The following is a 115,343-nucleotide window of genomic DNA, read 5'->3' as shown; positions in this document are numbered from 1 at the left end:
TGAAACAGGATTGAGGCGGAAAGTATGAATGCCCCGATAGGCGTTATTGATTCAGGAGTAGGCGGTCTAACCGTAGCAAAGGAAATAATAAAACGATTGCCAAACGAAACGATTTATTATATCGGTGATACAGCAAGATGTCCGTATGGTCCACGAACTCGACAGGAAGTACGGAATTTTACTTGGCAAATGGCCAAAGCACTCGAAAAAATGAATATTAAGATGCTCGTCATAGCTTGTAATACAGCGACTGCAGTAGCACTCGAAAGTTTACAACGTAATATGCCTTTTCCGGTACTAGGCGTTATTAATGCTGGCGCACGTGCAGCTGTAAAGAAAACGAAGCGACATGAAGTCGTTGTGCTTGCAACAGAAGGTACAATTAAAAGTGGGGCGTATGAAGAAGCCTTATTGTCTTTGAATACGTCTACCCACATTATTCCATTGGCTTGTCCAACGTTCGTACCACTAGTGGAAAGTGGCGAATATAAAGGACAATTTGCAAATAATTTAATTGCAGAAGGCTTAAAACCGTTAAAAAACGAACAATTTGATACGGTCATTTTAGGGTGTACGCATTACCCGATTTTGCAAAAACAAATTGAAGCTGTCGTCGGAGAAGATGTTTTCGTGCTATCTTCTGCGGAAGAAACAGCAAAGGATGTCGAGGAAATGCTTGCGTATAATGGTACTTTAGCAGATACAAATGCTAAGCCCGCACATAAATTTTATGCAACGGGTTCTGTGCCGATTTTCCGTTCCATTGCAGAAAATTGGTTAGAACAAGGTACGCTTGACATACACCGTATTACATTAAAATAAAATCAGCTTAGCTTACGAGCTAGGCTGATTTTTTTAGTCGTCATTATATTGAAATAGACAATTTTACATAAACAAATAAATCGCAACGAACATCGTTGCACTTCCTGCCATCACAAAGACATGCCATATTGCGTGGTTGTACTTTATTTTTTTGTTTTTGTAAAAAAATGTGCCAGCAGTATAAAAAATACCGCCGAGTAAAAGTGTCATAAACCCGTTGAATGAGATATAAGCGACCAATGGTTTATAGGCAAAGACAATCAGCCAACCCATGCCAATGTACACAATCAACGAGATTTTTTTGAAACGATGGACGAAAAATTGTTTTAAGACGATGCCGATAAAGGCAAGAACCCATTCGATGATAAATATGCTCATTCCTAATTTTCCACCTACGGCAATAAGCGCTACAGGTGTATATGTTCCTGCAATTAATAAGAAGATGGAGCTATGATCTAATTTTTTCAAAAGCACTTTATGTGTGGGCAGTGCATGATATAAGGTCGATGCTATGTATAAACAAAACATCGAAATACCAAAAATAATGTAACTAATAAGCTCGGTGCTTGTACCGGTTGTTAGAGCTTTATGCACTAATAGAAGGGTAGCAGGAACTGTTAAAAATGCACCGATTCCATGTGTTAGCGCATTCCAAAATTCTTCCTTTATGGTATAACTACTATGCTCAATTGTTGATTGAGACATGACCATCACCTCTTTCTTTATTATATTACTATAACAGCTTAAGATTTTTCATTGTAGATGAAAATGTAATGCAATTGATATGATAAATATCATATATTGCATGTAGTAAATCGTCGCATCAGTGGAAAATATGATAAAATAAGGGCGCGAAAGATTTTAGGAGGCACGATGAATGATGACAAGATTTGATGGTAGAGATGCAGATGCATTGCGTCCTGTGAAAATGGATAGCGAGTATTTATTGCATCCAGAAGGCTCGGTATTAATCCAAGTTGGAAATACGAAAGTAATTTGTACAGCAACGGTTGAAGATAAAGTACCAGGTTTTTTACGCGGACAGGGCAAAGGTTGGATTACAGCTGAGTATTCAATGTTACCTCGTGCCACAGCACAACGAACACCACGTGAATCGTCACGCGGGAAAGTGAACGGACGTACAATGGAAATTCAACGTCTGATTGGTCGCGCATTACGTGCTATCGTCGATTTAGAAGCGTTGGGAGAACGTACAGTATGGATTGACTGTGATGTGATTCAAGCAGACGGCGGAACACGAACTGCTTCGATTACAGGGGCATTTGTCGCAATGACACAGGCAATTGCCAAGCTTGCTGAAGAAAAACAACTAGAAAAATTCCCTGTTACTGATTTTTTAGCGGCTACAAGTGTTGGCATTGTTGAAGAGCAAGGTGCCGTTTTAGACTTAAATTATGTAGAAGATGTAGATGCAGCGGTAGATATGAATATCGTCATGACAGGAGCAGGCCGTTTTGTAGAATTACAAGGGACTGGTGAAGAAGCGACCTTTTCACGTGAGGAATTAAATAACTTGCTTGCATTAGGTGAAAAGGGCATTCGTGAGCTTATTGAACTACAAAAACAAGCGCTTGGAGAAATAGCTCATAAAGTAGGAGGAAACTGCTAATATGAAACAAGTTGTAATTGCTACAAAAAACAAAGGCAAAGCAAAAGATTTCGAAGCATTGTTTGGGCCGCTCGGTTATGAAGTGGTGACGATGTTTGATGTCGCACCGGACATGGAAATTGAAGAAACAGGCACAACATTTGAAGAAAATGCCGTGTTAAAAGCAGAGGCTTTAGCAAAAGAGCTTGCAACGATTGTTATTGCGGATGATAGTGGTTTAGCTGTAGATGCGCTTAATGGGGAGCCAGGTGTTTATTCGGCACGCTATGCTGGTGATCATGATGATGAGGCAAATATGGTAAAACTATTGCAAAATTTACAAGGTATAGAAGATGACAAGCGCACAGCTCGCTTTTGCTGCTGTATTGCTATTGCGGGTCCTGATTTTGAAACAACAACAGTGTTCGGCACGTGCGAAGGTGTCATTGCACATGAAAAACGTGGAACTAATGGTTTTGGCTATGACCCTGTCTTTTTTGTACCAAGTTTAAATCGTATGATGGCTGAATTAACACCAGAAGAAAAAGGGGCTATTTCTCACCGAGGAAATGCCATTCGCAAGTTAAAGGAACAATTGCCAAACCTTATTAAGTAAGAGGTGATATCCATGCAAATAGTGGTCATGAGTGATACACATGGAGATAGCCATGTAATTGACCAAGTACGTGGCTTTTATCCGCATGTCGAAACGATGATTCATTGTGGTGATAGCGAACTGCCTTTTTCCCATGCTGCATTAGATGGCATGAAAAAAGTGCGGGGAAATTGTGATCTTGATAAAGCCTTTCCAGAGGAAATAATTGTGCAAGTGGGAGATGCTGCCCTTTTTGTCACACATGGTCATTTATTTAAAGTTAAATCATCCATGTTGGCATTATTGTATCGCGCAAAGGAAGTCGATGCACATATTGTGTGCTTTGGTCATTCTCATCTATTAGGTGTCGAAATGATTGATGATGTCTTATTTATCAATCCAGGAAGTTTATTAAAGCCAAGAGGTGGCAATGAAAAAAGCTTTGCAGTTATAGACATTCAAGCTAGCTATTATCAGGTGGATTTTTTCACAGAGAACAATGATCGTTTGTCAACGCATACGTTTGTTCGCGCATAACTAAACTTATTAAAAACGCTTAAGATTCTATTAAAAGAGAGTTTAAGCGTTTTTCTATTTATGGATTACAAAGGCTTTGGAAAATACGTCCACGAATGAATTGCATGTTAGTAGAAAGACTAAATGAAAAGAACAAGGGTGATCAAATGACTAAGGCAAATAATATTGGTTGGAATTTTGATAATAGCTATGCTCGTCTACCAAATTCATTCTATAGCCATCTTCAATTAAATCGCGTGCATGCACCTAAGTTGGCGATTTTAAATGAAGCAGTGGCAAAGTCCCTTGGATTAGATTATAGTGCGCTTCAACAAGAAGATGGGATTGAGGTGCTTGCGGGTAACGAGATACCAAAGGGGGCATTGCCGCTTGCACAGGCATATTCAGGACATCAATTTGGACATTTTAATATGTTAGGGGACGGTAGAGCACTTCTTCTAGGCGAACAAATAACACCTTCTGGGGAGCGCTATGACATCGGACTCAAAGGTTCAGGACGAACGCCTTACTCTAGAGGAGGTGACGGCCGTGCAGCACTTGGCCCGATGCTACGTGAATATATTATTAGCGAAGCAATGTTTGCGTTAGGTATCCCAACTTCCCGTAGTTTGGCAGTAGTGACAACAGGAGAACCAGTACATCGTGAAACAGAACTACCTGGTGCGATTTTGACGCGTGTTGCAAGTAGTCATTTACGTGTAGGGACATTTCAATATGCGGCACAATGGGGTAGCGATGAAGAGCTTCAGAAGTTAGCTGATTATGCAATCCAACGCCATTTCCCAATGATTGAACAGACGGAAAATCGCTATTTGAGCTTGCTTCAAGAAGTTATGGGAAGACAGGCAGCCCTTATTGCCAAATGGCAACTAGTCGGCTTTATTCATGGTGTAATGAACACAGATAATATGACGATTAGCGGTGAAACGATTGATTATGGTCCTTGTGCTTTTATGGATCGTTATAATCCAGCAACAGTTTTTAGCTCCATCGACCGACAAGGACGCTATGCTTATGCCAATCAGCCGCCTATTGGAGGATGGAATATTACGCGTTTTGCTGAAACGCTCCTTCCACTTATCCATGACGACCCAGAAGATGCTATAGCACTAGCTCAGCAAGTGATTGAGCAATATCCGCAGTTGTACTATACAAACTGGTTAGCGGGAATGCGCGCAAAGCTCGGTCTCTTTAATGAAGAACAGCAAGATGCCGCACTAATAGATGAACTTCTAACGTTAATGGAAAAGCATGAAGCAGATTATACAAATACATTCCGTTCACTAACGTTTCAAAGATGTGAAGGAACGGCGCTTTGTGATAGTATGGAATTTAAAAAGTGGTACGAACAGTGGCAAGCAAGAAGACAAAGGCAAGAGCCATCCAAAGCACAATCACAGCAGTTAATGCGAGACACCAACCCTGCTGTTATTCCGCGAAACCATCGGGTAGAGGAAGCGTTAGAAGCGGCTGTTACACGCGGTGATTATCGTGTTATGGATAAGCTATTACAGGTGCTATCTCAGCCGTACGCTCATTTAGCGGAACAAGAAGCGTATGCCACGCTACCAGCACCATCCAACTGTCCATACCAAACGTTTTGTGGCACATAATGGACTGTAAACAAAGGATTATTTCTTGTCCTTTGTTTTTATTTTGGTGTAACAAGGGGTAGCGGTAACAGCATAAAACCTTTGCGCATACGCTATGGATGACTAACAGAAAAGGAGACGGTGCAACTTGCATCAATATTCAAAAGGTTGGTTTGTCAAAGAGCTACGCGCAAAAGGGATTTTAGTGCATCCTCAATTAAAAACACATCTAGGCAAGTTTAAAGAATCTGAATTAAGGAATTTATATTACCGCTATGTGGAGCTACAACAAACCGATACGGAGCAATCATAGCTTTTTTCTCCAAGACGAAAAACCAGATTGATGGACAAATGCTGATTGTCGATGAATCTGGTTTTTTATTTATTATGAATAAAAGCGGTAGCAAAACTGCATGACAATGGCATTTGCTATCATGTCTGACATGGCAAGTGCCTCTGCCTCTATATCATCAAACACTTGCACGTCTGATTGATAGTCTTTTTGAATCATCGTCACGGCTTCTTTTTTCGTTAAAGCTAAATGGCGATAAAACATTTGCTGCACAGCTTCTTTAGTTAAATATGGATTAATGGAACTTAAAAATATGGCAATGTCATCGGCATTACGATACCATTCTTGTTCTTTAGCCGCTGCTGTTGCCGCATCTCCTTTATTCGCCGCTGTAACAAGCTGCGCTGCAATAAGTAAATGCTCTTTTATTAGCTCTGCATAGCGATCTGCTATTTGATCGCCGTAAAAGGGGCGCAGACAATTACCTAAATCCGTCGCATTGCGTAAAAGACGTGCTTGCACAAATGGTAAATCCGGCAAATTAAAGACAATACTTATAATGGTCATCCTCGTCCAATTAACATGCTCCATCCACAACAGTCGATTCATCGCCATAAAATCAGCCTCTGCTTTACTAATGCATCTGCGATGATCCTGTTGCGGCTGTAAAAAGTGCCGAATAGGCGCTGTATACTGGTTGGATGGAGCCGTATAGATGACGCTTAAAGAATTCCCGGAATAGCTGTTTGAATATGGAAACAATGCACACCACTCCCTTAAAAAATTCATTCTAGTGTAGAATACTCTACACGATCCTTGAATGTGCAAGAATCCAGATGCGTCCATTATTCCTCATAGATCATTTTCTTTGTCATGCCTCCATCGACCGTAATATTAATCCCTGTGACAAATCGATTCGCAGGATTTGTTAAGTACAGACAAGCTTGTGCAATATCTTCCGGCACACCAACACGCCCTACTAGATGTTGTTCATGATCGATAGCACGTAGCTGTTCATAATCACCGGTTTCAATCCAGCCAGGTGATATACAATTGACCGTAATGTTATCTGGACCGAAAGAGCGGGCTAATGCATGCGTTAACGCTACAATACCGCCCTTGGAAGCGGCATACGCTTCACTATAAGGCTCAGACATAAAAGCCCGTGTAGAGGCTAAAGAAACAATCGAACCTCCAAGCTCATTTGTTCGCATGATTTTAGCCGCTTCTCTAGAACAGAATAAAACACTCGTTAAATTCGTTTGTAAAAGATTATGCCACTGCGCAACCGTAATATCATAAGGTGACACATGCTCAAACTTACCCGCATTATTAATTAAAATCGTAATCGTCCCAAAATGTTGGACCGTTTGCTGCATTAACGCAACAATATCTTGTTCCTTAGACACATCCGCCTCCACAAACAATGCCGAATACCCTTGCTCATTGCAGTCTTGCGCTAATTGATGCCCCAGCTCTACATTCACATCTGCAATTACAACCTTGGCACCACGCTGTGCATATGCACGCACAATCCCTTCTCCAATTCCTTGCGCACCACCAGTCACCACAACCACCGACTTTTCAAACATACACATACCTCCATTTTTGCTTATTATTTTAACAAAAAATAAGACAATGTAATGCAGTGAAATAACATAAAGAAAGCTATAGCATCATACAATAAATAGGTATATAATATTTTCAAGGCAAACCTTGCCTCCATAGTAAAATTCATGTTGACATTATGTAATAAAGGACATATAATAAATATTGTCTTTCCTAAGAGGTTTTTAGGAACACACACACCATGTCTCAGTAGCTCAGCAGGATAGAGCAACGGCCTTCTAAGCCGTCGGTCGGGGGTTCGAATCCCTCCTGGGACGCTAACGTAAGCCTTACAGCCACAACGGTTGTAAGGCTTTTTATTGTGTTTTTTTGAAAACCCCTTGCTATGCGAGGGGTTCTAAAGAGCTTCTAGCTATGGACAAGAAAAAATCCCCAGCCGTACGATAAATTCAGGTCTGGTCAACCGACTTCGTACAAAAGGGGATCCAAATGGATAATAAAAGTTTAGCACACACAACATGGAATTGTAAGTATCACATCGTCTTTGCGCCAAAATATAGAAGGCAGATTATTTATGGACAAATTAAAGTAGATGTAGGTAGAATTCTTCGCCAGTTATGTGAAAGAAAAGGAGTAGAAATAATTGAAGCAACAGCTTGCCCTGATCCTATTCACATGTTGGGTAGCTAATTGTTTCATTTCAGGGCAAAAGGGTTGCGCATTCATTTGAAAATAATATGGTTATTCTATTCGTTTATCGGCATCATCTTCGAACTGACTATTTTTGATGTTCTTAGATAGAATGGTTACTACTTTTTTCGTTTACACTATTTCACTCTGACTAACACTAATTATTGCAGTTAATCAATCGTAATTTAACGTACTTCACAATAATTACTCCCTTCAGTGAGTCTATAACCATCAAAATAATGATTATTAAGATAGTGATATAATCTTTTCTTCGCAAAATCGTATTCTACATGAAAGAACGCTTGAATTGTAATAATTGCTTTTTCCTCATTTGAAGGTAGTTTTAGCTTATTAAGCATAAAAGTGGGTACACAGGCTTGGAGAGCAAAACTATTTGCTTTCCATTCTTGATATTCTCTAAAAAGCTGAATTGATTTAGCTTGATTACCAGAGTGTACCGTCGCATGACATAACTCATGCCCGAAATCCTGCCACTGCCTTTCTTCAGACAATCTAGAATCAATAAAAATTACATTTCCTGTATTGGTAGAATCGTAAGGTAAAAAGTATAGTGTAAAACCAAGGCGTGAGGCGATTAATCCTGGATTAAGATGTTTAGGTGTTGTCACATCAATACTTGTATATAATTCACGAATATAATCTTCTAGATGAGTATAAATAAAATTCATAATATCCCCCTTTTATCAAACATATGTTCTGTTTATGGTAACAAAAAAATTCACCAAAGAAAAGGCGAATTTTAAAATGATTGGAAACGTTGCAAATTATTGTGATTTTATTTTTTGTTTTCTTGTTGCCGTTTCAATACTTCATAGAAAACTTCAAATTGTTCTAACGCATCCAGTAAATTTTCTGGCTGGTTTTTAAAAAATAAATCTTCTCTAGTTAAAAAGAAATCAATTACCTCTTTTTGATATGCACTTAGATTGTTGTATTCATTATCAGAGATGCCAGCTTGGGTATGTAAAGCTCCTTTATTATCTGTTCTCCCTAAAAGATAATCTATAGACACATTATAGTAGTCCGCAATTTTTTCTAAAATTTCATAATCAGGATTTCTTTTACCTTGTTCATAAGCAGTATAAGCTGGTCTAGTAATGCCTAGAATGTCTGCTATATCTTGTTGCGTTTTGTTATTTGATTTTCGTAGATATTTCAAGCGTCCACCTAGCATAATTTCACCTCGCGTTTCTAAATATCATTATATGTAACAAATTGTTACTAATCCAATAAAAAATAAAAATGTAACGAAACGATACAAATATGATTGACTAAGTAACGAATTGATACTATATTATAAATAAGCTATATGAAAGTTGGTGAATAATTGGAAAATCGAACTTGGTTAAAGACAAAACGTTTAGCAAATAATCTGACTCATGATGATGTCGCTAAAGCATCTGGAATTAAACGAGCATATTATACCATGATTGAACAAGATAAACGCAGGCCTTCTGTACATGTTGCTAAATCTATTGCGGTAGTACTAGATTTTGATTGGGTTCTTTTTTTTGATGATAAAAGTAACGATTCGTTACAAAATGGCTGTGTAAATGTGTTTGTGTAGCGATATGATACAAAGTTTATTAATAAAGGAGGATATATTGACATGAAATTATTACAAATTATCTTATATGAAAATTGTAGAATCCTTACGACAGCACAAATTGCTGAAAGTTATGGAACAATTAGTGACCATATTTATAAAAACTTTTCAGAAAATAAAGATCGATATAAAGAATATAAGCACTTTATCAAATTAGAAGGTAAGGAATTATTGAATTTTCGAGAAACGCAACAACACTTACAAATTTCCAATCAGGGTAGAGCGTTATATCTTTGGACTGAAAAGGGAGCTTGGCTACATGCTAAATTTCTAAATACAGATGAAGCTTGGGACGCGTATGAAAATTTAGTAGACGAATACTACACGGTGAAAGAAAATGTAATTCCTTTATTTAAAAATCAAACACATGTGACCGATCTTCGTACAACTGCTGATTTAGTGAAAGATACTCAAGCAATTCAACAAGAACAGCATGGACAGGACCTGTCTATGATTATCGAAAAATTTAATGAACAAATAACATTAACTTCTGGTGAACAACGCGCTGTACGAAAAGAAGTTGCCATAAAAGTTTATGAGATTGAAGATGATACAAACATCCAACCTAAATTATTTCGTGAATTGCATCGTGAAATTAAGAATCGTTTTGCTGTAGCTAGTTATAAAGATATTCGTAGGAAAGATTTGCAAAATGTACTGAATTACATTCGATCTTGGATTCCTCGAAAGGTATCATAACTCTCGTTTTGTGTGTGGATATATTAATTGTTGAAGTTTGGTTTGTGAGTTGAACAAGGGTGTTGTCATCAAACAATTAGTTAGCACCAATCTATAGTCTTAGCAAGGGGCGAATAACAAAGTTAATTTCAAGTCTAAAAGATAAGGGCAATGTCATTGTGGACCTAATCTACAAACCTGGCACAAAAGTTATTGACCGACGTATTAACAAAACGACTAGAGTGAATGTTCAAACGTGTTGATACCCAGTCAGGAGAATAATACAGTTTTTAATAATACATTGCAATGTAATAACTACAGATGGGCAGGTGAAGATTAGTGCAAAAAACGGGCGACAGAATGGCAGAAGTCATGGAGGAGCTAATGGCGAGAAGCAAGCAATATTTGGAGACTACTGTAGCGATTGAGGAAACTCAATATAACTGTTCTAAGTGTAGGGATACTGGTAGTTACTTAGTCCGTAAAAAAAATGGTTACTATATCCGAGGTGTTGAAGTGGAGCAAGACTATTATGTCGTTTGTGAATGCAACATGATGCTCAAGATTAATAGACTTATTGAATCGAGTGCAATTACAAAAGAGTTTCAGAAAATGAGCCTTAAAAACTTCTCGACGGATAATGTTCATCCCAAAGTTGTAGAAATGAAAAGTAAAGTGAAACAGTATTATGCAGCCTTTGAAGAAATTAGAGGTTTCAGACAAAACAGCATCATGCTTGTGGGACAACCTGGGTGTGGCAAGACACACTTATTAACCGCTATATCTAACTATCTGATCCATTCAAATCAAGTGCCTGTTCTATACTTTCCATACAAAGATGGCTTGAACAAGATCGCTGCTAACAATTTTGAACGTAAAATGGAAATTATGACTCAGATGAAGGAGGTTGATGTCTTGTTCATTGACGATTTATTTAAGCCAATCGGTGGGAAAGTTAATGTGAAGTCGTGGCAGACTGAGGTCATCTTCGAAGTGGTAAACGCTCGTTATTTGAGCAACAAACCTTTATTAATATCTAGTGAATTGTCTCTTGATGACATGCTTTATATCGATGAGGCTTTAACTAGTCGACTGTTTGAAATGACGCAAGATTTCATAGTGACTATTCAGAAGGATAAGAAAGTGAACTATCGATTGCGCAAACTATTTGAAAAAAAATAGAGAGACCCCCATCCCTTTATCGGAGGGAGAATAGATGACGAAACAACAGGAAAAAACGTTTTAGTTTTAATAAATGGATATAAAGCATTTAAAAGTGGAGTATTAACAGTTCGTTATGAATCAGATATGGGAGGTAGCAGTTTGAATCCAATATTTTTAGGTTTTGGAGTAAAACCGTATGCAGTCATCATATGGCGTAAAGGGGATGAGAATAAATCGAAAACAATTTGCTTTGACGAGTGTGAATTACAAACAGCATTAGCAATGCATATTAATCCCAATGGCTTTTATCATCGATATGAGCCGAAAATTTACTACTCTGCATAGAGGAGAATATCATTACACTTAGGAGGGAAAATTTATGTTAAAAGAGAGAGCACTAGTTATTACACCGGATGTTTTGGATTCAATGATTACAGACTACCATTGGATGGTTAACGCTATCAAAGAAATGCGAGAAGAAATGGTCATAGGGGCAAAGACGGCACAATATGGTATTGAGGCGTCATTACCAAAGGCGGTAGGCGGGATAGGTGATCCAATTATGCAAGAGGCTATTAGACGATCGAAAAATAATAAACGTGTTGCAGATTACGAGAAAAAGATATTAGAGGTTCAGAAACTTCTTGAAAAAGTTACAGGCGATAGGGAGATACAAGTATTAAATTGGATGTTAGATGGAAAATCTAAGCGTTGGATAGCAAAAAAAATGGAATTGAGTCACACACAAATACAAAATATTAAAGAAAATATTTTAATCAAAATGTTAGCTTAAAAAGGATCCCTCATATAAATTGAGGGATCCTAAAACTTTTTATTGGCCTGAAACTTTGTCTACTTGTGTTGTTATAAATCTTTTTTTAAAGGATAAGTGCAAGCTGAATTACATTTTGTTCAACTTTTTTCCATCTGGCAATTTGGTAATTCTTCTTGCATTTTAACTAATAGTCTCTTAGGGATACACTGAATGAAAGCAATCAGTAGAAACATTCCATACTTTCCAGAGTTGCCATACTTTAAATATTATGTGAGTTAGAAATAATAATGTAAACTAGGCTATAGGCAGGTTAGGTAAGATTTCTTTTGTTTATATTATATTTTGAATTTAGGGAAAGCCAATAGTTCCAAAGTTAATGCGAACAACTTAATAGTATATAAATGGATTTTTCTATCGGTCGTAGGTAACTACGATTTCAAACTTTCCAAAGTTGCCATACTTTAAACATTATGTGAGTTAGAAATTATCATGTAAACTAGATTTAGGCAAGTTATCTAAGATTTTCTTCTGTTTGTATTATATTTTGAATATAGGGAGAAACAACAAAGTTAACAATAGTATATAAAAAGATTTTATCAATCGGTCGTAGGTAACTACGACTTTTTATTATGCCTAATCTCGTCTTTTTCGAACTTGTAGACGTTAAAGAATAAGTTTTTAAATGTTACCGTTACACTATTTTAGGAAAAGGAGGGCTAGAGCTATTAAAAGAAAGTTGTATAATTTTTTAGGATGAGGAGGTGTTATCAGCAAAAAATGATTTCTCTATGTATCGAACGAAGTTGTCCTTTAAAAGGAGGGTGTTTACTTAATGGCATTTGAATTTAAGGAAGTAAAGCAGTTAGCTGAAAACTTAAAAGAACTCACTATTACAACTGAGAAGATACACAAAAAAGTGGCTGAGAGAGTTGCTCAAATAGCTATTAAGAAAGTGAAAATGCTTACACCTGTAGATAATAATGGGTTTCGTGATAAATGGAAATTCCATATTGTTAAAGAGGGTAATAATTTTATCATTATTATTTATAATCAGTTAGAATATCCGATTTTTGTTGAGAAAAGGCATAATGTCATAACTGGACGAACAGCAGGTTTTGTAGATGGTCAATATATACTTAAACTCACGGAACAAGAAATGGAACATCTTATACCTCAAATGTGGGAACATGAAATCGAGAAGGAATGGGGGCGTAAAATGGGTGGTTAATGTAACAGATCGTATTAAAACGTTAGCAATCATGCAATTACGATCTTTGTATCCTGATAACAATCAATATCAAATTTACAATAAACTAGTTAAGCAAGACTTAAAATTACCTGCATTTTTAGTTCGAATCATAAACGTGCATCAAGAGCGAAGTATGAAGAATCAAGCAATTCGGACCTATTCATTTAGCATCGTCTATTTACCATCTACAGATGAAATAGATGATGAATGCTTAAATGTACTGGAAGTTATCCAAAACAACTTTAAATACCTTGCGGATAGTTTCCAAATACATGAAATAGAAGGGGAAATAGTTAATGAAACACTAATGATTAATTTTCAAGTGAAAGTGAGACTTTATGACAGTCAAGAAGAAACGAAAATGAAAACATTGGAGGGCATTGGATTTGACACAAATAATGACTTTTAAACAAAAAACAGTGAAGCAGCCAGGGAATAAAAAATTCTCTAAGGCTGCTTTTTTAGATAGCGCTCAATCTTCAAAAGAGCGTTTAGAGTATCAAGTTGTGCTTCAAGATGGCGTAACTTATACAAAAATAGAAGCTGATAAACAAGTATCCGAGTGGAAGCAAAAAGGAGGAATTGCATAATGGGTGGAATTTGGGAAACGCAAAATAAAGTACGTCCTGATGCTTATATTAATTTTGAAACAAACAGTTTAAATACAATGGGACTTGATTCTAATGGGGCTCTAGTTGTACCTGTGACACTTGATTGGGGTGATGTTGGTAAGTTTACTAAACTCTCTTCAAATACAAAGTTTAGGAGCTTATTCGGTAAAGCACTGGGTGATATTTTACCTCTTCGAGAAGCTTTTAAGGCTACTGGAAATGTTTATTTGTATAACCTTAATGGCGTTGGTGAGAAAGCGAAAGCGACAGTTGAAGGATTAACAGCTACTGCGAAGTTCGGTGGAACTGATGGAAATAGGATTCACATTATTACGACAACTGGATTAGACGGTTCTACAACAGTAAAAACCTATTTTGACGGTATTCAAGTGGACTTACAAAAGGTGATTACTTTCGAAGATTTAAAATCAAATGAATATGTATTGTTTAATGGTTCATTACCAACAGGTGATGCTACTTTGACTTTAGCTGGTGGAACAACAGTAGCTGCTACAAACGAGTCCCTATCTGGGTTCGCGTCTGCATTGGATACTTTGAATTTTAAGGTAGTGGCATATGGGACTGCTGACAATACAATAAAAGAGTTACTTGCCTTAAAAGTAAAAGAACTGCGAGAACAAGCAGGTAAACGCGTTACATTCGTTACGAATAATTATAATGCAGCAGACCATGAAAGCACAGTATCGATTAAAAATGGCGTCACACTTGATGGTGGGGAAATCTTAAGTGCAAATGAGGCGGTGTACTGGTTTGGTGCAGCATTTGCAGCATCCACTGTAGGTTCATTAACATATGCAAAATATCCGGGTGCAATAGAAGCGGAAGCGATGACCAATGATGAAATCATTAAAGCATTACAAGACGGTCATATTGTCTTCACTTTCAATAATGATGAAGTAGTAGTAGAGCAGGATATAAATACTTTCCATTCATTTACACCGTCTAAAAACCAAGATTTCCGTAAAGGAAAAATTGATCGAGGAATGACTATTGTTGAAAATAACACACGCCACATTTTCCGAAAATACTTCATCGGTAAAGTGAATAATAATGAAGATGGAAGAGATTTATTTAAGAAGCAATTAATGAAAACAGTGCTCGATCCATATGTTCGGTTAGGGGTGATCAATCCATATTTGCCTGAAGATATTACTGTTGAGCAAGGTGATGAAAAAGATGCCGTATTTGCAGTGATTGGTATCAAGTTTATCGATGCAATGGAAAAATTATATATGCGCGTTGAGTGTAAATAAAAGGGGGAAAATTAGATGGCAGCAAACGTAATGCAAACAAAAGACGCAATGTCCTCTCGTGAGGGCTTGGTATTTATTAATATTGAAGGGCAAACATATGAATTTGCAGAAATTCTTAAATTCAAGGCGGAAGTAGAATACAACAAAGTAGAAGTAAAACGGTTAAATGCTCGTATGGAAGGTTCAAAAATTGTCGGAGCAAAAGGTGTCGGTGAAATGACGATGTATTACCATCGCCCAGAGGTTCGAGCGATGGCCATGAACTATCTACGTTCAGGGAAATCGCCAATGTTTGATGCAACAATTGTCAATGCGGATATTACTAGTGCAGCTGGTAAACAAACCGTGGATGTCCGAAATATTGTTCCAGATAAAACATTACTAGCAATGCTTGATGCAGATAGTGCAGACACATTAAAAGACGAATTTTCATTCACATTTGACGATTTTGAAATCTTAAACCAATTTAGTGTTATCCAATAAGGAGGAAACTGTAAATGAGTAACTTTAAAGCATTCATGAAAGAAAATGTAATGGCGGTAGAACCTATCGAGTTATCCCTACAACGTTTTGCAGAACCTATTAAATTACGACCTGTTCCATCTGAAGAAGCCGATTTGATTAACGATAGATGTTTTAAAAATGTAGCTGGCAAAAGAGGACGCCAAGAACGAGTATTTGATCCAGTAGCATACAACCGTAGATTAAACGTAGCAGCTATCGTATACCCAGACCTAAATAATACAGAATTACAACAATCTTATAGCGTAAAAGGTGCAGAGGCCTTATATGGGAGAATGTTTCTAGCAGGTGAAACATCGCTGATTTCAGAAAAAGTATCCGAAATTAGCGGAAGTGATATTACGCTCGAAGATGAAGTGGAAGAAGTAAAAAACTAATACAAGGCAGTGACGATGAGCGCGACGGACTAGCATTTTATGCACATGTTGCGCTTCATCGGTTCAATATACTGCCTAACTCGTTTTTAAGTATGGATCGCAAAGAGCGCGCATTCATTATAGCAAGTTTGGATATAGAACTTGAAAAAGAGGCAGAGGCCTCGAAAAAGTAATAAGACAATTATAATTATATAGAAAAGGCATGCCTTGTTGGGTATGTCTTTTTTAGCCCTAAAATGAGGTGAGTGTTATGTCAGTGCGTACAACCATGACCTTGACCGATAGAATGACGGGTACTCTTCATAAGATGATGAAAGCTATGAATAGTACAATCCGAACGATGGAGCAAATGCATATATCATCCAACAGAGCAGGGGATATGCGTAGCCTGCAACGTGCAACGGTCGTTATCCAGAGTGCTAGTGTAGCTTTTAATAGATTAGGGACTAGTGCAAGACTTGCATATCAAAGTATTAGCAATATGGGTGATGGATTTATAGGGACTTCGGGAGGGATAGAAGCCGCCACAAGTGGAGTAGATAATTTTTTTAGTAAATTTGTTGGTTTTGCTTCTAATATTTTATCGGTAAAGAATTTAACTGAGAGTTTTAAGAAGTTAGCAAGCGCTTCTGATTCTTATAGTAATACTAATACGCGAATCGCTAATATTAATGACGGTTCGCAAACACAAGCGGAGTTGCAGGATAAGATTTATAGAGCTTCTCAGCGAAGTTTAAGCTCTTATAAGGATATGGCTACTAGTGTTGCTAAATTAAACGCTAGTGATACTTTTAGTAGCAATGATGAAGCGATCCGTTTCAGTGAGCTGATGAATAAATCTTTCGCTGCTTCAGGAGCTAGTAGTCAAGAAAAGGCTGAAAGTATAAAACAATTAACGCAAGCAATGGATTCTGGAGGATTGAAAGGAGATGAGTTTACATCGATTGCAGAAAAGGCTCCATTGCTTGCAGATGCAATTGCAGATTCTTTAGGAAAAAGTACAAGTGAACTAAAACAAATGTCATCAGATGGAGAAATTACAGCGGATATTATCAAAAATGCGTTATTTAATGCTGCTGACGAAATTGAAGATAAATTTAGTAAAACGCCGATAACATTTTCAGATGCAATGACTGTATTTAAAAACTATGCGCAAAATGCATTTGAACCTATATTTAAACGATTCAGCGAATTTGTTAATTCGGATGCATTTGGGGTTTTAGCAGGTCATGCAATGATGTTTATTAATCTATTTGTAGCTGGATTATCACTTGTTTTTGATGCTCTTGAGATGATTTACAACACAATCGGTGCGGTAGGAACATTTATGTATGATAACGCTAATTGGGTGGTGCCTATACTTGTAATAATGGGTGTTGTTCTAGGATCAATTGTAGCAATTTTGCTAACCAAATATGCTGTTTTAGGATTAATTAGGACAGCAACCCTTGCGTGGGCTGCAGCACAATGGATAGTAGATGCTGCTTATTTAACAAGCCCTATTACGTGGGTCATAATTGGAATTATTGCAGTAATTGCTTTAGTTGTAACCGCAATGGTGATGTGGGCTGAACAAACTGCAACTGTAATTGGTGCAATTGTTGGAGGCGTTTATTGGCTAGGTACTGCCTTCTATAACGTTATGATAGGTATTGCTAACCTTGCTATTACCGTTGCCGAATGGTTCGTTAATACATGGAATCAGGCTATATTTTTTGTACAACTAGCATGGATTGCCTTTAATCTTATGGTTAGAACTGTATTAGATGCCATAGGAAATAATATTATTAGCGTAGCTGAGTGGATTGCAAATACATTCAACGATTTAGTGTATGGTGTACAGATGGCATTTTATACGATGGGAACTATGGTGTTGAAAACGGTTGGTGGTATAGCAGATGGTATTTTTAATGTCATTAATAATGCATTAGGCGGAATATCTGATCTTATCAACGGTGCAATTGGTGGAGTGAATTCATTCATAGGTTTACTTAATGGTGTGCTAGATACCGATCTTTCTAAGATAGGTACAGTAGATTTAAAATTAAGTAGTGGTGCAACTAACTTTGGGGAAACGCTTCAAAATCTTATTAAAGCGCCTACAAAGGCTGACAAGATTACTCTGGGAAGAATGAACACCGCTGGGGATTATATGAATAATGTAACTATGCCGACTGCACCAATCAAAAAACAATTTGAGCGTTTAGATTACAAAGACTTAGGTAATGCATATGACAAAGGATATGAATTAGGAAATTCTCTTTCACTTGCTGGCAGTGAAAAATTAAGTAGTCTAGTAGACAAAGCAAAAGGGCTAGCGGGATTAGTGAAGAAAGATGAAGAGAATACTAATCCATTTCCATCCAGTTTGACAGATGATGTAGTAAAATCAGCACCTTCAGATTCGGGTCTTGGTCAAATAAATGCACCTTCAGAATCAGGTCTTGGAAAAAATGCTGATGATAATCAAAAACTTAATGGTGGAAATATAGATAAAGTTGGGAAGATTGAAGACAAAATCAATCTAGCAGACGAATATCTCGAATTATTTAAAGATATTGCGGAAGGTAAAGTGATCAATAACATTGTTTCGCTTACACCAAATTTACAGGTCCATAATAATTTTGAAGATACAACTGGTAGTGCAATGGAAAAAATGCTTAATAAATTCGGTGATTTATCTAATGCGAGTGGCAACGTTGCCAAAATAAATGACTATGTATCACAAGCATTGAATGTTCCAGTTAGGGATGAAGTTGAAGTATCAAACGAAGTACGAGAGAAAATTTCTGCTTCACCTATAACAAATACTAGTAAAGATGTTGTGCAGCATATTCAAAGTGAACCGAAGTTTTATTTCACTGGTGATATTCGTGAGAAAGTGGATGTTCATGAAGTTGTAAAGTTTATTACACAAGGTTTGAAAGATGAGCAGAATCGTTCGGTAGAGGGGGTATATGGATGATAGGAATCTATCTAAGTGCTAACAATGACAAAGAAGGATTTCGTATCCCTGTAAATCCGCCAGAATTATCATTTAAACAGGATGCAGATGGAGAAGAATTTTCAGTCGCTAAGATTGGAACTGTTAAAGTGCCTAAACCTATGAAATTACCCGAGTTCTCATTCTCTTCGTTTTTTCCGGCGCAGGATACACATTACGCTGAAACACAATTTATTGAACCTAAAAAGTATATTGACCAAATAAAAAAGTGGATGGCCGAAGAAACGGTTATCCGCTTTGTTTATGTAGGCGGTTCATTCTCTATTAACGGCCAGTTTACTATTGAAAGCTTTGAAGCAAAAGATCAATTTGGTACGTCCGATGTGGATTATACTATCTCTTTTAAAAAGTATGTGCCATTTGGATTTAAAAAAATGGAACTGGTTCATAAGAGTAACGTGCCAACTGTGTCTGCCAAGAAAAAGACAGTGAAGAAAGTCGTGAAAAAGGAAGCTCCAAGAGAAAACTCTAAGCAAATACCACAGACTTATAGTTTAGTAAAGGGTGATTCGCTTTGGAAAATCGCGCAAAAGTATACCGGAAACGGAGCAAATTATAAAGCACTGCAAACCTTGAACGGGATTAAAGATAGTGATTTAAGGAAGTTGCCAATTGGGTTGAAAGTGAAAATTCCGCCTGAATGGACGGCTAAGAAATGAGGTGGTAGGTATAGAAGTATTAATTGATAATCGTGATGGAAATATATACGAAGTGCCTGTCACTTCACTTAGCTGGAAGACTGAAAAAACAGGGAAAGCATCAGAGCTTAATGTTTCTTTGCTAAATCCTAAGCCACTTGAAAACAAAATTGTATCTGGTGCGATTGTAAGGGTAATCGATGGTGGACACAAAGTATTTTATGGCTACTCATTTAAAACTGGTTTTGGTAAGGATAGCGAATTTAATATCATTGCCTACGATCAACTAAAGTATTTAATGTATGAAGATACTTTTGTTATTCCATCGATGTTAACAGAAAAGGCTGTTGAGCGTATTTGCAGTATGGCAAATCTTAAGTTGAGTTCTGTAGCGAAAACAGGTTTTACAGCGCCAGGAATGGTTGAAGAAAATAAGAAGACATTAGATGTCATCATGAAATACATTGATTCAGCTATTGTGGCTACAAACCAGAGCTTTGTTTTTATGGATGATTTCGGCTCACTAGGATTGCATAATATTAGCGATCTTGTTATACCCCCTACAGATTTTTATATTGGTGAAGAAAGTCTTTTGTATGACTTTGATTACTCGGTATCAATTGAGGATTCTTATAATCGAGTAAAACTGGTATTAGATGATAAAGAGGCTTCCAAGCGAAGAGTATTTATTGCGCAGGATAGTAGCAATATCGCTAAATGGGGTCAGTTGCAGTATTACAAAAAGGTAGACGAAAATATGACACCCGCTCAGATTGAAAGTTTATTGAATGTATTACTCGCGGTTCACAATAAAGAAAAAAAGGAATTATCCTTAAAGTGCTTAGGTGATTGGCGAGTACGAGCTGGAAAGATGGTATTTATCTATATCGAAAAATTAGGGATTAAACAGTTGTTTTTAGTAGAGACATGTACACATGATTGGTCCGCTAAAGTCCATACAATGAGTTTAGAATTGAAGGTGATTTCTTGAGTTTACTAGAGTTAATTAAAACGACAGCAATGGCAGCGTTTCAAGCGTCCAATCCAGTAAATATTGTTTTGGGTAAAGTCATTGAAGCAAAGCCGTTAAAAATAGAAATACACTCGAAACTCATTTTGTCCGATGAGTTTTTACTTGTTGCGGAGCATCTTACTAGACACGAAAGAGTTGCCAGTATTCAATTCGAATATCCGAAAATTTACACCAAAAGCCAAATTGGTGATGAAGGTAAACAGACAAGTTCGAAACGACAAAATCAAGGCGAATCGACTGCGGTGCCTTATGAAGAATATGAAATGAAATATCTAAAGCTCGTCTTAGAAGATGGGTTAAAAGAAGGCGATAAAGTAGTAATGCATCGAGTACAAGGTGGCCAAAAGTATTTTGTATCCGACAGGTATAGAGAGGGGGATAGTGTATGGCACTACCAACAGAAGCAATAACGATTACCCCTGATATTGAAGTAATGGACGCTGTTGAATTACCCACTCGAACGTATCATTTAGATTTCAAACGAGGTAGCTGCAGCGGTTTAATAGATGGTCAAAAAGCAATGGAACAAGCAATTTTTAAAGTATTAAATACCATTCGCTTTAAACATCTGATTTATACAAATAATTATGGTTTTCAAAACATGGTTGGCTATGATGAGTTATATGTTCGCGGGGATTTAAGTAGGCGAATATACGATGCCTTGTTACAAGATGAACGTATTACATCATTAGAAAATTTTAGTCTTGAATTTATCTCAAAAGATGATGTATTAATAACATTTGTAGCTCGAACAATTTATGGCGATGTTAGTCTGTTAAAGGAGGCGATTAGGATTGCTTGAGTACTTAGAATCACAATCATACGACAAAATATTAGCTGAACTACTTGAACGTGTTCCGGATGACGTTGATAAACGTGAAGGTAGTGTAATATACGATGCACTTGCACCTACAGCATTAAAGTTAGCTGAAACATATTGGGATATGTCAATATTATATCGCCGTACTTTTGCTGCAACAGCGGACGGAACTGATCTTGAAAAACGAGTAAATGAGCATGGAGTCGAACGAAAGAAAGCAGGAAAGGCTATTCGCCGAGCTTTATTTACAGATGGTGATGGTCAACCTCTAGATGTGACTATAAATAGCCAGTATCGATTAGAGGCAATTGTCTATAATGTAATTGAGCGATTAGATGTCGGGGTATATAAAGTAGAGGCACAAACAGCAGGTGCAGTTGGTAACAAGGATTATGGAGAAATGCTGCCTCTAGAAGCAAATAACAAGCTAGGTAAAGCTATATTAGCAGATGTACTTGTACCAGGCGAAGATGATGAGACGGATGAGTCCTTATATTTAAGATTTGTCGAACATATCCGTGAAAAAGCTTTTGGTGGTAATCGCGCGGACTACAAGAAAAAGCTTAGAGCAATTCAAGGCGTTGGTGGTGTACGATTACGTAGAGCTCCATTTGGTGGCGGAACAGTAAAGGCAATCATTATTGATTCTGATTTTAATGCTCCGATACCTGAGTTTGTATCTTATGTTCAAGAGCTTATGGATCCATTAGAGTTTAAAGGTGAGGGTTATGGTACTGCGCCTATTGGTCATGAAGTAACAGTTGAAGGTGTAGGGAAAAATAATATTGAAGTTGAAATTGAACTGATCTTGAATGGGGCATCGATCGGACAAATTGAAGCACAAGTGAATGAAACGTTAGAAACGTATTTTGCTGAATTACGTGCAAGTTGGTTTAAAGATTTAGACATCAATGTTCGTATTACTCATATTGAATCTCGGCTATTAGAGATTGAAGGAATAGAGGATATTGCTTCAACATTGTTGAATGGCTTAGCAAATAATATTAACTTGGTCGAAGAAATTCCGGTACTTTCTAAAGTAATACTGAAGGAAGTGAGTACATGAACAATGCTTTTTTAGAGGAGTTACCATCCTACTATAAAAATATAAAAGAGTTTCGGGAGTTGTCCAATACAGTTACGCTTAACTGGGATAAACTTGACGAAGCTCTTTTTGGTGTGGATAATGATCAATTTATTTTAACTTCAAGCGAGGCTGCTATTGCTATAAGAGAAAAGGATTTTGGTATTCGCGCAGATCGAAAGAAAGAGACATTGAAATTTCGAAAACTTCGATTACTGGCACGAATGCAAGAAAGTGCACCTTATGTGTTGGAGTACTTATCAAAGGCCTTATCAGGGTTAATCGGAGAAAATAATCATCGGATTTTATTAGATATTAATGAATTTCAAATGGAAGTGGCAATCGAAGTTGAACAATCGACTTATTATAACGAAGTTGTGCAGTTAGTTGAAAGAATTGTTCCGTTAAATATTGATTTAATGACAACAATTTTAGCTTTAAAAGAATGCCTAATTATTATAGGTGGCACCTATGCATGGCCTATCAATTACAAAATATGTGGCCGTTTTAAAACAGCAGAAACGCATGGTGCTTTAGGGAATGAAATTTTAGTAGTATCTAATGAGATATACGGCTTCGTTATGAACAATCAGATTTGTGGTCGATTTAGAGTGGGAGGTGTGAGGGATTGAATGAAATACAACCATTAATGATAGATTTAACTCAACAATTTTTAAGTAATCTTACAGTTGGCGCAAAGGTTACTATTGATGGTGTTGTTTATGATAAAGAAATCTATCATACCAGCACAAAGTTCGGATTAAGAAAGTACGTAAAGTTATCGACAGAACAAGGCTTGGTAACAAGGGCTGTTTTAGTCGATAGTTACGGGCGGGAATTGTACGTAAAAACAATGAACTATCAAAAAGGTTCGAAGGGGTATGTAATAGCATTTCCTCTACAACTTGAATCAAAGGAAGTGAAAGTAAATGAGTAAATATATGAATGGTGAAATACCGCTGAATTTTAAGAAAAATCCTTACGAGCGTACTGATTGGTATGATGATGTAACGGATCCAGTGACAGGAGAAGTGATTGAGGACGGGACGCTGTTCATGTCAGAGTTTGCTAATAACTTCGAGTGGGGAATCTTTAACGCTTATCGTTTTATGATTGAAATGTACCGTCAATTAGAACGAATGCGTATTCAAATGGAACTAGATGGCCGTGTACCAGGAAACAGCGGAACGTTTGCAGACACGCTTGACGGCAGCACAAACAAAATCAAATTAGACACAGCGATGACCGACATTATTGAGGCTGTCATAATAGGAACAACTACATTAAAAGTGGCTAGTGTTGATGGTTTTACACCGTTTACACAAGTCACTATTTTTGATGATGTAGCAAGTGAGGACGTTGTAATTACAGCGATAGGTCAAGGTACGATTACCGTTTCTGCACTTACCAATGCATACAAAAAAGGCGCAAAAGTGGCTCGAAGTAATGTTCAAACTGATACGGTTAATGCTGAGATGAGTATTGGTGATTGGCAGACCTACAATGTTGAATTAGTGGAGGTGGTTTAAAGATGGTTAAGTATTATTATGACAAGTTTACTGCTATTAGTAGTACAGAATATGTCGACAATTCACCGTGGAAAGCAAATCCTAATATATTCAGCACTTTTAATAATTTGTATAAGTCTTATGCTTTCGATAAAATCTCCAATAGCTACCAGGGAATTGTAAAATGGAATCCTAGTGAGCTATATAATGTAGGAGATGTTGCTTACGAAATAACTTACGATGGGATTAAGAGATACACTGCATTGGTAAGTCTTTCAGTTACATCAGAAAGTGAATTTAAAAGAGATATAAAGTTATCTGTAGATAATCAAAAAAATATTTTGTATACAAAAGGATCACTTGTACAATCTAACATTACGGCAGAGGACGGCACGTACCCAGCAAACGGGCGACACAGCGATGATTACTGGTATATAAAAGGAGTGGCTGTAAATACTGCTCCAACACAACCAGGAGCTTTTACACAACCATCAGGTACGTTAGAAATCGGGGATTCAAAAGTATTTTCTGTAGGTGCTGCATCCGATGCAGAAAGTAATTTATCGAAATACATTTGGGAAGTTTCTATAAACGGAGCAGCTTATTCAAAAGCAGGAGAAACCACATCGCCAAGCTTTACGTACACAATACCAACAGCAACGAGTTTGAAAATGCGCGTCAAAGCAGTTGATACAGCAGGATTAGAAAGTGCATATCGTGAAAGTAGTTTATATACAGTATCAAAGCCAAAGTATTACTGGAATAAGTATAGTGTAGGGCGTAACTGGGGTGAACCAATAGAAACTGATTGTAGCTACGGCAATGGTAGTTTCGAAGGTTCTTATAAATCTGCGGTTTGGGACGCAGTTAACCAAAAATACATCCCTTCTGGAGGACAATGGACTAGTTGGGAACCTATATCAAGTGGGCAAGCTGGATGGAATTTTTACGGGTCTTATGCTCTTAAGGCCATTTCACAAGGTAGTTATCCGAACGCTGGTGTAGTAGATAGATTATATCAATGCAAGTATGATTATTCTCAGTTAAAATATACAGAAATTGCTGGTTCAATCATACAAACGGGTATTATTGCTGAAGAAAATAAATATCCGCTGAACGGAAAATACGATGATGGTTTTTGGTATATAAGGGGGGGACGTGTTAGCCAATCTATTGCACCGTCATCACCATTTACAGCTCCAGCACAGGGTAAGAAATTCAAACCTAACGAAGTTGCTAGTATCGTTTTTGGGGCGTCTACAGCTCCTAACTTATCACTTTATGAAGTGGACTACCGATACAATAGTACTGGTGCATGGACACCGTTAGCTTACAACAACACGCTTACTCGTAGTTTTTCAATAACTACAGATAAGACATTTAAAACCGTAGAATTACGTGTACGAGTTAAAAATACAAGTAATGTATATTCTGATTATGTGTATTCAGAGCCTTTTGAAATTGTACACAATGTTGCTCCAACAGTGTCATTAACTGGACCATCTGATAATGCAACATTGTACGAGACTGACACACTAAATATCGCAGGTACAGCTCATGATGCTGATGCAGACCAATCAGTTACCGTTTTCTATCAATTAAACAGCGAACAACGAAAGGTATTAGCAACAAACATAAGTCAGACGCAAATTGCTTTATCAAAGCAGCTAACCTTCAAAGGTGGTAAGCTATATGACGGTGATACGGCACTCACAGGCACACTAGCCGATGGTGTAGCACATACATTAAAAGTATGGGCGGAGGACAGTGAAAAAGCTTCTTCTGCGAATGTGGAGCGTACATTTTACGTGGTACCTAACCGAGCGCCTTTGTTATCTGTTGATGCTGTTGTACCTTCTGGCGTAGTTGATGCGGACAAATTTAAAATTAGTGGTACGGCCTCCGACCAAGATGCTAATTCAACGGTCAAGGTAACTCGTCGGATTAACGCAGGGAATGCTGTTGAAATATACAGTGGAGCAGGTGGAGCGTGGGAATTTGAACTAGCTCTATTGCAACTTGTAGTTGGTCAAAATACGATTGTGATTGAGGTCGTCGATAACTATGGAGCAAAAGCTAGTAAGACAGTAACACTAAATAAAAAAGAAGTGAAAACACCTATTTTGCAATCTGTTGCTCGGTATAAAATTGAGCCACCGAAGGGATCAGCGAAGGGTGTTTTATTATTTATACAACGTGATGAAGAACTGGATGTAAAAGTGGAGCTATCCATGACTTTAAGCGGTGAGCAAGAACAGTACGAAACATTAACGCCTGTGAATACTGCACCAGTACAACAAGGCGTAATAGAGGATACTTTCGAACACGAGGGGCTAGAAGCAAAGGAAAATATCATTCTCAAAATCACACCATCACAAACTGATTTATCATTTAATCACAAAATACATCTAATTTCAGGGGCGGTGGACTAATGCCATTTCAATATAAAGTACGCAACTCAGACAGTACATTTGGTGATATGAAGAAATTCGGAGTAGAAGAAACATCAGAAGAAAAGGCAACGCGGTTAGAGCAAGAAAATCAACTACTGTTAAACAGCATGATGGAGATGTCATCCTATATGGCTAACCAAGAACAACGTATAGCAGGTCAAGAAAACGCCATTATGGAACTTTCTACACTTATCGCTGCATTACCAGGAGGTGAAAGCAATGTTTAATGAAAACAGCGGGCTTGTATGTATCTGGTGTAATTATGTGAAAGTAAATCCAGATAAAAAAGAACAGGTGCCGAACCTTTCAAATCTGCGCCAAGTGGTGTACAGCAAATTAGAACAAGAAACGGATAGTAAAACGCAAGCATAGGCTTAGCGTTATTTTATTGTCTAAATAAAAGGTAATACCTTCCTTTTGTCGAATAGTGTAGAGGAGAGGAGGTTATTTATGATTTGGGAATATAAAGTTCAAAATTTTGTAGCTGAAATTAACGGTATGGAATTTGGTAATGTAAATGAACTATTAGGGAATTTATTAAATCAAATAGGGTCTGAGGGTTGGGAATTAATTTCTTCTACTCCTATTGAACCAAATAAGGTTACGAATATTCAATTAGTTTTCAAAAGACCAAAGGAATAAGTTTTAGCACTCTCAACCGAGGGTGCTTTTTATTATGCGCTGTGAGAGCAATCGAGATGGGCAAACAGTACATGTTACTGATTCTCGATGTTTCTCATGGCGCTTGTTTATTTATAAAAAGGGCAAAGGACGGTGTATAAATGGAAAGATTTTTTGTATCAGTATTCGGAGGAGCTTTATCGTTTTTAATTGGGGGTTGGGGGTTATTGCTAACGGTTCTATTAGTATTTAACATCCTTGATCTCTTAACTGGTACGGCTGCCAATTGGGGAGCTATTAATAGTAAACGAGGTTACCAAGGCATTATTAAAAAGGGCATGATGTGGGTTTGGATAGTAGTGGCTAACTTAATTTATTTAGTGCTGTTAGACCAAGGCTTTTCAATTGGTCAAATTATTCCTGATGCTGTAGCAATTTTATTTATCTTAAATGAAATTGTGAGCTTAGGAGAAAATAGTGCCAAATTAGGTTTGGACATGCCAGGACCAGTAAAACGTGCTTTAGAAATCTTTAATAATCACGAAAAAGAGGGTGAAAGCAAATGAGTTACATTTTTATACAAAACCTATTGCCTGCTAGTAAGTATCCTATAAAAGCGCCTTATTCTATGACACCACAGTATATTACGGTACACAATACTGCGAATGATGCTTCTGCAAGCAACGAAATTAAATACATGATTACTAACAACAATCAGGTATCCTATCATGTTGCAATTGATGATAAAGAAGTGATTCAAGCCATTGCATTTAACCGTAATGCTTGGCATTGTGGGGATGGACAAGAAAATGGTAACCGTAAATCAATCGGTATTGAAATTTGTTACAGCAAAAGTGGCGGTGCCCGTTATGCTGCCGCAGAGGAAAACGCTGTACAGTATATAGCGAAACTACTTAAAGAGTATGGTTGGGGCATTGAGCGAGTTAAAAAACACCAAGATTGGAACGGAAAACATTGTCCACATCGGATACTAAGCGAAAGTCGCTGGAATAGCTTCTTGAAACGAATTGAAGAAGCAATGAAGCCCAAAAATACTATTCAACAAAAGGAGGAACCAAAAGTGCCAAACACACTAACATCAACAGCTAAAGAGGATTTAAAAGGATTGTTAAAAGCGACTTATCAAAAAGGAATCTTGAAGGTGGACCATAGCGAAAGAGTTGGTTCAATGACAGATGGTGAAGCTTTAGGATTACTCATTTCTGTTGTAAAACGGACATTATAAGGTGTAAAAAGACTGGGTAACCAAAAAATGTTAATCTACCTTTTTTCGGAAAATACCTTTATTGGTAAATAAGAAATTAATAGGAGGGATAGAATTTGTCACATGAACAACACCAAAAATTAATCCAGGCTTTACACCAATTTGTGGTTGCCTGCAATTACTGCTTTGGCGCTTGTCTAAAGGAAGACGATGTAAAGATGATGGCTGAATGCATCAGATTAGACCGGGAATGTGCAGATATCTGTAACTTTTTAGAGCAGGCGTTAGCACGAAATACACCATTTGCTTCAGAGCTAGCATCAGTATGTGCGACAGTATGCGAGGCGTGCGGCAATGAATGTAAGAAACATGATCATGAACATTGCCAGCAGTGTGCGGAAGCTTGTTTCAAATGTGCAGAGGCTTGCAGAAAGCTAGCTGCTTAATTTCTTTTCTTACTTGAAAAATACTTTATCCAGCATTAAGTACTTTTTCACGAGTCGGGACGTCCAATTATTTGGCGTCTTTTTTATTGATACAAAGCAATTATTAAGCTTCTCCATCATATATGAACTAAATCTTTCTGAAAAGCAGTAAAAGGGATTGGGTCAATCGCTACCCCTTTATATTAAAGAAAAAAAGATATGCTTCTTTATCGATTAAAGAAACGATAAATGTACTAGACCAGGAAGAAAACTATAACGACTTTTTCCTTTATAGTGATATTGGGATAATAGGTGAGTTTTCTAATAATCCCTTTGAATGCAATTTCATTACATAACAATTACAATTATTAATAAGCTAGGTTACAAGATAAGGAAATAACCGATAAAATAAGATGGAGGGATAAAAATATGAAAAAACTAGGGACTCTATACTTTTTCTGCGGAAAAATGGGAGCTGGAAAAACGACTAAATCAAAACAAGTGGCTTTAGAGAAGCAAGCAGTATTGTTATCTGAGGATGAATGGCTTGCATCTCTTTACCCTAATCAGATAACAACATTTGAAGACTATCTTAAATTCTCAGCGCAACTCAAGCCGATGATGAAAAAGCATGTCCAAAACATATTAAGTGTTGGTACAGATGTAGTCATGGATTTTCCAGGTAATACTCAACAACAGCGAAAATGGTTTTTGGATATTGCATCAGAGGTAAATGCAAACCATCAACTAATTTTCCTTAATTTAAATAATGAGCAATGCTTACGTCAAATTGCACAAAGATGTATCGAACAACCCGAAAGAGCAACTTTTGACACAAAAGAGACGTTTATTCATGTTACTAATTTTTTTGAAGAACCAGAATTATCCGAGGGTTTAAATATTTTAGAGTTTAGTGGGGAAGAATAATAAGGTTTGCAACATATCCTTGAAGATTTAAAGTGTGTAAAAAAATACCAAAATAGACCAGCGATAGTTTCTATTAAAGGTAATGAGATTGTTCGGATTTAGGTGATTACATTAAAGGCGATTGGCATTCTAGTAATTCACCCTACTCTGTAAGGTATAGAGGGTGATTTACTTTTTTTTTGAAAAAGTAAATGACAACGCAAGAATCGTTACAATAAGTGTAGCGAAACTAAACATGAGCGTTATAGACTCATAAACTGTCATTGGAACCATCTCCTTTATTTTCGTTTGAAACGAATTTTTGGAATAAAAGATGACCAATCACCCTTAATATCTCGATCTACTACATGTAGAAATTATACCTTTATTGGCGTTTAATATTAAAAAAGCTAACACTAATTCTTTTGTACGATTATAAGGGAATTAGTGTTTTTTAATTTGTTACGATACATTCTGCAATCTCTGGAAAATCAATAAATGGATTCCGATTGCCTTGAAGTTCATGGATAGCTAGGTTGCGATGCTTTTCATAGATAGATACTGGAAAAGATAGATGCCATTTTAACAATAAGGAGATATTCTCTAGTTCTTTTTTTATTATGTTTGGATAGCGAATTAGGAAATAGAGTGTAGCTCTAGCAACGATTCCTTTGCCGTATTCTGGTTCGAATTTACTTTCTTCAGCTTTGCCGCAGCCATCTTTGATTCCTAAAATTAATCCTTCAGGGATATAATCATGGAAATCGTAATAAGGGTAGTTGCTGCGACTGCTATTGCAGGTAGGATTGCAGGCGAATAAATGATGCAAGTCTCCTCTCATCGGTTCTTTTTTATCGAACCATGATTGAGGCACTACATGTTCACAGTTAAATAGATTATCCGATAAGATGCTTATTAACCCTTTTGCCTGCATTTCGTGGAGCCGAACGTCCTCCTCTATGACAGAAAGGGGATCCATCCTTTTTCCAGAATAAAGACTTTTTAATGAACCGTTTTCCTGTAAATCAACCCAAGGGTACACATAACGGTGCGGGCTGTAGTTTAACTGATCTGTATGTGTTTTTATAAGCAATGTGTGAAGGCTGTCTAAAAGAGTAGTATTCGTGAATGAAATGCTATGATAGTATTGATTTCTGACTTCCTTATCTTTCTTTTCGTCATAATAGGGTCGATTTTCCTGATAGTTTAAAAAGTCTGACTTGGCCGTTTCCCATTCACAGTATAGCAAATCTAGTTTTTCCATTATATTTTCAACGCCTGTCCAGATAATTTTTGGTTGAATACATCCGATAAGTATTCCTCTGTTGTTAAGTACAGCATGCCGTTGCCTTCGAGTTTTGGCGAGTTTCCTAAAGGAATCGTTCTTTTTATTAATTGTGCATACAGCTCAGCCTCTGTCAGATTTCGCTCAAAGTTTCTGTTGGCATTCTCTTTTATGAGTGCAAGTGCACCAGATATATGCGGTGTTGCCATCGAAGTTCCGCTTAGTTTTGCATAAGTTCCGTTTAAATACGTTGAAAGGATTTCTTCACCAGGGGCTACTAAGTCGACTTCATTATTCGAATTTGAAAAATAAGAAGATCTGCGTTGCAGGTTAATGGAACCGACACTGATGACTTCATTGTAGCAGGCAGGGTAGGCCAATTCATTTGAAGAACTCTGTCCATCTCCCTCATTACCAGCAGCACAAACGACTAGTATTTGATTAGTGATTGCGTTTTGAATAGCTTGGTGTAACTCAGGTACATCGACAGAACCTCCGAGGCTCATGGAGATAATATCCACCCTTTGTTCAACTGCATAGTTAATACCATTTATGATCCAGTCGTATTGCCCTGATCCATTTTTATCAAGCACTTTTAAAATCAATAAATTTGCCTCAGGTGCAACACCAACTACTCCTGTGTAGTTATTGATTGCAGCAATTGTGCCAGCCACATGGGTTCCATGGCCATTATAATCGATGTATCGATCAGGTTGTCCATCATCATCATGAGTGAAATTCCACCCACCGATAATACGCCCACTCAAATCAGGATGGGTGACGTCGCAGCCTGTGTCCAATATCGCTACAGTAATCCCCTTCCCTTTAGAATTCTCCCAAACTTTTGGAGCTGCAATAAGTTCAATACCTACTGGCACCACTTCGACCACTTCGACCACTTCATTCACTTGAAACGGAATTAAATGTAACTTTTGCTTCATTTGTATCCCTCCTGAAAGAAATTAGGTTTTAAGTGTAATATTGGTAATTAATAATATTCTAACAATTTTGAATTTTTAATAACAGTTACAATAGATGTGTTTTTATCTAAAATATCAGAATTTTAATAGTGAAAATAGTATTGGTATCTATTAGTCAATATCGCATGATAACATCTTAAAGATTGTGGATGTTTGTACTTAAAATAAACTGCATTGGAGAAGTTGAAGTTCATGGAACAGAAGATGCTTATAAAGGTATCGAATTAATACGTGTACATAAACTTTCTAAAGGTACAACATTAGCTGAAGTAGAAAATCTATTCTCTACGCTATTTCACAAAGGTGAAAAGGGCTATAAAAATCTAACACAATGCGTGGGTAAAATTACAATTCGAGCAAAAAAGGAAAATGGTGAAATGGTATAAGAAGGACACGATTGAGGGGGAAAATGGAATTTAAAGTTTTCAACAAGCAAAAGACAATGTGAGGATTTTCATTTAAACCAAATGGACCAAAAATATTTAAATCAATTCATCAATATTAAATTTGAAATATTTGGAGAGAGTGAGAAATAGATAAAGAATATTTACTTTAATATTAAAGTGTTTTAAAATCCTTTCAATACTTAAATTTACAAGGAGGCATATTATGGAACAAAACATTCCTGAATCAATTGATGAATATATTTTACAATATCCTCAAGAGATTCAAGAAATATTAAAAACAATAAGAAAGGCTATAAAGGAATCAGCACCAAATGCCCAGGAAAAAATAAGTTACCGAATGCCTACTTTTGTATTAAACGGAAATCTGGTACATTTTGCTGCATACAAAAACCATATAGGCTTCTACCCAACTTCAAGCGGGATTAATAATTTTCAGCATGAATTGTCGGGATATAAAACCTCTAAAGGTGCAGTTCAATTCCCAATTGGAAAACCCATCCCTTATGGATTAATTAGTCAAATAGTAAAATTTAGGGTTGCTGAAAACCAAAGTAAAGTGGAAGAGAAAATAAAAAAGAAATAATTTGTAGATGCAAATTTCCCTTTGTTTATGAACTATAACAAAAATCATAATAACAGGATTTATCAACAATCGGCGCGATTCTATAATATGGATCAGCGCTCGTTTTCATTAGAGGGTTAGATTATTGAATGACATGCTTTTGTAAATGTAACTAGACGATTCTTTGGGTGCTTTTTTCATCTAACATTATTGTATAGTTAAATGTAAAAGGGGAGACAGAGTATGGATAACCAATATTTCGTAGGTTGGGGTACATTGGCATTGACTGATACCACCTTTGTGTAACAATCCTGTTTACAACGCTAATGGGCATATTCACGAAATAAATGTACTAAAATGGTTATTTTCTGTTTCACTATTTATACCAAAGCCGTACACAGGTGTTGCATTCTTATTCCACAATCGGGCCATATTGTTGAAATACATTCTTTTATGAAAAGTTACCAAACGGCGGTTTGATAACTTATTATTTGTTATTTAAAAGAAAATCTAAAAACAATTCAGAACTAGTATTTGGCTGCATGTTTAATCGTGTGCATACATGTACAGGGCGTATAATTTCTATGTTTTTCACATAAATCCTCTGCAGTTGATTAGTATCTAAATACCTTTCAACAGCAATAGATGGAGATAAAGTAATACCATAACCTGAAAGAACTGCTTGAATCGATTCCGTTAATCCATTAAAAACCAATCCTATTTTAGGAAATGGCACACCTTGAGTATGACAAATGGATTGAAAAAGTTTTCTTGTTGAACTCTCTTCTTCTCTCATAACAAATGAGTATTGAACAAGTTCATCTAAAGTGACCTCTTTATTTGCTAATTTATGCTTTGGGTGAGTAACGAAATAAAACTCAATATCTTTCCAATGTTTACTTACTATATTAGACTCATCTATATTTTCAGTAACAATAATTCCTATATCTGCCTTATAATTTAGCAAATTATGAATCATGTCTTTCGTGTTTCCTGATTGAAGTACAAATTGAATATGCTCATTTTCATCTTTATACTTCGAAATGAATGGTGGAAGTATAGCTGTAGCTGGTAAATAGGTCGACGCAATGACAATTGTTTCAGCTGCTTGTTTTTTTATATTCGCGATTTTTGTTTCTATCGAGTTTTCTAATGAAAAAAGGTTTTCCGCCTCTTTTGCAAGAATGCGTCCTACTTTCGTTAATTGAATTCCTCTACCTTTCGATTGGATCAATGTCACATCAAGCTCTTTTTCTAAATGGCGAATTTGTATCGTTACAGCTGGCTGACTCAAACATAGATACTCTGCGGCCTTTGTTACATTTTCAAATTCGGCTACCGTTTTAAATATTCTTAAAGCGTGTAGATTCATGAAAATCCCCCTTGCATAAATATTATTTATGAATATTACTTAATTATATATTAGATTTATTGATAATAGCGTTGTATGGTTTGTATAAAAAGTTGAGGGAAAAATAATGAGGACATTGATTAATCTTTCATTGATATTTGCAGGTGGAGTTTTTCTATTATTACAAATTAATGCTACAACAAACATCCCGTTTCTCAGTATCATTATTTGCATTGGCATGTTAGGTTCATTTATAGGGACACTTGCAGGAGGCGGGGGCTTAATTACGTTACCTGCAATGCTACTACTTGGAATTCCTATTCATTTTAGTATCGCAACAAATAAATTTTCTTCAGGAATCGCATCATTATCTAGTTTAATTGTTCTTCTAAAGACAAAAGAGTTGAATATGAAAATAATGAAATCCTACATTATTTCTTCGATTATCGGAGGAGGCTTTGGTGCGTTAGTTACGTCAATTCTTCCAGAGAAATGGCTAAATCTAATTGCAATTTGTTTGCTCATATTTACATTTTTTGTATCTATTAAAAGTAAGAAATGGTATAGCGAACTACAAGCAAATAATACAAACCTTAATAATAATCGTGCTTCTAAAGTGATGTCATTCTTTATTGGGATGTATGATGGTGGATTTGGTCCTGGGTCATCAACATTCAGTATTTTATACTTTATAAAATCTAAAAATACTTATGTAAAGGCAACACAAATGAGCAGAGTGTTAAATTTCGGTAGCTGTTTTGGGGCATTTATCATTTTTTATCAAACGGGTTATTTACAATGGGATTATGCAATTGCTTTGGGTATGGGATCTATCATTGGAACACAAGTTGCATTAAAAGTCGTATCAAAAATACCTTTAAAAATTGCTAAAGGGTTAGTAACTACCATCCTAATTTTATTAATCGTTCAAGTAGCATGGCGATTTAAGTAGATATGCAGTACTAAATCACGATCTTCAGCAATCGGGCGCTTTTCTTGAAGATTATTGAGTTGCATAGGCAGCTCTTTTTTCTTATTCAACTAACGGTGCAGTTTAGTTGAATAAGTAATGTTTCAATAACTAGGAGGTAATTAATAAAAAACCACTAAGAACAATGGTTTTGATTTTCTTATTGTAGGAGAAGATAAAATACATGATTATCTACGATTAGCTGGCTCATATGCAGTAATCAAGTGCGACGACAAATATCTTTTAGGTTATAACACTTGGTGAAAGCAATGGGAATTGCCAGCAGGACAATGAGAAAAGAATGAAACGTCAAAGGATTGTGCAATCAGAGAACTTTAAGAAATATTAAAAATTAGGAACAAGTTTGAACCAACTGAAAAGCGCTTCAAATCCTTTAATATCAGGGTTTGGGGCACTTTTTAAGTTAGAAAAGGATAGAACATGAATAGTTTCTCCACATTTTCTCTACAAAAAAGTGTTGCTAAGTCGCTTCGTGACTGTTATTTAACTATGCCGCAAAAAGGTTAAGTGTAACAATTTGCATATAAATAGCCGAGCAGACTTCAAAGTAACCTATATTTCATTTATTTTATTAATTAATCAATTCTTTTTTAATCATTTAAGTAGTGTGTGGAGAAAGGGCAGTTTCACAATAAATATTTTTTAATGTAGGATTTTAAAGAAGTTTGATTAGTCGTTTGCAAAATCATAAATGTATTTAAAAATGTGAATTAATTTATTCAACAAACGGGCCATTTGATTGAATATAGCTTAGAAACATAAATTGGATTTTTTGTGTTATTATTTACAAGTGAGTTCTAATATATTTTCTGTAACTCGTTAGTTATCTTAAATCATTAGGGAAGTAAAACCGAAAAAATTGGATTAAAAATAATGTACTTATTTAGATGGGAGATAGCTATGATGGATTCTGATAAAGAAATACTTGGCTATCTCAAATCATTCGTGTGAAGGAACAAGATGAAAAAAAGTTTAAAGGAGAGAAATCAAAATGAGTGTAGAAATTTATACTGAAGAACGTTCTGAAGAAAGTATTCAATTTGAAAAATGGATAACTTCCCAAGGGAATAAAAAGAGTTTTTCTAGTATTGAAAACACCAAAAGCTTCCTTAAGCAAAGGGGAATTGAAAATACTAAGCCCTATGTTATTGGGGAAGATGTTAAATTTTCAAGTGATATTCAGGAGCTGACATTCGAGGGCATGCAAGTTTTCACATTAAATGACCTAAAGTCCTCGAATCAAAAAGTTATTCTTTATATACACGGTGGTGCTTGGACGAGTCAACCTTTAGATTTACACTGGTTGTTTATGGATAATATGGCACAATCTTTAGATGCGAAAATTATTGTTCCTATTTATCCTAAAGTACCTCATTTTAACTATAAGGATACCTATCCGAAAATCCTAAACCTATATAAAGAAATTCTTGGAACTGTTAAAAGTATCAATCAATTGACTATCATGGGAGATTCGGCTGGCGGAAATATTTCACTTGGACTTGCCCATCTTTTAAAGATGGAAGATCTGCCTCAACCGAAAGATATTATTTTATTATCTGCATGTGTTGATATGAGTTTGAGCAATCCTCTTATACCTGAATATGATAAAAAAGATCCTCTGTTAGCTCGTGAAGGAATGGAAGAAATTACAAAGATATGGGCAGCTGATAAAAGTGTAACGGATCCTTTGATTAGTCCAATTTATGGTGAATTTAAAGGACTTGGGAAGATCACTCATTTTATTGGAACACATGAAGCTTTATATCCAGATGCTATGAAACTTGATGAAAAACTAACAGAACAAGGAATTGAAATCAATACCTTTATTTATCCTCAAATGATTCATGTGTTTGTTGTTATGCCAATTCCTGAAGCCAAAGATGCTCAACAGAAAATAATTAATATAATTAGTAACTAAGTGTTTTCTTTTTAGTCTCATGGAACAGTTGTTTTATATGGAAATGTAGACAGGTTAGCAGGCAATAGGTAGAAATCACAAACTTGATATTAGGCAATCGGGCGCATTTCTTTTATAAGGAGTGTATCTAGTGGGGATACGATAAAATTATTCCGTTAAGTTATATAATCTTTATTCAACCATTATTTCGAAATATACCTAAATCCCACTTTGGGGACGTTAAACGTTAATACACGAGGGGGCGAAAAAATGGATTATACTAAAATTTATAATGATGAACTGATTGCCTCAGTAAAAGAGAAAATAAAGTCAGTCGGTGAAATTAAAGCGGTGAAGTTTTTAAGAGAGCAAACAGATATGTCCTTAATACAGGCAAAAAATTTGTAGATTTTTGTAAAGAATAGATATACAGCGAATAGCAAAGCTTTAGAGAATTTAAATATGAATCTATATAAATCATCTTCTATAAAAGAAACTCCATATAAAGAACGTCCAGGACATTTTTACAATTGGTTAAATGAAGGTGATAGCCTTCCACTATCAATGTTGCATGGTGAACCATAGTTAGAATGATAAATTTAAATATTTATTCAAATTAATTTTTTATGAGGTATTATTAAACTATATTATTTGTGAAAAGCATAGAGAGGGGTTTTTAAATGAGAAAAGTTTACTTGTTATTTGCTATTATTGGCACAGTATTTCCGTATTATTTTTTAGTGCAATTCTTGAACGAAAACGGATTTGATTTAGGGTTATTAATAGATTTATTATTTGCAAACTCGATATCGACCTTCTTCGCTGTTGACTTTTTTATTTCATGTTTTGTTTTTATCATCTTTATGTTTAATGAGTCGAGAAAGTATAACATTAAAGAAAAGTGGATATGTCTATTAACTTTGTTTACAGTTGGTTTATCATTGGCATTACCATTATTTTTGTTTTTCAGACAGCCATATATAAAGAAATAAGGGTGTTAACCTAGATAGGCTTTTATTAAATACTCCGTGATGGGTGGTCTTTGACAATACGTTCTAAATAAAGAAAATTACACATTTATTCATTAATTGGTGTCCTAGAGGTGCTTGAATTAGAATTTTATTTTATTGGATTTATTTTCTTTTTAATAGAAATAGTAGATGTGTTTAGGAATATTGATAAACGAAATTTAGGTGTGAAATTTTCTTTTTCTTATAGTTATTTGACCTTATTTCGAGGGGATTTTTTGAAATTAATTGTACATAGCACTCAAAATGTTTATTTTGTATTGAGTGAAATTTTAATTATGATACCATATAGATTAATACATATTTGGAGGAATAATTATGGAAAATAGTAAGATAAAGTTATTATTATTACTAAGTTTATTTTATGTTTTAATTTTATCAGCATGTAATCAGAAAGAAGAAAGTGTTGATAAATCAGGTGAGAATGAACAAGAAAAAGTAGAAACTTTAAATCAAGAGGAAAAAGAAGAAGTAGATACATCAAATCAAGATGGTTTAGTTGAAAGTGTCGAGAAAATTTCCAAAAATGAAGAGATTGCTGAAGACAATCATTTAAATACATCTTTGACATTAGTTTTAGAAGATGTTATTCCTAGGGACCCAAGTATTGATGATAATGTCTATGGATATGAATTAAATTTTATTTTGAAATATATTAACCATACAGATAAAGACATAAAAGGATTTATAGCAGAAACATATTTTTATGATATGTTTGGTGAATTAGTATACACATTAGATTTCAAATATGAGTGGGATGTTATTCCTGCAAATGGTTCTTCAAACTTCAATACTGCTGTTGATTTAAATCAATTCAAAGATGAAGATATGCGGTTTTATAATTTGCCATTTGAGAATATGAAATTTAAATACAAAATTAAATCCATAATCTTTACGGATGGAACAAGTATTTAAAAAAGTAAAGCCTTACAACAAGCTTTGTAAGGCTATTTTATTTTGGAACGCTGCAGGTTGGGTAATGGGAGCCGTTGGAATAACTGCCGATGCCTTAAATGTTTTTAGATAAAATTAAACGTAAGATGACTAAGGAATTAGTAAAAAAGAGAAAGAAATACAAAAAGAACTAAAGAAGTGGCTTAATACCGAAATTATCCCTTCAATAAGAGAAAAGATGTATTACCAGTATAAAAAAGATATGAAAAATGATATAAAGTATTGCGAGTGTAATAGTTATTTCCATTAAGAATTAAACCTTGATTCTAATCGTATTTAGCATTTTATGTATTGATGAAATAAGAGGTATCTAAGTAAAAACATAATTATACACAATTTCTACACAGTGAAGCTAGAAACCCTAGTAAAATTAATGTCTCAGAAATATTTATAAGTACTCCTGAGACGTCTAAAGCTTTATCTATATAAGTTTAAGCCAACTAAAGCGCCTTAAACCCTTTAAAATCAAGGGTTTGAGACGCTTCTTTTTCTTTATTAAGAATACGTAAGAAAATGAACTGTACAGGGAAGTCTTGAATGGCTGTTACAGGCTTAGTTATAAATGATTTTTTGACCATCGCTAGCATCAGTACAATCTGTTGCTTCCCAAAGCAGATCACCGTAGAAACTTTGTTCTTTATGTTTGTTTAGTTTAGTGCGTCATGGGGTTCGTTTTTACAATTATTTTACGCCAGGGACCCAACCTACATTACGTTTCATCATGTTCATTAGGGGCTCTGGAATGTTATTATCACGGCTCATATCCATTTCCGTAATAACGGGTTCACCAGCGGCTACTTTTTCCACCCAGTGCGCTTCAATTAATAGCTCACGACCAAGTGCAAGTAAATCAGCACCTGTTTCCATTGCTTCTTTCGCATCTTCTGGTGAATAAATTGAACCAACGCCGATAAACGGTATTCGACCGTCAATGACGCGTTTTAAAATTTTAATACGGTTTTCTTTTTCGCCGCTATAGCGATGTGCTTCTGAGCGGAAATCACCTAATGAAATGTGCAAGTAATCGAGCTTTTCATCTGCTAAACGATCTACAAGTCGAACCGTTTCATCTAGCGTGATGCCGTCTTCTTCAGGCTCTTCTGGGCTAAAACGATAACCAACGATAAATTGATCATCAGCATATTGCGCTTTGGCGCGGTTTACACTTTCGATAATTTCTAATAAGAATGTCATACGGTTTTCAACAGAGCCACCATAACGGTCTGTGCGTTTATTTGTAAAGCCTGAGAAGAATTGTTGTAATAGATACGTATTGGCACCGTGAATCTCCACACCGTCAAATCCTGCTTCAATGGCGCGACGTGTCGTTTCACCAAATGCTACGACGATTTCCTCAATTTCTTCTACCGTTAATGCACGTGCCACACCGCCATCTGCTGCAACGTTTTCACTTGCACTTACGATATCGCCATTTGGTACAAGGTCACGTACTGCTTGGCGACCGCCGTGATATATTTGTAAAATTGCTTTTGCGCCACCGTCGTGAATCGCATCAGCAATACGTTTTAAGCTCAAAATATATTCATCGCTATGTGCCGAAATTTGACCTGGGAAGCCTTTCCCATTAGGAAGTACGTAAGCACATGCTGTAATCACCGCACCGACGCCATATGAGCGCTCACGGTAATATGTAATCTCCGCATCTGATACCGTATCATCCGCATTTGCTGAGTAAGTGGTCATTGGCGCCATTAAGTAACGATTACGAATTGTGACGCCGTTATGAAAAGTAAATGGTTTTAAAAAAGTTGTCATGTTATTCACTCCTTCTAAAACAAGAGTAAATTTATAGGATTTAAAAGTCAAAGATCATGCTTACGACTATTTTCTATTTACTACATCATAATGAAAAAATCAGAAAAGGCCTAAAATATTGATTCACAGCATACTGCCATGATTGGCGCCTATGGAAACGACTATTCGTTATTTTACTCTTACACAATGCGCATGATACATCTTGCTTCACGTTAGCGGCACGTTGGACACTTACGTATTTTAATAAAACATAGAAAAAAGCGGCCAAAGAGTCGCCTTTTTCTATGTCTATCATTAGCTTACAGTATCGTGTAACCTTTTAAACTAGCCTTCTATTTAGGTATCGTAGAAAACAATTCAACATCATCAAAGTAGTGAATTGCATCTTTATCTTGGTCATATACATATAATCCATAACCATTTTTGTTTTGTACTAGCTCTTTTATTTCACTAGTAGTCAATGGTTTATCTACTTCTGTATTAAGAGTAACAATATATTTTAGTGCATTAAATTCCATAATAGCTCCAGGAACTAACCCCGTACTATCTTTGTTTATTATTGAAGAAATATTTTCGGGTATCTTCAATTCAAAATAATATTTACTATCAATTTGTCTTAACACATCATAAAGCTGAGGACTGATTCTGTAAGAAATTTTAAATTCCACTAATTTATCATTAGCGTTTACTTTAAATTCATCAACTCCAAAATTTGGTGGAATAAATTGCTTTTCTAAAGAAACGGTACTACTGACTTCCTCCATTTGTTGTTGTTCATGATTATTTTGTTTTTCCTCTAATTGCTGATTGTTACGTTTTGTATCTTCAATTTGTTGATTATTATCGCATGCTACAAGAACAAAAATAGATGTCAACATAACTAGAATAAAAATAAAAAGTTTACTATTAATAATTTTTATCATTGTTTAACCTTATCGCTCCAACTAGTATACGTCCATTTTCCTGTCACAGTCTTAGAACTTATTACTTTGCCTGCACTCCATAGTTTTTCAGTTCCACTTGCTTGCACCCAACTACTTCCTGCTCTTAACAAATAATTAGACTTGGCGGGAATCGACCAAGTGATTGAAAGTGTTTTTGTAGTAGATGTTCCTAGTTCTACTTGAGTTGAAACCCCAACTTCAGCCACCATTGACTTAAAAGTAGCGCTGGTAGCAACATTAGCTGAAGAAGATTGCGTAACAGCTACTGAATAACTAACAGAATCTGTGGCCGAACTAGGATTTTTAGCCAAATGTTGAAATTCAAGCTGATTGTTTCTAGATGAACTAGAATGAATATATTCATATCCTGACATATCACTAGCATATGGCGTAATATTTGGCAAAGTTACAAGCGGAGCGTTATCGTATTCTGTATAGTCCTCAGAGTTTGTAAAGTCAACTGCGTTTGTAAGGTCTATAGGTTCTTCAGCGCTAGCACCACTAACAGCATGTAAAGAAAGTAAAGATAACATTGATGTTGCTAATAAGGTTTTCTTCATAAACATCCTCCATTCATCATACAAATTTTACCAAAATAGGTTAGTGAAATTATATATCATTATTTTTTGATTTTCAAATTTTTTACATAATTAAATGTTTAAATTTGTTTTTTAAACAATCGTTGTATAGAATGTCTAAAAATTTATCATTTGAGAAACTGATTTGCTTGTTGTCGCACTCAGAATTTCTATTAACTAATATAGGATAAAACAGATTGTAAAAAGGAAAAGACCACTCCTTACAAGTGGTCAATATAGATAATATGCAATTTGGTCTTATTTTATAATGAAGTCGACTTACTTTTTTTCTCATCCATAATTAGGTCTTCTTCATGTTTTGGGCGAGGGGGTTCAGTATGCCCGACACGCTCATTCGGTTTTTTAATATTGGATGATTTTGCTGACTCGTCTGTTGCAAATTCTGTATCTTTTTTATCCCTTTTCATTTCGACACCTCCTAAAAATAGTATTTAACGTATCTCCATAAAATATCCTTGTTTTTTTCAAATTCACATTTACAACATTTTTTCAATCTAACTAATCTATGATTTTTCAAAAGAGTGAGGTAAGTACTATATATTAAGCATTGATATATCAATGTTAGTATGCGCTTCTAGGAAGTATTAAGGTTCGTTCAGATAGAAAATTCTAGTTAAAGAAAAGCGCTTCGACACCCTTAGTATCAAGGGTTTGAAGTGCTTTTCTATTTGGGGGAATACGTTAGAAGAGGATAGAAATGAAAAGTATTTACACATTTTCAGTTGCTTGAAGAAACTGCTTTTAGGTCTGAAAGTTAAGTGGAATATGCATACAATTAGCCGAAGTCCTCAATAATTTAGGAATGAAGATATTTTATTATTTATTTGTAATATATAGTATAATAATGGGTAATTTGATTTTTATTAGATGTTGGTCAATTCGGAGTGAGATGATAGAATATTGAACCAACATTTTGGCTTGATCTATAGAACGTGGGAAGTTCTCAGTTTGGCAGAATTAAAAAGAATCGTTTTTTTAATTCTAAAATTTCAAAAATCTGTTGTCATAAAATTAAGGGAGAATAAAATTGAATATTAATGAAACTGAAAAATTGAAAAAATTAGTTGAAAAATATTTATCAGAAATTAGTGAGTATGTAAAAATTGGTATTAAATTTGGCGAAGAGGATAGAATTGAAGAGGACACTACTTCATCTAAATTGAATGAGGAGCAATTGTTTGAAGATGAAGATTTTAATAAAGCGGAGAGAATTAGATATAAAGTAGATAAGCAACTATTTACTATTTTAATAGAAGGATTTACCTCAGACAATTCATATTTATTTTGGAATAAAGAACAATTCTCCTTTATTCGATTTCTATTGGATTCCATTTTATTAGAAATAGATGAACAAAATATAGGTAGTTCCTTAGATAAAATGTTAAATGAGAATATAAATTTTAAATTATTAAATACTGCAATGGAGTTTACAAATTCAGTTCTAAATATTGAAAAAAATAAGGAATTGAAAAATAATTTTTTAAATTATATCGAAAAAATATCAATGCTTAACTATGAGGGAATTAGTGTTTCTGCAAAATTATTAATAATAAACGAAGGTGACAGAAAAAATAATATAGATATGGTGGTAAATTTTAAACAACCAATCGAATATAAAGAAACAAAAAAAATAAGAAAAATTTTTGAAATGTCTTCTGAAAATATATTTGTAATAGGTGATACATACCGAATTTTTGGTCTCGGAAAATTTAAAGATGCTAGTATTTCAAAAGGAAGTAAATTAGAAGATAGGATAGTCGTGTTTAATTTTGAGGGTAAACTGGATTATAAAATTAATTTAATTGAGTTTAATAATTCTTCAAGTAATACCAAAGATTTTAGAGAAAAATTAATAATAGGCTTTAAAGATAAGTCCATCATTTTAAATAAATTTGAATTTCCAACTGATAAACTGAAAGGTGAAATTAATGAAACCTTTAAAAGTTATTTCCATGGTAAAAATTACGATGCTCTTCAAATAAGTGAAAAAGTTTCTTCAGTATGCAAAATTATTAGACATGCCTCCCATCAAAAAAGTGGAACTATGGTGGTAATTACTACACCGAAATTAGCTGAAAGCGAAATTACTAGACTTAATAGTCAATGTTTTAGAGTAGATGAGATTGATATATTTAATTTAGGTAATCCCACTATTTCTAAAACACTTATTAATCAATTAACCAGTATAGATGGTGCACTCTATATCGATATTGAAAGTAAATTCCATGCCATTGGAGTGATATTAGATGGACTTGCCACTGATGAAGCAGATAGTTCGAGGGGGGCAAGATATAATTCAGCTATCAGATATCAAAAAATGGAAAAAATTCAAACGAAGAAAATTGTAACTAATGACTGTATAGTAGTAGTACTTTCAGAAGATGGAATGGTAGATATTGTTGGTAACAGTATTAAAAATTACGAATCCAATAAAAACGAACTAAATCTATTACTTGATAAAAGTAGTTTTGATGAAGTAATACAAAAAGCTTCTCAATATATAGGAGAAAATGAATCGATTATAGAATATTATTTAATTCGGGCAAAAGCTTATACTAAATTAGACAAAATTGCTGAAGCAGTAATCGACTATGATAATGCTATAAGAATCAATTCATTTGATAGTCAAACATATGTTAGTCGCGGGATGCTTAAAAGAAAATTAGGGGAAATTAAAGAGGCCTTATTAGATTTCAGTAAAGCAATAGAAATAAACCCAAACTATACAACAGCGTACAATAACCGAGGAATTTTATATTATGAAATTTCGAAGTATAAGGAAGCATTAGCGGATTACAGTAAAGCCATAAAAATAAATCCAAACTATGCAGTCGGGTACTATAATCGCGGGATTTTAAATAAGCAAATAGAGAAAAATGAAGAGGCTTTATTAGACTATAGTAAAGCCATAGAACTAAATTCAAATTATGCAGAAGCGTACAATAACCGAGGAATCTTAAATAAACAATTAGAGAAAAATGAAGAAGCCTTATTAGATTACAATAAAGCCATAGAAATAAATCCAAACCATGCACTAGCGTACAATAACCGAGGGAACTTAAATAAAAAATTAGGGAAAAATAAAGAGGCCTTATTAGATTACAGTAAAGCGATAGAACTAAATCCAAACTATGCAGACGCATATAATAATCGTGGGAACTTATATAAAGATATAGGAAAGTACAAAGAAGCATTAGCGGATTACAGTAAAGCCATAAATATAAATCCAGACTATGCAACCGCGTACAATAACCGAGGGATTTTAAATAAACAATTAGAGAAAAATAAAGAGGCCTTATTAGATTACAGTAAAGCGATAGAACTAAATCCAAACTATGCAGAAGCGTACAATAACCGAGGAATTTTAAATAAACAGTTAGAGAAAAATAAAGAGGCCTTATTAGATTACAGTAAAGCGATAGAACTAAATCCAAACTATGCAGACGCGTACAATAACCGAGGAATTTTAAATAAAAAATTAGAGAAAAATAAAGAGGCCTTATTAGATTACAGTAAAGCGATAGAACTAAATCCAAACTATGCAGACGCGTACAATAACCGAGGAATCTTAAATAAAAAATTAGAGAAAAATGAAGAGGCTTTATTAGATTATAGTAAAGCCATAGAACTAAATCCAAACCATGCACTAGCGTACAATAACCGAGGAAACTTATATAAAAATATAGCAAAGTACAAAGAAGCACTAGAAGATTACAATAAAGCAATAGACCTAAATCCAAACTATACATTAGCTTACAAAAACCGAGAAAGTTTATTAAGTCTTATAGGATAAGACGGTAAAATATAGAAATAAAATCTCTTAGCTTTATTTAATAAGAGCTTAAATAAAGTAAATGTTTTGATGCGGGCGATATTAGTTTCCTTTTAAGGACGTCAGTTGATGAAAAAGAAAAACGTTTAAAACCCTATGAATACAGGGTTTTGGACGTTTTTTAGTTTGACTGGCTGAGGAATTAAGCTATTGCAATACTGGAAAAATTGCTGAAATAACATGGGAAGGAACGTAAAAAATCGTGTAAATCCTGTTATGTAGAAGGAAATAATTAGGAACAGAACATACTTGATTTAAGTTTGGGTATCAAAGCTGCCTAATACCATGAAATCGACCACTACGCCACTTACGGGGTTTTCTGAACCTAAAACATTAATGCCTAAGACTGTTACACCACTTATATTTGTAACGTTAGCAGAGACATATTTTGCAGCAATGTTCTTTTCTCTCATTTGTACCCGCGGTCTTGCATTAATCGATGAATTGGTGGAATAGACGCTTGATACTGCGTAGTCGATTGTTGATAACAGTGTATTGCCTGTAGCTAATGCATTGTCTGTAAAATAAAACGTCGCTACACCATTAGCATCTGATGTAGCTTGCCCATAGATAATACGCTTTTCCTTTTTAGGATTGGACTCGCCTGCTTTAAACACATGAAATAATGTTGGTGATAATGTAATAACTTCAATGCTCATAGCCATCCTCCATTGCATTTTACAATATCCTATGAACTTTTATTTCGTTTAATACTTGAAATAGGCATTATTAACTTTTCGTTAGAAGCAGACGAATAACACGCGAATTATGGAGAATGCATACTACAAGAAATGAATAAGTAGTAAAATATAGGAATGGAGTGATTTTAAAAAACCGACTTAAGGAGAGAACATAAATGGGCAGGAAGCGAAAAACCTTACCGAAAAATTTCGAGGAACTCATTGAAATAGGCGATCTATCAGCGTTAAAAGAGGTATTTTTACAATGTGAATTAGATGCTCATGGTGGTTACAGTAAATCAACAGCTTTAAGTTTTTTTAAAGTACCGAATGATTTGGTTCGCTGGCTTGTGGAGCAGGGGGCTGATATTAATGCGCGTGATCGTTACGGAAGAACGGCTCTACATAAACAGGCAATGAGTTGGTGCGGAAATATTGAATTGTTACTTGAGTTGGGTGCAGCGATAGAAGCACTGGATTATCAAAATGAGACACCTTTATTTGCAGCGGCAGAGTCATTTAATCCAAATGCAGTTTACACATTAGTTGGCAAAGGCGCAAATCTTAGCGCAGAAAACAAGATGAAACAAACCCCTTTAGAAAAAGCTTTGGCAACCTGTAGAAACATAGATATCGTCAATATGGCAAAGGTTGCAGAAATTTTGCTAAACGCTGGAGTGACTGTAACACAGGATATGCAAAACGCTATTAAGCGAATTGGCAACGATTTTGAATTTCACCGAGATAACTTTAATAAGGAATATTTGAATCAAACGGATGAGGCACTTTACCGTCTATATCAGCTATTTGCTGTTTCCCCAGTCGGAAAACGAAAGATGCATGATGGCAGCTCTCTAATTACAGTATCTTCAAATGGTTGGCAGGCGCAGCATAATGAACTATGGGGTTTACTCATTCCTTCACAAGGCCATGCGAACACCATACAGGGTGAGGTAATTCGTATTACTGGTAAAGTCGCTTATGAAATTTTAGATAACGGTAGCATTAACTGGGATAATCAATATCGAAAGATGCTCCACAGTTTGGGTCATTATTTTCGTCTGGGCACGCCATTAAACCCAGCTACTTTGCAAGAGGCTGAAACATTAGTGAAAGAACTTCACAACGGTAATGGTAGTGATGAACCTGCGAGACTGTGTGAATTAGCTGTGCATTGGGCACTTAGCAATCCGAATCCAATGAGGTTGGAACAGCCAGATTATAAGCGATAACTACGTATGCCTTGTTCAGCCCAATAAGCATTCAATGCTTAGCAATTTTCTTACTTTACAAGCTAAAAAAAGAGAATCGGACAGGTAAGGAATGACAAAACACCTTTATTGGCTTACTAAACATAATTGGAGGGAATGTTTTACTATGAGTTATGATGTTCATATCGGAAGGTTAATCAGTGGGAGAAGAGAATTAGAAGGTAAGGGTAGTTATCTGCTATGTACGGCCAATCAAACGATTCAAGAAATAACGACATTTGGTTCTAAAGATGGGATATTCATTAGTACGCGTGATTTGGAGAATGCCCTTTACGACTTCTGCAAATCTGCAATTGCTCGCTATATAGAAGAAGGACGAAACAAGGATGTGTATACTTTCTCACTCTATACGGATAGCTATAATGGGAGCTATATAGTGTACATTAATAATCGGGATTCTTTAGAGCAAACGGTTGCTCGATACTACGCACAATATCAAGAAAGTTACTTGGAAACTGGTAGCAAGTTTTACAATCAAACTCTAGAGCAAATCTATCGCTCCTGTAAATTTAGTGAAGGCGATTATCCCTTTATGTACGACGAGATGCCGAATGGTCTTGAAACCTATCTTGAAATGTTCAACTGTATTAGTCAAGAAACACCCGCGTATTTAAGCAATGACGAGAACTACATATTTGAGAAGACCATAATAGATTCAGAGCTCTTTTTAATTGCCATCCAAGTTATTCATCGATTGCAAAATGACCTAAAGCAATTGAACCATACGGAGGACTTTATTGCCTACGTGTCAGCCGCGGATGGCGTTGGTGGTGATTATTTGACATTAAGCCAGCTCATAAGAAAAACTGTACCCGAAAACCAATTGTATCAATCAATGCCTGACTTAATGAAGAAAGATATGGAATTCCATTCTGCAGTCGATGCTATACAGCAACGTCCCCTTGTTCAACAAGTAAAACATTGGGTAGATGTAATCGAAAGAGGAGAATTTGGTAAAGGTAGCATGCGAAGCTTCTGGCGAACAGATTATGAGGCTTATGAACAACTTGTGGGGCTTGGAGGTCACGCCATCCCACATATTCAAGAGCATCTGAACAGTGAACTTGAAGATGATACTAGGCGCATTCTAATGGTGGTATTAGAAGATCTGGCAGAACAAGCTGCTCGCTTATAATTTTACAAAATCGTATAAGGCGAAAGGGGGGAATCCAATATGACGCAACGACTACCATGTAAGACGGAAGGCTGTAGCGCAACAATACTGCCGACTACAGCAGCCAAAACGGGCGGTATTTGTATGCCATGTCATCAGGAGCATGCACGAAAAAAGCAACAAGCTTACATTGAGAAGCACCGCAAAACGGTTAATCTCTATGAAGGACTTACGAATTATGTGGACATTCTTAAGGTAATGCATGCGCCAAGAACGTATGCTCCTCTTATCCAATACATTCCTTATCCGTTAAGCATGGAGCAGATATACATAGCATTATCAGAACAAGAAGCGGACAATATGTTGAAATACGCCGTGGAATTACTTGGAAAAAATAATGACAATGAAGCAGAGGACATTCTATTGTCGCTAGTATGCTATCGAAATAAAAATATCGCCAATGCTTTACCTGAGCTGATAGAGCGTAGCTTGTTTCATTATCCACTTGTTTTTAAAGATGCACCGCTGGATATACAACAGCTCCTTTTAGAGCGTATTAAATGGGATCAGGATAACCGAAACCATCTCCTCCTTGTGCTCGGTTGGATTGGTAATGCCATGGTCATAGAGCAGTTTCGGCAATGGCAAAAACAGCCGCCAATATGGGCAGAGCAGTTGTATGTAACGCCAGAAACCTACGCTCTTGAAGGCGGATGGGAGCTTAGCCGTGACGGAAAGAGGCGTGACCTAATTAACCATGTCTGCTATGCAATTAGGCAAACAGATCAACAAAGTGAAGATTTCAATGAAGAGCAGTATACGCATTTTCTTGGGATAAGCCATTCAACCTGTCCGTGGTGTAATAGGAAGTTAACGAAATTAATGGACGTGGCTACCGCTCATCAATCTTTGCACTATCTCAACATGCACAAGAACTTGCAGGTAATAACCTGTGATTTATGTGGAAGCTTTAGTACAATCTACATGGAATTGGACAAGGATGGTGTGCCTGTTTGGAGCCGTTATAATCAAAAACCAGCGTATCTTCCAGATATTGATGACGTAAACAGCTCTATTGAAATGAAACCTAGGTTAGCCCTTGCACATGAGCCACAATCACCATATTATGCTGCGCTTTGGACGATGTCACAATTAAATTCGCAGATTGGTGGTTATCCAAGCTGGGTGCAGGATTCAGCATATCCGCTTTGCCCTTGCTGTGAGCAAAGAATGCGTTTTATAGGGCAGATTGATTATGCTGATTTTGATGAATATGCTGAAGGTATTTTTTATATGTTTGTCTGTCTAAAAGACAACATTACAGCAACCATTTATCAGCAAAGCTAAATAATGTTACTGTGTCAAAGGGGGAATAATCTTGCGTTGGAAGGAAGTTAGCAAGACAGATAATCTGTCACTTGTCCACCAGGCAGCAATGGAACTGGATGTGAATGAACGGGACGAGCGCGGGAGGACACCGCTGATGCTTTTTTTAACTAATCGAATGCCTGTAAAAGCGATTGAAATATTAATAGAGCACGGAGCAGAACTTGAAGCACAAGATAAACTTGGTGAAACGCCACTTAAAAAAGCTGTAAAGTTCAAGCAAGTGGATGCTATATTGAAGCTGATCGAAGCGGGAGCCGAACTAGATTCGCCACTGGGTATTTTAGCGACGGCTTGGAATGCAGCTCGTACAGATAAAAAGCTTGCTGACCTTCTGCTTGCAACAAAAGGAGCGGTTCGCCTTTCGTTGACAATGGAAGAACAAAGCATTGTTGAGGAGCTGTTGTATGAAGAGTCACAAAACAAACTATGCGAGAAAATAGCACACATTAATTCGCCAGAAATATTACATGCCATTGTGAACGGATATAACTGGGATGATGGTCCGGAACCGATGCTATCTGTTTTTCAACATCCAGCAACGTCAGAAATTACACTTCTTGATATGTATGATTTGTTAGATGGGGATTACTGGATGAACAAGAGGGATTCACATGATTTATTAAACACAGATGAGGAGAAGCGCTTTACGGAGCTTGCTGTTGCACTGTATAAAAGATTAGAGCAGTGCCGTCACTAATGATAAGAAGAGGCTGCGCCGTTGTTGTCCGCTTCGGCGGTGCTTTCCGCTCAGCACAGTAAGCCGCAACCCTCGCTAGCGCGCGGTTCGTTACGTCTTACGCTACGTGCATTTCCGCAGGAGTCACCGCCTTCGCTACCAACAACTAGTGAACCCTTTTAATTTTTTAGTTATGTTCCAGCCTCTTTGCATTATTAGTAAGCATTTAATTTATGGATGACTTCCTCTGCTAACACATTGCTAAAGCGAATAATTCCATGTTCTTGTACAATCAGCCCTTCATTGAGGCGTTGATTGAGCCAATCTGTAATAAAGGAAGGCGCATACCCACCTAGACCGAACTCACTGCCAAATACGATGATGTTTTGATAAGCTTCTATATATTGGTCGTAACTAGTTTCAGGATACGACTTCGTATATAACCAAAATTGCACATCATACATGGTATAGGATAATTGATCTGCATGAAAACTAAAATGGCCTTTCTCTTCGACAATCTGTGTACATATGCTACGGATTTTCTGTTCCACTTGTTCCACCTCTGTTACACGAGAGCACAGCTCCTCCAGCAGAGGAGTAAACTTCCCATGCGCTACTTTAGCCAAGGCTTCTTCTTTGTCTTCTTCAGAAGTATCATAGTGTTCTTCATTCACTAAGCCTTTGATAAACGCTTCAAAATTATCGGCAAGGAACGTAATCTCATAATCATCTTCTTGATCGACATGAATCACTTCAGGTTCACCATCTCGACCACATGCTCGATAGTCTAACATCACGACATCATGCCCGGATGAAGGACAATCACAAATAACTACTCCAATGTCTGGATATCCCCATTCCTCTATCATAAACGGACTGCCCAAATCTCCGCATAGGGAATAGCTTTTCTCACGTCCAATACCCATAATACCTGTAATGGCAATATGATCTTCCGCCCAGGAAGTTGCCATATCTGTTGGAAAGCAAGTATTTCTCGGTACTCCGCCATTGTGTTGCTTCATTAAATAAATATACGAAGCGGGGAGTTTATAACCAAGTTCTTTCTCTATAGAGGCAATTAATTCATCCGACGGTGGCTCTGATTGATAGGATTTTCTTGCATACTCGCTATCTTCCCAAAATGCACTTAGAGACATCTCTGAAAAAGGAATTCTCTTTTCTGCGGAGCCACCACGCTCGGAGTAAGCTTTCTTCTGGGCAAGTCGAAGTTCTTCACTTTTTTGCTTCTTGGCTTTAAGGGTACTCTGTCTTAAAAAATACTCGGTGCTGCGATCTCCGGAATCTAATTGGTCAGACATGCTAAAAGCTTGAGCTGCTTCCTCATAGCGCTTTAAATAATAGAAAGCAAAGCCTACCCGATAATGCCATAGCGCATCTTGTTTACCTGCCTCAGAAATTTTACTAAAATGATTGAGCGCTTCTTCGTAAAGACCCAAATTGTTATAGGCTCTAGCCAAAATGCTAATCAATTCATCGTCTCGTTCTTCTTCAGGAATTGCTAAAAGGGTATCGACAATTTGCTGATGTTCGTCTACTTCATGCCACTCGTTCAATTGATTTATAAGCTTTTGTTCCATTGTTACCTCCAAATGATTATTCATAAATACTACCTATGTATCTGGTAAATCCTTACCTTTAAAATAGTAACATCTATAAATGAAGGATTCTAGAATTTTCCTGTATGAAACCATAGCAGGATTTCCATTTTGATTGTCTTTTCATTGATTACTTCATGTCCAATTGTCCCATGATATAGGTAGATGGGGGGTGCAGGCTAATGGATTATGAATATTCCGTGAAGTTTTACTTTAACGAAAGCCGTGAAGAAGAATATAAAATTAAAAATAATATTGGACAAGAAACCTTTGTAGAAGAACTGTCTAATGGATTCAATGAAAAGCCTTGGTATTCATTTACTGAAACTGAACATTTTAAAACGATATTAATTAGCACGAAAGAAGTTTATAAGGTATCGGTCGTGCAAAATGTTGTCACATTTGATTAATCCAACGAATTTAATACTTTTATCGTTATGCTTACAACGATAGTTGGATATTTAAAAAGGAAGCTCTAATCGCTTCCTTTTTGTTTATATAATATTACGCTATAGATAATGGCAATTCGTGCAAATAAAAAGGTTAACGTTACATCGTATGGTTTGTTTCATACTCGATGTTTACTTTAATTTTGTGCAAGTCCCTATCAATTTTTGAAATTAACATATGTATTTCTTCATTTTCTGAAGCGTTAAACGTTTCTCCTCTTCGTTTGCTTAACGTGACTGTTTGATTGATTAACCGCAAACAAGATTTAATTAACGCTAAATCTGTTTTGATTGCTTCTTTATTTAAAATGTCTATTTCATCCATTAATATTCACCCCCACTATAGATAATACAATATTAGTAATAATTAACCAATGTACAGTGCTGTCCTTAAAAAACTGATGAAATATATCTTAACCAGTTCATCTGTTGTTCATCTTGCCTTTGTAAAATATATCTGGGCAATAAGTGTATGCATTCTTATAAAGGTACATTTAAATTTGTGCTATGAATCGGGTGATTGAAATGCTAATAATGGCTACAATATTTATTACAGCAGCACTAATTTTTTATACAGTAGGAGTATGGTCAGAAAAATTTCAAAAAACATTAAAATTGTGGCATGTGATTATTTTTTGGATAGGCTTCATATGCGATACGCTTGGAACGACCATGATGGAAAAAATGGCTACAGAAGGATCTTTATTTAGCTTTCATGGCGTAACAGGTTTATTAGCTATTGTGTTAATGTTATTTCATGCCATTTGGGCTTCTATTGTGTTGGTGAAAAATGACTCTAAAATGAAGCAAAAATTCCATAAGTTAAGCATGGTGGTATGGTTCATCTGGTTGTTTCCTTATATATCTGGAATGATATTTGGGATGATTAATAAATTTTAAAGTTTTGTTCTTTGAAAAAAATGTTCTAAAAATTACCCTATTTATTATTATGTCACAATACTTTCATTTGATATTCAAATCTTATATGGTATGGTTTTGAATGGGGCATTTACTGAATTCCAATTTTCAATAGGCGCTATCTAAATCAACATTATATTTTAGCTCTAAAATAAATGTATGGGCAAAATAACATCCAATTAGATGGTTACAATGAATGTAAATCCCTTTTGAATGAGTGGTGGTTGAAAACACCCCTCTAATGAAACACGGAGCAATGAAGGTGATACAATTTAATTACTTGCTACTACATTAATAAATTATGAAAGAGCTGATAAGATATGACATGGGGTTTAGTTATGACAATAGTGATTGGATCTATTGTTAAATTGGTAATGAGTCCTCCAAGCATCGTTGTAGGGTGGACTGTCAGTAAATTTGAACTGCACAAAAAACTGGATGCAAAAGATGTTACCGTAACCTATAACGGAAAGAATTTAGAAGAAGAAGAAAAAAGTAGATTTACTAACTATTTTAATGAAGCTTCGTTTTTAAAAAAGCATTATATTTTCCCAGGTAATGAAAAGTTATTTTTAGAACCTGAATCAAATATCACGCCATTTGTTATCAATTTTAAAAAAGGCAAAAAGGATATACACTTCTTTGTTTTTAATTACGATAATCACGTTGATATCGTGAAGAAATACAAGGAAAAAGTCGTTTCGTACAGTGTAAGTTCTGATTGTTTACAAAACTTTTCAACGTCTAAAGGTTTAGTATAAAAAGCTTTCATTGCCAATGATTCAACCAGTTGTCGCTATTATAGCGGCGACTGGTTGTTTTCGTTTTGTATGAAATGAAAAAGGCACTTACTAAATTGTAAATGCCTTTGATTGCGTCGTCTTTTTTAAAATAGTAAAAAAATTGCTATCGTTTGAGATTGTATAGTCCTCTTTGGTACTTATGACAGTCAGTGATTTATTATGTGAATCAGAATATCGCATAACCTGTATTTAATGTGAAGTTGATTCGGTAATCATAATCAAGCAAGGATACTGATGCTTTTTCAAATTTGGCGTTTTTAAAAGATTCTATAAGTTCTTTTTGTGTTTCTTCGGGGAGTTTTATTTCTGTAAATATATCTTTGTCACCTATATTGACTCTATGAACAGTGACAGCTGGATTGGCTGCATTGAAATTAGCGTCCGTTAATACATCTGTTGCAGAATAGGTTCGACTTTTTATTGCAATAAAAAAACTAGCAACAACGATTATAAGTAAAGATAAAATAACGGTTAATATAAATTTTCTGATTTTTGATTTTTTCGTATAGACCCCTCTTTATCCTTTTTTTGTAAAATGATAGCAAAATGCTGCAATTAAAAAGAATAGCATTTGCAATTCTGTTACGAAAAATTATAAAATTCTATATTGTATTTATTTGAAAATTGACTAGGATGGATTTTGTTTATAAAATTTGTGTACTGTGTTTAGTAAGTTCGTGGTTTTTACAGCACAAAATAGCTTTTAGTTAGCAGCATTTGCCTTCTATAAGAATTAGCAAATACATGAATTACATGTGATTTTCTTACTAATGGTTAGAGGTTAGTTAGTTGATTAATAATACATGGCGTTTGAATGGATGGTGTCAGTAAATGTTAGCAGAAAATATAAGGTCAGCTAAAAGAGGGAAAAATGAACGGAATGGTATTCACAATTGGCATCCCTATTATGCGAGTTATTCTGAATACTTTGTGGAGGATATGCTAGATTATTTAGGAGCTAATGAGAGCTCGATTGTACTCGATCCTTGGATGGGCAGTGGGACAACGGCTTTAGTGTGCCAAAAGAGAGGAATCAAATCTTTTGGTATAGATATCAACCCAGTGATGGTCATTTTTTCGAAAGCTAAAACTAGAAATTTAATTGAATTGAATTTGGATAGTATCGGAAATGCTATTAAGGAAACGGCTAGTCATGTCAAACTTGCAGAAGATGAATTTTTAAATAATGAAGACACATTAGAATTTGTAAGTGATAAACATCTGAATGTGTTAAATAAAATTCAACTAGCTATCGACGATGTTTGTAAGCATCACAGCGATATTTCAGATGCACCATTATCAGATGCAATACGAGCTTTTTACTTTGCCGTTCTATTTAGGTGTTTAAGGTACGTAGGGAAATTCAAGGTAGGTAAAAATCCAACATGGCTAGTAAATGAAATACGTAAAGCGAGAACCGACGAAGTAGATACATATCATTTATTTTATCATTATGTAAAGGCCATGATAAAAGACTTAGAAACATACTATACGAATATTTTAAATTATGGCTATTCCTATCCCTCTTTGTATGAAGGGGATAGTAAACAAATGATTTTTTCTGATTGTACCGCAGATAATATCATTACTTCTCCTCCGTATTTAACACGCATTGATTACGCTGTTTCTACAAAGCCAGAATTATTGTTTTTAGGTTATAAACAAGATACGGATTTTGATAGAGTGAGAAGAGCAACTATGGGAGCTCCTGTTATTGCTGATAAAAATATAGTCATAAACGAAAAGTGGGGTAGTTGTATTTGTTCTTTTTTAAAACAAGTGAAAGAACATCATGCAAAAGCCTCCCAAAGTTATTACCTACCTATATTTTTACAGTATTTTAGAGATGCATTTGAGTCGTTACGTGAAATCAAACGAGTACTAAAACCAAATGGACAAGCTTGTCTTGTGGTGCAATCTTCTTATTATAAAGATGTAGAAGCTAAACTGGGAGAAATGTATGTGGAGATGGCTCAATCCCTTAATTTAGAAGCAAAAATTATTAAACGAGATGTTGTGAAACATCATTTAGCCAATGTTAATACGAAATCTTCGAAATATGTGAAAAATAAAATTTACTATGAGGATGCTGTTCTTATAAGAAAGAAGGGGAAAAATTGACGGAGTATAGTAGCCATAGAGAACAAGTAGCACAAGTTCATGGTGTGTCAGATAGACAAAATATCGTCGAAAATGCTTTATTACATGCATTCGAACCTTTTATTTTTATAAAAGAAGTACCATTTATTAATTTTGGTAATATGACTGCTGGTGAATTAGCGAATGCATTTAGCGCTTACCCTATCGTGGTAAAATCCATTTTAGCGACGGTAAATGTTGCAGGAAGGGCGATTAAGCGAGATTTAGATATATCTATTGATACATATAGTGATAAGTTACCGAAAGAAAAAGCGGCTATTTTAGCAGGTTATATTAAACCGATGTTACCCAATGAACTTGCAATTCCTGCAATATGTGAGTTGGACAGATGGTTTTATGTAGATAAAGAAATAAGAAAATTTAAAGGTAGTTGGGAAAAAGCGATTCTTACTATTTTAAAAAAGAATGCAAGAACGGATGATTTTAAAAAAGTTAAGTTTGAATGTGATGGGGAAAACTTTCAATTAGATGCAGTACATCCATCCAATGCGCCCTATAAGGTTGGTATCGATGTCAGAAGAATTGAGGCAAAACAAGATATCCATAAAAGAGCGGATGAAATCATCAATAAGGCGAGAAAATTTAAAAAAATTTGTCCGAATGCTAGCTTTTACGCAATAATTTATTACCCATTTACGAGTGAACATATTAATTTACAAACCAGATTAAAAGATGAACATATTAATGGTGTTTTTTTTGCTACCGAATCATTTTCAAGCATTGAACAGCAGACAAAGTATATTTTAAGTTCAGAAGGTTTACTGAAGGACGAGATTTATTAGATAATGAATAAATAATAGGTTATGTAGCAAAGTTAGAAATAATAAGGAGGAAACAACTATGTCAAAGAAAAATAATGCGTTATCACTCCAACAATGTGAGGAATTACTTCAAACTTTGCAAGAGCGATTTGAGAAAAATATGAATCGCCATCAAGGTCTTGATTGGACTTCAGTACAAGCAAAGCTCGAGACGAAAGCTGAAAAACTATGGTCACTCAATGAAATGGAAAGCACTGGCGGTGAGCCTGATGTCGTAGGGTATGACGAAAATACGGGAGAGTTTATTTTTTATGATTGTGCAACGGAGAGCCCGAAAGGTCGCAGAAGTGTTTGTTACGATCGTGAAGCATTGGAGTCAAGGAAGAAGCATCAACCAGAAAATACGGCGATAGATATGGCAACGGCTATGGGCATTGAACTTTTAACAGAAGAACAATACCGAGCATTGCAGGAACTAGGTACTTTCGATTTAAAAACGTCGAGCTGGGTACAAACACCTGCAAATATTAGAAAGCTGGGCGGGGCCATCTTCTGTGATCGTCGCTACGATACAGTCTTTATGTACCACAATGGAGCGGATTCCTACTATGCTGCAAGAGGCTTCCGTGGTGCGCTTAAAGTATAAATATAAATAACCTTCCAAGAGCTTTCTAGAGCGTTTATGCTGTTTAGAAAGCTTTTTGAATTGATAAAGCGCTAAAGCAAATCATTCATATAATAGCGGCTTCTAGCGTTTGAGGGCTAATCACCATAAGGAGAGTCCAAACGATGAAGAGATAGTTTTGCTCATAATGAAAACAGTCATCCATGCAAATTAGCAGGGTGACTGTTTCTTTCGTATGAAAGCGGGAGCTAGTGAGAAATGTAAAGATAGTATTTCAACCAGCTCGTCTATTTTGAAACACAATGAAAAGGGTCACTAGGCTGGGAATAACCCTTTTTTATAGAGAGGTGCAATGAATCTGTATGTTAGAATTAGCAGTCTTCTTTGCTATTTATGAAAGTAGCGCCAACAATAATTAAAAGAATAAATAATACAACGATTAGAGCGAATGTTGAACCATAGCCATTGTTATTACCGTATTCATAGTTACCGCAATAATTGTTGTTCCAATTGCCTCCTACATTTCCGCCGAAGTATCCCATGGAAAATCCCTCCTTTCTTCAATATATAGTATGTAAACTATAAAGAAGTGGAGGGGTGTTTATCCATTGGGGTAAGAAAAATAATGAAATCGCCATTAAAATCGCTGGAATCGCCAATAGCACAAATGAAATCGCCACAAAATCCTCCAAAATCGTCACAAAAACCATTTGTTCTTTGTTACATCGCAACCCAGTGATCTTTAGAAACTTCTACAAGTTGTGTATTGTCTAAGTTAAAACGGTTTACCATCAACTCTTCTTCGGTCATGACTTGGCGTTTCTTTTGTTTTTCAATGGCTGGATCTGGAATCGGAATTGACTGCAATAACATTTTGGTATAAGGATGTTGTGGGTTGGCATACAGCTCTTCGCTCTCTGCTAATTCTACAATTTTTCCTCCATACATAACGGCAACGCGATCGCTAATATGTTTGACCATCGACAAATCATGGGCGATAAATAAATAGGTTAAACCTAAACGTTGTTGTAAATCTTTCAGTAAATCCACAACTTGCTTTTGAATGGAAACATCTAGAGCAGACAGTGGTTCATCACATACTATAAAATTTGGCTCGACAGCTAAAGCGCGCGCAATGCCAATACGTTGGCGTTGCCCGCCACTAAATTCATGAGGGTAGCGTAAAGCATGTTCCTTTTTTAAGCCTACTAGTTCGAGTAATTCTTCAACTCGGGCACGACGTTGTTCTGTTGATGTCGTTAATTTATGTACATCAAGCGCTTCCCCGATAATATCAAGCACCTTTTTACGAGGGTTTAGTGATGAATAGGGATCTTGGAAAATAATTTGCATATGACGTCGCATACTTTTTAACTCATTTTTAGATAAGCGTGTAACAGGCACCCCTTTATACAACACTTCACCATCTGTTGGTTCATGGAGCTGTAAAATCGTACGCCCTGTTGTGGATTTGCCTGAACCAGATTCACCAACGAGCCCCAATGTCTCACCAGGGAAAATACGGAATGATAAATCATCGACTGCCTTTAAAAGCTCACCTTTCTTTAAATCGAAATGTTTTGATAAATTGCGAACTTCAACAAGCGGTACAGTTAAATCTATATCTTGTGCTAGATGGGGTGGCTGTTTCGGTTCTTTTTTTTCATGAAGCTTTGGCAATGCGTTTAACAGACGCTTTGTATAGGGGTGCTGTGGGTTCGCAAATATTTCTTCCGTAGTGCCTTCCTCAACAATTTCTCCCTCTTTCATGACAATGACACGATCACACATACCTGCAACTACACCTAAATCATGCGTAATTAAGATAATAGATGTCCCTAGACGTTCTTGCATTTGCTTCATTATGCTTAAAATTTGTGCTTGGATTGTGACATCTAGTGCTGTTGTTGGTTCGTCAGCAATTAACAGGGCAGGGTTACAGGCAAGAGCCATGGTAATCATGACACGTTGACGCATACCACCACTAAATTCATGCGGGTACTGATGATAACGCTCCTCACTATTTTTTATACCAACAGATTTTAATAATTCAATCGTTTTTTTGTAGGCTTGCTTTTTAGTCATTTTTTGATGCTTCATTAAACCTTCAGCGATTTGTTCACCAACACGAATGGTTGGGTTAGTGGAAGTCATGGGGTCTTGGAAAATCATACTAATATCTTTTCCCCGAATCGCTTCCATTTGTTTTTCCGTTTGTGTCACTAGATTGTCCCCTTGGAAAAGAATTGTTCCAGACTTTAAAAAAGAAGGGGGGGAAGGGAGAAGGCGCATGATGGATCGAGCCGTTACGCTTTTACCGCTACCAGATTCGCCTACAATGCCGACTGTTTCTCCTTTATTGACATAAAAGTTTACCCCTTTTACTGCTTCAAATTCACTTTCACCAGTAATAAAAGAAACGCGTAAATCTTGTATTTCAAGAATTTTTTCACTCATCGAATGCTCATCCTTTTATAAATTTTAAATATTCTTATTGACGAAATGTAGTCGTTCGTACATACTATACTATACAGGTAGGGATTGTACAATATAACCTGTGATGTAAATTATTTCGTTTGATTTTCATACCTTACTACTATAGTAAACGAAGAAAGGAGGAAATACATGATTAATTTTCAGAATATTATAAAGTTTGAGGGAAGTTATTATTTCAAGCGGGTTTTTAGCGAGATAACGAGGAAACATAGTTATTCAATTGCACTATTTTTACTAGGATTCCCAGTTCATGTTGTTACATATTTTTTATATTTGTTAAAAAAGGATAAAAATTTATATGTGCCGTTGTTTGCACAAATAAAACAACAATTTATTTCAGAGGGAAAAGTACATGCTTGGGCAGCCGAATATAAGCTACAGGAACAAACAAAGGCTGCATTTTTTAATAAATCACTGAATGAACGTCAACTGGATTTGGTTGTTAATCAATTAACAGAACAAAAGCTACATAGAGAAGTTGAAAAAATATTAGCAAACGATGGTTTAGCAAAGCCTTCTTATAAAAGCTATTTTAGTGAACTGCTTGAAAATCCACTGTTTTTAGTTTTGTCATTTATTCCAGGCGTTTTTATGTATATTTTCCTTATCTTATGTAGTAACGCATTTAGTCGGTTTATCGTTGAACGTTTAGTTCAAAGTGCCTTTGTCATCGTTGGTGTTGCCACATTAGTATTTACGATTTTATATTTATCACCATTTGACCCTGCTCGCAATTTGCTAGGTATTGAGGCAACACCTGAACAAGTCGCAAATTTTAATAAAATTTATGGACTCGATCAACCTTATTTAGTGCAGCTTTGGCATTCTTTATCTGGACTGTTTACGTTTGATTTAGGTAATTCGTTTGAAGGCAAGGAAAATATTACGCAAAGTATTATGAATAAATTTCCTGTGACATTGGAAATTGCCCTATTGTCATTACTAATGGCGGTGGCGATTGCCATTCCTGTTGGGATTATCTCAGCGGTAAGGCCAAATTCTTTTGCAGATTATGTGTTTATGTTTATCGCACTTATTGGTTTATCCATACCGAGCTTCTGGCAAGGTTTGATTTTTATTTTAACGTTTTCATTAAAATTACAATGGTTCCCAGCTACGTATAATCCGAATAATTGGTTATCCATTGTTATGCCAGTTGTTGTATTAGGTACTTCTATTACAGCGTCGATTGCTCGCATGACAAGGTCAAGCATGCTTGAAGTGATTCATGAGGATTATATTATTACTGCCAAAGCGAAAGGATTGAGTGAGCGCAAGGTTATTACCAAGCATGCGATTCGCAATGCAATGATTCCTATTGTTACAGTAATCGGTCTGTTATTTGGTGGTATGCTTGGCGGTGCTTCTGTTACAGAGAAAGTCTTTAACATCAGTGGTATTGGTAGCTATATCGTTGATAAACAATTTATTCCGGATATACCGGCACTCCTTGGAGGGGTTGTCTATATTGCGATTACGATTTCGATTGTCAACATGGTGATCGACGTGTTATATGCATTCTTTGATCCACGTATTCGTTCAAAAATGAAGAAATCTTAGGAGGAGAGGGGATAGTGTGAAATTCATCTCGAATGTTAAGCTGCTTATTAAAATAACGCAAGAATATGTCAATGCACAGTTTACCATTGTCTTTTCTGCTATTTTTTCAGTGTTGTTTTTACTAAATAGTTTTAATTTTGCTGACGGTGTATGGCGTCCCTATATCCTTGGGCTATTTATCATTTACGTTGCTACGACTTTATATGTATGGGTCGCAACGTGGCAAATAAAAAAAGATTTAGCTAAACAACGAGAAATTCAAAAGCGAACAAGATTGCTTGGTTACCCATTAATGTTAACAGTACTAGTGGGTAATGTATTTGCAGCAGGTTTCGGATTTATGCTCGCAACAAAAAATAAAACGGCAGAATATACTTTTGCTATCTATGCCTTCATTACACAAATTTTTATTATCGGTATTTCGGCACTCAATTTATTTAAGCCGTATGTAGTCGATACATTTTTATTTGCAATGGGTGGGTTTTTAGCACTCGCTGTCTTTTATGCCGTGATGGCTATACTTGTAGCGCGTTACGTTACGGCTAGTAATGCGCCAAAATGGATGATACCCCTTGGTGTGGTGTTACTTTTACCTACACTAACTGGCAATTTATTTTCATTACTGCTTGGCTTGACGTTAATTAAAAAAGCACGTAATACGGATCCATCGGCAGTAGAAAAATGGCAAAAAATATGGAATAAAATCTTGCGCAATACGATGGCTGTATTCGGCATGTTCTTCATTATTTTTATGTTCTCGCTGTCGGTCGTGAGTTCATGGACATTTGATTACGATTTTGCCGTGCAAAATAATTATAGTGCCTTGCTACAAACGCCATCTTTAGACTATCCGCTCGGAACTGATAATTTTGGTCGGGATTTATTTTCTAGAATCGTATTTGGTGCTCAAATTTCATTAATTGTTGGTTTCTTTTCTACAATTATTCCAGCTGTAATAGGAGGAGCACTCGGTGCGTTTTCAGGCTATTACGGAAAAAATACAGATAACATTATCATGCGTTTGCTAGATATTTTATATGCTATCCCAGGCATTTTACTAGCTATTGCAATTATTGCAGCATTTGGCGCAAATACAGTGAACTTAATTATTGCGTTGAGTGTAGGGGCTATTCCAACCTATGCACGAACGATGCGCGCCAATGTCATGCAAATTGCCAATTTTGAATTTGTTGAATCAGCAAAGGCGCTAGGCGTATCAGATGCCGCCATTATTTTTAAACATATCGTACCGAACGCTCTTGCTCCGATGATAGTAAAAGCGACTTTAACAATTGGCGGAGCGGTCATATCGACTAGTAGTTTAAGCTTCCTTGGCCTCGGTATAGAGCCGCATATACCAGAATGGGGCAATATTTTAAAAGTAGGTAGTACGTATTTAGAAACCAATGCTTATGTGGCTATTTTCCCAGGGTTATGCATTATGTTACTCGTCTTATCGTTTAATTTTTTCGGCGATGGATTACGTGATGCCCTTGATCCTAAAACAAATTAACTTATTATATTGGAGGAAAAGACAGATGAACAAAAAATTATTTACATTGGCTACATCAGCAACTGTTGCAGCGGTTGCGTTAGCTGGTTGTGTAGAAACAAAATCAAATGTAGAAAATAAAGATGATCAATCAGAAACAGCTAGTACTAAACCAGTTCTTGAAGTGCTTGGGATGGCTTCACAAGAACAAGATATGAATATTGTACGAGACCAATTAGTGAAAAATGGTTTTGAAGTAAAGTTAAATATTCAACCAGACTTCGGTTCTTACTCGGCACAAAAAGATGCTGGCAACTATGATGTAGCGGTATCTAGCTGGACAACTGTAACCGGCAATCCAGACTATGCAGTAAGAGGATTATTTAAAACAGGTGGAGATTACAGTGTGACTGCCGATGCCACTGTCGATAAATTAATAGATGAAGCAAGTACGTTAACGGGGGATGCTGCAAAAGAGAAGTATAAAGAGCTAGAGCAAGCTTTAGTATTTGATAATGCGTATATTGCGCCATTATATATTTCTCAAAAGTTCCAAGGGATTTATGCAAAAGAAGTAAACCCAGACACTGTCCGTTTACCAAAATCACGTGCACAAGCATGGGAAACAATTTCATTTAATGATACCGCTAAAAATGCAACAGATACATTAGTTTTACATCAAGGGATTGCTTCCTTAACTTCTCTTGACCCGGTAAAAGGAAATGACGGTTCCATTAATACATTAAATACTAATATGTATGTACGATTAGTGAATTTATCTGATACGGATGAGGTCGTTTCTAATGGTTCACTATCTTATCATCACGCTATTTCCGAAAATAACAAAGAATACTATTTCGTCTTACGTGATGATATCAATTTTGCTAAGGTGGAAAATGGCAAAGCGGTAGATACCGGCGATTTAGTATCGGCTGAAGACGTTGTATTCTCTTTACAGCGCGCAAAAGATCAAAATTCAGTACCAGATCACCGCACATACTCTATTCATGAGAATATTGACTCTGTAGAAATTGTTTCAGATATAACTGCACTTGAAGCGGTGAAAACGTCTGACGGTCAATCAGTTTTAGATGAATTATCGGCTAAACTTCCTGCAGCGATTGCACAAGTTGTAACGGACGAAGCGAGTGTAGATAATGCAGCAGGTAAATATCAAGTTGTGAAAATTACAACACCGAATCCTTTCCCACAAGTGCTAAACTATTTAGCTCACCAATCGGGCGGAATTGTGTCTGAAGCGGCAGTTAAAGCAGTCAATACATTTGACGTAGCAAGTTATGACCCAAATGTAAATGTGGCATACGGTGACCAAGCTACTGTAACAGAAGGGGCAACATATGCCAATCATTTATCGGCATCTGGACCTTACATTTTAGTTCAAAAAAATGATTATGAAGCAACGTTTGTCAAAAACCCAGCTTACCAAGTAGGGACTGAAAACGAGCCGAAAATTAATCATATTAACGTTCGATTCATTGAAGATAATGACTCAGCACTTTCTGCTCTTCGTAATGGTGAAATTGACGTATTACAATCTGTGCCTGAAACGAAAATTGATGTTGTAAAAGGTGATGCAAACTTAGCGTTAAAAACAGCGGATAGTAATGCTGTATCATATTTATTAATCAATCCAAAAGGCCGTGAAGTTTCGAAATCTGCAGACTTGCGTAAAGCCATCCTTTACTCGATCAACCAAGATGAATTTATTAGTTTCTATCAAGGTAATAAAAAACCAGCCGTTTCAACAGTTTCCCCACTTGTTGACACAGGCCTAAAATTAACAGCAGATAGCACAAAGGTAAAAGAATTTCTAAGTGCTTATAAAGCTAGTAAATAAAGTATCTGCCACTTTAGGTAAAGCACTTCAAAGCCATTTTTTATGGTTGAAGTGCTTTTTTTAGTACAAAGCTACATTATTTGTTTAAAATTGGAACTTTTCAGAGTTTTAATCGTATATGAAGAAAAAAGATAAAGAAGGGGAGTTAGGCATTTGCGAAAGAAAGATGTACTCATTATGCTAGTCACTTTGATTGTAGAAGGAATCATTACTTACTTGATTGCATCGTTTTTCTCTGTTCGATTTATCGAAATTATGTTTTTTGTTGGTTTTGCCATTGCAGGTGGAATTTTTTACTTTTTGAGTAGTGGTGGACCAATGGCTAGATACAATGAAGTTCAAGTTACTGCTCAAACAGGAATCATTCACAAAAACGAGCAATTTACTACCAAGAAAGGTCCGATATTTTTGGCTTCGGTATTATTTTGTTTAATTGGACTGGTGTTTTTTCTCCTATTAATTGCAGAGATTATTCCACCTAGTGCAAAGTAATATAGAAAAGTTATGCAGCTCTTATATTCCGACTTTACAAAATACTTTACTTACATTAAAAAGCCCTTCTACCATTCTCCAACGGTTAGAAGGGCTTTTGCTGTTGACATGATAAACCAAAATAGTGGACATTCTAGTGTTCGTTGTAAATCAACGTAACGAATAATTCACATAGTAATTGGAAAGTACTTTAAGAAAAAGTCGGAGTTGATTGTTGTGATATTTAATCAAGATAAAGAAATTTACTGCTATAGCTGTCGTAAAAAGACGGTCTTTACATGTAAAGATCGACACAATAAAAGCGGAGTAGAAAGTCATTGCAGTGAATGTAGCGGCATTTGGTTTGAATGGCAAAATCGAGCCGTTGAGCGAGAAATGGAAAAGTGGGTTGAATTTAACCACAAAATCGTCAATTAATACTAGTACTTCCACAAATAATGTTATTCTTTCTTGTAAAATATTAGATGAAAAGAAAAACCTTGCTTAAAATATTACGAGATTTTGCTTAAATGTGATACAAAATATCCATTTCAATCACCTATTTAGAACTTAAGGCTTGCCAATATGGCTATGTCTGATTTAGTTGTATATAATAAAATAAAGTTAATTCGTGAAGGTGATAGTATTGGACGACATAGTCATAACAGGGTATGGCATTAAAGCTCCTGGAATTTTAGATAAACATAGTTTTTTAAATGTATTAGAAAAAGGTATTTGTACACAGCGTATTTTAAACAATGCGCATCAGCCTCAAGCCAATATCGTTGCGGGCGTAATTGATCAGAACTTTCAGGAGATTAATGGCGTAAATTATCGCCGACATCCACGTTCTGTAAGAATGGCAATTGCCGCGGCATTGGATGCAATCGAAATGGCAAATTTAAAAGATGTTCAACCACATCGAATTGCTGTCATTATGGGGACATCCGCTGGAGCGATTTTGGAAATTGAAAAATATGCCGCGGATGGTTTTGATTTGAGAAAATTCCCGATTCATGGAGTTGCACTTGTTGATACCCACACGCTTTCGAGCTCTGTTGCAGAAGCTATCGGATCGTGTGGTTCGGCATTTACCGTCACAACTGGTTGCAGTGCTAGTTTAGATGCTATTTTAATAGGTAAACAATTATTACAGTCTGGAAGTGTCGATGCTTGCATTGTAGGAGGAACAGAGGCTCCTTTAGGCCAATGGACTATTAATGGCTTTAAAAAATTGAGGTCTCTTTCAACGGAGAGCTCAATCGAAAAAGCGGGTGTTCCCTTTTCAACGCTGCATCAAGGCTTTGTTTTATCCGAAGGAGCTGGCGTTATGATTTTAGAACGTAAACAAACCGCAAATGCACGAGGACAGAGCATTTACGGGAAGGTTGAACGGGTTATTTCAAGAAATGAAGGGCAGAAACTATTAAATTCTGATAGTACTGGTAGACATATGTTAGACGTTTTTCAAGAAACGGTTGGGGATACACGACCAAGTTATATAAATAGTCAGGCATTAGGCATAGCATTGAATGATCAAATTGAACGATTTATTTTAAAAGAAACATTTGGATCAAATGTGCCCATTACTTCTATTAAAGGAATGATCGGTCACACGTTTGGTGCAATGGGAGCAATGCAAATCATATCTTCTTTGTTGTCAATGGAATATGGGTTTATCCCGCCAACGATTAAAACATTAGGGCATGGATTTGAAGATACACCGATTGTTTATGAAACGAGGCATCAAGCGGTAGAGTCTGTATGTATCACTACTCATGGTAGTAGCGGGAATAATGCTTGTTTATTACTGACACATACTTAGGAGGCTCTTTATATGTTTTTTATTTTTTTACTTTTGTTATCTGGTATTCCCATTTGTGTTGGAATTACGATTTTAGTGTTATTCAAAAAAAATAAACTATCCAAAATTATTTTTCTATTTCTTCTTTTGGCGTCCTTTTGGCATATAGATGTTTCATTTTTATATGCTGTTCAATTGTTTAGCCAAGAGACCATTATGTTCTTTTTTAAACTATTTCGATTTGGGTCAATCATGTTAACACCAACCATCTTTTACGTTGGGTATACGATTGTTCAAGAAATGCTCCCATCGGAGTATCAAAAAAAGTGGGGGTCTATTGTTAATCGGACCACTGTGTTGATCTCTTATGCGTTTGCGTTATTTGTTTACATAATAGGATGGAGCTCTAAAAGTATTCGTGGGTTAGAACGTATTCAAATGGATACAAGTGTTTTTTACTTTCCTGTTGATGGAGAGCTATCATGGATTTTTAATTTTAATGTATTTCTATTTATCATCACAATTATTATTTGTTTGTTGATTAGTTTAGATGTACAACATAAAAGTGAACGTTCTTTTTTATTTTATTTTACTATTTTCACATCCATCGGCTTTGCTATTGGTTACTTAAATATGTTTCCAACTTCTAGATTGTACCCAAGCTCGATTGCTATTTTAGTCTTTGCGATTTCTATCTTGATTCTTTCGAGTAGAATGCATCTTGAAATTGTTAATAATATGAATAAAAAGCTATACGAGCAAAAGCAGTTTTTGTTCAGGGTCATTGATTTAAATCCTAATTATATTTATGCGCAAGATGAAAGTGGTCGTTATACATTAATGAACAAATCGTATGCACAGTTAATGGGCATGAGCTTTCAAGATATGATTGGGAAAACGGACGGCGATTTACTAGCTGACTTCACTGATGGAGAAGAATGCAACAATCCAGATAATACGTTTAAATTGCCAGAAAAGTATTTTATAAAAGAAGAAGCTATTACATCCGCTTCGGGGGAAGTGGTATGGGTACAAACGGTTAAAGTTCCGATTAATATAAATGATAGTGCTACATTACTGGCAGTTTCAACTGATATTACGGAACGCAAGCGCTATGAAGATGAAATCAAGTTTCAAGCTAATCATGATGCATTAACAGGGATACCAAATAGAAGGATGTTCAATGAAGATTTAATAGCGCTTTTAGAACAAGCAAAACTTGAAGGAAGTCAAAATGCCATATTGTTCTTTGATCTCGATCGTTTTAAATATATCAATGATTCGCTTGGACATGATGTGGGTGATCTCTTATTGATTGAAGTATCAAGGCGTATTGAAATATTGCTAAAAGAAAAACATAGCAAGGCAACGATCTATCGACTCGGTGGAGATGAATTTACCATTTTACTGCCTGATTATGATGCTACTAAAAGTGAGAGATTTGCTAAAGATTTGTTATGTCAATTTAATACAGCGTTTTGGATTGATGGAAGTGAGTATTTCATTACACCGAGTATTGGTATTAGCACGTTCCCTAATGATGGGTATGATGCGAATACATTGATTAAGCATGCAGATACAGCCATGTACTACGTAAAAGAACGAGGGAAAAATAACTATCAATTATTTACTTCAGAAATGCAACAACACTTCTATCGAAAGATGATGATTGAAAAGCAATTACGAACAGCATTAGATAATGAGGAGTTTGAGCTTTATTACCAGCCTATTATTGATGTGAAAACGAATGAAATTATTGCTATGGAATCACTCATTAGATGGAATAATGAGGTGCTTGGGCAAGTTACCCCAGATGAATTTATTTCCGTTATGGAAGAAACAGGGATGATTATTCCGATAGGTAAATGGATATTGACTACAGCCATAGCACAAACAGCCCGTTGGCACAATGAAACAAATAAGCCTTTAAAAATAAGTATTAATGTATCGGTGAAGCAGCTGCTTGAATCAACATTTGTAGAAAATGTTAAGCAAGCAATAGAGAATGCGTCATTCGATGCATCCTATGTTGTGTTGGAGATTACGGAGAGTATTGCGATGTACGCTGAGTCAATGATTGAAAAATTATATGCATTGAAAAAACTAGGAATCAGTTTATCAATGGATGATTTCGGTACAGGCTATTCTTCGCTTAGTTATTTAAATAAATATCCATTGGATTCCTTAAAAATTGATAAATCATTTGTTATTGGGATGAACCAAGATGATGAAAACAAAGCGCTTGTCAAAACCATTATCGCGATAGCTAAGCAGCTCGATTTGAAAGTAATAGCGGAAGGAGTAGAAGGGGCGGAAGAATACGAATTCTTAGCCGAAATTGGCTGTGACTATGCGCAAGGTTATTTGTTTAGCCGACCACTACCTGTCGCAGCATTAAAAGCGCAATGGCTTACCATTAACTGATGTACGCCCTATTCATTCACGGTTAAAATTTGTTAGCTAGGCTTTCTCTTTTGAGGAAGCCTTTGCTGTAACAATTACTAGTATTATATTGCGACTATACGCTTGAACAAAATAGTGGAGATAGACAAATAGATAAAAAGGAGCGAATGGTGTTTATGAAAAAATGGATAGTATTCTTTACGCTAATAATATGCTTAAGCTTTCAATCAAATATAAAAGCACAGGTTATTTGGGATGGTGCGGAAATTACAAAAGGGCAAACAGGTAAGTTGACCTTTTCAAAGGATGTGAAAATATATAAAAAAAATGCTGATGGCACGTTCACCTCACTCGTTGTCAAGAAAGGAGAATTTTATCGTGTATACGGCCATGAGTATTCGACTGTTGGCAAAGTATACAAGATGAGTGGCGGCTATCGTGTACAAGCAACCAATTTAGTGATTTACAAGGATGTTCCGTTAGCTATTCAACAACAAGTAGCAGGTGAAAAGTTTACGGTTGGAACACCTATATTTTCAAGCTCAGCAAAAGGCGTTTCTATTAAAGAAGCCCCGAGTAGTTCAGCAAAAACTATTATGCATACGCCATATGGAGCTGTTTTTAAAGTAGTCGAGCTAAGTGGAGATTATGTAAAAGTAGAATACAATCCAAGAACGGATTCAACAATTGATTATGTATGGGGATATGTACCGCAAGACTATGTTTCCAATTTACCTGAAGGAACTATTCAATATGTAAAAGAAAATGTTGATGTATCCGTTCGTCCTGGCTGGCAAAGTCAATCATTAAAGACGGGCACATCTGTTGCAGTCTATTTCACAACAGCAGATGGTCGTGCCTACGTGTCTTCAAATAAAATATATGGATACCTCCCTGCAAGTGCTTTATCCAAAACGCCAATCATGGACAAAGAGCTACTAAGTTTAGCTGAACCGTCGAACATTTTATTTGATGCAACGAAAAAGATTTCCTTATCACAAACAGCCCCAGATTACTATTTAGCCGAGTTTTCACCGACTGCTAGTAATCGCTGGCAAGGCTATATGCAACTAGTAAATGATGATGAAATTACTGGAGGCAAACAACTAGCAGGAGTTCTTAGCTATGCACTTGTAAATAATAAGCTAACTTATCATTTAGCAAGTGAAGTGCACGACCATAAAATAACGATTCAGTTCCCGCTAAAAGTAAATGATACAATTCATATCAATGGAAACGAGCAAAAAGTGACCAAAATATATGAGCATTTATCTTTAAATATAACAGGTAGTTATGAAACATTTAACAATGTAGTAATCGCAGGCGATTATATTATTGCTAAAGGATTAGTGAAGGGTCGTTACGATTATTGGGTTCAATAATTCCCTTTGTCTAAGCTAGAACTGGTTAAAGAGCTGATAGCTATGCTTTGGGAACAGAACAGTAAGGAGCGATTAATAAAATGATATATCGATTTTTATTGATAATGGCGACATTCATCTTTATACTCAATTTATTTGTTCTTCCTACATTTTTTGCTATTGAGTCAGATAATACAGGTACTTTTATTGGCTTAATAATCATAGTGGTTATACTTCATCATCTAGTAAAAAACAATGCTAAAAATTGATTTGACAAACTATATTTCGTGTAGCGCATTTGAATGGTGATGTGCTGCACGATTTTTTTGCAATGAAAATAGCTAACCAGAAGCATTAGATTACCTAATTTTTTGTCTTTTAAAAGACCGTAAATGGATTTAAATTGAAAAAAATTGCCTAAAAGATTAAAAAAATGAGCTCATGGACTAAATTAATGGTACAGTTGTAAGTATATTTTAATAGTGAGTAGGAGAACGAATATGATAGAAATTAAAACATCTCCATTAAGTGATGGAGAATTCAATAGAGGGGTATTTGCTACGTGCGATATCCAAAAAGGAGAGCTGTTGCATGAAGCACCAGTCATTTCTTATCCAAATGAACAGCATCAATACATCGAGCAAACATTGCTTGCTGATTATGCTTTTGAATATGGTATAGGTCAATCTGCAATTCTTCTTGGTTATGGGATGTTGTTTAACCATTCTTATGAACCAAATGCAACTTATGAGATTAATTTTAGAAACCAGACATTTGATTTCTTTGCTTTCAAAGACATTAAGGCTGGGGAAGAAATATGTATTAATTATAATGGTGATGTAGATAATCAAGACCAATTATGGTTTAATGAGAAATAATAAAGAGTGAACAGAAGCTGGGACAAAAGAGAAAAGGTGTTAGATTGATGGCAGTCAATCTAACACCTTTTTTGCTGCGCCATTGTTTGTTCGCTACAGCGGTGCTTTCCGCTCAGCACCGTAAGCCGCAACCCTTGCTAACGCGCGGAATGCCCGCGTCTTACATTGTGTGTTGTTCTGAGCATCCGCTACCAACAACTAGTGAACCCTTCTATTGTTTTATTTATTGCAAAAGCAAGAATAGCTAAGTTCTTCATATAGCAAAAATGTATGAACACCTTTCCTCTGTACCTTAAATTTTTTTAGTTATGTCCCAGCCTCTTTTGAAAAGATTTAAAAGAATATGAATAAAGAAATTGAAAGTTGTTTATACTAGCACTAGACAAAAGAAATTTTGTAGTATATAATGAAATTAATAAGATCGTTTGCGAAGAAACAATGAATTCACATGTTACAAAGAGTAATCGTGTTATTTGTTCGGTACTTTTTGTAATATGTGAATTTTTTTCTTTTGAGGAAATCGGATATTATTAAATACAATTAATGGAGGTCATTTAAATGACACAACAAGGTACAGTAAAATGGTTTAACGCAGAAAAAGGTTTTGGTTTCATCGAAGTAGAAGGCGGAAACGATGTATTCGCTCACTTCTCAGCTATCCAAGGTGACGGTTTCAAATCACTTGACGAAGGTCAAAAAGTGGAATTCTCTGTAGAAGAAGGCCAACGTGGACCTCAAGCTACAAACATCGTTAAACTTTAATTTTTATTAAACTGACGATAGGCATCTTCAACGATGCTTAAGACTGTAGGCAAACTCAAAGCAATTTGGGATTTGTCTACAGTTTTTTTATTTCAGTGTCTTTTGAGATGACTGACAATAAACCTATTCATTGAAGCTTTCTAACAGCATGTATACGCTCTTTTAAACGTTGAATGATTCTTTCCCTTTATATGAAGAGAAAAGGTAATAGGGAGCGTAGAGAAGCGCTTAAAACGTATCTGTACTTCTGGAAATGGTTTTATGCAAACAGAGAACTTAACTTTGCTTAAATAAATCGAGTTTAGAATAAAGAAATAAAAAACACTATGAATAAACTTGTTTGTATTTCGTGTCTTTAGGATAGACTGCAATCAACAGCAAAGGAGGGTATCTAATTGTTACAAATTGAATCTAATATCGTCGGAAAAGAAATAAGCTTTGGTTACTTACGTGATCATATAGAAAGACATGGTTTTACAATTGGAGGCAATTGGGAGTATCACAAAGGAAGTTTTGATACGATTTTATCGAGTGAGGGTGGAGAAACCATCTATTTGCGAGTGCCTTTTATTGTAACGCAAGGTGAACTAGATTTTTATGATGCACAAATTCGCTTTCAAAACCCATTCGTTATTAAACATGTAACGAATGTCGGATTGGATTATGATGAGGGCTCTTTGCTAGATGCAACGGGAGCGAGCCAATTCCAAACACCGCTTGATAAGGATGGCTATATACATGATAAAAGTAAATGGATAGAAGTTGGCGAAAAGGTAGTGACTGATAAAGTTCTCCCTTATTTTCACTAGTCTTTACACCAATTGTTTTACGCTAGTCACACTTTTAAAAAGTAGTGGCTTTTATTATGCCTATGAACTTAGTGACAAATCTTCTTAAAATAGTTTTTTAATTTATAGTGGTCATGTATCGTTAAATGCCAGCTTGTTAGATTGTACCTTGGTCGTAGTAGAGCGCGTGATTTTCATAAAGTTTGTCAATTCCTTCTCTATAATAAGGCATTCTACTGTTAGCAATTTCAATAGGTACCCATTCGATGTTGGTTATTTCATTGGGCAATGCTATTTCTTCAACCCCACTTATAATTTGCGCTTCAAAAGTGAAAAATAAAGCGTGATGATTCCTGCTTGTTAATTTTGATTCATTTACCGCGAGTAATTTACCTACTTCTACTAGATAACCTGTTTCTTCATGGACTTCACGGATTGTAGCTTCTATCAGCGTTTCATCTGTTTCCACTTTTCCACCAGGAAGCGACCAATGCCCTTCATGATTATGAACCATTAATATATGATAATCGACATTTTTAATTAATGCATAGACGACTTTAACTTCTTCCATTAGCCTCTCCTTGTCTATCTTCGTATAGTTAAATACATACATAATAGCGTATTGGAACATATTTGGAAAGGGCATATTGTGAATGGGTTATTTCGAGTCTTGGCTGAATCGAGATATAGTAGTAGACGGTCAATATCTTTATTTTACTAGTTATGCTACAGATAGAAGGGGGAATCCATTTTCTTTATGATATAATGATTGAGAAAACTCTGAATGTGTAAGAAAAGATGAGGGGGATTAATGATGGCTACGAATTATAAAAGAATCGCTGTAGCAATAGATTTTTCTGAACAGTCGTTGAAAGCGTGTGAGCGTGCGGTAAAATTGGCAAAAGAATATGGCGCAACATTACAACTAGTGAATGTGATTGATACGAAGTCGTTTGGTGCTATCACTGCATATGACTTAAAGTATGCAGAGAAATTGAAAGCGGAACATCTTACTAAAATCGAAAAGTTAAGATTAGAGGCTCAAACAGCCGGCGTAACAGAGGTATTGGCTGTTGTAGAAACGGGTTCACCAAAAAGCATTCTTACGCAACTGCCTACTGTAGACTTAATTGTATGTGGTGCAACAGGCTTAAATCAGTTAGAAAAAATGGTCATCGGTTCAGTAGCGGAGCGTATTGTCCGTTTAGCTACATGTGATGTGCTAATCGTTCGCTAATACGAACTTAATGAACGTATAACAGCCTAGAGCAAGTTCACTATTTTTAAACAAACTAAAGCCAGTTTCGATATTTTCGAGACTGGCTTTTTTGTTGTACTTTAAAAGCCGAGAAAATGAGGATCATTTTCTCGGCCATTTTTATTAGTAACCCCAGATCATTGCAAATAATGTACCAAGGATTGTCACAACAGCTACGAATACTGAATATAGAATTGTTGTATATAACGTTTTCTTATCCTCAGATTCACCGATGTGCATGAATAATACTAATTGAACAGTTGCTTGCGCAAGTGCAGTCACTACTAGGATTGCAAATGCCATATTGTAAGACATATCAAATTTCACAACTGCTAAAGCGATAATTGTTAATAATAGTGAGAAGCCGAAGCCCATCACATGTTGTTTTGGGAATAGTTCCTTCATCAGCTAATCAGTCCTTTCAAGTAGACGAAGCTGAAGATGAAAATCCAAACTACGTCTAGGAAGTGCCAGTACAGTGAGAAGATAAACGCTTTGTTAGCCGTTTGTGGGTTTAAGCCACGTTTTGCTACTTGGATTAAAATTGCAACGCCCCAGAAGAGACCAAATGTTACGTGGGCACCGTGCGTACCAAGTAAAGTCATTAATGAAGATAAAAATGCACTTGTTGTAATTGTTGCACCTTCATGAACATAAGTGACGAACTCGTCAATCTCAATAACTAAGAAGCCAAGACCTAAGATAAGTGTAATGATGAAGAATGTCATCATTGCTTTTTTGTTGCCAAGGCGCATAGCATGAACGCCAAGACCGATTGTAAAACTACTTGCTAGAAGTAGGAATGTTTCTAGTAATACTGGTGTTAACTCGAAAATCTCAGCACCATTCGGGCCACTGCCTGTACGATTGTGAAGCACAAAGTAAACAGCAAAGAGTGTAGCGAATAACATGATTTCGGCGCCAAGGAAAACCCAGAATCCAAAAATCTTTAAGCGGTTTTCTTCTGTACTATATTCTAATGGAAGTGAAGAATCGATTTTCATATTATTTATCACCTCTCAAACTTTTTTCAGTTTCCATAATTTCTTCAACTGAAATGTAACGACCATGATCATCTTCAAATGAACGATGAGCCATGAAGCCAAATACAACAAGCATGCTGATGATGGCTGGAATCCAAAGACTAAATACTGCGAAGAATGCTGCTAGGAATAAGAAACCACTTGTCCAGAAAGGTGTACCTGTGTTGTTAGGCATGTGGATTTTCTCAATTTTACCTGCAGTAATATCGCGACCTTCTTTTTTCGCAAACCAGAACTCATCTAAACGTGTAATTGTTGGTACTACTGCAAAGTTGTATTCAGGAACTGGAGAATGAGTAGCCCATTCTAATGAACGACCATCCCACACATCTGCTTTTTCGTTACGTGGCATATGTTTCCAGCTGTAGTAAATGTTATAGCAAATTAACGCAAAGCCGACTGCAAGTCCAAGTGCACCGATGAACGATAGCAAGTTAAGTGGACCGTAACCAGTAGATTCAGAGTAAGTGTACATACGACGAGCGTAACCATCTAAACCTAAAATGAATAGAGGGAAGAACGCTACGTTGAAGCTGATAGCGATAAACCAGAAACCAGCTTTCCCTAATTTCTCATTTAAACGGAAACCGAACATTTTTGGCCACCAGAAGTGGTAACCTGCAAGTACACCAAATACTGTACCTGGAATTAATACATAGTGGAAGTGGGCAACTAAGAACATCGTATTATGATATTGATAGTCGGCACTTGCCATTGCGAGCATTACACCTGTAACCCCACCGATTGTGAAAATCGGGATAAAGCCAAGTGCATAAAGCATTGGGGTAGTAAATTGAATCTTACCGTGCCTCATTGTGAGCAACCAGTTGAACATCTTAACCCCGGTTGGAACAGCAATCGCCATTGTTGTAATAGAGAATACACTGTTTACCATAACGCCGTGACCCATTGTATAGAAGTGGTGGGCCCATACTAAGAATGATAGTAATGAAATAACAACCATACTCATTACCATTGATTTGTAACCGTATAAGTTTTTACGAGCAAATGTTGCAATGACTTCAGAGAAAATACCGAAGGCAGGAAGAATAACGATGTAAACTTCAGGATGTCCCCAAACCCAGAATAGGTTGGCCCAAAGCATGTCCATACCGCCATCTGTCATCGCAAAGAATTTTGTACCGAATTGACGGTCTAACATCATTAATGCAAGTGCTACAGTTAATACTGGGAATGCAAATACGATAATAACGTTTGTAATTAAAATTGACCAAGTAAACATTGGCATTTTCATTAAAGTCATACCAGGAGCACGCATTTTAAAGATAGTCGTGATGAAGTTAACACCAGTCAATAACGTACCAATACCTGATAATTGTAGTGCTAAAGAATAATAGTTGTTCCCAACAGTTGGACTAAATTCTGTACCCGCTAATGGGAAATAAGCTGTCCAACCTGAATCTGGTGAACCACCAATAATGAATGATAGGTTCAGTAAACCACAACCTGCTGCGAATGCCCAGAAGCTGACAGCGTTTAGACGTGGGAACGCAACGTCACGTGCACCGATTTGTAATGGAATAACGATGTTCATTAAACCGATAACAAATGGCATCGCCATGAATAAAATCATGATTAAACCGTGCGTAGTGAAAATCTCATTATAGTGTTGTGCATCAAGTAGTCCGTTATCAGGGACTGCTGTTTGTGCACGCATTAAAAGTGCGTCGATACCACCGCGGAATAGCATTAAAAGTGCAACGGCGATATACATAATACCGATTTTTTTATGATCGACTGTTGATAGCCAGTTTTTATAGAAGTAGCCCCATTTTTTAAAATACGTAAGGCCTGCTACGACAACTACTGCACCAACTACGATACTAATAGCTGCGCCTAAAATCATCGGTTCTTGCAGTGGATGGAATAATTCTTCCATACTCATAGGATGCGCTCCTTTCAAATTTGGAAATTAGTGTGAATGTGTTTCGGCATCTTTTTTGGAATGGTCCATATTTTCATGGTTCATATCTTCGTCAGACATGTCCATGTCACCATGGTCCATACCTCCCATATCCATATCACCATGTGCCATTGGTGCAGGGCTGAAATCTAAGTGAGTAGAAGAGTAGCTTGAACGACCTACATGTTCAGCTGCTAATAATTCTTTGAATTTTTCTTCAGTTAATGGTTTTTCGTTCGCTTTTACGTCTTTAACCCATTGATCGAAGTCTGCTTGTGTCATAGATTGTGCTTCAAATTCCATTTCCGCAAATCCACGACCATTAAAGTTTGAGTTACGTCCCATGAATGAGCCAACTTCATCAGCTGCAAGGTGAATAGTTGTTAACATGTCACTCATCGCATATTTTTGACCCGCTAACTGTGGAATCCAGAAACTTGTAATTGGTCCGAATGAATACAGTTTGAATTCAATAGGACGATCTGTTGGAATGTTTACATAGTTCACAGTTTCAATACCTTGCTCTGGATAGCTGAAGTGCCATTTCCAGTTTGAAGATGCTGCATAGATAACTAGTGGTTCTTTATTGTCATAACCTTCTGGTGTTGTTTCTACCGTACTAGTAGTTTTTACAGTAACAATTGCTAGGAATGCTACGATAATAATAGGAATAACTGTCCATGTAATTTCTAGTACATGACTACCTTCTTCATGAGGTGGCTCATAATCGGCAGAAGCTTTTGATGCACGGTATTTTGTTAGCATAAATGCAAAAAGCACATACACGACTAGTAAAATAACTGCCATTGTAATAATGGATAAAATAATTGTGTTTGATAATGTTTGAGCATTTGGTCCTTTTGGATTGAAAACAGTTAATGGTTCACAACCAGAAAGGATTGCGATAGCGCCAAATGCTAATAACATTAAGCTAAATTTTTTATTCATGTTTGACTCCTTTCTATAAAACGGCTATTCATAAATTTCATGTGTAGTAGTATTGATTCACATTTATAAATAGTGGGTATTGAGGTCACCTCTTTTATCTGATGTACCAATCAAATACGTTTGCATTAACAATGACAATGGCATGGTTCAATATGAAGCATTAAGTCTAGTAAATGATTGGTCTTTTGCAAGCGTTCACAAACATGATGATGTATGCACCATAAAATGGACAATTCTTCAATGTAGATGGTCGCATCATGTCTTTGTTTGCATATAGGATTATACGCCCGCAGCACCAGAAAAAAAAATATTTAATTATAGAACTGATAATGAATAGGGGGTGATTATGAACATTTTTTGAACAAAAAAAGCTATTTTACTATTGGTATTTTAAGGTTTTGTTAAATTAACACTGTATAAACGTTGAAAATACTGCGTTTGTCGTATTTAACTAAGTAAACAAATTTTTTGTGAAAATTATCATTTCACATTTTAGACGATGTTTTGTAATAAAGTCCATGATGCGACTGTGTTTTTGATACATTTTAGTTGCGTTTTATCTAAAAAAGGAGTATAAGAAAAGTCGGTTTTAGGTACCTGTAAGGATAAATTTTCTATGTAAGGGATGATTATAAAGGGGTATATTGGAACATTGTTGAAATTATGTTAACATAATTAAACGATTTGAAAAATTAACAAATATTAGTATATTAATATTAGTATTCGAAAAAAAGAACATCCAAATGCGTTGGATGTTCTGTCCTTCATTTAGGAACCGAGCTTCAACCACTTTGCAATTTGCAAATACAGTGTGTTTTGAAGTTTTGGTGCTAGGTTATTCATTTTTAACGCGAAATACAAAGTCTTCATTGCGTTCAATGTACAAGTACGCCCACTAAAAAAGCGTTGATTATAGCCTTGTGTTACTAAATGCATTTCGAATTTATCAAAAACTTGCTCTACCCATTCGGATAGTGCTTCCTCAGAATAATTCCTTGCTAATAATGCTTCAATTATATTGACTAAGCGTTCTTCCTCGTCGTTGATAAAAACAACATCTTTCCAAGTTACTAGTTTGAATGCATGTAAAATAGAAGGAGCGTGTTGCAAATCAAATTTCGGATGTTTAATTGTTATTGCCGCTAAATCTGCTCCGTGTGCAACACTGTGTGCCCAGCCTTTACCTTCTATATAACCTCTTGTATCATTTTCAAGTAACAAATAACGCCCTATTTTTTTAAAGAAAGATTGTAAGCTTGCGTCATCTAAAATAAGGAGTTCACCATCTTTTGCCAAAATGCTCGCTACTAGTAAAGCTGAAAAAGAGCGGGTGAAAACACTATCCGTCATTTGTTCTCCAATGTTAGCGTATAAGAAATCTTCACCGGTTGCCGTGTCAAATAAATATTGTAGTTGCTGAGCGCTTAGTAAATTATCACTCAATAAGTCGATAAATATTCTATAGATAAGGTGATCGCGAAGTTCTGCGTCTGTTGAACCGATATGCGCTAACATTTCCTTTAGTAGCCATTCGCCCTCCTTGTTAAAAAATGCTTGTCGTGCTGATAGGGTCATAGATGAAAATGTTTGTAATGCTTCTTTAATCTCCATGATGAATGCCTCCAAAAATAAATCTCTCGTTCATTATACATTTTTACTCAAGAAATTTGTCTGTAGCGAATTATTTAATGGTTACTTTCACAATAGGAATACCGCAATCTATAGAAAGCTGATATGATAATAGCGCAAAGGCTGGACAACCATCGTTGATGCACGACAAAAAGACATACTTGTAGTATGCCCAAGGCTCGGTTAAATGTAGTTTTAATGTATAAGACAGGAGTTTAGCTCGTCCTAACGTTTATGATGTTATTTTCATTGCAAGTTTCTCCCTATGTGAGAGCGTAGTTTAAGGTTCTTCGTATGTTTCACTTTATGGGAGAGGGGAAACGCTATTGTAGGCAGAAGTCAAACAACCCTATTATCACTTTATACTCGATATACATAAACGGAATTAGTTTTGCTTCCTATAAAATAACAGCCGATTTGATGCCGAGTGGCCATTCAATCATTGTATTTTGATTTGTTTTTAATTCCATAAGGATACTAGCATTTTTGATGGCCTCTAAAAGCCACTCACTATAATAGAGAGTGGGATGAGGATGCTGTAAAATACGTTTCATATCATTAGTGTCAATTTGCAAAAGTTTATAGTTGCATTCAATATGAACGCTTTGGGGAATAATAAAAAGTGACGCTTGATGTTGATGGCCAATAGAGATGGAGCCAGGAATATTCCCATGCATACTTGTAATATGTGTCGTTGCTTCTTTTGTAAATGTATTTAATTTTGTCTGTGTAAAAAATTCAAAGTCAATTGAATAATCTTGTAGCGGACCGTGTGCTGTCGTAATTGATATAACTTTAATAGATAATTCCTCAAAAACGGGGGAGATGCGACTATCAAATTCCATGATTGTATCCATTAATGGCATGTATTACACTCCTTATGAACAACTTGTATTGGTCTTGCTGACAATGAATATAGCGATGTCTGTTATGAATGAAAAAATATGGGTATTATTAATTATAATTCAATTTATTACAAAATATGAATAGAAATTCAATAGTTTTTGTTAAAAATAAACAATTAGTAAATCTAAAGAGGTGAGAAAATGACAAAGCATAAGCGTCATGTTATTAAACATGACAATATTGTTGTTTTTCCTGGTGCCATCCAAACATTAATTCGAGAGGGTCATATGTTTGCGGAAAAATACCAATATGAAGATGCGGTCGCATGCTTTGAAAAGGCGTTTTTATATGAAAGTGGAGATGAAAAAGCCTTATGTGCCTATGCCTATGCTTTATATGAGCTGAAGGGCTATGTGAAGGCAAAAGAAGTGTGTGAACAACTGCTAGCTCTAGGCACCTCAATGTATGTGGAAGTAATGGAACTATACATTACAATATGTATGCAATTGAAGGAATACCATCAAGTGGAGTCCATAATAACTACTTTGATAGAAGAAAAAGTACTTCCTGAAGCACAACTAGAAAAATTCGAACGCTTAAAAAGTATAAATAGTGAAGTGGCTAAAAAGCTTCAACAAAGAGAGGCTGTACAAGAACTTATTGAAGAACAAGAATATGACTTGGAGAAGTTTAGTGCACTAACACCAAATGAACAATCGTTGCGACTGCATCGTTTAATGGATACGAATGTACGACAATTAAAAAAACCCTTAAAGGCTATTATCGAATGTGCTGATATCCACCCATTTGTGCAAAGTCTTGCGTTAATATTACTTGTTGAGCAAGAAGTTTCGATTGATATCATCGTTTCAAAATTTAAACAAACAAAAACGGTCAATCCAATACATCTGGCACTGCCAAATCAATTAAAACAATATAATGACATAAAAAAAATTATCGAATCTAAATTAGAACAAGACCCATCAACGTTGGAAATGGTACAATATTTAATGGCTAAGCATGCTATTGTTACTTATCCATTTGAATGGTTTCCTTTTGAAGCCGATGATATTGCATATAGCTATATAGATTTTGTACAATCGATGCTTGGTAAGGTTCAGGAAATGGACTATGAAATCATTGACTTTTTACAAATGTTAGAAAAACTAACAGAACTCCATGAAGTATGAAATAAGTTGAAACTATACGCATCTATGATATACTAAAATGGTTGTCAAAATCGTAGTTACGAATAAATTGTCTAACATTTAAAATTGATCAACCCAATCCTCTACTTCACATGAGTAGGCGGATTTAATGTCAATGGCTTTAACTTTCTAGTAGGGTATGAAAACTTGAGCTAAATGTTAAGTCGCTGGCATATGTTGCGGATTTTTCAAACAAATCCGGACGCAATTACGTCAAGCGTGATTGAAATTAGATTATTTTGGAGGTATTTATACATGTCAGCAAAATGGGAAAAACAAGAAGGTAATATCGGTACTCTAACAATTGAAGTACCAGCTGCAGAAGTAGACGCAGCGATGGACCAAGCATTCAAAAAAGTTGTAAAACAAATTAACGTACCAGGTTTCCGTAAAGGTAAAATGCCTCGTAAAATGTTTGAACAACGTTTTGGAATTGAATCTTTATACCAAGATGCTTTAGAAATCATCGTTCCAGATTCTTATGCAAAAGCAATCGACGAAGCTGGTATTATGCCAGTTGATTACCCAGAAATTTCTGGTACAGAAAACTTCGTACATGGTCAAGATTTCTCATTCACTGCACAAGTAACAGTGAAACCAGAACCAAAACTTGGCGACTACAAAGGCTTAGAAGTTACGAAACTTCCAGTTGAAGTAACAGACGAAGAAGTTGAAGCGCAAATCCAAGAGCAATTAGCTCGTAAAGCTGAACTTGAAATCAAAGAAGATGAAGCGATCGTAGAAGGCGATACAGCGGTAATTGACTTTGAAGGTTTTGTAGGTGAGGAAGCGTTTGAAGGCGGAAAAGGCGAAGATTACCCATTAGAAATCGGTTCAGGCTCATTTATTCCTGGATTTGAAGAGCAATTAGTAGGTGTGAAAGCTGGCGAAGCAAAAGACGTTGTTGTAACTTTCCCAGAAGAATACCACGCTGCTGAATTAGCTGGTAAAGAAGCTACTTTCAAAGTGACTGTAAAAGAAGTAAAAACAAAAGTACTTCCAGAGCTAAACGATGAGTTTGCAAAAGAATTAGATCCAGAAGTTGAAGGCGTAGAAGCATTACGTGCAAAAATTAAAGAACAAACAGCATCACAAAAACAAGCTGAATCAGACGCTACACTTCGTGATGAATTAGTAGAAAAAGCTGCTGACAATGCAGAGTTTGAAGTACCAGCTGGAATGGTTAACTCTGAAACAGATCGCATGTTACAAGAGTTCGGTCAACGTTTACAAACGCAAGGTATGAACCTAGAGCTGTACTACCAATTCTCTGGTCAATCAGAAGAAGATTTACGTGGTCAAATGAAAGAAGAAGCTGAAAGCCGTGTACGTGTTTCATTAACACTTGAAGCAATCGCTGACGCTGAAAAAATTGAAGCTACTGAAGCTGACATCGAAGCTGAATTAGAAAAAATGGCAGCTCAATTCAATATGACGAAAGAACAAATTACTGGTGCACTAGGCGGTACTGCTGTTCTTGAAAATGATATCAAAATCCAAAAAACAGTTGAATTTTTAGTAGAAAACGCTAAAATTACTGAATAAGATTTTTTAACGTAACTAGATAGAAAAATTAAGAAAACAAGGTACGGCGTTAAACCGTGCCTTGTTTTATCACACATAGCTTTTTAGTTTAGACTAAAGGGGCCCCAACCTCTCAAGGTCGAGGAATGAAAAAATCCAATTTTTACTAACTGTTATGCTTTTGGAGGCAACTTTAGTTAATATCTTATACATAGTATTGTTGTTTAATTTTTTACACGATGCTAAACTTTAACTTCATTGTAGTAAAGCCGACAAGTAGCAGTAGTATAGTGTCTCCGTTAAAATGGAAGAAGAACGCACTTAGGTTTTACGACTGAGGGAGCTAAAACCTCGAAAATGAAGCTGAAAAATCAGACAGTTGTCATGGGTTCGTCTGAAAGCTCGCATCAACACGAATTATTTGCAGAACAGCAAGTAGGGAGCCATTAATGTTTTTGCGCAAATGCTGCAATTACTTAGCTAACTGGTAGATCGTTTGAATAGACTTGAAAATAATTCAAAATTTAGATGCATTTGCGCCATGACGTAAATGTTGCAATCAATTTATTTGATAATGATTCAATAATCTTGTAAGATTGTAGCTTGAATAGGGGTGAAACATATTGTTCAAATTTAATGATGAAAAAGGCAATTTAAAATGCTCATTCTGTGGGAAGCCGCAGGAACAAGTACGTAAATTAGTTGCAGGTCCTGGTGTTTATATTTGTGATGAATGTATCGAACTTTGTTCAGAAATCGTTGTAGAAGAACTAGGTGTTGAGGAAGAAATCGATTTCCAAGATATTCCGAAACCGAAAGAAATCTTATCGATTTTAAATGAGTATGTTATTGGACAAGAGCGTGCTAAAAAAGCCTTAGCGGTTGCGGTTTACAATCACTACAAACGCATCAATACAAACAGTAAAATTGATGATGTAGAATTAGCAAAATCGAACATTGTGTTAATCGGCCCAACTGGTAGCGGTAAAACATTATTAGCTCAAACATTAGCACGTATATTAAACGTTCCATTCGCAATTGCAGACGCTACTTCTTTGACAGAAGCTGGTTATGTAGGTGAAGACGTTGAAAATATCTTATTAAAATTAATCCAATCAGCAGATTATGATATCGAACGTGCAGAAAAAGGGATCATCTATATTGATGAAATCGATAAAGTTGCACGTAAATCAGAAAATCCATCGATTACACGTGATGTTTCTGGAGAAGGTGTCCAACAGGCATTGCTAAAAATTTTAGAAGGTACTGTTGCAAGTGTGCCTCCTCAGGGCGGACGTAAACATCCACACCAAGAGTTTTTACAAATTGATACAACAAATATTTTATTTATCGTAGGCGGAGCATTTGATGGTATTGAATCCATCATTAAACGTCGTCAAGGTGAAAAAGTGATTGGTTTCGGTTCAGATCCTAATAAAGTTGAAGTGGACGAAGGTTCATTAATGTCGAAATTAATTCCTGAAGATTTGTTGAAATTTGGTCTAATTCCAGAATTCATCGGTCGTTTGCCAGTACTTGCAAGCCTAGAACAATTGAATGAGGCTGCACTTGTACAAATTTTGACGGAACCAAAAAATGCGCTAGCGAAGCAATATCAAAAAATGCTTGAACTAGATGGTGTTGAGCTTGAGTTTGATGAAGGTGCCCTTTCTGAAATTGCAAAGGAAGCAATTGAGCGTAAAACAGGTGCACGTGGTCTTCGTTCAATTATTGAGTCAACAATGCTTGAAGTAATGTACGAATTACCTTCACGTGATGACGTGAAAAAATGTATCATTACGGCAAAAACAATTACGGATAAAGAGAAACCGAAATTGCTTCTTGAAGATGGCACTGAACTCGATGAAGGTAGCGACACAAAAACTTCAGCATAATAAACAGACAAAGCTGTCTATTGTTATGAGAAAAAGAGTAACTTAGCTGACTTCGATTGTGCAATGTTCGCACATATCGAGAGTCAGCTTTTTATTCATACATAAAGCCGGCGACTGTAAATAGATGAAATTTTTGGCTCGTTTGAATAGATAGTGTGAATCGGTTTTTTAAACACATACTAGAAGCGCGGGATTGTGAACAAGAAAATTTTTGACGGAGGTGAATACCCGCATGGTAACAATTCAAAAAACAACAAATGTACCATTATTGCCTTTACGTGGACTTTTAGTATACCCGTCGATGGTGTTACATATTGATGTGGGTAGAAATCGTTCTGTAGCGGCGCTTGAACAAGCAATGTTAGAGGACCAATTGATTTTATTGGTGACACAAAAAGAAATGCACGATGAACAGCCAGAAGAACAGGATTTATATCAAGTCGGTACGATGGCGTATGTAAAGCAAATGCTTAAATTGCCAAACGGCACACTACGTATTTTAGTTGAAGGTGTTGCGCGTGCAACTTGGTCTAATTATCAAGCATTAGAGAAATTTACAGTTGTTGATATTGATGTAAAAGAGGATAAAGTTGAGAAAGATGTGGAAACGCAAGCCTTAATGCGTACATTGTTAACGTATTTTGAAAGATACGCTAAATCCTCCAACAAAATCACGACAGAAACGATTAATACAGTGGCTGATATTGAAGAACCAAGCCGCCTTGCTGATATTATAGCCTCTCATTTACCAATCAAAATTGCGGATAAACAAGAAGTTTTAGAAATGTTAAATGTTAAAAAACGTTTAGATCATTTAATTATTCGCTTGCATGATGAACAAGAGGTGCTGGACCTTGAAAAGAAGATTAATACGAAAGTAAAGCAATCGATGGAGCGTACGCAAAAAGAATATTACTTACGCGAACAAATGAAAGCTATTCAAACAGAGCTAGGGGATCGAGAAGGAAAAACTGGTGAAGTTGCGGAATTGCGTAAACAAATCGATGAAACAGGCATGCCTGATTCGACAAAAGAAGCGGCATTAAAAGAGCTTGATCGATATGAAAAATTGCCGAGTGCTAGCGCGGAAAGTGGTGTTATTCGCAATTACATTGACTGGTTAGTATCCTTACCTTGGACAAAGGCAACCGAGGATCGAATGAATATTACGCATGCTGAGGAAATTTTAAACCGCGATCATGATGGGTTAGATAAAGTAAAGGAACGTGTACTAGAATATTTAGCTGTGCGTCAGTTAAAAAATTCATTACGTGGTCCAATTCTTTGTTTAGCTGGCCCTCCAGGTGTAGGTAAAACTTCATTGGCACGTTCAATTGCAGAAAGTTTAGATCGCAAATTTATTCGAATTTCTTTAGGCGGCGTGCGCGATGAATCTGAAATTCGCGGACATCGTCGTACGTATGTTGGTGCTATGCCAGGTCGTATTATTCAAGGGATGAAAAAAGCAGGTACGATTAATCCGGTATTTTTACTTGATGAAATCGATAAAATGTCTAATGATTTCCGAGGAGACCCTGCAGCGGCAATGCTAGAAGTGTTGGACCCTGCGCAAAACAACACATTTAGCGACCATTACATTGAAGAACCATACGATTTATCTAACGTTTTATTCATTGCGACAGCCAATGATTTAAGTACAATCCCTGGGCCTTTGTTGGACCGTATGGAAGTTATCTCAATTGCTGGCTATACAGAAATTGAAAAGGCTCAAATTACAAAAAATCATTTGATACCAAAGCAATTAAAAGAACACGGCTTGAAGAAAACACAAGTTGTTATCAAAGATGAAGCGGTGCTGGATATCATCCGCTATTATACGCGTGAGGCGGGGGTTCGTGGCTTAGAGCGTCAAATCGCAACGCTATGCCGTAAAATCGCTAAAGTTATTGTGTCTGGGGAAAAGAAACGTGTTACTGTAAGTTCAAAATCGGTTATCGAATACCTTGGAAAACACCGTTTCCGCTATGGACAAGCAGAAGAGGAAAATCAGATTGGTGTGGCAACTGGGCTAGCGTATACAACCGTTGGTGGTGATACGTTGCAAATCGAGGTTTCTTTAACTCCTGGTAAAGGAAAAATACAGCTAACGGGGAAACTCGGAGATGTTATGAAGGAATCGGCACAAACTGCATTGTCCTATGTACGTACAAAAATAGAAGAACTTCATGTGGATTCGGAATATTTCGAGACACATGATATCCACATCCATGTACCAGAAGGCGCAGTACCAAAGGATGGCCCTTCAGCAGGTATTACGATGGCAACAGCAATAGTTTCTGCGATTTTACATCGCCCGATTCGTCGTGAAGTAGGCATGACAGGTGAAATTACATTACGTGGTCGCGTCCTACCAATTGGCGGTTTGAAAGAAAAAACATTAAGTGCACACCGAGCAGGCTTAACAACGATCATTTGTCCAAAAGATAATGAACGTGATATTGAAGATATTCCTGAAAGTGTACGCGAAAATTTAACATTTAAACTAGTGTCATCTGCTGATGAAGTATTAGCAATTGCACTAGACGGAGGTTTTTAAAGAAATGAAAGTCCATAATGTCGAAATGGTCATAAGTGCAGTAAGACCGGACCAATACCCAGAAGATGGACTGCCAGAATTTGCATTAGCAGGTCGCTCAAATGTTGGGAAATCATCTTTCATTAACAGAATGATTGGACGTAAAGCGTTAGCGCGTATTTCTTCTAAACCCGGGAAGACACAAACGCTAAATTTTTACAAAATCGAAGAACAACTGTTTTTCGTCGATGTTCCGGGATATGGTTATGCCAAAGTTTCAAAAACCGAGCGTGAAGCTTGGGGGAAAATGATTGAACGTTACATTACGGGCCGTGAAGAATTAAAAGCGGTCGTTCAAATTGTAGACTTACGTCATCCTCCAACTGCTGATGATCGTATGATGTATGATTTTTTAAAACATTACAGTATTCCTTGTATCGTTATTGCAACGAAGGCAGATAAAATTCCAAAAGGTAAGTGGGATAAGCATAAAAAAGTTGTCAAGGAAACATTAGATATGGATAAAAATGATCCGCTCATTGTGTTCTCTTCAGAAAAAGGCATCGGTTTTGAAGAAGCTTGGCAAACAATTGAAAATAAAATGTAAACTAAAAACATCTATTGCGTCTTATGTAGCACAGTAGATGTTTTTTTGTTTTTATGTGCAAGCATTTCGTCGTTATTATTTTTCATGAAAAGAGCTTTGACACTTTTAATTACTAGCATGAAAGTTATGGACAAATATAAGAAAATTGCTTGATGAACGCTAAAATTAGCCGATAAATGAAATAGGAGGTGGACTAGAATGGATATTGCAGCTTTATCTATCGCAATGAATCAATCAAATCTTATGCAAAATGTCTCTTTAGCTGTTACAAAGCAAGCGATGGAGATGCAACAGCAAAACACGGAACAGTTAGTTGAAATGTTAGATGCTCCACATCCAACAGCCGGACATACAATTGATATCCAAGTATGATGTTGGCAGGGTAGCTTGAAATTGGAAGCTACCTCTTCCTTTATGTCTATGGTAGATTCGAAAAAATAGAAAAACATGTGAAAATGTAACTTTTTGAATAAGAAAAACTACCAATAATACGATATACTATTGATAAATAACAATTTTATAAGGAGGCGGGAATTGTTGAAGAAGATTCCATACATATTGATCGTTCTATGTTTAATGGTATTTAGTTTACCATCATTACCAACTGTTCAGGCCGCACAGTTAGTAACAGGAACCTTCGTAGATGTAACTTATTCAGAATATACGAATGCAAGTGGGCAAGTAGAAAAACAGCTAAGTAAAATCACTTTAGAAAATGCGAGTGGTCGCCAAGTCACATACAATATTAGCAATAGTGCCCGCCTGTACATCAATAATACGGAAACAACGATTGAAGGTTTTAAACTAGGTATGAAAGTAGAAGCTGAAATCTCGCTACGTAGTGTAGTGGAACTTCGTGGTACTTCCAATACTACTGAGGAAACAACAACAGTCGCACAAAATCCTAAAACGATAGCTGGCGTAATCACAAGCATTGATCCTAATGGTATGTTCATTATGGTAAAGCCAGATGTCGGTAAAGAAACTACATATTATTTGAATAAGGATACAGCGTTTCAAAAAGCTTCCTCATCAGTTGATATTAGTGGACTGTATGTAGGAGATCGTGTAAAGCTTCATCTGAAAAATACAAGTACTTCGATTGTGACAAAAGTAGATATTAGTGAGACAGGAACATTAGTTGAAAATCTTTACAAAGGTGAAATACAATCGGTTAATATCAATGCGAACAAATTAACGGTTAAAAATCAAAATGCCTTTGTGAACTGGCAATTTGGTACAGCGTCAACAACTGCACTATCTACAATGAGTTTTTCTACAAAGGTTCCTATTTACGTTGGCAATACGAAAATAGAAAAAGGTCAGTTGAAAAATTATATTGGTAGTGAAGCATATTACGCGACAGTGAAGCAATTTGGTAAAGAGGTTATTGAGAAGATTGTTGTATTGAAAAATAATGAACGTACGTACTATGAGCCAATGATTGCAGTCGATACAGATTACCAATTATTAAAGCTGAAAAATGCGGGCACGCTGTACTTCCATGATGGATCAATTTTAATTCGCAATGGCCGTTTTGTTCAACCAACAGGATTATTAGCATATGGTACTGCGTTTGTTATTACTGACGGTACTGCTCGTGATCATTATGCACAAGTGGTGGATGTAACAAGCGATAGCTTTATGTCACCAAACTTAGCATCACATGAATTATATTATGGACGTTTAACTCAAGCGGATGGCTATTTAATTGAAATTGATGATGCAATGAAAATCGAATCAAATGTGTTCAAGAAAACAGATAAGACTGTACTATCTGTGAGTAATACGACAAAGGCAAAGGTTGATGATGGCAATAAAACATATAGTGTAATGCCAGATATTGAACTGTATTTATCAGAAGGGGATTACGGTTACTTCTATGTGAACAACGGGCATGTACAAGCTCTTCACATGTTAAATAATGCAAAACCAGTTGCTCCATTAATGCTAGTAGGTAAACTTCAGTCAGTAAAATCGACATATCCAGCTACTATTAATGTGAAAAGTGTGAGTCAATGGCAAAATGGTCGTTGGTATGAGGCAGGCCAAATGGTTGATATGAATATTGATCAAGCGACGCTTATTAAAGCAGGGAAAGTTATTCAACCATCTGATTTGAAACCTTCCGATCGTTTAGTCGTACTATCTGACCGCTTTGTAAAGGCACATTTCATTCTAGTAGATTAATAAGATGGAAGCTATCTCTCTATGTAGGGATAGCTTCATCTGTGCATATGCAAGGGAAGAAAGAGAGGGAAAAAAACAGATGCGAAAACATGTATTGAAAGTGCTGTTAGCGTTAATGATGGTGTTCGTTATGGGGATCAGCATACTAGCAGATGCTTCTGCCACATCGGTGGAAACAACTGGTGCGGTAAAAAATGAATATACATACGAAGAAGCCGTGTTCATTACTGGAACACCCATTATTTTTAAAGGGACGAGTAAAGATATTAAAATTACTCAAAAAGAATCCAAAGGGAAATTAACAGAAACGTATAATTTAAAGTTAACAGCAAGTAATGGCGCGACATTAACAAGAAATATAGCTTATGAATCAGATGTTGTTAACTATGCTACGATTGGGCAAAAGACATCGAATGGTGTTGTGAAAAAGTACTCTGAGAAAATTGTAGTCGGCAAAATAACGTATACATTAGCAGACTACCAGTTTTCACAAGGAACTGTAACAGATAACCGCGCAGCATCTGATTATTATTCAGGAAATGTTATTTCAAGAAAAACATATACATTTCAGACAGGCTCTGGTAAGAACGCAAAAACAAATACAGTAATAATAGAAACGGATAGTCGTCATGCAGGGTACGAAAATTTCTGGGGAGCAACTGAAACGCAAATTACTGAATCTGTTTATTCGTACAGTGATGGCACAACAAGCCATGTGAAAAATCGTCTATCAACAAGCAAATCACGCGTGCTCAATTATGAGGAAAATCCAGGCAGTTTAGCAAGCTTTGATGGAGGCTATGCGGTCGTTAGTGAAAAGGACGTAATTTCAGAATATACGTATGATTTAGCTTCTGGACAAAAAGGCAAAGTGGATTTAAATACAGAATTTACGCCGACAATCGAACGTCTTATTATTCCGAAATTCCGTGACTTGTCGAATCATTATGCAAAAGCTGCTATCGAAAAACTATACTCATTAGGGATTTATTCCGATACAAGTAATTTCTTTTCACCAAATACGCCGATGAAACGAATTGACTTTACTATCGCAATTGGTAAAGCAGTTGACCTGCGTGTAATGGAAGAAAAGAATACGAAAAAAACATCAACAAGTGTCTTTAAAGATGTTAAACGTACGATGAAAGATTATGCTTATATTGAATCGGCAGTTAACAAAGGCATTATTAAAGGTGTGACACCAGATTATTTCAAACCAGATAATGCGATTACACGTGCGCAAGCTGCCGCAATTTTTGTCCGTGCATTAGGGCTTGAAAACAAAGCGCCAGATCCTGGCTATGTTACAAAATTTAAAGATGATGCACAAATTCCTAACTATTCAAGAGATGGTATTTATATCGTCCATGAGCTTGGTCTTATGACAGGCGACCCTGTAACGGGCCGATTTAATCCAAACCAACCATTAACTCGTGCCCAAGCATCTGCTGTGCTTGAGCGATTCTTAAACTATTTAGAGAATGATTTAAAACAAAACTACCGAGATGATATATTATTCTTTAACTAATGAAAGGACTGAAAGGAATGCAATATGCGAAAAAGGCATTGCTATTATTGGCCTGTTTTGTACTAGCCTTTATGACTGTAACACCAATGGTCTCACTAGCTGCTACAACGATTCAAGATGTGCCGACAACTGATAGTAAATACAAAGCTATTTCTTGGGCAGTTGATAATGATTTATTAGCATTAAATGGTGCGAATAACTTTTTGCCAAACGAGCAAGTAACTGAGCGAGAGCTTGTCACAATGTTTGCAAAGCTTGATAAAAACTATGCGTTATCATATAACGAAAGTGTTGCCTATAATTTTTATAGTGATTTATATTTGCCATTCGAAGGTACACATGTAATGGCAAATCGTTCAAAAGCCATTACACGAGGTCACTTTGCACGTATATATGCTGCATTTAAAGGTTTAGATTTAGATGAACCACAGGCAGTACAATATTTATATACAAATGATATTTCAACTGGCAATACAGGCAAAAAAACATTTGCTGATTTTAATCCCTCTACGAAACTATCTCGTGGTGATGCAGCCGAGTTTTTATATCGTAGTGTACAAAACGGTTCCTTTGCTGTCCTAGGTTTGAAAAAATCTGCAGCAGGTCGTGATAATGATAAAGTAACTTTACCAGCAGGCTTTATGGGTTCGAATAGCGGAGAGTTTGAAGAACCGAAGGATAATGATAGTGATTTTACAGGTCCTGACTATGTCAATAATGCTCTGCAAAGTATTGAAGTTGAAAAACCAGATTTAATTGCAAACGGTGAGGATATGACGCCGATTACAGTATCTTTAAAGGCATGTAACGGTGACCCGATTGCTGATGATAAGTCCTATACGTTCCGTGTAACGTCTTCAGAGGGAGCTGATATTGTCAATTCAGCTGGTGAAGCTGTTCGCAACGTTCAATCGGACGGTTCAACTGTAACAGCGTTTGTTAAAGCGAAAAAGCTTACAAAATCAGTACGTGATACGATTAGTTTTGAACTTATTAACAACACAGACCCTAGCATGAAGTGTCTGGTTGGAGAAAAATTAAATGCACACGTGCGTTACGCACCACAGCCAGAATTACGCATTGACTTTAAAGTGTATGACCCAACGAATACAGATGACAATGGTACTATAACACCGCCTTATGTACAATATGAAAAGCCACCGGAGTTTTTCACTGAAAATGTAATTGATGTTTACGGTCCCGTGCCATTAAATCCTGATGCAGATGAAAAGCGTTTTAGTATTGGACAACAAACAAATGTTACCAATTCTCTAGGCGTTGTACAAAATATGTATTTACAATATGGTGGCGCCGATCCGAAGTATCCTGCTCTTGGATATGAGAATGCGATTTTACAATTTGAAAACTATAATATCTCTGTATATTTATTTGAAAAAATATTGAACGAGCGTTTAAAAGATTCTGTGACGACACCAGCGAAGACTGAGATTATGTATATGATTTCAGAGGATGGTCGTCCAATTTATCGAATCCAAGGAATCGATGATAATATTGCTTCACAAGTGGAAAATATCAATCCAGTAGGTACGATTATTCAGTTAATGAGTCCAAAATATATGCCAGAAGAAAAGAATTTAACATTAGAGCATTATGATAGTGTTATGAAAATTTATGCTATATTAACGGGCTTAAGTAATTATGAACGTACCGTATTATTAAAATACCAAGGCGGTAAATTACTAGGACAAGTAGAAGCTTATAAAAAACGTGTTGAGGCGTTAAAAGAAAGTGCAGATGCTGCGGCAAGACCATCTGGTAAGGACCGATATACACAAGTTATGGTAACGTTAGTTCGTCCAGGTGGAGAACCAATTACGGATTATCAAGGAACGGTAAAAATCAAATTTGATGGTGTAGAAAAAACGGCATCCTTTGTCACAAATACTTCGGATTATTTGAATAATACAGGTGGGCCAGGGACTGCAGTCGCTTACTTTGACTCGATTATTTATGGGAAATCTAAAATAGAAGCTACTCTTGTCAATAAAGTTGACCCACGTTATGCAACAATATTGAAGTCTATTACAGATAAAACGATTACAAAAGAAATTTTTACAAATCCTTACTTTAGTAAAAATGCTTGTAGTTTAGCAACTGAAGTCGCATATGTAGTTGATTACTCTTCTTCTATGAAACGTATCGACCAAACGAATTATCGCGGTACAAAAATGATGGAAGTAATCAATCAAATTCAGGCGAAAAATAATATTGTCATTGAAACGAACACAAGTGCAACTGTATTAGGTGAAGGCAGTACAGATAATGTCTTAAAGAAAGACCTGTATCGTACATCGACGGATAAGGGAGCTACAGATATTTTTACGGGTATAGAATTAGCTCTTACTAAATTCTCAAATGATACAAAAACTTCTAAATCCATTATTGTTGTATCTGATGGAAAAACAAGTAAATCAAAAATGACAAAAGTAATTAATGATGCGAAAAAGAAAGGCATCAAAATTTACACTGTAAGTATGGGTAAGAAAAACCAAATTAATGAGGCAATTCTGACACAAATGGCTACGGAAACAGGTGGCACATATTATCATGCAATTGATAGTTACCAGTTCCATCAGGTCGCTCAAAAAATAATTGATGCGATTCTATGTAAAACTGCGCCTTCAAGCTGTATCAACCCTGATGATTTATTTGAGGAAGCGACAGTATCCATCCGAAAAGGATATATTACGATGAATGCAAGAATTGATAGTAATTGTCCAAATGTTGCAAATGTCGTTGTTCGTTATTCCTCTGTCAGCGGTGATGTTCAATTTGATCTTAAAAAGCGCAGCGATAGTGTGTTTATGTTGACGAAAAATGTTCAAACTATGGTTGACTTTAAAGTCAATGGCGACATCGAGTTTTTAGCTTATGATAAAGACGGAAAAATAATTTCACAAAAAACTGTTAAAATTACAAATTCATAAAAGTGCTCAATGAGGAGCGATTCGACTGTAGACGACTAGATGCAAGTTTTAGTTTGTCTACAGTTTTTTCTATTGTGTAAAAGAGTTCAATGCCATTTTTAGAGAAAGCTATCTAGCAGACCATTCTATTTTTGAACTTTCCTTGACATAGAGAAACCAGCATTACTCGTATGCAGTTTTAAAATTTGATACAATACGTATAATTTGTTAAACTTAGTTTATAATAATTCTAAAGTAGAAAATGAATTATAGTTCTTCATGACATGTTCACAAATAATAGATGAACTATTGTCGAACTGTGCTATAATGAGATTTGTGAATTAGAACGTGTGAGGTGTTATTCATGCATACCATCGTAGTAGGCTTGAATTATAAATCAGCGCCAGTTGAAATTAGGGAAAAGCTATCTTTCGTAGAAAGCGAGTTACCGCAAGCAATGGAAGCGCTGCAAAAACAAAAAAGCATATTGGAAAATGTTATCGTTTCAACTTGTAATCGAACAGAAATATATGCAGTCGTCGATCAATTGCATACTGGACGTCACTTTGTGAAGCAATTTTTAGCAAATTGGTTCAACTTGCCTGTGGAGACTTTTTCTTCTTACTTAACAATTCGAGAAGAAGATGAGGCATTAGAACATTTATTTAAAGTTACAGCTGGAATTGATTCAATGGTGCTTGGTGAAACACAAATTTTAGGACAAGTGAAAAAAAGCTTCTTAAATGGACAAGAGATTGGGACGACAGGTACGGTCTACAATCAGTTATTTAAACAAGCAGTTACATTTGCGAAGCGAGCACATAGTGAAACAGCTATTGGGGAGAATGCGGTATCTGTTTCTTATGCAGCAGTAGAATTAGCAAAGAAAATTTTTGGATCTTTACAACGCAAGCACGTCGCTATTTTAGGGGCAGGTAAAATGGGTGAACTTGCTATCGAGAACTTGTATGGTAACGGCGTAGGAAAAGTGACGGTTATTAATCGTACTTTTGAAAAAGCTGAAAGTTTAGCAGCCAAGTTCCAAGGTGAAGCGAAGTCAATGAGGGAATTACAATGCTCACTACTTGAAGCGGATATTTTAATTACGTCCACAGGTGCGACAGATTTTGTCATTGATTATGAGCTCATGCAACTTGTTGAACGTTTGCGTAAAGGTAAACCACTGTTTATGGTCGATATTGCTGTACCCCGTGATATTGATCCACGTGTTGGTGATCTGCCAAACGTATTCTTATATGATATCGATGATTTACAAGGTATTGTTGAAGCTAACTTAGCAGAGCGCGAACGTGCGGCAGCGGAAATTACGCAAATGATTGATAAAGAAGTTGTTCAATTTAAAGATTGGTTTGCAACGCTTGGTGTCGTGCCAGTCATTTCAGCTTTACGTAAAAAAGCAAACCAAATTCAACAAGAAACAATGATCAGTATTGAAAATAAAATGCCAGAGTTAACGGATCGAGAACGTAAGATTTTAAGTAAGCATACAAAATCAATTATTAATCAATTGTTAAAAGAGCCAATTTTACAAGCTAAGGAAATGGCAAATTCACCAAAAGCAAATGAACAGTTACGTTTATTCCAACAAATTTTTGGCATAGAGGATGCTGTGGAAGATGAAGTGGATATGATGAGCAAGCAAGAGCTTGAGCGTAAAGAACGTTTACGATCATCGCAAACACCTACTGAACCAAAGTACTCTTTCTAAGATGTCTAGACATTCGAGCTCCACAATCGCTTGAGGCTCACGATTTGAGTCATGTAGCAAATTTTTGCTTTTTGCATGGTTTTGCTGACGTGTGCGAACTTGAAATTACATGAGGCGTTTTCGTATCTGTATGGTAAACTAAAGATACGAAAACGTCTTTTTTAGGCTGGGATACTGTTTATAGTAGCTTTAGCACTTTTTGAAATAAAGAAGGGATGTCCATTGGCTGATTTGACAATGACAAGGCTCTATGAAGTGATGATCGTCTTGTATGCGATCAGTCTAGTGTTTTACTTTACTGATTACTTTTATAAACAAGTACGTGCAAGGCGGATTGCTTTTTGGCTTGTTTCATTTGTATGGGTGATTCAAAGTGCCATTATTATACTAACTTTTATCGAAACAAAGCGTTTCCCGATTTTATCTTTATATGAAGGAATTCTGTTCTATTCTTGGTTGTTAGTAACATTATCGATTATTCTCCATTGTATAGCGAGAGTCGATTTACCAGTATTTATTATCAATATATTAGGATTTTTATTTGCTAGTATTTTTACATTTATGCCGAAAAGGCCAACAGGAGCAGTAGGGGATACATTAATTTCGGAAATGCTCTTTATCCATATTTCATTTGCGATATTATCGTATGCTGCTTTCACGTTAACTTTTGTATTTGCGATATTATATTTAGTTTTATATCGCTTATTAAAAAAGAAAAAATGGTCACAATTATGGACACGTTTGCCATCATTACAGCAAACGAGCAATTGGATGAACGTATCATTTTTTATAGGGATTCCAATGTTATTCATAAGTTTAATATTAGGCTTTGAATGGGCATTATTAAGATTAGAGAGTTTATCTATCTTTGATGCGAAGATAATAGGGTCCTTTATCATTTTAGTATTATATTGTTGTATTTTATATGTGAATCGTAAAAGTAAGCTGACGGGCACTAATTATGCGTGGGTTCATATTTATGCTTATTTATTAGTTGTCGTAAATTTCTTTTTAGGAAGTAGCTTATCTCGATTCCATTTATGGTATTAGAAGAAAGGTTGGAGACTGTTGAGAAAAATTATTGTAGGTTCTAGGAGAAGTAAATTAGCATTAACGCAAACAAATTGGTTTATCAATGAGCTAAAGGCAGCAGGTGTGCCGTTTGAATTTGAAGTAAAAGAAATTGTTACTAAAGGCGATCAAATTTTAGATGTTCAACTTTCTAAAGTTGGTGGTAAAGGACTTTTTGTAAAAGAAATTGAACAGGCGCTTTTTGACAAGGAAATTGATTTTGCGGTTCATTCGATGAAAGATATGCCTGCCGTACTACCAGAAGGTTTAGTAATTGGTTGTATTCCACCTCGTGAGGATGCGCGCGATGCATTTATTTCTAAAGGTCATGTGAAATTAGCAGATCTTCCTGCAGGAGCAGTAGTGGGGACAAGCTCTCTTCGACGAAGTGCTCAACTCTTAACATTACGTCCTGATATTGAAATTAAATGGATTCGCGGAAATGTCGATACACGTTTAGCAAAACTTGAAACAGACGAATATGATGCGATTATTTTAGCGGCCGCAGGTTTAAAGAGATTGGGTTGGAGCGATGATGTCGTAACAGAGTTTTTATCAGTGGAAGACTGTCTTCCAGCTGTAGCACAAGGGTCTTTAGGGATTGAATGTCGACAAGACGATGCTGAATTATTAGCTGAACTAGCAAAATTAACTGACAGTGCTACATGGAAAGAAGCACATGCAGAGCGTGCTTTCTTAGCTGCTATGGATGGTGGTTGCCAAGTGCCTATCGCAGGTTATGCCAAGTATAATGGGGAAGAAATTACACTAACAGGGTTAGTTGCCGCACCAGATGCCGCAGTTATTTATAAAGAGACGGTAGTAGGTACTGATGCCGAAGCAATTGGTAATGAACTAGCTGACATGTTAACGAAACAAGGTGCCTATGATTTAATTCAACGTGTTAAGGCAGAGCAAGATGCTAAATAATTTACCTTTGCAGGGTAAAACAATTATTTTAACTGGAACGTCTAAAACAGCAACAGTTGGAGACGATATTTCCGCTTTAGGTGGTCAGGCAGTTTTTGCCCCATTGATAGAAACTTGCGAAATTATTGATCCAAAAGATGATGCGCAATTAGCATTTGCACGTCAATTTAACTGGCTAATCTTTACGAGTCAAAATGCGGTAGATGCTTTTGCTAGTAAGATGAATCGTTGTCATTTAAGTGCAAGCCATTTTCAAGGGGAAATTGCATCGATTGGAACGAAAACGACTGCGGCATTAGAAAAGTTAGGCTTTCAAGTTAGCTTTATGCCTTCAATATTTAGTGCCGATGTCTTTGTTAAAGAGTTTCCTATTGTTGCAGGGCACAATCCAACATGTTTATTTATTCGTGGGGAAAAAGCGAAAACAACATTAAAGGATGGGCTGCCCTTCAAATTAAATGAATGGACGGTTTATGAAACGATTGAGCGCCACGACCAAAAACAAGTAATTATCGATTGTATCCAGCAACATTCAGATGTTACTGTCATTTTTGCAAGTCCTTCGGCTGTAGATGTCTATGCAAAGGATATAGCTACAGTCGTTGGATGGAAAGCGGTACGTGTGGCGGCAATCGGGCACATTACAGAAGCAGCTATTGTAAACCACGGTGCTACTGTAGACATTATGCCGAGTATTTATACAATGCAAGCAGTCATCGAGGAATTAACGAAAGTAGAGGAAAGAACATGACAAATTTACAATTTCAAAGACATCGTCGTTTACGCGCAAATGCAATGATACGATCTATGGTAAAAGAAACTTACTTACACAAAGAGGACTTAATTTATCCTATTTTCGTGATAGAAGGCGAAGATATTAAAAATGAAGTTCAGTCAATGCCAGGTGTTTTTCAATTTTCATTAGATAATCTAGGTGCTGAAGTAGATGAAGTGGTTGCTTTAGGTATCCCAGCTGTTATTTTATTTGGTTTACCAGCAGAAAAAGATGAAGTGGGGACAGGTGCTTTCCACGATCATGGAATTGTTCAAGAAGCGACACGCCTTATTAAAGAGCGTCACCCAGAGCTGTTAGTGATTGCTGATACATGTCTGTGTGAGTTTACAGACCATGGTCATTGTGGCTTGATTGAGGGCGATCAAATTTTAAATGACGCTTCTTTAGATGTTTTAGCACGTACTGCTGTTTCACAAGCAAAAGCAGGTGCAGATATTATTGCACCGTCAAATATGATGGATGGTTTTGTTGCTGCAATACGTACTGGTCTTGACGCAGCGGGCTTTGAAAATGTACCAATTATGTCCTATGCCGTAAAATATGCATCAAGCTATTACGGTCCTTTCCGTGATGCGGCTGATGGAGCACCACAATTTGGTGATCGTAAATCATACCAAATGGACCCATCCAATCGTATGGAAGCTTTCCGTGAAGCAGAATCTGATATTGAAGAAGGTGCGGATTTCTTAATCGTGAAGCCTGCCCTAAGCTATTTAGATATTATTCGAGATATGAAAAATAACTATACATTACCGATTGTTGCGTATAACGTTTCTGGTGAATATGCAATGATTAAAGCTGCAGCTATCAATGGTTGGATTGAAGAGAAAAAAGTAGTGCTTGAAACATTGTTAGGTATGAAACGAGCAGGCTCGGATCTAATTATCACTTATCATGCTAAAGATGTAGCACGTTGGTTGGAGGAGAAATAATGGCGCGTTCTTACGAAAAATCAAAACAAGCATATGCAGAAGCTATCAACTTAATGCCGGGTGGGGTTAGTAGTCCCGTACGTGCATTTAAATCAGTAAATATGGATCCTATATTTATGGAATCTGGTCATGGTGCAATAATTACAGACATCGATGGCAATGAATATATTGACTATGTACTATCATGGGGCCCTTTAATTTTAGGGCATACTCATCCGGAAGTTGTAAAAGCCATTGCTGAAACTGCAGCGAAAGGTTCTTCTTTTGGAGCTCCTAGTTATACAGAAAATCGTTTAGCTAAGCTAGTATTAGAACGTTTACCTGGCATGGAGATGATTCGCTTTGTATCATCAGGGACAGAAGCAACAATGTCTGCATTACGTGTAGCACGTGGTGTAACAGGTCGTGATAAAATTTTGAAATTTGAAGGCTCTTACCATGGTCATGGTGATTCATTATTGATAAAAGCTGGTTCAGGTGTGGCGACATTAGGCCTACCTGATAGCCCTGGTGTACCTGCGGATATTGCGCGTAATACATTAACGGTGGCTTACAATGATTTAGAAGGTGCTAAACAAGTATTTGAAAAATTTGGTGCAGAGCTTGCGGCAGTAATTGTTGAGCCAGTGGCAGGGAATATGGGCGTTGTCCCACCACAGCCAGGTTTCCTAGAAGGCTTACGTGAATTAACAACAAAGCATGGTGCGCTGCTAATCTTTGATGAGGTTATGACAGGCTTCCGCGTTGACTATGGCTGTGCGCAAGGTTACTTTGCTGTAACACCAGATATGACAACGCTAGGGAAAGTAATTGGTGGCGGTCTACCTGTAGGTGCTTTCGCGGGTAAGAAGGAAGTTATGGAGCAAGTAGCACCGGCTGGTCCAATTTATCAAGCTGGTACATTATCAGGTAATCCATTAGCAATGACAGCAGGCTATGAAACGTTATCCCGACTTGATGAAAACTCCTATGAGTATTTCAAAAAGTTAGGAGACCAACTAGAAGCAGGATTTAGAGCTGCAGCTACAAAGTACAATATTCCACATACGGTGAATCGCGCTGGCTCGATGATTGGTTTCTTCTTTACAAATGAAGATGTAATCGATTTTGCTTCAGCGAAAACGTCTGATTTACAATTATTTGCGGAATACTTCCGTTTAATGGCAGAAGAAGGTATTTTCTTACCGCCTTCCCAATTTGAAGGATTGTTTATTTCTACTGCACATACAGAGGAACATATCGCGAAAACGGTCGATGCTTTCCATAAAGTGTTTGCCCAATTAGCAAAATAAGTTATCTAAAGCCATCCATTGGGGTGGCTTTTTTTTGTCAAAATTAAAACTTTCAGCATAGCCAAATAGTGGGCGTTTTAGTTTATAATAGAGCTATTCAGAAAAGAAAGTAGTGGTTTTAAAATGGCAACAGGCACACATACAGTAGAAGTACCCGTAGCAATTGAACATGTTTGGGAATTCGTTAGTGACATGGAAAAATGGGCAAAGCTTGTCCCAGGTTATAATGCACATACGATGATAGATGATAAACACTCTACGTGGACATTTAAAGGTAATGTTGGTGTACTGAAAAAAACGGTAGAAGTAGAGATTACAATTTTAGAGTGGGCAGCACCTTCAAAGGTAACTTTTGAATTAAAAGGCCTATCAGATAATTTTACAGGAAATGGCTATTTCTTAGCTGAAAGCATTGATGCAAACAATACAAAAATGACAGGCTTTTTAGAAGTTACAGCAGGAGGCTTAGCTGGTCCTGTATTAAATCCAATCTTCAAGCCAATCGTTCCAAAAGCTACACAAATGTTGACAGATCGCGTAGCAAATAAAATTAAAATGGTAAACGTTTAAGCGTAAAAGCATGCCTGATTTTTATTCAGGCATGCTTTTTTTATGGTAAAAATCTTGTAACCATCGTTGTCTAGCATACATTTCGATTGCAATTCATATGATGCTAAGGGAGGGATTATTATCGAACAGAAAACTTGGAATATGCGTGAAACATTTTGTTTTCCGGGATATGGTTGCCCAACAGAAATTGCGGCTGTGCAGATAAAGCCACAATGGCAATCGATGCAATTAGAAGACTCGTTAAGATTAAATGGTATTTATCATATCACAGCGCATGTACGCTTTGATTTTCAAGACATGCAAACATTCATGGATGCCGAAGATTTAATCAGTATTGATGCACTCGATATTCAAGGAGATACTGGCTATTTTGAATATGCAGTCCCATTAAATGTTGATTTACCAAAAGAGGCAGCGATTGAGGACTTAATGGTGAAAGACATTCGTCCAATACTGTCCAATCAAATGTGTCAACTTGAATGGACAGTGACGAGTACATTTCGTAGTGAAGCATTACCAATGCCAGCAGTAGAAAAAATCGATGCTGTTGAGGAACAGGTTGTTGTAGCCAAGACGCAACTTCCAATAGAGGAGTCTACGTTTATTGAGCAAACTGTCCAAGTAATGAAACCGACACCTGTAGAAGCATCAGCCAAAGCTAAACAATCGGTACCGGCGGAACAAAAAATTGTGCTTAGAGAATCTTCCAGTCACTCTGCTGTGCGCGAATCAAGTTCCTGGAATGAAGTAGAAACAATGATTTGGGATTTAACAGAAGACTATACTCCGCTCAAAGTTCGTGTATCAAATGATATCTTTTAAAAGTAAATAGCATAGAAGTAGTAAAAGTAATAAGATGATAAGATCGCCAGAAGTTGGGATGATGATAACACGGATAAACTGAAAACCACAAATCGGTACAATAATTGTTCTACAATAAAATCGGAATTGTCGTAGCCAAGGTGGTAAAAGCCAAGGGTTATACTTACGTCGTCGCATATGAATAGTCACTTCCTTTTCTATTTACTTTTTAAGACTAGCTGAAATTAACTAAATCACTTGAAAAAATAGATGAATTTGCGGTACAATGTGGAAAGCTGAATATGGATGCTATGACAGGGAAGAGTAAATTATTTGTGCATTTATAGAGAGGAAACGGTAGCTGAAAAGTTTCTATTTGTACGTAATCGAACGTAGCCCTCGAGCAGCTTTAGTGAACTAATAGTAGTTAAAGCCGGTTAAACACCGTTAACGAATTGAGAGCCAGCTGTAATAAGCTTAAGACATCCAGCATGAATCCTTACTTCTAATGTATAAGGGCATTTAAAGTGCACTAATATGAGAAATAGTGATGTGCGAGAGTGCTTATCTTACTCTGCTGGAATTAAAGGTGGTACCGCGAACTTAAACTCCTTCGTCCTTTTGTTGACGATAGGAGTTTTTTTATTTGCTAAAAAGATGTATGCATTTTATTAGCGAATAATCCAAAGGCATTTGTCACTGATTTATTTGGTGTGAATACACTGGTAAATCAAGACGAGTAATGATGAAGCTTGCCTAAGCGCATAAATGTCAAAAATTATTTCACAACAGGAGGAGTCAATATGACAGAAAACATTTCAATGCCGACGAAATACGATCCGCAGTCTATTGAAACGGGTCGCTATGAATGGTGGCTACAAGGTAAATTTTTCGAAGCACAACCTGAAAGCGGGAAGGAACCCTATTCAATCGTCATTCCACCACCGAACGTAACAGGAAAATTGCATCTTGGTCATGCATGGGATACAACATTACAAGATATTTTAATTCGTATGAAGCGTATGCAAGGTTATGATGCACTTTGGTTACCAGGAATGGACCATGCAGGTATTGCTACACAAGCAAAAGTAGAAGCAAAACTACGTGAAGATAATATTACACGTTATGATTTGGGACGTGAAAAATTCCTAGAAAAAACTTGGGAATGGAAAGAGGAGTACGCTGGGCATATTCGCGCGCAATGGGCGAAGCTTGGCCTTGCATTAGACTACTCTCGTGAACGTTTTACACTCGATAAAGGTTTATCGGATGCCGTTAAAACGGTTTTCGTGCAATTATATGAAAAAGGCTTAATTTATCGTGGGGAGCGTATCATTAACTGGGACCCAGCAGCAAAAACAGCCTTATCGGATATTGAAGTTATCTATCAGGATGTACAAGGTGCATTCTATCATATGAAGTACCCATTAGCAGATGGTTCTGGCTATGTGGAAGTTGCAACGACACGTCCTGAAACAATGCTTGGGGACTCTGGTGTAGCAGTTCACCCGAAAGATGAGCGTTACCAACATTTAATCGGTAAAACGGTTATTTTACCAATCGTGGGCCGAGAAATTCCTATCGTAGCAGATGATTACGTTGATATGGAATTCGGTACAGGTGTAGTAAAAATGACACCAGCTCATGACCCGAACGACTTTGAAGTTGGTAATCGTCATAACTTAGAACGTATTCTGGTAATGAACGAAGATGGCACAATGAATGAACTTGCGGGTAAATACAATGGTATGGATCGTTTTGAATGCCGTAAGCAAATTGTTGCCGATTTACAAGAAGCAGGTGTCCTAATCAATATTGAAGAGCATATGCACTCTGTAGGACATTCTGAACGTTCTGGTGCAGTTGTAGAACCTTATCTTTCCGCACAATGGTTCGTTAAAATGCAACCACTTGCAGATGCCTCTTTAGAACTGCAAAAAGACGAGGAAGGTAAAGTTCACTTCGTTCCATCACGTTTTGAAAACACATATTCTCGTTGGATGGAAAATATCCGTGACTGGTGTATCTCTCGCCAATTATGGTGGGGACACCAAATTCCTGCATGGTATCACAATGAAACAGGTGAAATTTACGTAGGTAAAGAAGCGCCTGCAGACGCAGAAAATTGGACACAGGATGAAGATGTGTTAGATACATGGTTCTCATCAGCACTATGGCCATTTTCTACAATGGGTTGGCCTGACGAGGCAAATGAAGAATATCAACGTTACTATCCAACAAGTACGCTTGTAACAGGATACGATATTATTTTCTTCTGGGTATCTCGTATGATTTTCCAAGGTATTGAATTTACTGGACAACGCCCATTCAAAGATGTATTAATCCACGGATTGGTACGTGATGGCGAAGGACGTAAGATGAGTAAATCACTTGGTAATGGTGTGGACCCAATGGATGTTATTGAGAAATACGGAGCGGATTCACTGCGTTATTTCTTAGCAACAGGTTCATCTCCAGGCCAAGATTTACGATATACAACGGAAAAAGTAGAATCTGTTTGGAACTTTGCTAATAAAATTTGGAATGCTTCCCGTTTCGCACTTATGAACATGGATGGAATGACATATGATGAAATCGACTTAACTGGTGAAAAATCAGTAGCCGATAAATGGATTTTAACGCGCTTGAATGAAACAATTGAACGTGTGACTTCATTAGCAGAACGTTATGAGTTTGGTGAAGTAGGTCGTGAACTATATAATTTCATTTGGGATGATTTCTGTTCTTGGTATATTGAAATGGCGAAACTACCGCTGAATGGTGAAGATGAGGCTGCTAAGAAAACAACTCGATCTATACTAGCTTACGTATTAGACCAAACAATGCGTCTATTACATCCGTTTATGCCATTCATCACAGAAGAAATTTGGCAACATTTACCTCATGAAGGTGAGTCAATTACAGTGGCAGCATGGCCTACTGTGCGTACGGATCTTCACTTTGCTGAAGAAGCAGACAATATGAAGCTCCTTATGGATATTATACGTTCGGTGCGTAATATTCGTGCGGAAGTTAACACACCTATGAGCAAAAAAGTACCGTTGTTCATTTCTGCTAAAGATAGTGCAACAGTTGCTACTCTTGAAGCGAATAAAGCCTACTTAGAAAAATTCTGTAATCCTGAGCCGTTAACAATTGGTGAAGGCTTAGAGGCTCCGAGTCAATCAATGACGGCAGTAGTAACGGGAGCAGAGCTATTCTTACCGCTTGTAGGTCTTATCAATCTAGAAGAAGAAATCGCTCGTCTAGAAAAAGAACTAGAAAAGTGGGCGAAAGAAGTGAAGCTTGTCACTGGTAAGCTGTCCAATGAAAAATTTGTTTCAAAGGCTCCAGAAGCATTAGTAAATGCTGAACGCGAAAAATTAGCGGATTATGAAGAGAAACATGCAGTAGTATTAAAACGTTTAGAAGAATTAAAAAACATGTAATAGCATAGTGATTTGAAGAAACAGCAGATGGCGAAATAGTCATTTGCTGTTTTTCTTTTTATGCATCAAAAGTTATGTATTGAGTTAGGAAAAAATATATAGTATTATCTATTTTAGTTAGTATAATAGATAAAGGCAAACTATCCGAAAGGGTAGGACGCAAAGCCTAGGGTCTAAGGTGAAGAGAAATGAGTATTTTTCAAACTATGATCGCCTGGTTACCATTAAATGAAATTTTTATTTAATTTTATGGCCATTCTATGTTGAGTAGAATGGTCTTTTACTTTGAATGCAAGAATAACGGAGGTTTATTATGTCAGGAAATATTGGAACAATTGTAGTGAAAGTAAACAAAGCTTGTGATGATTTAGATTTTGTGAGCGCTAGGGGAATTATAGAAGCAAATCTTTTAAAGTTATCGGAGGCTAAATATTATCGACTATTAAATGCAAGTGGACGGGTTCTTATTAAACATATTTTAGCGGATAATAAGGGACAAAAAGATACGAAGATTTCATTAACACGTACAGATTTACTAGTGATAAATAAGATTAATGAGTATTGTTCAAATTTTGATATTTCGATGCTGAAAAGAACATTAAAAAATTCGTTAGAACTAGTGCAAAGATCGGATGTTATGCCACTCTTAAATAATGATGCAAAAATAATTTTAGATGATATGGGAGCGCTATTAGGCATCCATCAATTACAATAATTTGTTGTTTATTTGAAAAAAATTAGTTAAAAACACACAAATGATCACTCCTACAGTGGTTTTCTGTGTGTTTTTAAATTTGTATCAGAATTGTTTGTGTGCCAGTCACCCTTTATACTGTAGTGAAAGGGAGTGTTTCTTTTGTTTACTACGATAAAAGCATGTACAGATTTTATTTTTACATTAAAGGCGATTGATCATAAACGTGAACCTTTAGTCATGATGCGTGAAGTATTGGCGCGTTTAGGGGACCCGCATAACAAGTTGCGCGCTATCCATTTAGCAGGTTCCAATGGCAAGGGGTCCACCGTAAATGTACTGAGAGAAATGCTAGAGAATGCAGGATATCGGGTTGGTGCTTTTACTTCACCACATTTAACACGTGTCAATGAACGTATGACCATCAATGGAAAACAAATTCCGGACGAGCAATTTTTACAGTATATGAATAACGTAGCTTCAATCATTGAGGCAAATTATAATGGGGACTATCCAAGCTTTTTTGAGGTCGTCACACTTATTATGTTCCAATATTTCGCACATGAAGAAGTGGATTTTGCGTTAATTGAAACTGGGCTCGGTGGAAGACTTGATGCGACCAATGTCATAACACCACTTGTATCCATTATTACAACGATTTCTTTAGAGCATACGGCCTTTTTAGGCGATACATATGCGAAGATTGCTTTTGAGAAGGCAGGTATTATTAAAGAAGGTGTACCCGTAGTGGTTGGTGTTAAAAATAAAGAAGCACTTGCTACGATTCAAAAGGTTGCACATGAACGTCATGCTAGGTGTCTTGTTCTAGGGCATGATTTTAACGTGATTGCACAGGAGCAGGAGATGGGCATGCAATCATTTCATTATCACAATGCGCATCTTGACCTCACAGATATTCAATTAAAAATGGCAGGGGCGCATCAAATCGCTAATGCGAGTCTGGCTATCACAACGATGGATTTATTACGTGAAAAAGGGCTTATTCATTTATCCGAAGAGTCAATGCGCCAAGCGCTACAACACGCACAGTGGGCAGGTCGCTTTGAACAGTTCCCTAATAATATTGTATTAGATGGTGCTCATAACTCAGAAGGAACTGCCGCATTGATTCGAACATTACAGAAGGTCTATCCAAATCAACGCTATCGATTTATTTATGCAGCTCTTTCTGATAAAGACCATGCCAATAGTATTGCGTTAATGGATGCAGTAGCAACTTCTATATCTTTTACACAAATTGGACTACCCAATGCCATGCCAGCTGAACAGTTAGCGATGTTATCAACGCATCAAGACAAACGATATAACAAAAATTGGAAATATATAGTAAGTGAAGTCATACAACATAAGGACCAACAAGATATTGTTGTGATTACAGGTTCGCTGTATTTTATAGCTGAAGTTCGCCAATGGATACAGGAGGGAGCACAATGATTCCTCAGTTCGATGATTATAAGAAAAAATGGGCTTTAACTAGTGATGATGTAATTAAGCCAGGGCTTACAGCGATTGAAGAAGCATTGGCACTTGTAGGGAATCCTGAAAGAACATTGCAAATTGTGCACCTTGCAGGCACGAATGGCAAAGGCTCAACATTAACATTTTTAGAGTCAATTGCGCAGGAACATGGCTTAAAAGTAGGCAAGTTCATGTCTCCATGCATTTTGAATGTGCATGACCAAATTCAAGTAATGCAACAACCTATTTCAGCACTAGAGATGGATCGCGTTTTTCATCAAATGAAGAATGCGGGGCTTAGCGGTAAACTAACGGATTTCGAACTTTTAACTGTCGCAGCGTTTTTGCATTTTGTCCATTGTGATGTCGATATTGCATTAATCGAAGCGGGTATGGGGGGCTTACTAGATAGTACGAATGTAGTGCAACCTATTGTCTCGATTATTCCGAGTATAGCGCTAGAGCATACAAAATTTTTAGGTCCAACTATTGAAAGCATTGCACAGCATAAAGCAGGGATTATTAAACAGCATCGACCAGTTGTAATCGGGGATTTACCTTGTGAAGCAAAGAACATTATTGAGAGAGAAGCTAATGCAAAGCAAGCACCTGTTCTAGAGCTGAACAATCAATTCCATATTGTGCGGATGCATGACTATGAGAACTATAAAAATGAGACTATGGACTTACATATCACAAATCTTACACGTCATATGAAAGGACCTCATCAAGCGAATAATATGGCATTAGCCATTACGGCATTTTTAGAAGTTGCGACTGCGCTAAATGTAGCAATCAACGTGGCAAGTATACGCCAAGGTATTGAAATGGCAAGCATTTTAGGACGATTTGAAGAGGTGTTGCCATATATTATTTTTGACGGTGCGCATAATCCAGCTAGTGCAGAAAAATTGGTAGAAACGGTTCGCCAAGCGTTTCCTAATGAGTCTATTACCTTTGTTGTCGGCATATTAGGTGATAAGGATGTAAAAGGAGTTTTGCAGTACTTAGAGCAAATTAGTGAGACATTTTATTTTGTTGATTTTGATAATCCGCGTGCGATGTCAGCACAAGATATGTTGGCATTATGTCATGCCCCGCAAAAAGCAATTTTGCAAAATACAATTCCATTTTTACAACAGCAATCAGAGAAGAAGTGTAGAACAATCGTAACCGGCTCTTTATATTTATTAACAGAAGTGCGCGGTAGCTTGCTTGACGGAAGCGGACATAGGTAGTGACAACTGTTTTTCCACTCCTGCGTGCGATTTAGATAGGGGATTGCTAGAAGGATAAGGATAGTTACTTGAGCAACGGCTTGTCAATTGCTTTCAGTATGTTACAAAATCGCCATGCAAATTATAGGTTTCATTAGAAAGGTAAAGTCAACTCAATAATGGGTTGACTTTTTTATTTTTTTATCACTTATGTAAGTTCATGCCAACAATCACACTCTAGTGAGGCGTAGGCAAACACTTTATATAACAAGGTAAAAAATATAATGTGGAACCTCACCAATTTCTATTAATGGTAATGCATTAAATTAGCATTTAAGCATACTCTCTAACATATACTTATATGAAATAACAGCTGATAACAGTGTCGTCTTTTTTTATGTTCGTTTTGATAGTTGAAGGAAGAGGTGATGAAGGTATGAAAATAGTTAGTCATGTAGTGAGAAAACAAGTAGTGCGTGCAATGCTAATTGGTGGTATTGTCGGGCTTTTTGGTGTTGCAGTTTTTTTAGGCGTTCTCCAAGCTAGTACCCAATTTTCTTTAAAAAAGGAAAGTGAAGTAGCGAAAAACGAAACTGAAACAGAGGCAGACTCCGCAACAATTCCGACAACAGGCGGTACTGCAAACTCAACTATGTTTTTTGCAAGTCAAGCGGGCGTATTTTCTAATTATGCAAGTGCAAGTACATTTGTCTCTGAACATCCGTCATTGCAAGAAAGTGCAATTGTAGAAGTAGAGGGCAAGTTTTATGTATGGACAAGTATAGTGAACGAAGAAAGTGAGTTAGTGTTTTTAAAGGACCCACCAACATTTAAAAAAGTGTTTAGTGTTAGTGGTGAAAGTTGCAAGGAGGCGACAATTGCTGAAGTGATAAAAGTATTAGCTGATAAAAATACGACAAAATTAAATTTTAAAGAGGCAACGAAGGATTCCACTCTTCCTGCTGATTGGCAAAGTATTGGCAAGGCAGCAACCTCTATTTCTAGTGATTTAAATATCGTGCGTCTCCAAATATTTGCACATTATAAGTCCAAAAATGCTTGTCTTCAAACGAAATTCTAAGTCGAATAGTTAGCTATATGAGTGTTATCTTGATTTTTTGAAAATTTTCAAAAACCGTATTCTCCGTTATGATAGAGAGAAGGAGGAATGGTGAAATCATGTTTGAAACAAATCATAAATTAGTACTTGCTTCTGCATCACCACGACGAAAGGAACTGCTTGCTATGTTGGACCTTCCGTTTGATATTGTAACAAGTGATGTAGAAGAGACAAGTGTAAAAGCAACAACTATGCAGGATTATGTAACAGGTGTGGCACTGCTAAAAACACGAGATGTAGCTAAGAAAGTGCCAGCAGCAACGATTATTGGCGCCGATACAATCGTCGTTTTTAACAATGCGTTACTGCATAAGCCAAAAACACGGGAGGAAGCTATTTCACACTTATCTCGGTTATCAGGCAAGCGTCATACGGTGATGACAGCAGTTGCCATCATTGAGCCGAATGGTATAGAAACAACATTTGTAGAAGAAACAGCAGTTATATTCCATACTTTATCACAGGAGCTTATAGAAGCTTATGTAGCATCTGGAGACCCTTATGATAAGGCGGGCGGTTATGGTATTCAAACAGCGGGAACCCTTTTAGTTAAACGAATTGAAGGAGATTATAACAATGTTGTCGGCTTACCACTTGCAGCGTTGTTTGCGCAATTGATAGCGAAGCATATTATTCAATTTGCGAAGGAGTGAAGCTATTGCCAACAGATGTTTTACCAAAAACGATGATTCGTGACGTCAATATGGCAGATCGACCACGTGAAAGACTACTTCGTCAAGGTGCAATGAGCTTATCGAATCAGGAGCTATTAGCTATTTTACTAAGGACAGGTACGAAGGAAGAATCAGTTCTTGCACTTGCGAATCGTGTATTAAGTACATTTGAACGTTTACACCATTTAAAACATGCAACTATTGAAGAAATGATTGCCATTAAAGGGATAGGGGAGGTAAAGGCAATTCAAATTTTAGCTGCTATAGAGCTTGGCCGGCGCTTGTCTCAAAAGCAAAATGATGACAAGTTTACCGTTCGTTCTCCGCAAGATGCCGCAGCATACCTTATGCCAGATATGACCTCTCTAAGTCAAGAACATTTTGTCGTCCTTTTCCTTAATGTCAAAAATCAAATTATGCATAAGCAAACGATATTTATCGGGAGCCTAAATGCTTCTATTGTGCATCCGAGAGAAATCTTCCGTGAGGCTGTCAAGCGCTCTGCCGCTTCTATTATTTGTGCGCATAATCATCCAAGCGGTATACCTACCCCAAGTCCAGAAGATATTGAGGTAACGAAACGAATTCAGGAGGCTGGCTATATTATTGGCATTGAATTACTGGATCACATCATCATCGGCGACCATCAATTTATTAGCTTAAAAGAAAAAGGTTATTTTTAGTTTTAATAAAGTAAAGGCTTTCCTACATACGTTTGTGCATTGAAATGTTGTTGAATGAAGGAATGGGCATGTCAACTCCTACGCGAAGTGAAGGCAAGGGCGTTAACATTCTCCATAAGCGTGTGCAATAGGTAACAGGACAGGTACGAAGAGGAAGTGCAACGAACCTAAGAAAGCGCTTGACGCGGCTTGTTGGTTTTTTCATTCAGATACATCATAATGCGCATTGAAGTTATTTGGACAAGCTTAAGCTCTGCATATATTTGCAGAGCTTTTTAGATTTCTGCAGAAGGTCTCAAAGTCTTTAAGTGGTTGTAAATACTTCCAAAGAAGATATCAGTTTTTAAAAGATAAAATTTTTATAGTATAATCTAGAAGTAGTATAGTTGTAGCAAATTTAAAAGTGGGTTAACTCAAAACGAACCTTTTTAATTGGATGACGTTATTGTATTCATAGAAATATCTATAGCATTCACAAAAATTGGTAGCCTATAATGCGTTGTCTTACATGAAAAAAAATAATATGCTAATCTATACGTACTATTTTTAGTTTACGAGGGAATTAAAATAGTAAGTTTTCTGCAAGAAGCGGTATGTGGCACTACAAATTCTTGCATTTATCCGTTATAATGAACGGTATGATTTTATGTCAACGATAGTATGGCTTAAATAGAAAGGGAGTACACAATTTGTTTGGATTAGGTAGTAAAGATGTCGGGATTGACCTTGGCACAGCGAATACATTAGTTTTTATTAAAGGGAAGGGCATCGTTTTACGCGAACCTTCTGTAGTAGCAAAGAATACAAAAACAGGAGATATCGTTGCAGTTGGTAATGATGCAAAAAATATGATTGGCCGTACACCTGGATCTATCGTGGCGATTCGTCCGATGAAAGATGGCGTTATTGCTGATTTTGATATTACAACAGCGATGATTGAATATTACTTAAAAGAAGCTTGTAAAAATTCTGGCGGTAATTGGAAAAAACCGAATGTAATGATTTGTGTGCCATATGGTATTACATCGGTTGAGCAACGCGCAGTTATCGATGCCTCTCGCCAAGCAGGTGCAAAAGAAGCGTTTACAATTGAGGAGCCTTTTGCAGCAGCTATTGGAGCGAACTTACCTGTTTGGGATCCAACAGGGTCTATGGTAGTTGATATCGGTGGTGGTACAACAGAGGTAGCAGTTATTTCTTTA

114 protein-coding genes, 1 tRNA gene, 1 pseudogene, 1 riboswitch and 1 other annotated feature (2 of these 118 only partly in view) are annotated in these 115,343 nt (G+C 36.4%); of the genes and pseudogenes, 91 read left to right on the top strand and 25 right to left on the bottom strand.

What is annotated here, in order from left to right; all coding sequences use genetic code 11:
* Both I5435_RS16415 and racE read left to right on the top strand, forming a co-directional pair.
* Positions 1-14 carry the end of a MarR family winged helix-turn-helix transcriptional regulator gene (locus tag I5435_RS16415; RefSeq protein ID WP_024363269.1) on the top strand. It extends 439 nt beyond the left edge of the window, so 14 of the gene's 453 nt are visible here — the last part of the coding sequence; its start codon lies off the left edge, out of view; the stop codon is at positions 12-14.
* Between the two features lie 10 nt (positions 15-24).
* Positions 25-822, top strand: coding sequence for a glutamate racemase (gene racE / locus I5435_RS16410; RefSeq protein ID WP_024363268.1), 798 nt, complete (start codon positions 25-27; stop codon positions 820-822).
* Between the two features lie 63 nt (positions 823-885).
* Here racE and trhA read toward each other — a convergent pair whose 3' ends face one another.
* The gene (gene trhA, locus I5435_RS16405) at positions 886-1,527 is read right to left on the bottom strand and encodes a PAQR family membrane homeostasis protein TrhA (protein WP_108029926.1); all 642 of its coding nucleotides are present in this window, start codon (positions 1,525-1,527) and stop codon (positions 886-888) included.
* 175 nt (positions 1,528-1,702) lie between these two features.
* Between trhA and rph the strand changes: the two genes are divergently transcribed.
* From rph to I5435_RS16380, 5 genes are all read left to right on the top strand, one after another.
* Entirely contained in the window at positions 1,703-2,452 is a 750-nt protein-coding gene (gene rph, locus I5435_RS16400) for a ribonuclease PH (RefSeq protein ID WP_024363266.1), read from the top strand.
* A gap of 1 nt (position 2,453) precedes the next feature.
* Positions 2,454-3,047, top strand: coding sequence for an XTP/dITP diphosphatase (locus tag I5435_RS16395; RefSeq protein WP_108029925.1), 594 nt, complete (start codon positions 2,454-2,456; stop codon positions 3,045-3,047).
* A 12-nt stretch (positions 3,048-3,059) separates the two neighbouring features.
* Complete coding sequence (locus I5435_RS16390) at positions 3,060-3,563, top strand: metallophosphoesterase (protein ID WP_108029924.1); 504 nt, start codon at positions 3,060-3,062, stop codon at positions 3,561-3,563.
* 146 nt (positions 3,564-3,709) lie between these two features.
* The gene (locus tag I5435_RS16385) at positions 3,710-5,176 is read left to right on the top strand and encodes a protein adenylyltransferase SelO (RefSeq protein WP_193768780.1); all 1,467 of its coding nucleotides are present in this window, start codon (positions 3,710-3,712) and stop codon (positions 5,174-5,176) included.
* Between the two features lie 127 nt (positions 5,177-5,303).
* Positions 5,304-5,468 (top strand): DUF2639 domain-containing protein, encoded by a 165-nt coding sequence (locus I5435_RS16380; RefSeq protein ID WP_081328050.1) that lies wholly within the window; start codon positions 5,304-5,306, stop codon positions 5,466-5,468.
* A 72-nt stretch (positions 5,469-5,540) separates the two neighbouring features.
* Here the strand turns inward: I5435_RS16380 and I5435_RS16375 are convergent, their stop codons facing one another.
* Positions 5,541-6,209, bottom strand: a complete 669-nt coding sequence (locus I5435_RS16375; protein ID WP_108029922.1) for a hypothetical protein — start codon at positions 6,207-6,209, stop codon at positions 5,541-5,543.
* 83 nt (positions 6,210-6,292) lie between these two features.
* On the bottom strand, positions 6,293-7,039 hold the full coding sequence (locus I5435_RS16370) for an SDR family NAD(P)-dependent oxidoreductase (RefSeq protein ID WP_108029921.1): 747 nt from the start codon (positions 7,037-7,039) through the stop codon (positions 6,293-6,295).
* A gap of 220 nt (positions 7,040-7,259) precedes the next feature.
* On the opposite strand from I5435_RS16370, the gene I5435_RS16365 reads away from it, so the two are divergent.
* Together I5435_RS16365 and tnpA are read left to right on the top strand one after the other, a co-directional pair.
* A tRNA-Arg gene (locus I5435_RS16365) sits at positions 7,260-7,333 on the top strand.
* Positions 7,334-7,505: 172 nt separating this feature from the next.
* Positions 7,506-7,697, top strand: a pseudogene (gene tnpA, locus I5435_RS16360) (IS200/IS605 family transposase); the annotation flags it as partial.
* A 194-nt stretch (positions 7,698-7,891) separates the two neighbouring features.
* Here the strand turns inward: tnpA and I5435_RS16355 are convergent.
* A complete protein-coding gene (locus I5435_RS16355; protein WP_337982618.1) occupies positions 7,892-8,395 on the bottom strand; it encodes an ImmA/IrrE family metallo-endopeptidase in 504 nt (167 codons plus the stop codon).
* A gap of 107 nt (positions 8,396-8,502) precedes the next feature.
* The gene (locus tag I5435_RS16350; RefSeq protein WP_108029919.1) at positions 8,503-8,901 is read right to left on the bottom strand and encodes a helix-turn-helix domain-containing protein; all 399 of its coding nucleotides are present in this window, start codon (positions 8,899-8,901) and stop codon (positions 8,503-8,505) included.
* A 153-nt stretch (positions 8,902-9,054) separates the two neighbouring features.
* Here I5435_RS16350 and I5435_RS16345 point away from each other — a divergent pair, with 153 nt between their 5' ends.
* From I5435_RS16345 to I5435_RS16210, 28 genes are all read left to right on the top strand, one after another.
* A complete protein-coding gene (locus I5435_RS16345; protein WP_108029918.1) occupies positions 9,055-9,294 on the top strand; it encodes a helix-turn-helix transcriptional regulator in 240 nt (79 codons plus the stop codon).
* Between the two features lie 42 nt (positions 9,295-9,336).
* Positions 9,337-10,032, top strand: a complete 696-nt coding sequence (locus I5435_RS16340) for an ORF6N domain-containing protein (RefSeq protein WP_337982617.1) — start codon at positions 9,337-9,339, stop codon at positions 10,030-10,032.
* Positions 10,033-10,350: 318 nt separating this feature from the next.
* Positions 10,351-11,193 carry a DnaA ATPase domain-containing protein gene (locus I5435_RS16335; protein ID WP_337982616.1) on the top strand — a complete coding sequence of 281 codons (843 nt, stop codon included), beginning with the start codon at positions 10,351-10,353 and terminating at the stop codon, positions 11,191-11,193.
* Positions 11,194-11,334: 141 nt separating this feature from the next.
* The gene (locus I5435_RS16330; protein WP_108029916.1) at positions 11,335-11,520 is read left to right on the top strand and encodes a hypothetical protein; all 186 of its coding nucleotides are present in this window, start codon (positions 11,335-11,337) and stop codon (positions 11,518-11,520) included.
* A 34-nt stretch (positions 11,521-11,554) separates the two neighbouring features.
* Entirely contained in the window at positions 11,555-11,968 is a 414-nt protein-coding gene (locus I5435_RS16325; RefSeq protein ID WP_193768779.1) for a LuxR C-terminal-related transcriptional regulator, read from the top strand.
* A gap of 814 nt (positions 11,969-12,782) precedes the next feature.
* On the top strand, positions 12,783-13,178 hold the full coding sequence (locus I5435_RS16320) for an HK97 gp10 family phage protein (RefSeq protein WP_337982615.1): 396 nt from the start codon (positions 12,783-12,785) through the stop codon (positions 13,176-13,178).
* Entirely contained in the window at positions 13,171-13,608 is a 438-nt protein-coding gene (locus tag I5435_RS16315) for a phage tail terminator family protein (protein ID WP_337982614.1), read from the top strand. The genes I5435_RS16320 and I5435_RS16315 overlap by 8 nt, the downstream gene beginning before the upstream one ends.
* Entirely contained in the window at positions 13,586-13,789 is a 204-nt protein-coding gene (locus tag I5435_RS16310; protein WP_337982613.1) for a hypothetical protein, read from the top strand. Before I5435_RS16315 ends, I5435_RS16310 begins: the two co-directional genes overlap by 23 nt.
* The gene (locus I5435_RS16305; protein WP_337982612.1) at positions 13,789-15,084 is read left to right on the top strand and encodes a phage tail sheath C-terminal domain-containing protein; all 1,296 of its coding nucleotides are present in this window, start codon (positions 13,789-13,791) and stop codon (positions 15,082-15,084) included. The genes I5435_RS16310 and I5435_RS16305 overlap by 1 nt, the downstream gene beginning before the upstream one ends.
* 15 nt (positions 15,085-15,099) lie before the next feature.
* The gene (locus tag I5435_RS16300) at positions 15,100-15,567 is read left to right on the top strand and encodes a phage tail tube protein (RefSeq protein ID WP_108029912.1); all 468 of its coding nucleotides are present in this window, start codon (positions 15,100-15,102) and stop codon (positions 15,565-15,567) included.
* Between the two features lie 14 nt (positions 15,568-15,581).
* The gene (locus tag I5435_RS16295) at positions 15,582-15,983 is read left to right on the top strand and encodes a phage tail assembly chaperone (protein WP_337982611.1); all 402 of its coding nucleotides are present in this window, start codon (positions 15,582-15,584) and stop codon (positions 15,981-15,983) included.
* Between the two features lie 250 nt (positions 15,984-16,233).
* Entirely contained in the window at positions 16,234-18,948 is a 2,715-nt protein-coding gene (locus I5435_RS16290; RefSeq protein WP_337982610.1) for a tape measure protein, read from the top strand.
* Complete coding sequence (locus I5435_RS16285) at positions 18,945-19,646, top strand: LysM peptidoglycan-binding domain-containing protein (protein WP_108029909.1); 702 nt, start codon at positions 18,945-18,947, stop codon at positions 19,644-19,646. The genes I5435_RS16290 and I5435_RS16285 overlap by 4 nt, the downstream gene beginning before the upstream one ends.
* A 1-nt stretch (position 19,647) precedes the next feature.
* The gene (locus I5435_RS16280) at positions 19,648-20,616 is read left to right on the top strand and encodes an XkdQ/YqbQ family protein (protein WP_337982609.1); all 969 of its coding nucleotides are present in this window, start codon (positions 19,648-19,650) and stop codon (positions 20,614-20,616) included.
* Positions 20,613-21,068, top strand: coding sequence for a DUF2577 domain-containing protein (locus I5435_RS16275; RefSeq protein WP_337982608.1), 456 nt, complete (start codon positions 20,613-20,615; stop codon positions 21,066-21,068). The genes I5435_RS16280 and I5435_RS16275 overlap by 4 nt, the downstream gene beginning before the upstream one ends.
* Positions 21,044-21,460 carry a DUF2634 domain-containing protein gene (locus I5435_RS16270; RefSeq protein WP_337982607.1) on the top strand — a complete coding sequence of 139 codons (417 nt, stop codon included), beginning with the start codon at positions 21,044-21,046 and terminating at the stop codon, positions 21,458-21,460. Before I5435_RS16275 ends, I5435_RS16270 begins: the two co-directional genes overlap by 25 nt.
* A complete protein-coding gene (locus tag I5435_RS16265; RefSeq protein WP_337982606.1) occupies positions 21,453-22,544 on the top strand; it encodes a baseplate J/gp47 family protein in 1,092 nt (363 codons plus the stop codon). The genes I5435_RS16270 and I5435_RS16265 overlap by 8 nt, the downstream gene beginning before the upstream one ends.
* Positions 22,541-23,194: a putative phage tail protein gene (locus I5435_RS16260; protein WP_337982605.1), complete on the top strand. Its 654-nt coding sequence runs from the start codon at positions 22,541-22,543 to the stop codon at positions 23,192-23,194. The genes I5435_RS16265 and I5435_RS16260 overlap by 4 nt, the downstream gene beginning before the upstream one ends.
* Complete coding sequence (locus I5435_RS16255) at positions 23,191-23,499, top strand: hypothetical protein (RefSeq protein ID WP_337982604.1); 309 nt, start codon at positions 23,191-23,193, stop codon at positions 23,497-23,499. Before I5435_RS16260 ends, I5435_RS16255 begins: the two co-directional genes overlap by 4 nt.
* Positions 23,492-24,091 (top strand): integrase, encoded by a 600-nt coding sequence (locus tag I5435_RS16250; protein ID WP_337982603.1) that lies wholly within the window; start codon positions 23,492-23,494, stop codon positions 24,089-24,091. Before I5435_RS16255 ends, I5435_RS16250 begins: the two co-directional genes overlap by 8 nt.
* A 2-nt stretch (positions 24,092-24,093) precedes the next feature.
* Positions 24,094-26,502, top strand: coding sequence for a hypothetical protein (locus I5435_RS16245; protein WP_337982602.1), 2,409 nt, complete (start codon positions 24,094-24,096; stop codon positions 26,500-26,502).
* Positions 26,502-26,750, top strand: a complete 249-nt coding sequence (locus tag I5435_RS16240) for a hypothetical protein (protein WP_108029900.1) — start codon at positions 26,502-26,504, stop codon at positions 26,748-26,750. Before I5435_RS16245 ends, I5435_RS16240 begins: the two co-directional genes overlap by 1 nt.
* Entirely contained in the window at positions 26,743-26,895 is a 153-nt protein-coding gene (locus tag I5435_RS16235) for a hypothetical protein (protein WP_167492614.1), read from the top strand. The genes I5435_RS16240 and I5435_RS16235 overlap by 8 nt, the downstream gene beginning before the upstream one ends.
* Positions 26,896-26,973: 78 nt before the next feature.
* On the top strand, positions 26,974-27,165 hold the full coding sequence (locus I5435_RS16230) for a DUF4177 domain-containing protein (protein WP_108029899.1): 192 nt from the start codon (positions 26,974-26,976) through the stop codon (positions 27,163-27,165).
* Between the two features lie 140 nt (positions 27,166-27,305).
* Complete coding sequence (locus I5435_RS16225; RefSeq protein ID WP_108029898.1) at positions 27,306-27,710, top strand: phage holin family protein; 405 nt, start codon at positions 27,306-27,308, stop codon at positions 27,708-27,710.
* Positions 27,707-28,390, top strand: a complete 684-nt coding sequence (locus I5435_RS16220) for a peptidoglycan recognition protein family protein (RefSeq protein ID WP_108029897.1) — start codon at positions 27,707-27,709, stop codon at positions 28,388-28,390. The genes I5435_RS16225 and I5435_RS16220 overlap by 4 nt, the downstream gene beginning before the upstream one ends.
* A gap of 95 nt (positions 28,391-28,485) precedes the next feature.
* On the top strand, positions 28,486-28,815 hold the full coding sequence (locus I5435_RS16215; protein ID WP_108029896.1) for a four-helix bundle copper-binding protein: 330 nt from the start codon (positions 28,486-28,488) through the stop codon (positions 28,813-28,815).
* A 408-nt stretch (positions 28,816-29,223) separates the two neighbouring features.
* On the top strand, positions 29,224-29,721 hold the full coding sequence (locus I5435_RS16210; RefSeq protein WP_108029895.1) for a P-loop nucleotide/nucleoside kinase family protein: 498 nt from the start codon (positions 29,224-29,226) through the stop codon (positions 29,719-29,721).
* Positions 29,722-29,889: 168 nt separating this feature from the next.
* Here the strand turns inward: I5435_RS16210 and I5435_RS23190 are convergent, their stop codons facing one another.
* The 3 genes from I5435_RS23190 to I5435_RS16200 form a co-directional block, all read right to left on the bottom strand.
* The gene (locus tag I5435_RS23190) at positions 29,890-29,985 is read right to left on the bottom strand and encodes a putative holin-like toxin (RefSeq protein WP_219818977.1); all 96 of its coding nucleotides are present in this window, start codon (positions 29,983-29,985) and stop codon (positions 29,890-29,892) included.
* A 169-nt stretch (positions 29,986-30,154) separates the two neighbouring features.
* The gene (locus I5435_RS16205) at positions 30,155-30,964 is read right to left on the bottom strand and encodes an endonuclease I family protein (protein ID WP_108029894.1); all 810 of its coding nucleotides are present in this window, start codon (positions 30,962-30,964) and stop codon (positions 30,155-30,157) included.
* The gene (locus tag I5435_RS16200) at positions 30,964-31,926 is read right to left on the bottom strand and encodes a S8 family peptidase (protein WP_024363255.1); all 963 of its coding nucleotides are present in this window, start codon (positions 31,924-31,926) and stop codon (positions 30,964-30,966) included. Before I5435_RS16200 ends, I5435_RS16205 begins: the two co-directional genes overlap by 1 nt.
* Before the next feature lie 188 nt (positions 31,927-32,114).
* Here I5435_RS16200 and I5435_RS16195 point away from each other — a divergent pair, with 188 nt between their 5' ends.
* Together I5435_RS16195 and I5435_RS16190 are read left to right on the top strand one after the other, a co-directional pair.
* Entirely contained in the window at positions 32,115-32,351 is a 237-nt protein-coding gene (locus I5435_RS16195) for a hypothetical protein (RefSeq protein ID WP_337982601.1), read from the top strand.
* A gap of 223 nt (positions 32,352-32,574) precedes the next feature.
* Entirely contained in the window at positions 32,575-32,955 is a 381-nt protein-coding gene (locus I5435_RS16190) for an iron chaperone (RefSeq protein WP_337982600.1), read from the top strand.
* Between the two features lie 466 nt (positions 32,956-33,421).
* Here I5435_RS16190 and I5435_RS16185 read toward each other — a convergent pair whose 3' ends face one another.
* Entirely contained in the window at positions 33,422-34,306 is an 885-nt protein-coding gene (locus I5435_RS16185; protein ID WP_337982599.1) for a LysR family transcriptional regulator, read from the bottom strand.
* 106 nt (positions 34,307-34,412) lie between these two features.
* Between I5435_RS16185 and I5435_RS16180 the strand changes: the two genes are divergently transcribed.
* The 5 genes from I5435_RS16180 (at position 34,413) to I5435_RS16160 (ending at position 39,116) form a co-directional block, all read left to right on the top strand.
* Positions 34,413-35,237 (top strand): sulfite exporter TauE/SafE family protein, encoded by an 825-nt coding sequence (locus I5435_RS16180; protein ID WP_337982598.1) that lies wholly within the window; start codon positions 34,413-34,415, stop codon positions 35,235-35,237.
* A gap of 1,030 nt (positions 35,238-36,267) precedes the next feature.
* Entirely contained in the window at positions 36,268-37,194 is a 927-nt protein-coding gene (locus tag I5435_RS16175; RefSeq protein WP_337982597.1) for an alpha/beta hydrolase fold domain-containing protein, read from the top strand.
* A 249-nt stretch (positions 37,195-37,443) separates the two neighbouring features.
* The gene (locus I5435_RS16170; protein ID WP_337982596.1) at positions 37,444-37,581 is read left to right on the top strand and encodes a hypothetical protein; all 138 of its coding nucleotides are present in this window, start codon (positions 37,444-37,446) and stop codon (positions 37,579-37,581) included.
* Between the two features lie 272 nt (positions 37,582-37,853).
* Positions 37,854-38,165 carry a DUF2834 domain-containing protein gene (locus I5435_RS16165; protein WP_024363249.1) on the top strand — a complete coding sequence of 104 codons (312 nt, stop codon included), beginning with the start codon at positions 37,854-37,856 and terminating at the stop codon, positions 38,163-38,165.
* Between the two features lie 354 nt (positions 38,166-38,519).
* A complete protein-coding gene (locus I5435_RS16160) occupies positions 38,520-39,116 on the top strand; it encodes a hypothetical protein (RefSeq protein ID WP_108029887.1) in 597 nt (198 codons plus the stop codon).
* Positions 39,117-39,836: 720 nt separating this feature from the next.
* Here I5435_RS16160 and I5435_RS16155 read toward each other — a convergent pair.
* The 4 genes from I5435_RS16155 to I5435_RS16140 all read right to left on the bottom strand — a co-directional run bounded on the left by I5435_RS16155 (position 39,837) and on the right by I5435_RS16140 (position 42,881).
* Positions 39,837-40,931: an NADH-dependent flavin oxidoreductase gene (locus I5435_RS16155; RefSeq protein ID WP_108029885.1), complete on the bottom strand. Its 1,095-nt coding sequence runs from the start codon at positions 40,929-40,931 to the stop codon at positions 39,837-39,839.
* A 332-nt stretch (positions 40,932-41,263) separates the two neighbouring features.
* Positions 41,264-41,854, bottom strand: coding sequence for a hypothetical protein (locus I5435_RS16150; protein WP_337982595.1), 591 nt, complete (start codon positions 41,852-41,854; stop codon positions 41,264-41,266).
* Positions 41,851-42,435: a hypothetical protein gene (locus I5435_RS16145; RefSeq protein ID WP_337982594.1), complete on the bottom strand. Its 585-nt coding sequence runs from the start codon at positions 42,433-42,435 to the stop codon at positions 41,851-41,853. The genes I5435_RS16150 and I5435_RS16145 overlap by 4 nt, the downstream gene beginning before the upstream one ends.
* Positions 42,436-42,716: 281 nt before the next feature.
* Positions 42,717-42,881 carry a hypothetical protein gene (locus tag I5435_RS16140; RefSeq protein ID WP_162832720.1) on the bottom strand — a complete coding sequence of 55 codons (165 nt, stop codon included), beginning with the start codon at positions 42,879-42,881 and terminating at the stop codon, positions 42,717-42,719.
* A gap of 620 nt (positions 42,882-43,501) precedes the next feature.
* On the opposite strand from I5435_RS16140, the gene I5435_RS16135 reads away from it, so the two are divergent.
* Positions 43,502-46,267, top strand: a complete 2,766-nt coding sequence (locus I5435_RS16135; RefSeq protein ID WP_337982593.1) for a tetratricopeptide repeat protein — start codon at positions 43,502-43,504, stop codon at positions 46,265-46,267.
* Positions 46,268-46,560: 293 nt separating this feature from the next.
* On the opposite strand, the gene I5435_RS16130 is transcribed toward I5435_RS16135, so the two are convergent.
* Positions 46,561-46,965: a hypothetical protein gene (locus I5435_RS16130; RefSeq protein ID WP_024363243.1), complete on the bottom strand. Its 405-nt coding sequence runs from the start codon at positions 46,963-46,965 to the stop codon at positions 46,561-46,563.
* 197 nt (positions 46,966-47,162) lie between these two features.
* On the opposite strand from I5435_RS16130, the gene I5435_RS16125 reads away from it, so the two are divergent.
* The 4 genes from I5435_RS16125 to I5435_RS16110 all read left to right on the top strand — a co-directional run bounded on the left by I5435_RS16125 (position 47,163) and on the right by I5435_RS16110 (position 51,457).
* Entirely contained in the window at positions 47,163-48,218 is a 1,056-nt protein-coding gene (locus tag I5435_RS16125) for an ankyrin repeat domain-containing protein (RefSeq protein WP_337982592.1), read from the top strand.
* A gap of 145 nt (positions 48,219-48,363) precedes the next feature.
* Positions 48,364-49,392 (top strand): DUF4303 domain-containing protein, encoded by a 1,029-nt coding sequence (locus I5435_RS16120; RefSeq protein ID WP_337982591.1) that lies wholly within the window; start codon positions 48,364-48,366, stop codon positions 49,390-49,392.
* 39 nt (positions 49,393-49,431) lie between these two features.
* Positions 49,432-50,718 carry a DUF1963 domain-containing protein gene (locus I5435_RS16115; protein WP_337982590.1) on the top strand — a complete coding sequence of 429 codons (1,287 nt, stop codon included), beginning with the start codon at positions 49,432-49,434 and terminating at the stop codon, positions 50,716-50,718.
* A 31-nt stretch (positions 50,719-50,749) separates the two neighbouring features.
* Positions 50,750-51,457, top strand: a complete 708-nt coding sequence (locus tag I5435_RS16110) for a DUF4274 domain-containing protein (RefSeq protein WP_025220210.1) — start codon at positions 50,750-50,752, stop codon at positions 51,455-51,457.
* A 194-nt stretch (positions 51,458-51,651) separates the two neighbouring features.
* Here I5435_RS16110 and I5435_RS16105 read toward each other — a convergent pair whose 3' ends face one another.
* A complete protein-coding gene (locus tag I5435_RS16105) occupies positions 51,652-53,034 on the bottom strand; it encodes an SMI1/KNR4 family protein (RefSeq protein WP_025220209.1) in 1,383 nt (460 codons plus the stop codon).
* Between the two features lie 200 nt (positions 53,035-53,234).
* Between I5435_RS16105 and I5435_RS16100 the strand changes: the two genes are divergently transcribed.
* Positions 53,235-53,462, top strand: coding sequence for a hypothetical protein (locus tag I5435_RS16100; protein WP_024363237.1), 228 nt, complete (start codon positions 53,235-53,237; stop codon positions 53,460-53,462).
* A 139-nt stretch (positions 53,463-53,601) separates the two neighbouring features.
* On the opposite strand, the gene I5435_RS16095 is transcribed toward I5435_RS16100, so the two are convergent.
* Positions 53,602-53,826, bottom strand: coding sequence for a hypothetical protein (locus I5435_RS16095; RefSeq protein WP_024363236.1), 225 nt, complete (start codon positions 53,824-53,826; stop codon positions 53,602-53,604).
* A 200-nt stretch (positions 53,827-54,026) separates the two neighbouring features.
* On the opposite strand from I5435_RS16095, the gene I5435_RS16090 reads away from it, so the two are divergent.
* The 5 genes from I5435_RS16090 (at position 54,027) to I5435_RS16070 (ending at position 58,789) form a co-directional block, all read left to right on the top strand.
* Entirely contained in the window at positions 54,027-54,401 is a 375-nt protein-coding gene (locus I5435_RS16090) for an HsmA family protein (protein WP_024363235.1), read from the top strand.
* A 338-nt stretch (positions 54,402-54,739) separates the two neighbouring features.
* Complete coding sequence (locus I5435_RS16085) at positions 54,740-55,180, top strand: YfmQ family protein (protein WP_024363234.1); 441 nt, start codon at positions 54,740-54,742, stop codon at positions 55,178-55,180.
* A gap of 873 nt (positions 55,181-56,053) precedes the next feature.
* The gene (locus I5435_RS16080; protein WP_337982589.1) at positions 56,054-57,343 is read left to right on the top strand and encodes a DNA methyltransferase; all 1,290 of its coding nucleotides are present in this window, start codon (positions 56,054-56,056) and stop codon (positions 57,341-57,343) included.
* Positions 57,340-58,164 carry a hypothetical protein gene (locus I5435_RS16075; protein ID WP_024363232.1) on the top strand — a complete coding sequence of 275 codons (825 nt, stop codon included), beginning with the start codon at positions 57,340-57,342 and terminating at the stop codon, positions 58,162-58,164. The genes I5435_RS16080 and I5435_RS16075 overlap by 4 nt, the downstream gene beginning before the upstream one ends.
* 58 nt (positions 58,165-58,222) lie before the next feature.
* Positions 58,223-58,789 carry a DUF4256 domain-containing protein gene (locus I5435_RS16070; RefSeq protein ID WP_024363231.1) on the top strand — a complete coding sequence of 189 codons (567 nt, stop codon included), beginning with the start codon at positions 58,223-58,225 and terminating at the stop codon, positions 58,787-58,789.
* A gap of 350 nt (positions 58,790-59,139) precedes the next feature.
* Here I5435_RS16070 and I5435_RS16065 read toward each other — a convergent pair whose 3' ends face one another.
* Both I5435_RS16065 and I5435_RS16060 read right to left on the bottom strand, forming a co-directional pair.
* The gene (locus tag I5435_RS16065; protein WP_080653337.1) at positions 59,140-59,310 is read right to left on the bottom strand and encodes a YjcZ family sporulation protein; all 171 of its coding nucleotides are present in this window, start codon (positions 59,308-59,310) and stop codon (positions 59,140-59,142) included.
* Between the two features lie 178 nt (positions 59,311-59,488).
* Positions 59,489-61,225, bottom strand: coding sequence for an ABC transporter ATP-binding protein (locus I5435_RS16060; RefSeq protein ID WP_025220202.1), 1,737 nt, complete (start codon positions 61,223-61,225; stop codon positions 59,489-59,491).
* Positions 61,226-61,393: 168 nt separating this feature from the next.
* Here I5435_RS16060 and I5435_RS16055 point away from each other — a divergent pair, with 168 nt between their 5' ends.
* The 10 genes from I5435_RS16055 to I5435_RS16010 all read left to right on the top strand — a co-directional run bounded on the left by I5435_RS16055 (position 61,394) and on the right by I5435_RS16010 (position 74,662).
* Positions 61,394-62,824, top strand: coding sequence for an ABC transporter permease (locus I5435_RS16055; RefSeq protein WP_337982588.1), 1,431 nt, complete (start codon positions 61,394-61,396; stop codon positions 62,822-62,824).
* A gap of 16 nt (positions 62,825-62,840) precedes the next feature.
* Positions 62,841-64,337, top strand: a complete 1,497-nt coding sequence (locus tag I5435_RS16050) for an ABC transporter permease (RefSeq protein WP_025220200.1) — start codon at positions 62,841-62,843, stop codon at positions 64,335-64,337.
* 25 nt (positions 64,338-64,362) lie between these two features.
* Positions 64,363-66,174, top strand: coding sequence for an ABC transporter substrate-binding protein (locus tag I5435_RS16045; RefSeq protein WP_337982587.1), 1,812 nt, complete (start codon positions 64,363-64,365; stop codon positions 66,172-66,174).
* Between the two features lie 153 nt (positions 66,175-66,327).
* Positions 66,328-66,666: a hypothetical protein gene (locus tag I5435_RS16040; RefSeq protein ID WP_025220198.1), complete on the top strand. Its 339-nt coding sequence runs from the start codon at positions 66,328-66,330 to the stop codon at positions 66,664-66,666.
* Positions 66,667-67,291: 625 nt separating this feature from the next.
* A complete protein-coding gene (locus I5435_RS16035) occupies positions 67,292-68,470 on the top strand; it encodes a beta-ketoacyl synthase N-terminal-like domain-containing protein (protein ID WP_337982586.1) in 1,179 nt (392 codons plus the stop codon).
* A gap of 12 nt (positions 68,471-68,482) precedes the next feature.
* Positions 68,483-70,873 (top strand): sensor domain-containing protein, encoded by a 2,391-nt coding sequence (locus I5435_RS16030; RefSeq protein ID WP_337982585.1) that lies wholly within the window; start codon positions 68,483-68,485, stop codon positions 70,871-70,873.
* Positions 70,874-71,028: 155 nt separating this feature from the next.
* On the top strand, positions 71,029-72,234 hold the full coding sequence (locus tag I5435_RS16025) for an SH3 domain-containing protein (RefSeq protein WP_337982584.1): 1,206 nt from the start codon (positions 71,029-71,031) through the stop codon (positions 72,232-72,234).
* 479 nt (positions 72,235-72,713) lie between these two features.
* The gene (locus I5435_RS16020) at positions 72,714-73,091 is read left to right on the top strand and encodes an SET domain-containing protein (RefSeq protein ID WP_024363222.1); all 378 of its coding nucleotides are present in this window, start codon (positions 72,714-72,716) and stop codon (positions 73,089-73,091) included.
* 558 nt (positions 73,092-73,649) lie between these two features.
* Positions 73,650-73,853 carry a cold-shock protein gene (locus tag I5435_RS16015; RefSeq protein WP_024363221.1) on the top strand — a complete coding sequence of 68 codons (204 nt, stop codon included), beginning with the start codon at positions 73,650-73,652 and terminating at the stop codon, positions 73,851-73,853.
* Between the two features lie 395 nt (positions 73,854-74,248).
* The gene (locus I5435_RS16010; protein WP_025220193.1) at positions 74,249-74,662 is read left to right on the top strand and encodes a YugN family protein; all 414 of its coding nucleotides are present in this window, start codon (positions 74,249-74,251) and stop codon (positions 74,660-74,662) included.
* 136 nt (positions 74,663-74,798) lie between these two features.
* On the opposite strand, the gene I5435_RS16005 is transcribed toward I5435_RS16010, so the two are convergent.
* Positions 74,799-75,212 carry an NUDIX hydrolase gene (locus I5435_RS16005; RefSeq protein WP_025220192.1) on the bottom strand — a complete coding sequence of 138 codons (414 nt, stop codon included), beginning with the start codon at positions 75,210-75,212 and terminating at the stop codon, positions 74,799-74,801.
* Between the two features lie 243 nt (positions 75,213-75,455).
* Between I5435_RS16005 and I5435_RS16000 the strand changes: the two genes are divergently transcribed.
* Positions 75,456-75,878 (top strand): universal stress protein, encoded by a 423-nt coding sequence (locus I5435_RS16000; RefSeq protein WP_025220191.1) that lies wholly within the window; start codon positions 75,456-75,458, stop codon positions 75,876-75,878.
* Positions 75,879-76,022: 144 nt separating this feature from the next.
* Here I5435_RS16000 and qoxD read toward each other — a convergent pair whose 3' ends face one another.
* The 6 genes from qoxD to I5435_RS15970 all read right to left on the bottom strand — a co-directional run bounded on the left by qoxD (position 76,023) and on the right by I5435_RS15970 (position 82,309).
* The gene (qoxD, locus tag I5435_RS15995) at positions 76,023-76,304 is read right to left on the bottom strand and encodes a cytochrome aa3 quinol oxidase subunit IV (RefSeq protein WP_024363218.1); all 282 of its coding nucleotides are present in this window, start codon (positions 76,302-76,304) and stop codon (positions 76,023-76,025) included.
* Positions 76,304-76,903, bottom strand: coding sequence for a cytochrome aa3 quinol oxidase subunit III (gene qoxC / locus I5435_RS15990; RefSeq protein WP_024363217.1), 600 nt, complete (start codon positions 76,901-76,903; stop codon positions 76,304-76,306). Before qoxC ends, qoxD begins: the two co-directional genes overlap by 1 nt.
* A 1-nt stretch (position 76,904) precedes the next feature.
* A complete protein-coding gene (gene qoxB, locus I5435_RS15985; protein WP_024363216.1) occupies positions 76,905-78,848 on the bottom strand; it encodes a cytochrome aa3 quinol oxidase subunit I in 1,944 nt (647 codons plus the stop codon).
* A gap of 27 nt (positions 78,849-78,875) precedes the next feature.
* The gene (qoxA, locus tag I5435_RS15980) at positions 78,876-79,814 is read right to left on the bottom strand and encodes a cytochrome aa3 quinol oxidase subunit II (protein WP_024363215.1); all 939 of its coding nucleotides are present in this window, start codon (positions 79,812-79,814) and stop codon (positions 78,876-78,878) included.
* A 768-nt stretch (positions 79,815-80,582) separates the two neighbouring features.
* Positions 80,583-81,425, bottom strand: a complete 843-nt coding sequence (locus I5435_RS15975) for a DUF2785 domain-containing protein (RefSeq protein ID WP_337982583.1) — start codon at positions 81,423-81,425, stop codon at positions 80,583-80,585.
* A gap of 416 nt (positions 81,426-81,841) precedes the next feature.
* Positions 81,842-82,309 carry a hypothetical protein gene (locus I5435_RS15970; protein WP_337982582.1) on the bottom strand — a complete coding sequence of 156 codons (468 nt, stop codon included), beginning with the start codon at positions 82,307-82,309 and terminating at the stop codon, positions 81,842-81,844.
* Positions 82,310-82,489: 180 nt separating this feature from the next.
* Between I5435_RS15970 and I5435_RS15965 the strand changes: the two genes are divergently transcribed.
* The 25 genes from I5435_RS15965 to I5435_RS15845 form a co-directional block, all read left to right on the top strand.
* Positions 82,490-83,479 carry a DUF3196 family protein gene (locus tag I5435_RS15965; RefSeq protein ID WP_024363212.1) on the top strand — a complete coding sequence of 330 codons (990 nt, stop codon included), beginning with the start codon at positions 82,490-82,492 and terminating at the stop codon, positions 83,477-83,479.
* Between the two features lie 273 nt (positions 83,480-83,752).
* On the top strand, positions 83,753-85,042 hold the full coding sequence (gene tig, locus I5435_RS15960) for a trigger factor (protein WP_024363211.1): 1,290 nt from the start codon (positions 83,753-83,755) through the stop codon (positions 85,040-85,042).
* 602 nt (positions 85,043-85,644) lie between these two features.
* Entirely contained in the window at positions 85,645-86,916 is a 1,272-nt protein-coding gene (clpX, locus tag I5435_RS15955; RefSeq protein WP_024363210.1) for an ATP-dependent protease ATP-binding subunit ClpX, read from the top strand.
* Positions 86,917-87,148: 232 nt separating this feature from the next.
* The gene (lon, locus tag I5435_RS15950; RefSeq protein ID WP_024363209.1) at positions 87,149-89,473 is read left to right on the top strand and encodes an endopeptidase La; all 2,325 of its coding nucleotides are present in this window, start codon (positions 87,149-87,151) and stop codon (positions 89,471-89,473) included.
* Between the two features lie 4 nt (positions 89,474-89,477).
* Entirely contained in the window at positions 89,478-90,059 is a 582-nt protein-coding gene (gene yihA, locus I5435_RS15945) for a ribosome biogenesis GTP-binding protein YihA/YsxC (RefSeq protein WP_231784823.1), read from the top strand.
* A gap of 198 nt (positions 90,060-90,257) precedes the next feature.
* Positions 90,258-90,431 (top strand): YjfB family protein, encoded by a 174-nt coding sequence (locus I5435_RS15940; RefSeq protein WP_080653334.1) that lies wholly within the window; start codon positions 90,258-90,260, stop codon positions 90,429-90,431.
* A gap of 165 nt (positions 90,432-90,596) precedes the next feature.
* Positions 90,597-92,249, top strand: coding sequence for a hypothetical protein (locus I5435_RS15935; RefSeq protein ID WP_025220186.1), 1,653 nt, complete (start codon positions 90,597-90,599; stop codon positions 92,247-92,249).
* A gap of 79 nt (positions 92,250-92,328) precedes the next feature.
* A complete protein-coding gene (locus I5435_RS15930) occupies positions 92,329-93,777 on the top strand; it encodes an S-layer homology domain-containing protein (protein WP_337982581.1) in 1,449 nt (482 codons plus the stop codon).
* 17 nt (positions 93,778-93,794) lie between these two features.
* On the top strand, positions 93,795-96,725 hold the full coding sequence (locus I5435_RS15925) for a VWA domain-containing protein (protein WP_337982580.1): 2,931 nt from the start codon (positions 93,795-93,797) through the stop codon (positions 96,723-96,725).
* Between the two features lie 343 nt (positions 96,726-97,068).
* Entirely contained in the window at positions 97,069-98,433 is a 1,365-nt protein-coding gene (gene hemA / locus I5435_RS15920; RefSeq protein WP_024363204.1) for a glutamyl-tRNA reductase, read from the top strand.
* 222 nt (positions 98,434-98,655) lie between these two features.
* The gene (gene ccsA / locus I5435_RS15915; protein ID WP_024363203.1) at positions 98,656-99,483 is read left to right on the top strand and encodes a cytochrome c biogenesis protein CcsA; all 828 of its coding nucleotides are present in this window, start codon (positions 98,656-98,658) and stop codon (positions 99,481-99,483) included.
* Positions 99,484-99,501: 18 nt separating this feature from the next.
* Positions 99,502-100,434: a hydroxymethylbilane synthase gene (gene hemC, locus I5435_RS15910; protein WP_337982579.1), complete on the top strand. Its 933-nt coding sequence runs from the start codon at positions 99,502-99,504 to the stop codon at positions 100,432-100,434.
* Positions 100,424-101,185: a uroporphyrinogen-III synthase gene (locus I5435_RS15905; RefSeq protein WP_337982578.1), complete on the top strand. Its 762-nt coding sequence runs from the start codon at positions 100,424-100,426 to the stop codon at positions 101,183-101,185. The genes hemC and I5435_RS15905 overlap by 11 nt, the downstream gene beginning before the upstream one ends.
* Positions 101,182-102,162 carry a porphobilinogen synthase gene (hemB, locus tag I5435_RS15900; RefSeq protein ID WP_024363200.1) on the top strand — a complete coding sequence of 327 codons (981 nt, stop codon included), beginning with the start codon at positions 101,182-101,184 and terminating at the stop codon, positions 102,160-102,162. The genes I5435_RS15905 and hemB overlap by 4 nt, the downstream gene beginning before the upstream one ends.
* A complete protein-coding gene (gene hemL, locus I5435_RS15895) occupies positions 102,162-103,454 on the top strand; it encodes a glutamate-1-semialdehyde 2,1-aminomutase (protein WP_025220183.1) in 1,293 nt (430 codons plus the stop codon). Before hemB ends, hemL begins: the two co-directional genes overlap by 1 nt.
* 123 nt (positions 103,455-103,577) lie before the next feature.
* Complete coding sequence (locus tag I5435_RS15890) at positions 103,578-104,024, top strand: SRPBCC family protein (RefSeq protein WP_024363198.1); 447 nt, start codon at positions 103,578-103,580, stop codon at positions 104,022-104,024.
* A gap of 141 nt (positions 104,025-104,165) precedes the next feature.
* Complete coding sequence (locus I5435_RS15885) at positions 104,166-104,846, top strand: hypothetical protein (protein ID WP_029747283.1); 681 nt, start codon at positions 104,166-104,168, stop codon at positions 104,844-104,846.
* Positions 104,847-105,127: 281 nt separating this feature from the next.
* Positions 105,128-105,449 (top strand) — a binding site (T-box leader).
* Between the two features lie 179 nt (positions 105,450-105,628).
* The gene (locus I5435_RS15880; RefSeq protein WP_025220182.1) at positions 105,629-108,274 is read left to right on the top strand and encodes a valine--tRNA ligase; all 2,646 of its coding nucleotides are present in this window, start codon (positions 105,629-105,631) and stop codon (positions 108,272-108,274) included.
* A gap of 124 nt (positions 108,275-108,398) precedes the next feature.
* Positions 108,399-108,500: riboswitch (cyclic di-GMP riboswitch) on the top strand.
* Between the two features lie 87 nt (positions 108,501-108,587).
* Positions 108,588-108,989 (top strand): hypothetical protein, encoded by a 402-nt coding sequence (locus I5435_RS15875; protein ID WP_024363195.1) that lies wholly within the window; start codon positions 108,588-108,590, stop codon positions 108,987-108,989.
* 141 nt (positions 108,990-109,130) lie between these two features.
* Entirely contained in the window at positions 109,131-110,423 is a 1,293-nt protein-coding gene (locus I5435_RS15870) for a bifunctional folylpolyglutamate synthase/dihydrofolate synthase (RefSeq protein WP_337982577.1), read from the top strand.
* Positions 110,420-111,685, top strand: coding sequence for a bifunctional folylpolyglutamate synthase/dihydrofolate synthase (locus tag I5435_RS15865; protein WP_024363193.1), 1,266 nt, complete (start codon positions 110,420-110,422; stop codon positions 111,683-111,685). The genes I5435_RS15870 and I5435_RS15865 overlap by 4 nt, the downstream gene beginning before the upstream one ends.
* A gap of 415 nt (positions 111,686-112,100) precedes the next feature.
* Complete coding sequence (locus I5435_RS15860; RefSeq protein ID WP_337982576.1) at positions 112,101-112,745, top strand: hypothetical protein; 645 nt, start codon at positions 112,101-112,103, stop codon at positions 112,743-112,745.
* Positions 112,746-112,843: 98 nt separating this feature from the next.
* The gene (locus I5435_RS15855; RefSeq protein ID WP_337982575.1) at positions 112,844-113,437 is read left to right on the top strand and encodes a Maf family protein; all 594 of its coding nucleotides are present in this window, start codon (positions 112,844-112,846) and stop codon (positions 113,435-113,437) included.
* A 32-nt stretch (positions 113,438-113,469) separates the two neighbouring features.
* A complete protein-coding gene (gene radC / locus I5435_RS15850; RefSeq protein WP_029747282.1) occupies positions 113,470-114,141 on the top strand; it encodes a RadC family protein in 672 nt (223 codons plus the stop codon).
* Positions 114,142-114,830: 689 nt separating this feature from the next.
* A protein-coding gene (locus I5435_RS15845; protein WP_024363189.1) for a rod shape-determining protein crosses the window boundary here: on the top strand, positions 114,831-115,343 show its 5' portion. Its footprint extends 507 nt past the window's final position; the window shows 513 of its 1,020 coding nt (coding positions 1-513); the start codon lies at positions 114,831-114,833; the stop codon falls past the right edge of the window.

This window comes from Lysinibacillus sp. C5.1 (assembly GCF_016350185.1).
In the GTDB taxonomy this organism is placed as follows: Bacteria; Bacillota; Bacilli; order Bacillales_A; family Planococcaceae; genus Lysinibacillus; species Lysinibacillus sphaericus.
Note: the sequence above shows the minus strand (reverse complement) of the source record. Positions and strands in the feature narration are given on the sequence as shown.

What these genes read in the sequence shown, in the direction of transcription:
- trhA (WP_108029926.1), bottom strand. Translation starts at nt 1,527, where the DNA reads ATGTCTCAATCAACAATTGAGCATAGTAGTTATACCATAAAGGAAGAA.
- rph (WP_024363266.1), top strand. Translation starts at nt 1,703, where the DNA reads ATGACAAGATTTGATGGTAGAGATGCAGATGCATTGCGTCCTGTGAAA.
- I5435_RS15855 (WP_337982575.1), top strand. Translation starts at nt 112,844, where the DNA reads ATGTTTGAAACAAATCATAAATTAGTACTTGCTTCTGCATCACCACGA.
- I5435_RS16260 (WP_337982605.1), top strand. Translation starts at nt 22,541, where the DNA reads ATGAACAATGCTTTTTTAGAGGAGTTACCATCCTACTATAAAAATATA.
- I5435_RS16395 (WP_108029925.1), top strand. Translation starts at nt 2,454, where the DNA reads ATGAAACAAGTTGTAATTGCTACAAAAAACAAAGGCAAAGCAAAAGAT.
- I5435_RS16350 (WP_108029919.1), bottom strand. Translation starts at nt 8,901, where the DNA reads ATGCTAGGTGGACGCTTGAAATATCTACGAAAATCAAATAACAAAACG.
- I5435_RS15930 (WP_337982581.1), top strand. Translation starts at nt 92,329, where the DNA reads ATGCGAAAACATGTATTGAAAGTGCTGTTAGCGTTAATGATGGTGTTC.
- qoxC (WP_024363217.1), bottom strand. Translation starts at nt 76,903, where the DNA reads ATGAAAATCGATTCTTCACTTCCATTAGAATATAGTACAGAAGAAAAC.
- qoxB (WP_024363216.1), bottom strand. Translation starts at nt 78,848, where the DNA reads ATGAGTATGGAAGAATTATTCCATCCACTGCAAGAACCGATGATTTTA.
- I5435_RS16120 (WP_337982591.1), top strand. Translation starts at nt 48,364, where the DNA reads ATGAGTTATGATGTTCATATCGGAAGGTTAATCAGTGGGAGAAGAGAA.
- qoxA (WP_024363215.1), bottom strand. Translation starts at nt 79,814, where the DNA reads ATGAATAAAAAATTTAGCTTAATGTTATTAGCATTTGGCGCTATCGCA.
- I5435_RS23190 (WP_219818977.1), bottom strand. Translation starts at nt 29,985, where the DNA reads ATGACAGTTTATGAGTCTATAACGCTCATGTTTAGTTTCGCTACACTT.
- I5435_RS16250 (WP_337982603.1), top strand. Translation starts at nt 23,492, where the DNA reads ATGAGTAAATATATGAATGGTGAAATACCGCTGAATTTTAAGAAAAAT.
- hemL (WP_025220183.1), top strand. Translation starts at nt 102,162, where the DNA reads ATGGCGCGTTCTTACGAAAAATCAAAACAAGCATATGCAGAAGCTATC.
- I5435_RS16065 (WP_080653337.1), bottom strand. Translation starts at nt 59,310, where the DNA reads ATGGGATACTTCGGCGGAAATGTAGGAGGCAATTGGAACAACAATTAT.
- I5435_RS16105 (WP_025220209.1), bottom strand. Translation starts at nt 53,034, where the DNA reads ATGGAACAAAAGCTTATAAATCAATTGAACGAGTGGCATGAAGTAGAC.
- I5435_RS16060 (WP_025220202.1), bottom strand. Translation starts at nt 61,225, where the DNA reads ATGAGTGAAAAAATTCTTGAAATACAAGATTTACGCGTTTCTTTTATT.
- I5435_RS15925 (WP_337982580.1), top strand. Translation starts at nt 93,795, where the DNA reads ATGCAATATGCGAAAAAGGCATTGCTATTATTGGCCTGTTTTGTACTA.
- I5435_RS15860 (WP_337982576.1), top strand. Translation starts at nt 112,101, where the DNA reads ATGAAAATAGTTAGTCATGTAGTGAGAAAACAAGTAGTGCGTGCAATG.
- I5435_RS16125 (WP_337982592.1), top strand. Translation starts at nt 47,163, where the DNA reads ATGGGCAGGAAGCGAAAAACCTTACCGAAAAATTTCGAGGAACTCATT.
- I5435_RS16090 (WP_024363235.1), top strand. Translation starts at nt 54,027, where the DNA reads ATGCTAATAATGGCTACAATATTTATTACAGCAGCACTAATTTTTTAT.
- I5435_RS16030 (WP_337982585.1), top strand. Translation starts at nt 68,483, where the DNA reads ATGTTTTTTATTTTTTTACTTTTGTTATCTGGTATTCCCATTTGTGTT.
- racE (WP_024363268.1), top strand. Translation starts at nt 25, where the DNA reads ATGAATGCCCCGATAGGCGTTATTGATTCAGGAGTAGGCGGTCTAACC.
- I5435_RS16290 (WP_337982610.1), top strand. Translation starts at nt 16,234, where the DNA reads ATGTCAGTGCGTACAACCATGACCTTGACCGATAGAATGACGGGTACT.
- I5435_RS16055 (WP_337982588.1), top strand. Translation starts at nt 61,394, where the DNA reads ATGATTAATTTTCAGAATATTATAAAGTTTGAGGGAAGTTATTATTTC.
- I5435_RS15875 (WP_024363195.1), top strand. Translation starts at nt 108,588, where the DNA reads ATGTCAGGAAATATTGGAACAATTGTAGTGAAAGTAAACAAAGCTTGT.
- I5435_RS16200 (WP_024363255.1), bottom strand. Translation starts at nt 31,926, where the DNA reads ATGAAGCAAAAGTTACATTTAATTCCGTTTCAAGTGAATGAAGTGGTC.
- I5435_RS15890 (WP_024363198.1), top strand. Translation starts at nt 103,578, where the DNA reads ATGGCAACAGGCACACATACAGTAGAAGTACCCGTAGCAATTGAACAT.
- I5435_RS15940 (WP_080653334.1), top strand. Translation starts at nt 90,258, where the DNA reads ATGGATATTGCAGCTTTATCTATCGCAATGAATCAATCAAATCTTATG.
- I5435_RS16240 (WP_108029900.1), top strand. Translation starts at nt 26,502, where the DNA reads ATGCCATTTCAATATAAAGTACGCAACTCAGACAGTACATTTGGTGAT.
- I5435_RS16175 (WP_337982597.1), top strand. Translation starts at nt 36,268, where the DNA reads ATGAGTGTAGAAATTTATACTGAAGAACGTTCTGAAGAAAGTATTCAA.
- I5435_RS15965 (WP_024363212.1), top strand. Translation starts at nt 82,490, where the DNA reads ATGACAAAGCATAAGCGTCATGTTATTAAACATGACAATATTGTTGTT.
- I5435_RS16195 (WP_337982601.1), top strand. Translation starts at nt 32,115, where the DNA reads ATGTTTGTACTTAAAATAAACTGCATTGGAGAAGTTGAAGTTCATGGA.
- I5435_RS15905 (WP_337982578.1), top strand. Translation starts at nt 100,424, where the DNA reads ATGCTAAATAATTTACCTTTGCAGGGTAAAACAATTATTTTAACTGGA.
- I5435_RS16015 (WP_024363221.1), top strand. Translation starts at nt 73,650, where the DNA reads ATGACACAACAAGGTACAGTAAAATGGTTTAACGCAGAAAAAGGTTTT.
- qoxD (WP_024363218.1), bottom strand. Translation starts at nt 76,304, where the DNA reads ATGAAGGAACTATTCCCAAAACAACATGTGATGGGCTTCGGCTTCTCA.
- I5435_RS16245 (WP_337982602.1), top strand. Translation starts at nt 24,094, where the DNA reads ATGGTTAAGTATTATTATGACAAGTTTACTGCTATTAGTAGTACAGAA.
- yihA (WP_231784823.1), top strand. Translation starts at nt 89,478, where the DNA reads ATGAAAGTCCATAATGTCGAAATGGTCATAAGTGCAGTAAGACCGGAC.
- I5435_RS16130 (WP_024363243.1), bottom strand. Translation starts at nt 46,965, where the DNA reads ATGAGCATTGAAGTTATTACATTATCACCAACATTATTTCATGTGTTT.
- I5435_RS16230 (WP_108029899.1), top strand. Translation starts at nt 26,974, where the DNA reads ATGATTTGGGAATATAAAGTTCAAAATTTTGTAGCTGAAATTAACGGT.
- I5435_RS15970 (WP_337982582.1), bottom strand. Translation starts at nt 82,309, where the DNA reads ATGCCATTAATGGATACAATCATGGAATTTGATAGTCGCATCTCCCCC.
- I5435_RS15975 (WP_337982583.1), bottom strand. Translation starts at nt 81,425, where the DNA reads ATGGAGATTAAAGAAGCATTACAAACATTTTCATCTATGACCCTATCA.
- I5435_RS16205 (WP_108029894.1), bottom strand. Translation starts at nt 30,964, where the DNA reads ATGGAAAAACTAGATTTGCTATACTGTGAATGGGAAACGGCCAAGTCA.
- I5435_RS16340 (WP_337982617.1), top strand. Translation starts at nt 9,337, where the DNA reads ATGAAATTATTACAAATTATCTTATATGAAAATTGTAGAATCCTTACG.
- I5435_RS16140 (WP_162832720.1), bottom strand. Translation starts at nt 42,881, where the DNA reads ATGAAAAGGGATAAAAAAGATACAGAATTTGCAACAGACGAGTCAGCA.
- I5435_RS16160 (WP_108029887.1), top strand. Translation starts at nt 38,520, where the DNA reads ATGGAAAATAGTAAGATAAAGTTATTATTATTACTAAGTTTATTTTAT.
- tig (WP_024363211.1), top strand. Translation starts at nt 83,753, where the DNA reads ATGTCAGCAAAATGGGAAAAACAAGAAGGTAATATCGGTACTCTAACA.
- I5435_RS16355 (WP_337982618.1), bottom strand. Translation starts at nt 8,395, where the DNA reads ATGAATTTTATTTATACTCATCTAGAAGATTATATTCGTGAATTATAT.
- hemB (WP_024363200.1), top strand. Translation starts at nt 101,182, where the DNA reads ATGACAAATTTACAATTTCAAAGACATCGTCGTTTACGCGCAAATGCA.
- I5435_RS16210 (WP_108029895.1), top strand. Translation starts at nt 29,224, where the DNA reads ATGAAAAAACTAGGGACTCTATACTTTTTCTGCGGAAAAATGGGAGCT.
- I5435_RS16085 (WP_024363234.1), top strand. Translation starts at nt 54,740, where the DNA reads ATGACATGGGGTTTAGTTATGACAATAGTGATTGGATCTATTGTTAAA.
- I5435_RS16390 (WP_108029924.1), top strand. Translation starts at nt 3,060, where the DNA reads ATGCAAATAGTGGTCATGAGTGATACACATGGAGATAGCCATGTAATT.
- radC (WP_029747282.1), top strand. Translation starts at nt 113,470, where the DNA reads ATGATTCGTGACGTCAATATGGCAGATCGACCACGTGAAAGACTACTT.
- I5435_RS16095 (WP_024363236.1), bottom strand. Translation starts at nt 53,826, where the DNA reads ATGGATGAAATAGACATTTTAAATAAAGAAGCAATCAAAACAGATTTA.
- I5435_RS16070 (WP_024363231.1), top strand. Translation starts at nt 58,223, where the DNA reads ATGTCAAAGAAAAATAATGCGTTATCACTCCAACAATGTGAGGAATTA.
- I5435_RS16080 (WP_337982589.1), top strand. Translation starts at nt 56,054, where the DNA reads ATGTTAGCAGAAAATATAAGGTCAGCTAAAAGAGGGAAAAATGAACGG.
- I5435_RS16320 (WP_337982615.1), top strand. Translation starts at nt 12,783, where the DNA reads ATGGCATTTGAATTTAAGGAAGTAAAGCAGTTAGCTGAAAACTTAAAA.
- I5435_RS16300 (WP_108029912.1), top strand. Translation starts at nt 15,100, where the DNA reads ATGGCAGCAAACGTAATGCAAACAAAAGACGCAATGTCCTCTCGTGAG.
- I5435_RS16025 (WP_337982584.1), top strand. Translation starts at nt 71,029, where the DNA reads ATGAAAAAATGGATAGTATTCTTTACGCTAATAATATGCTTAAGCTTT.
- I5435_RS16100 (WP_024363237.1), top strand. Translation starts at nt 53,235, where the DNA reads ATGGATTATGAATATTCCGTGAAGTTTTACTTTAACGAAAGCCGTGAA.
- I5435_RS16235 (WP_167492614.1), top strand. Translation starts at nt 26,743, where the DNA reads ATGTTTAATGAAAACAGCGGGCTTGTATGTATCTGGTGTAATTATGTG.
- I5435_RS16045 (WP_337982587.1), top strand. Translation starts at nt 64,363, where the DNA reads ATGAACAAAAAATTATTTACATTGGCTACATCAGCAACTGTTGCAGCG.
- I5435_RS16285 (WP_108029909.1), top strand. Translation starts at nt 18,945, where the DNA reads ATGATAGGAATCTATCTAAGTGCTAACAATGACAAAGAAGGATTTCGT.
- I5435_RS16305 (WP_337982612.1), top strand. Translation starts at nt 13,789, where the DNA reads ATGGGTGGAATTTGGGAAACGCAAAATAAAGTACGTCCTGATGCTTAT.
- I5435_RS16000 (WP_025220191.1), top strand. Translation starts at nt 75,456, where the DNA reads ATGGCTACGAATTATAAAAGAATCGCTGTAGCAATAGATTTTTCTGAA.
- I5435_RS16270 (WP_337982607.1), top strand. Translation starts at nt 21,044, where the DNA reads ATGGCACTACCAACAGAAGCAATAACGATTACCCCTGATATTGAAGTA.
- I5435_RS15865 (WP_024363193.1), top strand. Translation starts at nt 110,420, where the DNA reads ATGATTCCTCAGTTCGATGATTATAAGAAAAAATGGGCTTTAACTAGT.
- I5435_RS16145 (WP_337982594.1), bottom strand. Translation starts at nt 42,435, where the DNA reads ATGAAGAAAACCTTATTAGCAACATCAATGTTATCTTTACTTTCTTTA.
- I5435_RS16180 (WP_337982598.1), top strand. Translation starts at nt 34,413, where the DNA reads ATGAGGACATTGATTAATCTTTCATTGATATTTGCAGGTGGAGTTTTT.
- I5435_RS16155 (WP_108029885.1), bottom strand. Translation starts at nt 40,931, where the DNA reads ATGACAACTTTTTTAAAACCATTTACTTTTCATAACGGCGTCACAATT.
- I5435_RS16150 (WP_337982595.1), bottom strand. Translation starts at nt 41,854, where the DNA reads ATGATAAAAATTATTAATAGTAAACTTTTTATTTTTATTCTAGTTATG.
- I5435_RS16170 (WP_337982596.1), top strand. Translation starts at nt 37,444, where the DNA reads ATGGATTATACTAAAATTTATAATGATGAACTGATTGCCTCAGTAAAA.
- I5435_RS16295 (WP_337982611.1), top strand. Translation starts at nt 15,582, where the DNA reads ATGAGTAACTTTAAAGCATTCATGAAAGAAAATGTAATGGCGGTAGAA.
- I5435_RS16005 (WP_025220192.1), bottom strand. Translation starts at nt 75,212, where the DNA reads ATGGAAGAAGTTAAAGTCGTCTATGCATTAATTAAAAATGTCGATTAT.
- I5435_RS16115 (WP_337982590.1), top strand. Translation starts at nt 49,432, where the DNA reads ATGACGCAACGACTACCATGTAAGACGGAAGGCTGTAGCGCAACAATA.
- I5435_RS15880 (WP_025220182.1), top strand. Translation starts at nt 105,629, where the DNA reads ATGACAGAAAACATTTCAATGCCGACGAAATACGATCCGCAGTCTATT.
- I5435_RS16385 (WP_193768780.1), top strand. Translation starts at nt 3,710, where the DNA reads ATGACTAAGGCAAATAATATTGGTTGGAATTTTGATAATAGCTATGCT.
- lon (WP_024363209.1), top strand. Translation starts at nt 87,149, where the DNA reads ATGGTAACAATTCAAAAAACAACAAATGTACCATTATTGCCTTTACGT.
- I5435_RS16020 (WP_024363222.1), top strand. Translation starts at nt 72,714, where the DNA reads ATGATAGAAATTAAAACATCTCCATTAAGTGATGGAGAATTCAATAGA.
- I5435_RS16325 (WP_193768779.1), top strand. Translation starts at nt 11,555, where the DNA reads ATGTTAAAAGAGAGAGCACTAGTTATTACACCGGATGTTTTGGATTCA.
- I5435_RS16370 (WP_108029921.1), bottom strand. Translation starts at nt 7,039, where the DNA reads ATGTTTGAAAAGTCGGTGGTTGTGGTGACTGGTGGTGCGCAAGGAATT.
- I5435_RS16225 (WP_108029898.1), top strand. Translation starts at nt 27,306, where the DNA reads ATGGAAAGATTTTTTGTATCAGTATTCGGAGGAGCTTTATCGTTTTTA.
- I5435_RS15885 (WP_029747283.1), top strand. Translation starts at nt 104,166, where the DNA reads ATGCGTGAAACATTTTGTTTTCCGGGATATGGTTGCCCAACAGAAATT.
- I5435_RS16190 (WP_337982600.1), top strand. Translation starts at nt 32,575, where the DNA reads ATGGAACAAAACATTCCTGAATCAATTGATGAATATATTTTACAATAT.
- hemA (WP_024363204.1), top strand. Translation starts at nt 97,069, where the DNA reads ATGCATACCATCGTAGTAGGCTTGAATTATAAATCAGCGCCAGTTGAA.
- I5435_RS16185 (WP_337982599.1), bottom strand. Translation starts at nt 34,306, where the DNA reads ATGAATCTACACGCTTTAAGAATATTTAAAACGGTAGCCGAATTTGAA.
- I5435_RS16165 (WP_024363249.1), top strand. Translation starts at nt 37,854, where the DNA reads ATGAGAAAAGTTTACTTGTTATTTGCTATTATTGGCACAGTATTTCCG.
- I5435_RS16220 (WP_108029897.1), top strand. Translation starts at nt 27,707, where the DNA reads ATGAGTTACATTTTTATACAAAACCTATTGCCTGCTAGTAAGTATCCT.